Source organism: Pseudoalteromonas sp. SaAl2 (assembly GCF_052947895.1).
The window spans coordinates 2,651,875-2,767,217 of record NZ_CM129605.1 but is presented as its reverse complement, the minus strand read 5'-3'; the positions used below and the strand labels follow the sequence as shown (position 1 = coordinate 2,767,217).

At 41.4% G+C, this 115,343-nt stretch carries 96 protein-coding genes, 2 tRNA genes, 3 rRNA genes, 11 pseudogenes and 1 riboswitch (2 of these 113 only partly in view); of the genes and pseudogenes, 80 read left to right on the top strand and 32 right to left on the bottom strand.

The window, feature by feature from the left end; translation table 11 throughout:
* The 17 genes from ACU8V8_RS13110 to ung form a co-directional block, all read left to right on the top strand.
* Window positions 1-138: the end of an NADH:ubiquinone reductase (Na(+)-transporting) subunit B gene (locus ACU8V8_RS13110; RefSeq protein ID WP_446887806.1), read on the top strand. It extends 1,065 nt beyond the left edge of the window; only the last 138 of its 1,203 coding nucleotides appear in the window; its start codon lies off the left edge, out of view; the stop codon is at window positions 136-138.
* Window positions 131-880, top strand: coding sequence for a Na(+)-translocating NADH-quinone reductase subunit C (locus ACU8V8_RS13105; protein ID WP_446887805.1), 750 nt, complete (start codon window positions 131-133; stop codon window positions 878-880). The genes ACU8V8_RS13110 and ACU8V8_RS13105 overlap by 8 nt, the downstream gene beginning before the upstream one ends.
* Window positions 880-1,512, top strand: coding sequence for an NADH:ubiquinone reductase (Na(+)-transporting) subunit D (locus ACU8V8_RS13100; RefSeq protein ID WP_016708691.1), 633 nt, complete (start codon window positions 880-882; stop codon window positions 1,510-1,512). Before ACU8V8_RS13105 ends, ACU8V8_RS13100 begins: the two co-directional genes overlap by 1 nt.
* A 10-nt stretch (window positions 1,513-1,522) precedes the next feature.
* Window positions 1,523-2,131: an NADH:ubiquinone reductase (Na(+)-transporting) subunit E gene (nqrE, locus tag ACU8V8_RS13095; protein ID WP_016708692.1), complete on the top strand. Its 609-nt coding sequence runs from the start codon at window positions 1,523-1,525 to the stop codon at window positions 2,129-2,131.
* Window positions 2,132-2,150: 19 nt separating this feature from the next.
* A complete protein-coding gene (gene nqrF, locus ACU8V8_RS13090; RefSeq protein ID WP_446887804.1) occupies window positions 2,151-3,380 on the top strand; it encodes an NADH:ubiquinone reductase (Na(+)-transporting) subunit F in 1,230 nt (409 codons plus the stop codon).
* Between the two features lie 96 nt (window positions 3,381-3,476).
* Window positions 3,477-4,508, top strand: a complete 1,032-nt coding sequence (locus tag ACU8V8_RS13085) for an FAD:protein FMN transferase (RefSeq protein WP_446887803.1) — start codon at window positions 3,477-3,479, stop codon at window positions 4,506-4,508.
* An 84-nt stretch (window positions 4,509-4,592) separates the two neighbouring features.
* The gene (gene nqrM / locus ACU8V8_RS13080) at window positions 4,593-4,805 is read left to right on the top strand and encodes a (Na+)-NQR maturation NqrM (protein ID WP_087530980.1); all 213 of its coding nucleotides are present in this window, start codon (window positions 4,593-4,595) and stop codon (window positions 4,803-4,805) included.
* An 88-nt stretch (window positions 4,806-4,893) separates the two neighbouring features.
* Window positions 4,894-5,511 (top strand): histidine phosphatase family protein, encoded by a 618-nt coding sequence (locus ACU8V8_RS13075; protein ID WP_446887802.1) that lies wholly within the window; start codon window positions 4,894-4,896, stop codon window positions 5,509-5,511.
* Between the two features lie 27 nt (window positions 5,512-5,538).
* Window positions 5,539-5,669, top strand: a riboswitch (cobalamin riboswitch).
* Window positions 5,670-5,757: 88 nt separating this feature from the next.
* On the top strand, window positions 5,758-6,579 hold the full coding sequence (locus ACU8V8_RS13070; RefSeq protein WP_446887801.1) for an ABC transporter ATP-binding protein: 822 nt from the start codon (window positions 5,758-5,760) through the stop codon (window positions 6,577-6,579).
* A complete protein-coding gene (locus ACU8V8_RS13065) occupies window positions 6,563-7,570 on the top strand; it encodes a FecCD family ABC transporter permease (protein ID WP_446887800.1) in 1,008 nt (335 codons plus the stop codon). The genes ACU8V8_RS13070 and ACU8V8_RS13065 overlap by 17 nt, the downstream gene beginning before the upstream one ends.
* A 2-nt stretch (window positions 7,571-7,572) precedes the next feature.
* Window positions 7,573-8,634 carry a nicotinate-nucleotide--dimethylbenzimidazole phosphoribosyltransferase gene (cobT, locus tag ACU8V8_RS13060; protein WP_446887799.1) on the top strand — a complete coding sequence of 354 codons (1,062 nt, stop codon included), beginning with the start codon at window positions 7,573-7,575 and terminating at the stop codon, window positions 8,632-8,634.
* Window positions 8,635-8,637: 3 nt separating this feature from the next.
* Window positions 8,638-9,447 carry an adenosylcobinamide-GDP ribazoletransferase gene (locus tag ACU8V8_RS13055; protein WP_446887798.1) on the top strand — a complete coding sequence of 270 codons (810 nt, stop codon included), beginning with the start codon at window positions 8,638-8,640 and terminating at the stop codon, window positions 9,445-9,447.
* Window positions 9,444-9,965 carry a bifunctional adenosylcobinamide kinase/adenosylcobinamide-phosphate guanylyltransferase gene (cobU, locus tag ACU8V8_RS13050; RefSeq protein WP_446887797.1) on the top strand — a complete coding sequence of 174 codons (522 nt, stop codon included), beginning with the start codon at window positions 9,444-9,446 and terminating at the stop codon, window positions 9,963-9,965. Before ACU8V8_RS13055 ends, cobU begins: the two co-directional genes overlap by 4 nt.
* Window positions 9,966-9,967: 2 nt before the next feature.
* Window positions 9,968-11,443, top strand: coding sequence for a cobyric acid synthase (locus ACU8V8_RS13045; protein ID WP_446889641.1), 1,476 nt, complete (start codon window positions 9,968-9,970; stop codon window positions 11,441-11,443).
* An 11-nt stretch (window positions 11,444-11,454) separates the two neighbouring features.
* The gene (gene cobO / locus ACU8V8_RS13040) at window positions 11,455-12,054 is read left to right on the top strand and encodes a cob(I)yrinic acid a,c-diamide adenosyltransferase (RefSeq protein ID WP_446887796.1); all 600 of its coding nucleotides are present in this window, start codon (window positions 11,455-11,457) and stop codon (window positions 12,052-12,054) included.
* Window positions 12,054-12,911 (top strand): cobalamin-binding protein, encoded by an 858-nt coding sequence (locus ACU8V8_RS13035; RefSeq protein ID WP_446887795.1) that lies wholly within the window; start codon window positions 12,054-12,056, stop codon window positions 12,909-12,911. Before cobO ends, ACU8V8_RS13035 begins: the two co-directional genes overlap by 1 nt.
* Window positions 12,908-13,570, top strand: a complete 663-nt coding sequence (ung, locus tag ACU8V8_RS13030) for a uracil-DNA glycosylase (RefSeq protein ID WP_256827237.1) — start codon at window positions 12,908-12,910, stop codon at window positions 13,568-13,570. Before ACU8V8_RS13035 ends, ung begins: the two co-directional genes overlap by 4 nt.
* A gap of 73 nt (window positions 13,571-13,643) precedes the next feature.
* On the opposite strand, the gene ACU8V8_RS13025 is transcribed toward ung, so the two are convergent.
* Entirely contained in the window at window positions 13,644-13,832 is a 189-nt protein-coding gene (locus ACU8V8_RS13025) for a DUF3545 family protein (RefSeq protein ID WP_087530970.1), read from the bottom strand.
* Between the two features lie 190 nt (window positions 13,833-14,022).
* Window positions 14,023-14,973, bottom strand: coding sequence for a transaldolase (gene tal / locus ACU8V8_RS13020; protein WP_446887794.1), 951 nt, complete (start codon window positions 14,971-14,973; stop codon window positions 14,023-14,025).
* A 224-nt stretch (window positions 14,974-15,197) separates the two neighbouring features.
* Between tal and yaaA the strand changes: the two genes are divergently transcribed.
* The 4 genes from yaaA (at window position 15,198) to nagP (ending at window position 18,968) form a co-directional block, all read left to right on the top strand.
* On the top strand, window positions 15,198-15,977 hold the full coding sequence (gene yaaA, locus ACU8V8_RS13015; RefSeq protein WP_446887793.1) for a peroxide stress protein YaaA: 780 nt from the start codon (window positions 15,198-15,200) through the stop codon (window positions 15,975-15,977).
* A gap of 104 nt (window positions 15,978-16,081) precedes the next feature.
* Entirely contained in the window at window positions 16,082-16,993 is a 912-nt protein-coding gene (locus ACU8V8_RS13010) for a mechanosensitive ion channel family protein (protein ID WP_446887792.1), read from the top strand.
* A gap of 178 nt (window positions 16,994-17,171) precedes the next feature.
* Entirely contained in the window at window positions 17,172-17,348 is a 177-nt protein-coding gene (locus ACU8V8_RS13005) for a DUF1289 domain-containing protein (RefSeq protein WP_446887791.1), read from the top strand.
* A 318-nt stretch (window positions 17,349-17,666) separates the two neighbouring features.
* Window positions 17,667-18,968 (top strand): N-acetylglucosamine MFS transporter NagP, encoded by a 1,302-nt coding sequence (gene nagP / locus ACU8V8_RS13000; protein ID WP_446887790.1) that lies wholly within the window; start codon window positions 17,667-17,669, stop codon window positions 18,966-18,968.
* 97 nt (window positions 18,969-19,065) lie between these two features.
* Here the strand turns inward: nagP and ACU8V8_RS12995 are convergent, their stop codons facing one another.
* The gene (locus tag ACU8V8_RS12995) at window positions 19,066-19,431 is read right to left on the bottom strand and encodes a hypothetical protein (protein ID WP_446887789.1); all 366 of its coding nucleotides are present in this window, start codon (window positions 19,429-19,431) and stop codon (window positions 19,066-19,068) included.
* 279 nt (window positions 19,432-19,710) lie between these two features.
* Between ACU8V8_RS12995 and glyA the strand changes: the two genes are divergently transcribed.
* The 10 genes and pseudogenes from glyA to ACU8V8_RS12945 all read left to right on the top strand — a co-directional run bounded on the left by glyA (window position 19,711) and on the right by ACU8V8_RS12945 (window position 30,083).
* On the top strand, window positions 19,711-20,967 hold the full coding sequence (gene glyA / locus ACU8V8_RS12990) for a serine hydroxymethyltransferase (RefSeq protein WP_256828292.1): 1,257 nt from the start codon (window positions 19,711-19,713) through the stop codon (window positions 20,965-20,967).
* A gap of 93 nt (window positions 20,968-21,060) precedes the next feature.
* Window positions 21,061-21,510 (top strand): transcriptional regulator NrdR, encoded by a 450-nt coding sequence (gene nrdR, locus ACU8V8_RS12985; RefSeq protein WP_054552576.1) that lies wholly within the window; start codon window positions 21,061-21,063, stop codon window positions 21,508-21,510.
* A 1-nt stretch (window position 21,511) separates the two neighbouring features.
* Window positions 21,512-22,636 carry a bifunctional diaminohydroxyphosphoribosylaminopyrimidine deaminase/5-amino-6-(5-phosphoribosylamino)uracil reductase RibD gene (gene ribD, locus ACU8V8_RS12980; protein WP_446887788.1) on the top strand — a complete coding sequence of 375 codons (1,125 nt, stop codon included), beginning with the start codon at window positions 21,512-21,514 and terminating at the stop codon, window positions 22,634-22,636.
* Window positions 22,637-22,658: 22 nt separating this feature from the next.
* Window positions 22,659-23,312 (top strand): riboflavin synthase, encoded by a 654-nt coding sequence (locus ACU8V8_RS12975; RefSeq protein ID WP_446887787.1) that lies wholly within the window; start codon window positions 22,659-22,661, stop codon window positions 23,310-23,312.
* Window positions 23,313-23,381: 69 nt separating this feature from the next.
* Window positions 23,382-24,494: a bifunctional 3,4-dihydroxy-2-butanone-4-phosphate synthase/GTP cyclohydrolase II gene (ribBA, locus tag ACU8V8_RS12970; RefSeq protein WP_446887786.1), complete on the top strand. Its 1,113-nt coding sequence runs from the start codon at window positions 23,382-23,384 to the stop codon at window positions 24,492-24,494.
* 81 nt (window positions 24,495-24,575) lie between these two features.
* Window positions 24,576-25,040, top strand: a complete 465-nt coding sequence (gene ribH / locus ACU8V8_RS12965) for a 6,7-dimethyl-8-ribityllumazine synthase (RefSeq protein WP_087530959.1) — start codon at window positions 24,576-24,578, stop codon at window positions 25,038-25,040.
* Window positions 25,041-25,055: 15 nt separating this feature from the next.
* A complete protein-coding gene (gene nusB, locus ACU8V8_RS12960; protein WP_087530958.1) occupies window positions 25,056-25,466 on the top strand; it encodes a transcription antitermination factor NusB in 411 nt (136 codons plus the stop codon).
* A gap of 44 nt (window positions 25,467-25,510) precedes the next feature.
* Entirely contained in the window at window positions 25,511-26,485 is a 975-nt protein-coding gene (gene thiL / locus ACU8V8_RS12955; protein WP_446887785.1) for a thiamine-phosphate kinase, read from the top strand.
* Window positions 26,482-26,966, top strand: a pseudogene (locus ACU8V8_RS12950) (phosphatidylglycerophosphatase A family protein). Before thiL ends, ACU8V8_RS12950 begins: the two are co-directional and overlap by 4 nt.
* A gap of 30 nt (window positions 26,967-26,996) precedes the next feature.
* Window positions 26,997-30,083: pseudogene (locus ACU8V8_RS12945) on the top strand (two-component regulator propeller domain-containing protein).
* Between the two features lie 34 nt (window positions 30,084-30,117).
* Here ACU8V8_RS12945 and dxs read toward each other — a convergent pair.
* From dxs to ACU8V8_RS12930, 3 genes are all read right to left on the bottom strand, one after another.
* Window positions 30,118-31,980, bottom strand: coding sequence for a 1-deoxy-D-xylulose-5-phosphate synthase (gene dxs, locus ACU8V8_RS12940; RefSeq protein WP_446887784.1), 1,863 nt, complete (start codon window positions 31,978-31,980; stop codon window positions 30,118-30,120).
* A 104-nt stretch (window positions 31,981-32,084) separates the two neighbouring features.
* The gene (ispA, locus tag ACU8V8_RS12935) at window positions 32,085-32,972 is read right to left on the bottom strand and encodes a (2E,6E)-farnesyl diphosphate synthase (protein ID WP_087530953.1); all 888 of its coding nucleotides are present in this window, start codon (window positions 32,970-32,972) and stop codon (window positions 32,085-32,087) included.
* Window positions 32,973-32,975: 3 nt separating this feature from the next.
* The gene (locus tag ACU8V8_RS12930; RefSeq protein WP_446887783.1) at window positions 32,976-33,218 is read right to left on the bottom strand and encodes an exodeoxyribonuclease VII small subunit; all 243 of its coding nucleotides are present in this window, start codon (window positions 33,216-33,218) and stop codon (window positions 32,976-32,978) included.
* A gap of 302 nt (window positions 33,219-33,520) precedes the next feature.
* Between ACU8V8_RS12930 and pomA the strand changes: the two genes are divergently transcribed.
* From pomA to ACU8V8_RS12910, 4 genes are all read left to right on the top strand, one after another.
* Complete coding sequence (pomA, locus tag ACU8V8_RS12925; protein ID WP_087530951.1) at window positions 33,521-34,288, top strand: flagellar motor protein PomA; 768 nt, start codon at window positions 33,521-33,523, stop codon at window positions 34,286-34,288.
* 2 nt (window positions 34,289-34,290) lie between these two features.
* On the top strand, window positions 34,291-35,211 hold the full coding sequence (locus ACU8V8_RS12920; RefSeq protein WP_087530950.1) for a flagellar motor protein MotB: 921 nt from the start codon (window positions 34,291-34,293) through the stop codon (window positions 35,209-35,211).
* 152 nt (window positions 35,212-35,363) lie between these two features.
* Window positions 35,364-35,849: a hypothetical protein gene (locus tag ACU8V8_RS12915; RefSeq protein ID WP_446887782.1), complete on the top strand. Its 486-nt coding sequence runs from the start codon at window positions 35,364-35,366 to the stop codon at window positions 35,847-35,849.
* A gap of 51 nt (window positions 35,850-35,900) precedes the next feature.
* The gene (locus tag ACU8V8_RS12910) at window positions 35,901-37,811 is read left to right on the top strand and encodes a DNA topoisomerase III (protein WP_446887781.1); all 1,911 of its coding nucleotides are present in this window, start codon (window positions 35,901-35,903) and stop codon (window positions 37,809-37,811) included.
* Here the strand turns inward: ACU8V8_RS12910 and ACU8V8_RS12905 are convergent.
* Window positions 37,808-39,118, bottom strand: coding sequence for an amidohydrolase (locus ACU8V8_RS12905; RefSeq protein WP_446887780.1), 1,311 nt, complete (start codon window positions 39,116-39,118; stop codon window positions 37,808-37,810). The genes ACU8V8_RS12910 and ACU8V8_RS12905 overlap by 4 nt on opposite strands.
* 85 nt (window positions 39,119-39,203) lie before the next feature.
* Between ACU8V8_RS12905 and ACU8V8_RS12900 the strand changes: the two genes are divergently transcribed.
* The 4 genes from ACU8V8_RS12900 (at window position 39,204) to rrf (ending at window position 45,742) form a co-directional block, all read left to right on the top strand.
* Entirely contained in the window at window positions 39,204-40,061 is an 858-nt protein-coding gene (locus ACU8V8_RS12900) for a tetratricopeptide repeat protein (RefSeq protein WP_446887779.1), read from the top strand.
* A gap of 644 nt (window positions 40,062-40,705) precedes the next feature.
* Window positions 40,706-42,242: ribosomal RNA gene (locus ACU8V8_RS12895) — 16S ribosomal RNA — on the top strand.
* A gap of 364 nt (window positions 42,243-42,606) precedes the next feature.
* Window positions 42,607-45,494 (top strand): 23S ribosomal RNA (locus ACU8V8_RS12890).
* A gap of 133 nt (window positions 45,495-45,627) precedes the next feature.
* Window positions 45,628-45,742, top strand: a 5S ribosomal RNA gene (gene rrf / locus ACU8V8_RS12885).
* Together the 16S, 23S and 5S rRNA genes form the textbook arrangement of a ribosomal RNA operon.
* A gap of 148 nt (window positions 45,743-45,890) precedes the next feature.
* Here the strand turns inward: rrf and ACU8V8_RS12880 are convergent.
* From ACU8V8_RS12880 to pepA, 4 genes and pseudogenes are all read right to left on the bottom strand, one after another.
* Window positions 45,891-46,523 (bottom strand): annotated as a pseudogene (locus ACU8V8_RS12880) (IS630 family transposase); the annotation flags it as partial.
* A gap of 132 nt (window positions 46,524-46,655) precedes the next feature.
* Window positions 46,656-49,511 carry a valine--tRNA ligase gene (locus ACU8V8_RS12875; protein ID WP_446887778.1) on the bottom strand — a complete coding sequence of 952 codons (2,856 nt, stop codon included), beginning with the start codon at window positions 49,509-49,511 and terminating at the stop codon, window positions 46,656-46,658.
* Window positions 49,512-49,569: 58 nt separating this feature from the next.
* The gene (locus ACU8V8_RS12870) at window positions 49,570-50,016 is read right to left on the bottom strand and encodes a DNA polymerase III subunit chi (protein ID WP_446887777.1); all 447 of its coding nucleotides are present in this window, start codon (window positions 50,014-50,016) and stop codon (window positions 49,570-49,572) included.
* 175 nt (window positions 50,017-50,191) lie between these two features.
* On the bottom strand, window positions 50,192-51,703 hold the full coding sequence (pepA, locus tag ACU8V8_RS12865) for a leucyl aminopeptidase (RefSeq protein ID WP_446887776.1): 1,512 nt from the start codon (window positions 51,701-51,703) through the stop codon (window positions 50,192-50,194).
* 284 nt (window positions 51,704-51,987) lie between these two features.
* On the opposite strand from pepA, the gene lptF reads away from it, so the two are divergent.
* On the top strand, window positions 51,988-53,100 hold the full coding sequence (gene lptF / locus ACU8V8_RS12860; protein WP_446887775.1) for an LPS export ABC transporter permease LptF: 1,113 nt from the start codon (window positions 51,988-51,990) through the stop codon (window positions 53,098-53,100).
* Window positions 53,097-54,164, top strand: coding sequence for an LPS export ABC transporter permease LptG (gene lptG / locus ACU8V8_RS12855; protein ID WP_446887774.1), 1,068 nt, complete (start codon window positions 53,097-53,099; stop codon window positions 54,162-54,164). The genes lptF and lptG overlap by 4 nt, the downstream gene beginning before the upstream one ends.
* Before the next feature lie 48 nt (window positions 54,165-54,212).
* Here lptG and ACU8V8_RS12850 read toward each other — a convergent pair whose 3' ends face one another.
* Complete coding sequence (locus tag ACU8V8_RS12850) at window positions 54,213-54,713, bottom strand: RDD family protein (RefSeq protein ID WP_446887773.1); 501 nt, start codon at window positions 54,711-54,713, stop codon at window positions 54,213-54,215.
* A gap of 253 nt (window positions 54,714-54,966) precedes the next feature.
* On the opposite strand from ACU8V8_RS12850, the gene ACU8V8_RS12845 reads away from it, so the two are divergent.
* From ACU8V8_RS12845 to ACU8V8_RS12820, 6 genes and pseudogenes are all read left to right on the top strand, one after another.
* Window positions 54,967-55,050: transfer RNA gene (locus ACU8V8_RS12845), tRNA-Leu, on the top strand.
* Window positions 55,051-55,382: 332 nt separating this feature from the next.
* Window positions 55,383-56,088: pseudogene (locus ACU8V8_RS12840) on the top strand (DUF3581 domain-containing protein).
* Window positions 56,089-56,191: 103 nt separating this feature from the next.
* Window positions 56,192-57,439: a DEAD/DEAH box helicase gene (locus ACU8V8_RS12835; protein WP_446887772.1), complete on the top strand. Its 1,248-nt coding sequence runs from the start codon at window positions 56,192-56,194 to the stop codon at window positions 57,437-57,439.
* Window positions 57,440-57,727: 288 nt separating this feature from the next.
* Window positions 57,728-58,147 carry a hypothetical protein gene (locus ACU8V8_RS12830; protein WP_446887771.1) on the top strand — a complete coding sequence of 140 codons (420 nt, stop codon included), beginning with the start codon at window positions 57,728-57,730 and terminating at the stop codon, window positions 58,145-58,147.
* Between the two features lie 213 nt (window positions 58,148-58,360).
* On the top strand, window positions 58,361-59,899 hold the full coding sequence (locus ACU8V8_RS12825) for a transposase (RefSeq protein WP_446887770.1): 1,539 nt from the start codon (window positions 58,361-58,363) through the stop codon (window positions 59,897-59,899).
* Between the two features lie 209 nt (window positions 59,900-60,108).
* Entirely contained in the window at window positions 60,109-60,516 is a 408-nt protein-coding gene (locus ACU8V8_RS12820) for a hypothetical protein (protein WP_277053568.1), read from the top strand.
* Window positions 60,517-61,020: 504 nt separating this feature from the next.
* On the opposite strand, the pseudogene ACU8V8_RS12815 reads toward ACU8V8_RS12820, so the two are convergent.
* Window positions 61,021-61,206 (bottom strand): annotated as a pseudogene (locus ACU8V8_RS12815) (IS110 family transposase); the annotation flags it as partial.
* A gap of 184 nt (window positions 61,207-61,390) precedes the next feature.
* Between ACU8V8_RS12815 and ACU8V8_RS12810 the strand changes: the two are divergent.
* From ACU8V8_RS12810 to ACU8V8_RS12800, 3 genes are all read left to right on the top strand, one after another.
* On the top strand, window positions 61,391-62,311 hold the full coding sequence (locus ACU8V8_RS12810; RefSeq protein ID WP_446887769.1) for an alpha-amylase family glycosyl hydrolase: 921 nt from the start codon (window positions 61,391-61,393) through the stop codon (window positions 62,309-62,311).
* A 475-nt stretch (window positions 62,312-62,786) separates the two neighbouring features.
* A complete protein-coding gene (locus ACU8V8_RS12805) occupies window positions 62,787-63,041 on the top strand; it encodes a type II toxin-antitoxin system Phd/YefM family antitoxin (RefSeq protein WP_290210690.1) in 255 nt (84 codons plus the stop codon).
* Entirely contained in the window at window positions 63,034-63,303 is a 270-nt protein-coding gene (locus tag ACU8V8_RS12800; RefSeq protein WP_290210689.1) for a Txe/YoeB family addiction module toxin, read from the top strand. Before ACU8V8_RS12805 ends, ACU8V8_RS12800 begins: the two co-directional genes overlap by 8 nt.
* 436 nt (window positions 63,304-63,739) lie before the next feature.
* Here the strand turns inward: ACU8V8_RS12800 and ACU8V8_RS12795 are convergent, their stop codons facing one another.
* Window positions 63,740-64,696, bottom strand: coding sequence for a methylenetetrahydrofolate reductase (locus ACU8V8_RS12795; protein ID WP_446887768.1), 957 nt, complete (start codon window positions 64,694-64,696; stop codon window positions 63,740-63,742).
* Between the two features lie 248 nt (window positions 64,697-64,944).
* Here ACU8V8_RS12795 and ACU8V8_RS12790 point away from each other — a divergent pair.
* The 3 genes and pseudogenes from ACU8V8_RS12790 to ACU8V8_RS12780 all read left to right on the top strand — a co-directional run bounded on the left by ACU8V8_RS12790 (window position 64,945) and on the right by ACU8V8_RS12780 (window position 69,518).
* Window positions 64,945-67,830, top strand: a pseudogene (locus ACU8V8_RS12790) (M16 family metallopeptidase).
* Window positions 67,831-68,005: 175 nt separating this feature from the next.
* Window positions 68,006-68,821: a serine O-acetyltransferase gene (cysE, locus tag ACU8V8_RS12785; RefSeq protein WP_446887767.1), complete on the top strand. Its 816-nt coding sequence runs from the start codon at window positions 68,006-68,008 to the stop codon at window positions 68,819-68,821.
* 40 nt (window positions 68,822-68,861) lie between these two features.
* The gene (locus ACU8V8_RS12780; RefSeq protein ID WP_446887766.1) at window positions 68,862-69,518 is read left to right on the top strand and encodes a hypothetical protein; all 657 of its coding nucleotides are present in this window, start codon (window positions 68,862-68,864) and stop codon (window positions 69,516-69,518) included.
* 28 nt (window positions 69,519-69,546) lie between these two features.
* Here ACU8V8_RS12780 and xseA read toward each other — a convergent pair whose 3' ends face one another.
* Window positions 69,547-70,881 (bottom strand): exodeoxyribonuclease VII large subunit, encoded by a 1,335-nt coding sequence (gene xseA / locus ACU8V8_RS12775; RefSeq protein WP_446887765.1) that lies wholly within the window; start codon window positions 70,879-70,881, stop codon window positions 69,547-69,549.
* A 135-nt stretch (window positions 70,882-71,016) separates the two neighbouring features.
* Here xseA and guaB point away from each other — a divergent pair, with 135 nt between their 5' ends.
* Together guaB and guaA are read left to right on the top strand one after the other, a co-directional pair.
* Window positions 71,017-72,486 (top strand): IMP dehydrogenase, encoded by a 1,470-nt coding sequence (gene guaB / locus ACU8V8_RS12770; RefSeq protein WP_446887764.1) that lies wholly within the window; start codon window positions 71,017-71,019, stop codon window positions 72,484-72,486.
* 100 nt (window positions 72,487-72,586) lie between these two features.
* Window positions 72,587-74,163: pseudogene (gene guaA, locus ACU8V8_RS12765) on the top strand (glutamine-hydrolyzing GMP synthase).
* Between the two features lie 106 nt (window positions 74,164-74,269).
* Here the strand turns inward: guaA and ACU8V8_RS12760 are convergent.
* From ACU8V8_RS12760 to ACU8V8_RS12745, 4 genes are all read right to left on the bottom strand, one after another.
* Window positions 74,270-74,428, bottom strand: a complete 159-nt coding sequence (locus ACU8V8_RS12760) for a hypothetical protein (RefSeq protein WP_446887763.1) — start codon at window positions 74,426-74,428, stop codon at window positions 74,270-74,272.
* Window positions 74,429-74,824: 396 nt separating this feature from the next.
* A complete protein-coding gene (locus tag ACU8V8_RS12755; RefSeq protein ID WP_446887762.1) occupies window positions 74,825-75,445 on the bottom strand; it encodes an MFS transporter in 621 nt (206 codons plus the stop codon).
* A gap of 85 nt (window positions 75,446-75,530) precedes the next feature.
* Window positions 75,531-76,793 (bottom strand): NAD(P)-binding domain-containing protein, encoded by a 1,263-nt coding sequence (locus tag ACU8V8_RS12750; RefSeq protein ID WP_446887761.1) that lies wholly within the window; start codon window positions 76,791-76,793, stop codon window positions 75,531-75,533.
* Window positions 76,794-76,845: 52 nt separating this feature from the next.
* Window positions 76,846-77,292, bottom strand: coding sequence for a MarR family winged helix-turn-helix transcriptional regulator (locus ACU8V8_RS12745; protein WP_446887760.1), 447 nt, complete (start codon window positions 77,290-77,292; stop codon window positions 76,846-76,848).
* Window positions 77,293-77,685: 393 nt separating this feature from the next.
* On the opposite strand from ACU8V8_RS12745, the gene ACU8V8_RS12740 reads away from it, so the two are divergent.
* The 3 genes from ACU8V8_RS12740 (at window position 77,686) to rimI (ending at window position 78,615) form a co-directional block, all read left to right on the top strand.
* A tRNA-Trp gene (locus tag ACU8V8_RS12740) sits at window positions 77,686-77,762 on the top strand.
* Window positions 77,763-77,827: 65 nt separating this feature from the next.
* Window positions 77,828-78,157: a hypothetical protein gene (locus tag ACU8V8_RS12735; RefSeq protein WP_446887759.1), complete on the top strand. Its 330-nt coding sequence runs from the start codon at window positions 77,828-77,830 to the stop codon at window positions 78,155-78,157.
* Window positions 78,154-78,615 (top strand): ribosomal protein S18-alanine N-acetyltransferase, encoded by a 462-nt coding sequence (gene rimI / locus ACU8V8_RS12730; protein ID WP_446887758.1) that lies wholly within the window; start codon window positions 78,154-78,156, stop codon window positions 78,613-78,615. Before ACU8V8_RS12735 ends, rimI begins: the two co-directional genes overlap by 4 nt.
* Here the strand turns inward: rimI and ACU8V8_RS12725 are convergent.
* Window positions 78,604-81,284: pseudogene (locus ACU8V8_RS12725) on the bottom strand (ATP-binding protein). The gene rimI and the pseudogene ACU8V8_RS12725 overlap by 12 nt on opposite strands.
* Window positions 81,285-81,533: 249 nt before the next feature.
* Window positions 81,534-81,917 (bottom strand): DUF1842 domain-containing protein, encoded by a 384-nt coding sequence (locus tag ACU8V8_RS12720; RefSeq protein ID WP_446887757.1) that lies wholly within the window; start codon window positions 81,915-81,917, stop codon window positions 81,534-81,536.
* A gap of 510 nt (window positions 81,918-82,427) precedes the next feature.
* On the opposite strand from ACU8V8_RS12720, the gene ACU8V8_RS12715 reads away from it, so the two are divergent.
* The 6 genes from ACU8V8_RS12715 (at window position 82,428) to ACU8V8_RS12690 (ending at window position 85,500) form a co-directional block, all read left to right on the top strand.
* The gene (locus tag ACU8V8_RS12715; RefSeq protein ID WP_446887756.1) at window positions 82,428-82,688 is read left to right on the top strand and encodes a hypothetical protein; all 261 of its coding nucleotides are present in this window, start codon (window positions 82,428-82,430) and stop codon (window positions 82,686-82,688) included.
* A gap of 310 nt (window positions 82,689-82,998) precedes the next feature.
* Entirely contained in the window at window positions 82,999-83,994 is a 996-nt protein-coding gene (locus ACU8V8_RS12710; RefSeq protein WP_446887755.1) for a fatty acid desaturase, read from the top strand.
* A gap of 83 nt (window positions 83,995-84,077) precedes the next feature.
* Window positions 84,078-84,464: a VOC family protein gene (locus ACU8V8_RS12705; RefSeq protein WP_446887754.1), complete on the top strand. Its 387-nt coding sequence runs from the start codon at window positions 84,078-84,080 to the stop codon at window positions 84,462-84,464.
* A 43-nt stretch (window positions 84,465-84,507) separates the two neighbouring features.
* Window positions 84,508-84,759 (top strand): TIGR03643 family protein, encoded by a 252-nt coding sequence (locus tag ACU8V8_RS12700; protein WP_256828241.1) that lies wholly within the window; start codon window positions 84,508-84,510, stop codon window positions 84,757-84,759.
* A 103-nt stretch (window positions 84,760-84,862) separates the two neighbouring features.
* On the top strand, window positions 84,863-85,279 hold the full coding sequence (locus ACU8V8_RS12695; protein WP_446887753.1) for a GFA family protein: 417 nt from the start codon (window positions 84,863-84,865) through the stop codon (window positions 85,277-85,279).
* 59 nt (window positions 85,280-85,338) lie between these two features.
* Window positions 85,339-85,500 (top strand): hypothetical protein, encoded by a 162-nt coding sequence (locus ACU8V8_RS12690; RefSeq protein WP_446887752.1) that lies wholly within the window; start codon window positions 85,339-85,341, stop codon window positions 85,498-85,500.
* 44 nt (window positions 85,501-85,544) lie between these two features.
* Here the strand turns inward: ACU8V8_RS12690 and ACU8V8_RS12685 are convergent, their stop codons facing one another.
* A complete protein-coding gene (locus ACU8V8_RS12685; RefSeq protein ID WP_446887751.1) occupies window positions 85,545-86,741 on the bottom strand; it encodes an MFS transporter in 1,197 nt (398 codons plus the stop codon).
* Window positions 86,742-86,954: 213 nt separating this feature from the next.
* Between ACU8V8_RS12685 and ACU8V8_RS12680 the strand changes: the two genes are divergently transcribed.
* From ACU8V8_RS12680 to ACU8V8_RS12670, 3 genes are read left to right on the top strand one after another with little or no spacing between them, the layout of a single operon-like run.
* Window positions 86,955-88,688: a vWA domain-containing protein gene (locus tag ACU8V8_RS12680; RefSeq protein WP_446887750.1), complete on the top strand. Its 1,734-nt coding sequence runs from the start codon at window positions 86,955-86,957 to the stop codon at window positions 88,686-88,688.
* Window positions 88,689-88,725: 37 nt separating this feature from the next.
* Complete coding sequence (locus ACU8V8_RS12675) at window positions 88,726-89,307, top strand: sigma-70 family RNA polymerase sigma factor (protein ID WP_446887749.1); 582 nt, start codon at window positions 88,726-88,728, stop codon at window positions 89,305-89,307.
* Window positions 89,297-89,950, top strand: a complete 654-nt coding sequence (locus ACU8V8_RS12670) for a hypothetical protein (RefSeq protein ID WP_446887748.1) — start codon at window positions 89,297-89,299, stop codon at window positions 89,948-89,950. Before ACU8V8_RS12675 ends, ACU8V8_RS12670 begins: the two co-directional genes overlap by 11 nt.
* 13 nt (window positions 89,951-89,963) lie before the next feature.
* Here the strand turns inward: ACU8V8_RS12670 and ACU8V8_RS12665 are convergent, their stop codons facing one another.
* The 4 genes from ACU8V8_RS12665 to ACU8V8_RS12650 form a co-directional block, all read right to left on the bottom strand.
* A complete protein-coding gene (locus tag ACU8V8_RS12665) occupies window positions 89,964-92,018 on the bottom strand; it encodes a TonB-dependent receptor (protein WP_446887747.1) in 2,055 nt (684 codons plus the stop codon).
* A gap of 92 nt (window positions 92,019-92,110) precedes the next feature.
* Window positions 92,111-92,254 (bottom strand): hypothetical protein, encoded by a 144-nt coding sequence (locus ACU8V8_RS12660; RefSeq protein WP_446887746.1) that lies wholly within the window; start codon window positions 92,252-92,254, stop codon window positions 92,111-92,113.
* 4 nt (window positions 92,255-92,258) lie between these two features.
* Complete coding sequence (locus ACU8V8_RS12655; RefSeq protein WP_446887745.1) at window positions 92,259-93,839, bottom strand: ATP-binding cassette domain-containing protein; 1,581 nt, start codon at window positions 93,837-93,839, stop codon at window positions 92,259-92,261.
* Window positions 93,840-94,042: 203 nt separating this feature from the next.
* Window positions 94,043-94,645, bottom strand: a complete 603-nt coding sequence (locus ACU8V8_RS12650) for a hypothetical protein (protein ID WP_446887744.1) — start codon at window positions 94,643-94,645, stop codon at window positions 94,043-94,045.
* 265 nt (window positions 94,646-94,910) lie between these two features.
* On the opposite strand from ACU8V8_RS12650, the gene ACU8V8_RS12645 reads away from it, so the two are divergent.
* The gene (locus tag ACU8V8_RS12645; RefSeq protein ID WP_446887743.1) at window positions 94,911-95,312 is read left to right on the top strand and encodes a hypothetical protein; all 402 of its coding nucleotides are present in this window, start codon (window positions 94,911-94,913) and stop codon (window positions 95,310-95,312) included.
* Window positions 95,313-95,405: 93 nt separating this feature from the next.
* Complete coding sequence (locus ACU8V8_RS12640; protein WP_446887742.1) at window positions 95,406-96,497, top strand: endonuclease/exonuclease/phosphatase family protein; 1,092 nt, start codon at window positions 95,406-95,408, stop codon at window positions 96,495-96,497.
* Window positions 96,498-96,539: 42 nt separating this feature from the next.
* Here ACU8V8_RS12640 and ACU8V8_RS12635 read toward each other — a convergent pair.
* Window positions 96,540-97,917, bottom strand: a pseudogene (locus tag ACU8V8_RS12635) (NAD-dependent succinate-semialdehyde dehydrogenase).
* A 196-nt stretch (window positions 97,918-98,113) separates the two neighbouring features.
* Here ACU8V8_RS12635 and ACU8V8_RS12630 point away from each other — a divergent pair.
* Genes ACU8V8_RS12630 through ACU8V8_RS12620 form a run of 3 tightly spaced genes read left to right on the top strand, consistent with a single transcriptional unit; the run spans window position 98,114 to window position 100,262 of the window.
* A complete protein-coding gene (locus tag ACU8V8_RS12630) occupies window positions 98,114-99,148 on the top strand; it encodes an NAD(P)H-dependent flavin oxidoreductase (protein WP_446887741.1) in 1,035 nt (344 codons plus the stop codon).
* On the top strand, window positions 99,141-99,707 hold the full coding sequence (locus ACU8V8_RS12625) for a Crp/Fnr family transcriptional regulator (RefSeq protein ID WP_446887740.1): 567 nt from the start codon (window positions 99,141-99,143) through the stop codon (window positions 99,705-99,707). The genes ACU8V8_RS12630 and ACU8V8_RS12625 overlap by 8 nt, the downstream gene beginning before the upstream one ends.
* Window positions 99,708-99,755: 48 nt before the next feature.
* Complete coding sequence (locus tag ACU8V8_RS12620; RefSeq protein ID WP_446887739.1) at window positions 99,756-100,262, top strand: YgjV family protein; 507 nt, start codon at window positions 99,756-99,758, stop codon at window positions 100,260-100,262.
* On the opposite strand, the gene ACU8V8_RS12615 is transcribed toward ACU8V8_RS12620, so the two are convergent.
* A complete protein-coding gene (locus ACU8V8_RS12615) occupies window positions 100,249-100,761 on the bottom strand; it encodes an NUDIX hydrolase (RefSeq protein WP_446887738.1) in 513 nt (170 codons plus the stop codon). The genes ACU8V8_RS12620 and ACU8V8_RS12615 overlap by 14 nt on opposite strands.
* 155 nt (window positions 100,762-100,916) lie before the next feature.
* Between ACU8V8_RS12615 and ACU8V8_RS12610 the strand changes: the two genes are divergently transcribed.
* Genes ACU8V8_RS12610 through ACU8V8_RS12590 form a run of 5 tightly spaced genes read left to right on the top strand, consistent with a single transcriptional unit; the run spans window position 100,917 to window position 106,445 of the window.
* Window positions 100,917-102,257, top strand: coding sequence for a sigma-54-dependent transcriptional regulator (locus ACU8V8_RS12610; protein ID WP_446887737.1), 1,341 nt, complete (start codon window positions 100,917-100,919; stop codon window positions 102,255-102,257).
* A 17-nt stretch (window positions 102,258-102,274) separates the two neighbouring features.
* A complete protein-coding gene (locus tag ACU8V8_RS12605) occupies window positions 102,275-102,484 on the top strand; it encodes a histidine kinase dimerization/phospho-acceptor domain-containing protein (RefSeq protein ID WP_446887736.1) in 210 nt (69 codons plus the stop codon).
* 22 nt (window positions 102,485-102,506) lie between these two features.
* Entirely contained in the window at window positions 102,507-103,991 is a 1,485-nt protein-coding gene (locus tag ACU8V8_RS12600; RefSeq protein ID WP_446887735.1) for a sensor histidine kinase, read from the top strand.
* A complete protein-coding gene (locus tag ACU8V8_RS12595; protein ID WP_087532439.1) occupies window positions 103,992-104,453 on the top strand; it encodes a response regulator in 462 nt (153 codons plus the stop codon).
* 12 nt (window positions 104,454-104,465) lie between these two features.
* A complete protein-coding gene (locus ACU8V8_RS12590) occupies window positions 104,466-106,445 on the top strand; it encodes a response regulator (protein WP_446887734.1) in 1,980 nt (659 codons plus the stop codon).
* Here the strand turns inward: ACU8V8_RS12590 and ACU8V8_RS12585 are convergent.
* The 3 genes from ACU8V8_RS12585 to ACU8V8_RS12575 form a co-directional block, all read right to left on the bottom strand.
* Window positions 106,432-107,433 carry a LacI family DNA-binding transcriptional regulator gene (locus ACU8V8_RS12585; protein ID WP_446887733.1) on the bottom strand — a complete coding sequence of 334 codons (1,002 nt, stop codon included), beginning with the start codon at window positions 107,431-107,433 and terminating at the stop codon, window positions 106,432-106,434. The genes ACU8V8_RS12590 and ACU8V8_RS12585 overlap by 14 nt on opposite strands.
* A gap of 1 nt (window position 107,434) precedes the next feature.
* A complete protein-coding gene (locus ACU8V8_RS12580; RefSeq protein ID WP_446887732.1) occupies window positions 107,435-108,715 on the bottom strand; it encodes a glycoside-pentoside-hexuronide (GPH):cation symporter in 1,281 nt (426 codons plus the stop codon).
* Window positions 108,716-108,803: 88 nt separating this feature from the next.
* Window positions 108,804-110,096, bottom strand: coding sequence for a GH1 family beta-glucosidase (locus tag ACU8V8_RS12575; protein ID WP_446889640.1), 1,293 nt, complete (start codon window positions 110,094-110,096; stop codon window positions 108,804-108,806).
* 270 nt (window positions 110,097-110,366) lie between these two features.
* Here ACU8V8_RS12575 and ACU8V8_RS12570 point away from each other — a divergent pair.
* From ACU8V8_RS12570 to ACU8V8_RS12560, 3 genes and pseudogenes are all read left to right on the top strand, one after another.
* Window positions 110,367-111,627: pseudogene (locus ACU8V8_RS12570) on the top strand (sugar MFS transporter).
* 13 nt (window positions 111,628-111,640) lie between these two features.
* Window positions 111,641-114,160 (top strand): annotated as a pseudogene (locus ACU8V8_RS12565) (glycoside hydrolase family 3 protein).
* Window positions 114,151-115,182, top strand: coding sequence for a glycoside hydrolase family 16 protein (locus tag ACU8V8_RS12560; protein WP_446887731.1), 1,032 nt, complete (start codon window positions 114,151-114,153; stop codon window positions 115,180-115,182). Before ACU8V8_RS12565 ends, ACU8V8_RS12560 begins: the two are co-directional and overlap by 10 nt.
* A gap of 97 nt (window positions 115,183-115,279) precedes the next feature.
* Here ACU8V8_RS12560 and ACU8V8_RS12555 read toward each other — a convergent pair whose 3' ends face one another.
* On the bottom strand, window positions 115,280-115,343 hold the end of the coding sequence (locus ACU8V8_RS12555; protein WP_446887730.1) for a cupin-like domain-containing protein. 962 nt of this gene lie beyond the right edge of the window; only the last 64 of its 1,026 coding nucleotides appear in the window; the start codon falls outside the window, past its right edge; it ends in the stop codon at window positions 115,280-115,282.

Here is a 115,343-nt window from a genome sequence, read left to right as displayed (position 1 = left end):
GTAATGATCCGTGTAATCAATCCTGCATTCCCTGAGGGTATGATGCTAGCAATCTTATTTGCTAACTTATTTGCACCATTATTCGATCACTTTGTAGTGCAGGCTAATATCAAGCGGAGGTTGGCACGTAATGTCTAGTAATAACGAATCAATCGGCAAAACGCTAACCGTTGTTGTTGCACTATGTTTAGTGTGTGCAATCATCGTATCGTTTGCTTCAGTTCAGCTTCGCCCATTACAGCAAGCTAACAAAACGCAAGATATTCAGAAAAATATCTTAGCAGCAGCGGGTATCGATGCAGTTGAAAATATCTCTGATACGTTCAACTCTAAAATCGAAGCACGTGTAGTAGATATGAGTACAGGTGAGTTTGTCGAAACTGACCCTAACAGTTTTGACTTTGAGAAAAGTAAATTTGACCAAAAAATTAGTTTTGCGTTAAAAGCAGAAGGCATTAAAGACATCGCTGGTATTCAGCGTATGACTAAAGAGTCACCTGTTTACATCTCTAAAAAAGCAGACGGTTCTACAGACGCTATTATTTTACCAATCCAAGGTTATGGCCTTTGGGGTGTAATGTATGGTTTCTTAGCGCTTGAAAGCGATGGCGAAACGGTTAAAGATATTAACTTCTACAAGCACAATGAAACACCAGGCTTGGGTGGCGAAATCCAAAACCCACAATGGACTGCAACATGGGGTGGCAAAGAGCTACCAGTTGATGTTGTGAAAAGCGGTGCTAAAAACGATCATCAAATTGATGGTTTGTCAGGCGCAACTTTAACGTCTAATGGTGTTGATCACGCAGTTGACTTTTGGACTGGCGATAACGGCTTTGGTCCTTTCCTTGCGAGAGTACGTGAAGGAGCGTTGAAATAATGGCTGATACTAAAGAAATGAAGTCGGTCCTATTTGGTCCGGTACTGGCAAATAACCCAATCGCACTACAAGTACTTGGTATTTGTTCTGCGCTTGCGGTAACGTCGAGCTTAAAAAATGCTCTAATCATGTCAATCGCATTGACGTTGGTTACTGCTTTTTCAAGCTTCTTTATCTCAATTATTCGTAACCAGATCCCGTCATCTGTGCGTATTATCGTGCAAATGACTATCATTGCGTCATTGGTAATCGTTGTTGACCAAGTATTACAAGCCTTCTCTTATGCTACGGCGAAAGAGTTGTCTGTATTCGTTGGTCTGATCATTACAAACTGTATCGTAATGGGTCGTGCAGAAGCGTATGCGATGAAGTCGCCACCGCTTATGTCATTCCTTGACGGTATCGGTAATGGCTTAGGTTACTCAGTAGTGTTACTAACTGTTGGCTTTATTCGTGAACTATTTGGTAAGGGTACATTATTTGGTGCTGAAATCATCCCTCTTGTACAAGACGGTGGTTGGTATCAACCTATGGGTCTATTGATTTTACCACCTAGTGCATTCTTCATCATTGGTTTATTCATATGGGTACTTCGTACTTATAAGAAAGACCAAGTAGAAGCGAAAGGGTAAGGGGCAGACAATGGAACATTATATTAGTTTATTCGTAAAAGCGGTTTTCATTGAAAACTTAGCGCTAGCCTTCTTCCTAGGTATGTGTACTTTCCTTGCTGTATCAAAGAAAGTAACAACATCTATCGGCCTAGGTGTGGCAGTTATCGTGGTGTTGGGTATCTCAGTACCAGTTAACAACTTGGTTTATCATGCGGTTCTTGCACCGGGTGCACTTGAGTGGCTTGGTTACCCTGAAGCGGATCTTAGCTTCTTACGTTTCTTGACTTTCATTGGTGTTATTGCAGCACTGGTACAAATTCTTGAAATGGCATTAGATAAGTTCTTCCCTGCACTATATAACGCGTTAGGTATCTTCCTACCATTGATCACAGTTAACTGTGCAATCTTTGGTGCGGTATCTTTCATGGTAGAGCGTAACTATAACTTCGGCGAGTCTGTGGTTTATGGTATCGGTTCTGGTGTAGGTTGGGCGCTAGCAATTACATTACTTGCTGGTATTCGTGAAAAAATGAAATATTCAGACGTGCCAGACGGCCTGCGTGGTTTAGGTATTACCTTCATCACTGTTGGTTTAATGGGTCTTGGCTTTATGTCATTCTCTGGTATTTCACTTTAATAGGTAGCGAGGATAAATCATGAGTTATGAGATTTTCTTAGGCGTTGGTGTTTTCATCGCTATCGTTGTACTACTAGTTTTAGTCATCATTGGTGCTAAATCTAAGTTAGTTGCAAGCGGTGACATCATCATCGGCGTAAATGGCGATCCAGATAAAGCCATTAAAACATCAGCAGGTAGTAAGCTATTAGGTGCACTATCTGAGTCAGGTATTTTCGTATCATCTGCATGTGGTGGCGGTGGCTCTTGTGGTCAGTGCCGTGTACACATCAAAGAAGGTGGCGGCGATATCTTACCAACAGAACTTGATCACATCTCTAAAGGTGAAGCCCGTGAAGGCTGTCGTTTAGCGTGTCAGGTAAATGTTAAAAACGACATGGAAATTGAACTTGAAGAGTCAATTTTCGGTGTTAAGAAGTGGGATTGTGAAGTTATCTCTAACGATAATAAAGCAACCTTCATCAAAGAGCTTAAGCTACAAATTCCTGATGGCGAATCAGTACCGTTCCGTGCGGGTGGTTATATTCAAATTGAAGCCCCTGCGCACCACGTTAAATACGCTGACTTTGATGTACCAGAAGAGTATCGTGGCGATTGGAACCATTTTGGTTTCTTCAAGCTGGAGTCAAAAGTAGACGAAGAAACAATTCGTGCTTACTCAATGGCTAACTACCCAGAAGAAGAAGGCATCATCATGCTTAACGTGCGTATCGCTACGCCGCCGCCAAGAGATTTAAGCTTACCTTGTGGTAAAATGTCATCGTACATTTGGTCACTTAAAGAAGGTGATAAAGTGACTATCTCTGGTCCATTTGGTGAGTTCTTTGCAAAAGACACTGATGCTGAAATGGTATTCGTAGGTGGTGGTGCTGGTATGGCGCCAATGCGTTCACATATCTTTGATCAACTAAAACGTTTGAACTCTAAGCGTAAGATGAGCTTCTGGTATGGTGCACGTTCGAAACGTGAAATGTTCTACGTAGAAGATTTTGACGGCCTAGCGGCTGAAAATGACAATTTCGTATGGCATACAGCACTTTCAGATCCACAACCTGAGGATAACTGGGAAGGCTACACAGGCTTTATCCATAACGTGTTATTTGAGAATTACCTTAAAGATCACGAAGCGCCGGAAGATTGTGAGTTCTACATGTGTGGTCCTCCAATGATGAACGCAGCTGTTATCACAATGTTGAAAGACTTAGGTGTTGAAGACGAAAATATCTTACTAGATGATTTTGGTGGCTAACACTGATACCAAAACAGTTTAGTTTTGGTTAGAATATCAGCCTCGTAGCAATGCTTGTTACGAGGCTTTTTTATTTCAAATTTAAAGTAGGCTGCCATGAATAGAGTTTTTCACCCGCAGGCATTAATTGCCTTATTTTTTCTTACTCTCACTTTACTCATATCTGGTTGTGGCCAAAGTGATGAGCCTAAAGAGCTTTACCTTGAAGGTAAAACCATGGGCACTACCTATCACATCAAAGTATTTGCCAAGCAAGAAAAACTCGATACATTGAATTTACTGCCTGAAATTACCGAGTTACTAAAAGATATTAACTTATCAATGTCGACTTATATTAAAGAGTCAGAAATCAACCAATTTAATCGTTTAGATGCCGGTGAAGTCATGCCAATTAGCAGTGACTTTAGAGCTGTGGTGAGCGAATCGATTCGTTTAGGCGAGTCAACTAAAACGCTTGATGTGACAATGGGGCCTTTGATTGATTTATGGGGCTTTGGTCCAGATAAAAAACCAACTAAGCGCCCAACAGACAAAGCATTAGCTAACATGATTGCTAAAATTGGGGTTGATAAATTAAAACTGACTGAGCAAGGCTTAGCAAAAACGGTTGACGGCTTAGAGCTTTCGTTTTCTGCCACTGCAAAAGGCTATGGTATAGATAAAGTTGCAGAGCTGCTAGAAAGTCACGGTCTAACTAATTATATGGTCGAAATTGGTGGTGAGCTGCGCATTGCAGGTAAAAAGCCTAACGATCAGGATTGGCGGATAGCGATTGAGCAACCTGATGCAGAGCCAGGCACACGCAAAGTACATCATATTTTAGCGCCAGGTAATAATGGCATGGCAACATCGGGTGATTACCGTATATTTTATGAAATGGATGGTGTGACTTACAGTCATTTGATTGATCCCGTTACCGGTATGCCAAGTCGTCATGATCTAGTATCAGTAACCGTATTACATCCGTCAGCAATGACTGCCGATGGTCTTGCTACTGCATTGACTATTATGGGCATGGATAAAGCTCAAGCCTATGCAGAAAAAAATGACTTAGCGGTCTATCTAATAGCTAAATCGAAGGATGGTTTAGTGACTTATTCGAGCCCAGCATTTAAACCCTATTTGTAGCAGAGCACAAAGCGGTTTATAATACACTCAGCTTGGCTACGTTAGCCAAGCACCTTTTAATTGCTGAACAATAGGGGCTAAGCAATGTCACTTTTTCTTCTTACTTTTGGTTTACTTATTTTAATTGTCGCAGCAATGGCCATTGGCATGATTATGCAGAAAAAATCTATGGCGAGTAGCTGTGGTGGTCTAGGCTCCGTAGGTATTGATAAAGCTTGTGATTGTGATGACCCATGTGACAAGCGTAAAAAGCGCATGGAAAAAGAGCAAGTTTGGAAAGAAAACCAAATTTTATAATCTCAATAAACTAGATTAAAAAGCGCCCTTCACCTTGGCGCTTTTTTTGTGGCTTTAAAAGATTAACTATTCACCATTTAGGTCAGCTATGCAGCCATTCTCAACTAAAGTGTATTTATTACGCCATGGCGAACTTGAACAGCAAAATGTGTTAGCCGGGCGTAGCGACTTTGAATTGAGCAAAAAAGGTGTTCAACAGTTAGACGATAAAGTTGCTGGGCTGAGCGATATCACCACAGTAATAAGTTCTCCTTTAAATCGTTGTAAGCTCTTTGCTAAAAAGCTTGCTAATACTCGCCAACTTCCGCTCAATATAGACAGTGCAATTGCAGAGTATGATTTTGGTGATTGGGATGGGCAAAGCTATGAGATGCTTTGGCAACAAGGTAGCTCACCGACAATCGGAGATTTTTGGCAAAACCCTTGGCAAATTACTCCCCCAAATGGCGAGTCAATGAACGAGTTTTATAGCCGAGTTGAAACTTGGTGGCAGCAATTATTAACGATGATCAGTACACAAAATACAGGAACGCACCTGGTCATCACGCATGCTGGTGTTATTAAGCAGTTGTTAGCTATTTTATGTCAGCTCCCTCGTGAGTCGCTCATTAGCCAAAATGTGTTTTCAATCAATTATGCTGCTCTTATTTGTGTTGATGTATATATTGATGAGCAAGGTGAAGCCTGGCCTAAAATTGTTTTCTAAGGTGTTTTTAGCCATCTAGAAAGATATTAATTGAAATATAAACTCACCCGCTCATAATAGAGGGGTATTTAGGAAGGAGGTGCAAGTCCTCAGCTGTTCCCGCAACTGTAAGCCACATTAGTGATAAGCCAGATACTAAATACGTTACAATCAACTTAAATAACTGAGCGGGTAAACTCATCTTTTTTCATAAGCATTAGCTTGTGTTTACTGCATTGGGTTTTCACGTGCTAGCAGAGATAAACATTGCAGACACCAACAGCGCTTCTCACAGTCGACGATTTATCGTGGACTGTTGCTAATACACCGATTCTAAAAAAAATAAACATCAGCATTGCGCAAGGTCAGTTTATTGGCTTACTTGGACCTAATGGTGCGGGTAAGTCGAGTTTGTTGCGTTGCCTTTATCGGTTTAATAAACCAACATGTGGTCAAGTACTGCTAGGTGCACATGATATTTGGCAATTAAGCGCTGATGATTTTGCCAAGCAGGTTGCTGTGGTCTTGCAAGAAACCCCCTCGCAATTTAATCTATCTCTGTATGATGTTGTCAGTCTTGGGCTCATCCCTCACAAGCGGCTATTTAGCGCAACTACCAATGAAGATAAGCAACTTATTCTTCAAGCTATTAAGCAAGTCGGTCTAACAGAACACTCTAGCCAAGCGTTTGACTCGCTCTCTGGTGGTGAAAAGCAGCGAGCTTTAATTGCCCGTGCCATAGTACAAAAACCACAGCTTTTGATTATGGATGAGCCTACCAGCCACCTTGACGTAAAATATCAAATCCAATTAATGGAATTAGCTAAGTCTCTCGGTGTGACAGTGCTGGCATCGTTTCATGATTTAAATTTAGCGGCCAGCCTGTGTGATGAGCTATTAGTTATCGATCACGGTGAAATCGTTGTATCTGGCACACCGGAGCAGGTTATAACAGAGAGCATGCTCAGCGATGTATTTGGCGTGTGCGCTCAAGTATCTAGCCATCCGCAAAGTCCAGAACGAATAATTCCGCATATAACGTATTTTTATGGTTATCAATCAGGAGAGCTTCATGCAGCTGAAAAATAACCTATTGCTATCGCTAACTGTGGTATTAAGTGTACTGAGTATTTTTGCAGCATTGAGCTTTGGAGCTGCCCCTAGTAAGTTTATTGATGTTTACCACAGCGTAATTGGACAGTGGTTTGGCCAAGGTAGTGATTCGTTTATTGAGCGGATAATTTGGCAGCTACGTTTGCCGCGTACGTTATTGGCATTTTTAGCAGGCTCAGGACTCGCAATTGCAGGGCTAATTTTGCAAACCGTGACCCGTAATCCACTGGCTGACCCCTATTTATTTGGTATTTCATCAGGGGCTTCATTTGGTGTGGTGTGTTTTATGACCTTTACTGGCATCAGTGCTGGGTTGTCAATGTCGCTGGCTGCATTTGTGGGCAGTATGCTGACCATGTGCCTATTGGTATTTATTGCAGGGCGTAGAGCGTCTGCTCAGGTTGAAACAATGCTACTTGCAGGGGTTGCACTGTCGTTTTTATTCAGCGCATTTACCAGCTTACTCCTTTATTTTAGCGATCCTCAAGCAATCACCGCAATATTATTTTGGACCTTAGGTAGCTTTGCAAGAGCGCAGTGGCAAGCACTTTGGTTACCCGCTTTAGCCATCTTCAGTTGTATCATTTTATTAATGAGTTTTAGGCGTCAACTCAATGCTATGTTATTGGGTGATGAAAGTGCCGCGACCTTAGGCATTCCTGTGCAACGCTTTCGCTTGCTAATGTTGATGCTAAGTTCGTTAATTACAGCGCTCTTGGTGGCGTTATGTGGCGGGATTGGCTTTGTGGGTCTGATGATACCCCATATAGTACGTTTTTTCGTATCTCAAGGAACCTTAACAGGCCTTGCTATGACTGCACTCGCTGGCGGTACATTTATGGTCTGGGTGGATGTGCTTTCGCGTATTGTGATGAGCAATCAAGAGCTACCAATCGGGGTGATCACCTCGGCCATTGGAAGTGTATTCTTTTTATCTTTGCTGTTTTTTCGTAAAAAGGTGTATTAATAATGCATTGTGTTAAACCGCTAAATAGGCAATTCGATACGCTGATAAGCGATAAAATTAATCACAAAACTAAACCGCTTGGTGCACTGGGTCTCCTTGAACCACTAGCACAGCAATTGGTGACTATTTTTAGTCAAGATATTGATAATCAAGGTGAATTTTTAGATTTTCAGCCAGCTATAAAACAGCCTACATTAATCGTGTTTGCTGGTGACCATGGTGTTGCAGCGCAAGGTGTGTCAATTGCCCCCAGCGACGTTACCGCGCAAATGGTGGCTAATTTTGCTGCTGGCGGCGCGGCAATTAACGTGTTTTGCAATCAGCTAGGCTGGCAGTTAGAAGTGGCAGACTGCGGTACTTTAACGAAAGTACCCAACACGGACATTCGTGATTGTCGTTTAGGGGGTATCACCGAACCGTTGAATCAACACATGGCTATGAGTACCGAGCAGGTACAACAAGGGTTTAGCAATGCAAAACAACTTGTATTAGAACTTAAAAAGAGTGGCTGTAATACTCTAGCCTTGGGTGAGATGGGCATAGGCAATACCACCAGTGCAGCCGCTATTATGGCGGCAATACTTAAACTCCATGCCAGTGAATGTGTGGGCAAAGGTACTGGCGTAAGTGATGAGGTGGTTGCGCGTAAAGTAAAAGTTGTAGAGCAAGCACTGATCTTACATAAAACTCAACTAGATGATCCTATCAGTTTGCTTGCAGCGCTTGGTGGCTTTGAAATTGTGCATATTGTGGGTGCCATGCTCAGTGCTGCTGAACAGCAAATGGCCGTGCTCGTTGATGGTTTTATTTGTACCGCTGCGGCTTTAGTCGCGATTACAATTAATCCAAATGCAAAAGCGTATTTTATTTTTGCGCACAGCTCAAACGAACAAGGCCATAGTAAAATGTTAGCCCATTTAGAGGTTAAACCATTACTGCAATTAGCTCTGCGCTTGGGAGAAGGAACCGGTGCTGCATTAAGTTTACCTTTGCTGCAAAGTGCGCTCGGTTTTTATAATCAAATGGCAAGTTTTGCCGACGCTGTAGTTGATGATGTGGTGTAAGTGATGACCCAAGTGAAAGCAAGCATCACGCAATGGCAGTTGCTACAATTGGCTATTAGTTTTTTAACCCGGATCCCAATTACACTTCGCTTTGAGGTGACCGGCGATCACTTAAATCAAGCTAGTCGCTATTTTGCATTGGTAGGATTAGGACTTGGTTTAGTACATGCTTTGGTGTTCTACTGCCTACAATTTATATTACCTGTTTCAATGTGTGTGTTGTTAGTGTTAGCGCTGAGCCTGTTAATGACTGGTGCTTTTCATGAAGATGGCTGGGCTGATGTATGGGATGGCTTTGGTGGTGGATGGCAGGTATCACAAAAGTTGAACATCATGAAAGACAGCCGTTTAGGTACATACGGCGCGGCGGCACTTATCATTATATTACTGTTGAAGTATCAAAGCTTAGTGATATTAAGTGATGATAACGGTGTGCTGTTATTTGCTATCATTGCAGGGCAATGCTTAAGCCGTGTTGTTGCGACCAGTATTATTTTTAGCATGGATTATGTCAGCGAAGATGCCAGCGCAAAAGTAAAACCACTGGCTATGCACTTATCTAAAACCAGCTTAGTCACTTTATTATTAACGGCTGCGTTGTTATTTGCCGCTACGTTGATTTTACAGCTTGTCACTTGGCAGGCATTAGGAATAATCACCCTAGCTTTAGTATTCGTACGTTTGATGGTTATGCATTGGTTTAAACGCCAATTAGGCGGTTATACCGGTGATTGCTTAGGGGCGGCGCAACAGCTAAGCGAATTGAGTATTTATATAACGCTCATCGTTTCAATGACGAGTACTGCACAATGAAACCTCAACATACTTTAATTCTTGGTGGTGCCCGTAGTGGCAAAAGCCGCTTTGCAGAGCAATTAGCAACAAACAGTCAACAATCAGTCATATACATAGCTACTGCACAAGGACATGATGATGAAATGCAGGCGCGTATTCATCGTCATCAGCAGCAGCGGCCAGCACACTGGCAGTTAATTGAAGAGCCAATAGCGCTTGCAAACACGCTACTTGAGCATAGTAAAGCTGGTAACTGCATTTTAGTTGATTGCCTTACCCTGTGGCTTACGAACTGCCTATGCGGCGATAATAACTGCTGGGCGCAACAAAAGCAGGCGTTACTTGATGTGCTTCATGTACTACCAGGCCAGGTTATTTTTGTTAGTAATGAAGTGGGGCACGGCATTGTGCCGCTGGGGCAATTAAGCCGCGAATTTGTTGATGAATCAGGCTGGTTACATCAGGCAATAGCAGCACAGGTTGCTCGGGTTGAATTTATAATGGCAGGCTTGCCGCTCACCTTAAAAAGTAGCTAATGATGAAAACAATTATGATTCAAGGCACCACATCCGATGCCGGAAAAAGTACATTGGTTGCCGCTTTGTGTCGGGTATTTGCCGAGCAAGGTATTCATGTTGCGCCGTTTAAGCCACAAAACATGGCACTTAATAGCGCAGTAACCGAAGATGGCGGCGAGATAGGCCGTGCTCAAGCGTTACAAGCAATCGCGGCAAAGGTTGCGCCAAGAATCGATTTTAATCCGGTACTACTTAAACCCAATAGCGATACTGGCGCCCAAGTGATCATTCATGGCAAAGCGATTAGTAACATGGAAGCGGGTGCTTATCACGATTATAAAAAAGTCGCGATGGATGCTGTGCTTACCTCACAACACAGATTAAGTGAAGAGTTTGAGCTGCTGGTTGTTGAAGGAGCGGGGAGCCCTGCCGAAATCAACCTGCGCGCCGGTGATATTGCCAATATGGGTTATGCCGAAGCGGTGGATTGTCCTGTTATTATTATTGCAGATATTGATAAAGGCGGCGTTTTTGCTCACTTAGTGGGTACCTTGGCATTGCTGAGTGAATCAGAGCAAGCGCGAGTACAAGGATTTGTCATCAACCGTTTTCGCGGCGATATTGCACTGCTACAAGGTGGCCTTGATTGGCTTGAAGAGTATACAGGCAAACCCGTACTTGGCGTTTTACCTTATTTGCATGATCTGGCCTTAGATGCGGAAGACGCCGTTGCTATTGATAACACAGTCACGCAAGTGAAAGTCAAAATTGCGGTGTTATTGTTGCCACACATTAGTAATCATACCGACTTTGATGCGCTGCGGTTAAACTCACAAATAGATATAAACTACGTACGCCACACACAGTCTATTCCTAATGTTGATCTGATTATTATCCCTGGTAGTAAAAATGTCATCAGTGATTTAGCCTTTTTAAAAAATGAAGGCTGGGAGGAGCAAATTAAGCGCCACCTTCGCTATGGTGGTAAAGTGCTGGGTATTTGCGGTGGCTTACAAATGTTAGGCACCGATATTTACGACCCTGCGGGGGTTGAGTCAAGCACCCAGCATTGTAAAGGGCTAGGACTTGGTGATTTTACTACTCAATTAGGTGTTGAAAAAGTACTGACGCAAGCATCGGCTGTTATGTATTTGAATGGCGGTGAAGCCCAAGTAACGGGGTATGAAATTCACGCTGGCCAAAGCCGTGGCCCTGCACTTGAACAGCCTTTACTAAAATTTACCACACACCCACAAAGTGTGACATATGATGGTTTTATATCAAGTGACAACAACATAGCAGGTACTTACTTACATGGCCTGTTTGATAGCAGTGCAGCAAGCCAACTGATACTCGACTGGGTGTTACCAAGCAGTGGTATAGAACAGCATATAGATATAAACACACATCGCGAACAGCAACTAACGCGCTTAGCTGATATGTGCAAACAACATTTAGATATTCCACAAATTACTAAAATTTACCAAAACTGGTAAGGAGCAAGCAGATGAGCGACACAAATACCGACAAACACCAACAACGGCAACAAAAAGTAAAAGACAAAGTGGATGAGCGCATTGCTGCAGCGCAAACAGAAAAGGGCGTTTTTCAGGTGATCACCGGCAACGGCAAAGGTAAATCTACCTCAGGGTTTGGTACAGTAACACGCTGTGTCGGCCATGGAATGAAAGCCGCTGTGTGCCAATTTATAAAAGGTACATGGCCTTGTGGTGAACGCAATATATTACAGGGGGCAGGTGTTGAGTTTGTTATAATGAATACCGGTTTTACTTGGGAAACGCAAAATAAAGAGTCAGACACCGCTGCGGCACAAGCCACCTGGCAAGAAGCTAAACGCATGCTTGCTGATGAATCAATCAACCTCGTATTGCTTGATGAAATTACGTATATGATCACCTATGGCTACATTGATTTAGAAGAAGCGTTAGAGGTGATTGCCAATCGCCCGCCAATGCAGTCTCTAATTATAACTGGGCGCGGCGCGCATCGTAAATTAACGGAGTTAGCCGATACAGTAAGCGAAGTACGTAACGTTAAACATGCTTTTGATGCCGGTGTAAAAGCGCAAATTGGCTTTGATTACTAATGTGGGTGTTAAGACTCGCATTATTTATTTGTTTTGCCTTGGCCAGTGTTAATCTACTGGCTGACACTAATAAGCAACAATTGAGAATTGTAGCGCTTGCCCCGCATATAGTTGAAAACCTTTATACCATTGGCGCCGGCGATCAAATCGTGGGAACAGTTGAGTACGCTGACTTTCCTGAGTCAGCGAATAAGATCCCGCGTTTAGGTGGTCATCAAGGTATTCAAATAGAAAAGCTTTTAGCGCTTAAGCCTGACTTGGTATTGGCATGGAAAACAGGCAGTAAAATTGACGATTTAGCTTTGATAGAACGTATGGGTGTTAAGGTCTTATACAGTGAGGCCAATGAAGTTGATAAAGTGCCACAAGAGCTGCTTCGTTTAGGTAAGCTGACAGGGCGAAAAGATGCGGCAAAGCGTGCAGCGACTGAATTTCAGCAAAAATTAGGTACTATAAAAGCCAAACAACAGGGCAAAGTCAGTGTTGCTGTTTTTTATCAGCTATGGCCTGAGCCGATGATGACGGTCAGTAAAAACACCTGGATCAATCAACTTATTGAAATTTGTCATGGTAGCAATGTATTTGCTAATAACCGCACCGATTACCCACTTATTAGTATTGAAAACGTGATCGTTGCAAAACCAGAGGTGATTATTCTTCCTGAGGAAAAATCAAAAACCAAACAACCGATTATTGATTGGCAGCAGTGGCCAGAAGTCCCTGCGGTGAAACATAATCAGTTTATTCAAGTCAACGCCGACTTACTACACCGATTCACCACCCGTATGCTTGATGGGCTAGATGATATGTGTAATAAAATAGATCAATCTAGAGCGGTTATAGAGGATGCAAAATGAGTCAGTGGCAAACATTTTTACAAAGCGAATGTGCTAAACCTTATATGCAAGATACCCTTGCTTATGTTGCCCAAAGGCGCAGTGAAGGCGTTGCGGTTTACCCACCTGAGCATCAAGTGTTTAGTGCTTTTGAGGCCACGGAGCTTAGCAATATAAAGGTGGTTATTTTAGGGCAAGACCCATACCACGGCGAAGGGCAGGCTCATGGCTTATGTTTTTCTGTACAACCTGAGGTGATTAAATTACCACCATCGCTGAAAAATATTTATAAAGAGCTTGTTGCTGATATACCCGGTTTTGTAGTACCACATCATGGTTACTTGCAAAGCTGGGCTGAGCAGGGCGTATTTTTATTAAATACCGTACTGACTGTGGAACAAGGTCAAGCGCACTCTCATAAACATTTAGGGTGGGAGCAATTTACCGATAAGGTGATCACCCATATTAACGATAATACAACCGGAGTGGTGTTTATTTTATGGGGCGCTCATGCGCAAAAGAAAGGTAAGGGGATTGATGTAACCAAACACTTTGTGCTGAATGGCCCACACCCATCACCGCTTTCAGCGCACCGAGGCTTTTTTGGCTGTCAGCACTTTTCTAAAGCGAATAAGCTACTTGAGCAGCAAGGCAAGGCCGCTATAAATTGGCAGCTGTAAGTAACCTGAGGTTAAAAATTAAAAAGGCCGTTAGCTGTTAAGCATGCGGCCATTTAATTTATTACTTGTTAAGTTAAAAATCTAACTCATCAATTGCAATGTTGTCTGCAAAATAGTCTAACTCCTGTAGTTCTTTGCGTAAACGCTGCTTATCTTTTAAAGCTTCGATTTCGCGCCACTTTCTCTTTTTATTCTTCTGAGAGGTCTTTTTTGTTGTACTAGGACCTTCTAATATTTCTAAAATATCGTCTAGGCTATCCATGAACTTCTCCTATTGAATTTTGAACCTCGGAAATACCTATATCACAGGCCAAACTAAAATAGAATAAAAAAGTGACACTAATGTTACGTAAATGTGATGGCTGGATTAAATCTTTAACGTTAAAAAATAAAAAACGCCACAAATGTGGCGTTTTTTAAAGTAAGTGTTTATTCACTTATTATTTTAGTGGTTACATTGCCTTAAAGCGTGCTTCTAATTGCTCTTGCGCATCAGCAAATGAGCGAATACCTTCAGCTAGTTTTTCTGTCGCCATAGCATCTTGGTTATGTAACCAACGGAACTGAGACTCTGTAAGTGGCTCAGGTTTTGGCTCTTTAGGAATATCACTTTCAAGTAAGTATTCTTGAGCGCCTTCAAGCTTGCCTAAGTCTTCTAACAGGTTAGGGCTAATAGTTAGCTTGTCACAACCCGTTAGCGCGATAATTTCGCCGGTGTTACGGAAGCTTGCGCCCATGACCACGGTTTTATAATCATGGCGTTTGTAAAATTCAAAAATACTACGAACCGATTGCACACCTGGGTCTTGTAGTGGGTCGGTTGGTTTTTCCATGCCGTTTGCAACGTGCCAATCTAAAATACGGCCGACAAACGGTGAGATTAAAAATACGTTTGCGTCGGCACAGGCGCGTGCTTGGGCGTCGCTAAACAATAAAGTAAGGTTACACTTAGTGCCTTCTTTTTCTAGTTGCTCTGCGGCTTTAATGCCTTCCCACGTAGAAGCGATTTTAATTAAGATTTTATCTTTGCTTACGCCTTCTTTTTCATACAGGCTAAGTAAAGTATGGGCTTTATCGATAGTTGCTTGGGTGTCAAATGATAAACGCGCATCGACCTCGGTAGAGATATAACCCGGTACAATCTCGCTGATTTCTTTACCTAGTAATACGGCAAAGTAATCGCAAGCGAGTTCAAGTTGTTTGGCAGCATCTTGCTCGGTTTCTTTAGCATAGCTAAATGCTTTATCTAAATAAGGCTTATACGCTTCGATCTCGCTGGCTTTAAGAAGTAAAGATGGGTTTGTCGTCGCATCTTCAGGTTGGTGTTTTTTAATCGCTTCAATATCGCCGGTGTCGGCTACGATAGAAGAATGTTGTTTGAGCCTTTGTAGAGCTGAAGTCATTTGCTTTTCCTCATTCCAAGCAAGTTAAAAGAAAATCTACTGTAACTACCTTATACTGCAACACTGTGACAGCGCTTGATAGGTCATATGTCCGTATCAGTAAAGAACGAAGGCGCAATGCAAATTTTGCCGCGCAAAAGTAAGGTAGGACTAAACAAAACGTGCATTTCGTTTCATTTAATGTTGAAATTGACATTAAATAATTTACAAGTCAATAGCTAACTATGATCACTGTTATTTCACCTGCAAAAAATTTAGATTTTGAAAGCCAACCTACTACAGATAAATTCAGTCACCCTGAGCTGCTCGAGCACAGTGAAGAGCTGATGAGTGTTTGTCGTGAGCTTACACCTGCACAAATTAGTAGCTTAATGAAAATCAGCGATAAGCTAGCAGGGCTTAATGCTGCTCGTTTTAGTGAATGGTCACAGCCGTTTACTACAGAAAATGCAAAACAAGCCGTGCTCGCTTTTAACGGTGATGTATACGGTGGTTTAGCCGCCGATACACTCACAGCTGAGCAGCTTGATTACGCGCAAAGCCATTTGCGTATTTTGTCTGGTTTATATGGGTTACTGAAGCCGCTTGATTTAATGCAAGCTTACCGCCTTGAAATGGGCACCAAGCTTGATAACAGCCGCGGCAAGAACTTGTATGAATTTTGGGGCAGTATTATTGCTAATAAGCTCAATACAGTTGTTGCTGAGCAAGACAGCCAATACTTAGTGAACCTCGCCTCAAACGAGTACTTTAAAGCGGTTGATAAAAAAACCTTATCTGCGCAAATCATCACACCACATTTCAAAGACTGTAAAAATGGTCAATATAAAATTATTAGCTTTTACGCCAAAAAAGCACGCGGCTTAATGGCTCGCTATATTATTGAAAATAAAGTAACCCAATTAAGTCAGCTCAAAGAGTTTACAGTGGATGGTTACTATTTTAGTGAAGAAGCCACAAGTAAAGAACTTGAGCCTGTATTTTTACGCGACGAGCAAAACTAAGCGACATTTAAGCTTTAAATAAACCACGCAAATGCGTGGTTTTTTATTTTTGGCGTTTATTTTGCAATAACCTGATTATTAAATAATAGTTTTCAGGATCAATCATGCTAAATATCCCTTCAATTAGTGAAGCCGAAAAGCTTATCGAAGAAAAGCTCGGAGGCTGGTTTGATATTGTTATAAGCCATATACCTAACTTTATCGTCGCAGTACTGATTGCCATTGTATTTTCAATTCTCGCGCGCTTTTTAGGCTCCATGGTGCGTAAGGTTTTACGTAGATCGTTAGACTCCAAGCAAATAGCCGATTTAATGGCGTCCATCTTCAAGATGATCGTCTTATGTGTTGGGGTCTTTATTGCTCTGGATTTTATGGGGTTAAAAGGCACGGTTACTTCATTGCTTGCAGGTGCCGGTATTGTTGGTTTAGCAATTGGTTTTGCGTTTCAAGATATGACCGAAAACCTCATCGCAGGCATCGCCATGGGTATTCGAAAACCCTTTAAAACTGGCGATGTCATTAAAACCGATGATGCTTTTGGTACGGTTAAATCAATTAATTTACGTAATACCCTGATTGAAAACTTTTATGGTCAATTAATTCTAGTGCCAAATAAAATCCTATTTCGTAATGTATTACGTAACTACAGTACCTTAGGTGTTCGCCGCATTGAAGTGCCTGTGGGGATTTCATACGGTGATGATCCAGAACAAGCTGCCGAGGTGATAGTTAAAAAAATCAATGAGTTTGATTTTGTTATAAAGCAAGACGAAACCGCAGTTTATGCCGAAGGGTTTGGCGATAGCAGCGTTAATTTATTAGTTTGGTTTTGGATAAAATACCCCGGTGAAGCGGATTTTATGACCGTAAGGCACAAAGCGGTTGTTGCCGTTAAACAAGCATTAGCAGAAGCTGACATTAGTATTCCATTCCCAATTCGCACGCTCGATTTTGGAATTAAAGGGGGTGAAAAGCTTGATGCGATGATTAGTCAAAAACAGGATAGCCAAGATTAAACTCGCTTAATAGATACAAAGCGTATGCCGGAGTGCGCTTTGTATAATGTACTTTTTACTTAACCTTAATACTAATTTACATGCATTGATGCAGACGATTTAACTGACACACGACTAAATTCAAACTAAAGTTAGGTAAACTTGATTGTGAATAGTGGGGTTAGTTTGCGTGACAATAATGAACTTGAACCAAAAAAATCCCTGCATTAGATGTTGCTGCTTAGATAGTAGAGATATTTGTATTGGCTGTTTTCGCAGCCTTGAGGAAATACTTGAATGGCATAGCGCTTCAATCAATCGACAGAAACAAATACTTGCAACATGCCAAGGGCGTAAAGCTGCATCAAAAAAATAACGATTCTAACGACGCTCAGGGTGAGCTAATCAACATACTCTTTGAGCGAATTCTTTTGTGCACGATATAAACTTTTCAAAAATATAATTCCAGAATTTATCTAACTTATTGTAAGTAAAATTTATTTTCTACTTTAATCTGCAGTGGAAGTCGTTTATGAGTAACTTTCATGTAAAATGATAGCGCTGTCATTTTTGTTGGTGTATGATTAATTTTATGTAATAAAAATAATTTTAGTATTGCCGTGCCTTGGTTTTTAAAAGCATTTCCGCTGCAATACTAAAATAATTAATTAAAATAAACTGTTGAGATAAAACTATGGAAGCAACCGTCGAGTTAGAAGCAAATACTAAGCACAGTATTTGGCTGCCAATGACATTGGCAGGATCAATGTTCTTTATTTTAGGGTGTATAACCTGGCTTAATGGTGCAATTACTCCATTTTTACAACAAATGTTGGTGTTATCTCCGTTACAAGCTTCGTTTATTATCTCTTCATTTTACATTGCCGTAACGGTTGCCGGTATTCCATCGGCCATGCTAATTAAGCGTGTTGGTTATAAAAATGGGATGGCGATTGGCTGTGCGGTTATGGCTACGTCTGCTTTGATGTATATTCCTGCAGCTAAAATGCAAATGATTGAAATATTCTTATTTGCTCAATTAATGATTGGTGTGGGGCAAACAATCTTGCAAACAGCGATTAACCCTTATGTGGTAAAAATGGGCTCTGAGAAATCAGCTGCAGTACGTGTTTGTATTATGGGCTTATTAAATAAGTTTGCAGGTGTTATTGTACCGGTGATTTTTGCTGCCGTAGTAGTAAGTGGTGTCGTTGCCGACGGAGATCAATTATCGCAAGCGCAAAAAGATGCGATGGCAAATAGTTTAATTTTACCTTATTTAGCTATTGCAGGCTTTATTCTATTGTTTGCACTCTTTGCTAAATTTGCACCATTACCTGATTTAGTCTTCGAAGAGTCTGAAGGCAGTGGCAAAGGAGAAGTAAAAGAAGCCTTACAACATCCTCACCTCGTATTTGGTGTAATTGGTATCGCTCTGTACGTGGCTGTGGAAGTAATTGCCGCCGATACTATTGGTTCTTACGCGTTACAAATAGGTGTCGCCGACTACTCTGTAATGACCTCATACACTATGGCGTGTATGTTAATTGGTTACGCCATTGGTATAGCCCTTATTCCACGTTTTATGTCGCAGCAAAATGCACTTGTTATGTCTGGAGTTGCAGGTATTGTCACTGTGCTTGCTGTTGTACTAGGTAGTAATGAATCATTTATTATTGCTAACTTATTATTAGTACCGTTTGGCGGACCTGAATTACCAGACCCACTTTTATGTATCGCATTACTTGGCTTTGCGAATGCCATGGTGTGGCCTGCTATTTGGCCTTTAGCGTTAGCTGGGCTAGGGCGCTTAACGGGCACGGCCTCTGGCTTATTGATTATGGGTATTGCTGGTGGCGCGTTAGGCCCATTATTGATTGGTCTAGGGAATGTCGTTGGCCTCGGCCCGCAAGGTGCTTATGTTGTGATGATTCCAAGTTATATATTTATCTTATTCTATGCTTTGAAGGGCCATAAAATGAGAAGTTGGAAATAGAGAGGAATTGCTGACAGCAAAGTTAGCTAAGAAAGTTTGTTAGCTCTCAAGAGCGCGGTTTATACCGCGCTTTTTCTTGGTCTACAAAGCTAGCAAATTAAACCATAGAGCGGGAACGCCTGTTTAATACCCGAAGAGCTAAAATTAATAGCGCAATTAAGCAAATGATTACTCCTGTAATAGTTACTAATTGATGTGGCACCCAACGTATTATCAATAAACCAAATGTGAGTAATATAAAAGGTTTGAATTCATAGTAGTAATAGTGTTTTTTAACTCTGATTCGATTTACTTTATGGTCAACACGGCGCGCGTTTGAGCGTAAACGCCAGATATTCGCACCATAAAAAAACATCATAATGCCTAACAAGGTGGTAATAAAAGAATTACCGATAAGTAAACAACCTGCACCAAAGAAAAAATTTAAATAGGGAATTGATTCGTATATAGGTTTAGCGATCATAAGAGTGTGTACCATCATCCTTGACTGTAACTTAATTATTGATTGTACTTTAAATAGAAACCAAAGCAATTCATTAACATATTTAAATTATAAATGTCTGATCGTTTTGTTTATTAGTAATTTTTATGTTTCTATAAAAAAATATCATTACAAAAACACTGTGAATTAATTTCAATCCCTGTTTAAATATGTTCAACATAAGAGCATAGGCAAATTGACGTTTTCAGCGTATAATTCAGCCTTCAAAAAAATACCATACACGTTGCCCTAGGAGCCCCCATGTTAGAACGTAGCATGAATATTTCGGATTTTGATCCAGAGTTATTTGCAGCAATCAATAAAGAAACTGCACGTCAAGAAGAGCACATTGAGTTAATTGCCTCTGAAAACTACTGTAGCCCACGCGTATTAGAAGCGCAGGGTTCACAGCTTACAAATAAATATGCAGAAGGCTACCCGGGCAAGCGTTACTACGGTGGTTGTGAACATGTTGATGTAGTTGAGCAACTTGCTATTGACCGTGCAAACGAATTGTTTGGTTCTGATTACGCAAACGTACAACCACATGCGGGTTCACAAGCAAACGCCGCTGTGTTTTTAGCGCTTTTAGAAGCAGGTGATACAGTACTAGGTATGAGCTTAGCGCATGGTGGTCACTTAACGCATGGTTCACATGTCAGCTTCTCTGGTAAACTTTACAATGCCATCCAATACGGTCTTGATGAAGCGACGGGTGAAATTGATTATGCACAAGTTGAAGCGCTAGCGCTTGAGCATAAACCAAAAATGATCATCGGTGGTTTCTCTGCATATTCAGGTATTGTTGATTGGGCTAAATTCCGTGAGATCGCTGATAAAGTCGGTGCATACTTATTTGTAGATATGGCTCACGTTGCAGGTTTAATTGCGGCGGGTGTTTACCCAAGCCCAGTTCCTCATGCCCACGTTGTCACTACAACGACGCATAAAACATTAGCAGGCCCACGTGGTGGTTTGATCATTTCTGCATGTGGCGATGAAGCTATCTACAAAAAGCTTAACAGCGCAGTATTCCCAGGTGGCCAAGGTGGTCCTTTATGTCACATCATTGCAGCAAAAGCTGTGGCATTTAAAGAAGCACTTCAACCTGAGTTTAAAGAATACCAAACCCAAGTTGTTAAAAATGCTCAAGCAATGGTTGCAGTAATGCAAGAACGTGGCTACAAAATCGTTTCAGACAAAACTGAAAACCACTTGTTCTTACTTGATTTAATCGATAAAGACATCACAGGTAAAGATGCAGACGCAGCCCTTGGTAATGCTAACATCACTGTAAACAAGAACTCGGTACCAAACGATCCTCGTTCACCGTTTGTTACATCAGGTCTTCGTATTGGTTCACCTGCAATCACTCGTCGTGGTTTTAAAGAAGCTGAATCAAAAGAGCTTGCAGGTTGGATTTGTGACGTACTAGACAATATCAATGATGAGTCTGTACAAGCACAAGTTAAAGAGCAAGTTAAAGCAATCTGTAAAAAGTTACCTGTTTACGCTTAATTGGTAATTTAGATCACAATAGCGATGTTTTTTGCTATTATAAAGGCCGCCTTACCGCGGCCTTTTTAGTTTTTGATTCGGAAGCAGACACCTATGCATTGTCCATTTTGCACCGCAAAAGATACCAAAGTGATAGATTCACGTTTAGTTGGCGGTGGTCACCAAGTTCGCCGCCGCCGTGAATGCAATGAATGCCATGAGCGCTTTACCACTTTTGAAGGGGCTGAATTGGTGATGCCAAGAGTAATAAAGCAAGATGGCAGCCGCGAACCATTTAACGAAGACAAACTGCTCAATGGCTTACACCGAGCGCTAGAAAAGCGCCCTGTTAGCACTGAGCAAGTAGATGAAGTGGTCAATATAATTAAATCACAGCTACGTGCCACCGGAGAGCGTGAAATTTCGAGTCACTTAATTGGTGAATGCATTATGGAGTCATTAAAAAAACTCGATAAAGTAGCTTATGTTCGCTTTGCTTCTGTGTATCGCTCGTTCGAAGATATACGTGAGTTTGGCGAAGAAATAGCGCGTTTAGGCGATTAGTATGCAATTTACAGAGCAAGACCACTTTTATATGAGCCGCGCTATTGAGCTGGCAAAGCGTGGCCGTTTTACGACAACCCCCAATCCTAACGTTGGTTGTGTATTAGTTAAAAATGGCGAGATTGTTGGTGAAGGTTTTCATCAATTAGCAGGGCAAGGCCATGCTGAAGTCAATGCTTTAGCTATGGCAGGGGAGCAGGCAAAAGGGGCTATCGCCTACGTTACGCTTGAACCATGTAGCCATTTTGGCCGAACGCCACCGTGTGCAGAAGGTTTAAAAAACGCTGGAGTGCGTAAAGTAATCGCCGCAATGGTCGATCCTAATCCGCAAGTAGCAGGGAAGGGATTAGCCATTTTAGCTGATGCAGGCATTGAAGTCGCATCAGGTTTACTTGAACCACAAGCCCGGTTATTAAATCGTGGTTTTCTAAAGCGTATGGAGCGGGGACTGCCATTTGTAACGTGCAAAATGGCGGCGAGCCTTGATGGTAAAACAGCATTGCAAAATGGCCAAAGTAAATGGATAACCTCTACTAAAGCGCGCCAAGATGTGCAGTTATTCCGTGCACAAAGTTGCGCAATTTTAACTGGCGCTGACACCGTGCTAGTTGATGATGCGAAATTAAACGTACGTCAAAATGAATTACCGCAAAAGCTACCAACAACGCTGCCACTGCGTCAGCCTATTCGCGTTATTGTTGATTCACAAAACAGGTTAACCCCTGACTTAGCGCTTTTTAGCATTGAAGGTGAAATAATAATCCTCACCACTAAGCTTGATAAATCTAAACAATGGCCGCATTACGTTAAACATATTGTAGTGCCTGAAAAAGAACAAAAAGTAGATTTATTAGCGGCACTAAAACTATTAGCACAACAACAAATAAACTCTATTTGGTTAGAAGCAGGTGCAACCCTTGCCGGTGCCATGACTGAACAAAATTTAATTGATGAGTTTGTAGTCTATCTTGCGCCTAAATTGCTAGGAAATGACGCGAAAAGTTTACTAAATTTTGCAACTCTGACTAGTATGCAAGATACTGTTAACCTCGCTATCAAAGAATGTGCATGTGTGGGCGAAGATATCCGTATTATTGCCGACATTGCGACAACGAAATCGTCTTAACTTATTATTGAGAGTAACCATTATGTTTACTGGTATTATTGAAGCAACTGGGGTCATTAGCAATTTGCGAAAAACCCAAGGCGATTTAGCTATTCGAATCCAAAGCAATGACTTAGATATGTCGGATGTTAAACTCGGCGATAGCATTGCCACCAATGGCGTGTGTTTAACCGTAGTTGAAAAACACCAAGATGGCTTTAGTGCTGATTTATCTAATGAAACAATCAGCCTAACGGGATTTGCACATTATCAACAAGGGCAAAAAGTAAACCTTGAAAAAGCCATGCAGCCTGTATCTCGCTTAGGCGGCCATTTAGTTTCAGGGCATGTTGACGGTATTGCTACAATTACCGGCATCACCGCGAATGCACGTGCAACAGAGTATTGGCTTACAACAGATGCTGAGCTAATGAAGTATATACCTTATAAGGGCTCGGTGTGTGTAGACGGTATTAGCTTAACGGTTAACGCTGTTGAGGGGAATAAATTTAAGCTTACTATCGTTCCCCATACAGCAGAACAAACAACGATTGCTGATTTTAAAGTAGGCACACAAGTAAACTTAGAAGTTGATCAAATAGCCCGTTATTTAGAGCGTTTGATCAAAGGTGCAGAACAGCCAGCAGGTTCAGATATTTCAATGAGCTTATTAGCTCAAGCCGGTTTTATGAAGTAATAACCAAACCAACTCGAGATACGAATTGGTTTAGGTAAAAAGACTCCACAACTTAATTATGAGTAGATTATGAATTTACACAGCGCACAAGAAATTATTGATGACATTAAAGCCGGTAAAATGGTTATTTTAATGGATGACGAAGACAGAGAAAATGAAGGCGATTTAATTATTGCTGCTGAGCATATTAGTGCTGAAGCCATTAACTTTATGGCGACCCATGGCCGCGGCCTTATCTGTCTAACGATGACACAAGAGCGCTGTGAGCAGCTTGATTTACCATTAATGGTTAAAAATAATGGTGCTGCATTTTCTACTAATTTCACTATGTCGATTGAAGCATCGAAAGGCGTGACGACAGGTATCTCTGCTGCTGATCGGGCGCGTACAGTACAAGCTGCTATTGCAAAAGGCGCAGTACCAACAGATATCGTACAACCTGGGCATATTTTCCCTATTATGGCTCAACCAGGTGGTGTACTAACACGCGCAGGTCATACAGAAGCGGGTTGTGATTTAGCGCGCCTAGCGGGCCTTGAACCGTCGTCGGTAATCGTTGAAATACTCAATGCAGATGGCACTATGGCGCGTCGTCCAGATTTAGAGATATTCGCGAAAGAACATAACATTAAAATTGGTACTATCGCTGATTTAATTGAATACCGTAACATCAACGAAACCACAATTGAGCAAGTTGCTAAATGCAAGTTACCAACTCAACATGGTGAGTTTGACCTAGTGACGTATAAAGACACCATTGATGGTCAACTCCATTACGCTTTATTAAATGGTGAAATAAAAGCCGATGAGCCAACGCTAGTACGTGTTCACTTACAAAGTACCTTTAATGATATTTTGTTATCAGATCGCAGTTCCGACCGAAGCTGGGGTTTATCAGAGGCCATGGCTTATATTGCAAAGCACCAAGGTGCATTGGTTATACTTGGTAAACAAGAATGCACAGAAGAATTAGAAGCGACAGTAAAAGCATTTGCTGCAGAAGATGTGGGTGAAAGTGTTAGTCATCGTAAATTCCAAGGTACATCGCGGACTGTAGGCGTGGGATCACAAATATTGGCTGACTTGGGTATTAAACAAATGCGTTTAATGAGTAGACCGAAAAAGTACCATGCGCTTTCTGGTTTCCATCTTGAAGTTGTTGACTATGTAGAGCCGCAATAAGCTAGGCTATTTTTTTATTTTTATGCTATGATGCGCTGCAATTTTTGCGCAATCGCTTGAACTTATTTTTAGGGTTATCGAATGAAAATTATCGAAGGTAATAAATACGCACCGGGCAAGAAATTTGCCATTGTCATTTCACGCTTCAATGACTTTATTGGTAGCAGCCTATTAGCAGGCGCTGTTGATGAATTAAAGCGTACTGGTGGTGTATCTGAAGATGATATCACTGTAGTTTATGTACCAGGTGCGGTTGAGTTACCTTTAGCAGCGAAACGCGTTGCAGCAAAAAAAGAGTATGATGCAATCATCGCTTTAGGCGTTGTGATCAGAGGTGGTACACCACACTTTGACCTCGTTGCTGGCGAATCAAACAAAGGCTTAGCGCAAGTGTCGCTTGAGTATGATATCCCGGTTGCATTTGGCGTATTAACCACAGAAAGCATTGAGCAAGCGATTGAACGCGCTGGCACCAAGATGGGCAACAAAGGTGGCGAAGCTGCTTTAGGTGCGCTTGAAATGGTTAATGTGTTAGATAAAATTTAAGTTTAAGGAATTTTTGTGAAACCAGCAGCAAGACGTAAAGCACGTATCTTAGCACTTCAAGCCGTTTATTCTTGGCAACTAAGTGGCAATGCAATTGCCGATATCGAGCAACAAATGTTGATCGAAAACGACGTGACTAAAATCGACGTTGAATATTTTAAAGACCTCGCTCGTGGCGTTGCTGTAAATAAAACGCAACTTGACGAAGCTGTTTCTCCACACCTTACCCGTCCATTTGATGAGTTAGATATGGTTGAAAAGGCGATCTTACGTCTGAGCGCTTATGAGCTAAAATTCCGCGAAGATGTACCATACAAAGTAGCAATCAATGAAGGTATTGAGCTTGCTAAAATCTTTGGCGCAGAAGACAGCCATAAGTTTGTCAATGGTGTATTAGATAAAGCAGTTAAGCAATTACGTAAGTAATCTTACTGCAAAAGGAGAGCCGGCATAGGCCGGCTTTTTTGTGTATGAAGGAATTTGAATTAATTAACCGCTACTTTAAAGGTCGTGGCATTACACGTCGTGATGTAAACCTTGGAATTGGCGATGACTGCGCTTTAGTAACTGTCCCTGAGAACTGCCAGCTGGCAGTAACCACTGATACCTTAGTGAGTGGCGTACACTTTTTTGATGATATCTCTCCTCGTGCTTTAGGACATCGCGTTTTAGCGGTCAACTTAAGTGATTTAGCTGCAATGGGCGCTGAGCCTACTTGGGTATCTGTTGCACTAACATTACCTAATCTTGATGTTGAATGGCTCGAAGAGTTCACCGAAGGCATGCATGAAATTGCCGAATATTTTAATGTACAAATAATTGGTGGTGATACCACTCAAGGTCCACTATCAATCACTATTTGTGCAAAGGGCACCATACCACAAGGTACCGCATTAAGACGCGGCGGCGCAAAGGTCGGTGATTGGATTTATGTTACCGGTCCCTTGGGAGATGCGGGGCTAGCCATTGAGGCGCGTAAGCAAGGCATTGATGTTGCTCCAGAGCACCTTCGCTATATCAATCAACGCTTTGACTACCCGACTCCACGAGTTGCAGCAGGGCAAGTGTTAAGAGGAGCTGCTTCAGCTGCTATTGATATCTCAGATGGCCTTATGGCTGATTTAGGTCATATCTTAGCAATGTCTCAAGTAAGCGCACATATCAACGTGGATAAAGTGCCGACCTCAGACGCAATGCGTGATACGCTAAATAAAACACAGCAACTACCTTTTATCTTAAATTATGGTGACGACTATGAACTCTTGTTCACCGTTCCTGATAACAATAAAAGTATGTTGGAATTAAAACTGCGCCAATATGGAATTGAAGCAAGCTGTATTGGCCAAATTAAAAGTGGTGAAGGGCACATCGAGCTGATGCTTGATGGTGAAAAGCTTGAATATCAAGAAACAGGCTTTGAACACTTCTCCAAGGAGCCGGTTTGAGTAACCCTGCAAAATTTAATTTAAAGCGCCCACATCAATTTTTTGGTTTGGGCTTTGGTTTAGGACTAGCACCTAAAGCTCCTGGTACATTTGGCACCTTTGCAGCCCTGCCGTTTATTTTTATGACCATGCACTATCCACTTTGGTTACAGGTAGTTTTTGCTATAGTGATCAGTGTGTTCGGTATTTGGGCTTGTGGCAAAACGGCTGACGATTTAGGCGTTCATGATCATCCAGCTATTGTTTGGGATGAAGTCGCCGGGTTTTATATTACTATGATAGGGGCAGCACTAAGCTGGCAGTCTTTACTGGTGGGCTTTTTATTGTTCCGCTTTTTTGATATTGCTAAACCTGGGCCAATTCGCATTCTAGATAAAAAATGCATGGTGGTGTTGGTATAATGGCCGATGATGTTTTAGCGGGTATATTTTCATTAATTTGCGTGCAAGCACTTTTAAAAATAGGCTACCTACCCCTTTAACCCTAGTTTTTGCAACGAGGTATTGACGTTATGATGCGATTTTTTTGGTTGTTGTATTACTGTTTTGCAGTATGCCAAGCAGTGCGTCAATTACCGACTATGTAGTAAAACAATGGAATATTCAAAACGGCTTACCCTCGCAGTCTTTAAAGAGTGTTGTTCAAGATGAGCAAGGCTATATGTGGCTGGGTACGCAGTTCGGCTTGAGTCGATTTGATGGAAATACCTTTACTAATTACAATACGTTAAACAGTCCTTTCTTACCTAGTAATGGAATCAATAAGCTACTTATTGATAGTGATGGTAATTTATGGGTCGGTACTAAAAATGGCGTTGTAGTATTAGATCCGCAAACAATGGCTGCACAAGAGTTTACTGTTAAAGGCCCCGTTCGTGATGTGCTAGAAGACTCACGCGGTGGGATTTGGATTGCGGCAAATGGTTTGTACTTTGTTCCCCGTAATCAAATCAACCTAAGCAGCAATAACAATCAACTTAAAGCTAGTGTTAATGCGATTGCGGTTAAACAAATAGCGGGCTCTGTCAGCCAATTAGCCTTATCACCCGAAGGCATCTGGCTCGTTAATGAGCGCCAACTGCTTCGTTTAACTAACTCTTCATCTGACTTTGCAAAACTGCGTTTAGAGCTCACCGCAAAAGTGTCATTACCTGAGCGTGTAGCGCAAACCATTATCCATGATCTAGCTTGGCTTGAGGGTAACCTTTATTTGGCGTCAGAGCTTGGCGCTTACTTCCTTGATTTAGATGATGAGCTAAGACCGTTTCCTTTACCGAATGCTAACAGCACTGCTGTATACAAATTCATGAGTGACTCAGATGGCGCACTGTGGATTTCGACTTATGGCAGACTATTATTTAGGGATAATTCAGGTGAGTGGCAGTGGGTTGAGCCGAGCCAGTTAGATCAAAGTATCTGGTTTGCAGATTTATATAGAGATAATGACAACAATATTTGGCTTGCAAGTTTTAGCGAAGGACTTTGGCTTGCTCATGAAGGACGAATAGAGCGTCATTCTGCTATATCGCAAATGACCGAAGCGGTTATGGCTATTACTCAAGCACCAGACGGACGACTTTGGGTCGCTAACCGTAGCGGTGTAGGTTATTTCGATTTAGATAAAAACTTTATCAACAAAATCCCGAGTAATCAATACGGTAGAGCCGTCGTACATGATCTTCACTTTGATGGTGGACGACTTTATATAGCCACAGGGCGAGGACTATTTTTCTATGAAAACAATAGTTTATTTACAGTCCCCGGCCGTGCTTTAAGAGATAACCCTGTCTTTGCTATTAGCGACTCAAGTAAAGGGGGGTTATGGGTCGGAACGGGACGCGGCATGTATCGCTTAAGTTATGGTGGCATAACTCCATTTGCCTATAATGCTTTTTTAGGCAGTAAATTTATTACTTATGTACTGGATAAAACTAACTTTGGTTTAATCGGAACCAGTAAAGGGGCCTATTATTTTACAGACCGAGGAATTGAAAAAATAGGCGACCAAACCTCTTTAGATAGTGCCTATGTTACTAGTATCTTGCATATTGATGGTGTAGGTATTTTGATAGGCTCTTTAAACGATGGCTTATTTTATCGAAGTACTGCAGGGCATTGGCGCCAACTTGATGCCACCGATGGCTTGCCTTATGGCTCTATTTTTTAGTTTACGTTACGACGAAAAGTTCAAGCGCATTTGGGTAAGCACCATGAAAGGCGTTTACCGAATGCCAGTTGAGCAGTTCAGTGCTGATATTGAAAGCTTAAAAGTAGAGCAAGTGATTTCATCATTTGATCGTCAGTTAGATGGTAAAGCAAGTCAATGTTGTACTGGTTTGGGTCATGATGCTGTAGCTGAGCAGGGAAATTCAATATGGTACCCCAGCCTTCAAGGGGTGGTTGAAATTCCAAAAGATATTGAGTTGTTTGGAGTTAAGCCGTTAAAACCTAAAGTCGAAAGTTTGACAACTAATTTACGTCAGTTAGCCACAGCAGCATTAGGGCGTAGTCCTGCATTAGACACTGATGAACGCGATGTAACATTAAAGTACACCGCTATAGATTATTATGCTCCAACGAGTATTGAATTCCGCTATCGCCTTAGTGGTTTGGACAATGATTGGCGCTATGCAAATACTCGCAGAGAAGCTATTTATACTAATTTACCCCCAGGCGCATTTTTATTTCAGGTTGAAGCAAAACGCCAAGGGGAAGGGTGGCAAAATGCCCAGCGAACAGAATATTCTTTTATGGTACCTCGACGCTTTGATGAGACCGTTTATTTTAGACTATTGATAACAAGTACCTTTGTCTTGTTATTTTATTTAGTGTTTTGGGTGTTCAAAAAACAAGAACGGCGCAAACAGGCCGTACTTGAGAGCTTAGTCACAGAACGCACAGGTGAACTACGTCAGGCAAATGATAAATTGAATCAGGTGAATTCACAGCTTAAGCTTGTGAGTCACTCTGATGAGCTTACAGGGCTTAGAAGCCGACGATTTTTGTTTGACCAACTGCCAAAAGATATTGAACATTTTCAACGTAACTCTCAGTCTCTTCAGGCTCAGGGTAAATCATTGGTTCTACTGATAATTAACTTTGATAACTTTAGCCGAATTAATGATGCCTACGGACCAATAGGTGGTGATAGTTGCTTACAACAAATGGCCGCATTATTGAATTCACGTACGCAAGGGTCTGATTATGTAGCGCGTTGGAGTGGTGATGAGTTTTTACTGTTACTACGTGACTTTAAACGAAGTGCGATAGATAGCTATGTTTCAGAGCTCTGCAAGGCCATTGCTGAACACGCATTTAAGCTGCCTAATGGCGAAAGCATTAACCTAACAGCCTCTATTGGCTTTTCGTTCTACCCATTGCCTTTACTTGGTGGGCAAGTGATTGGCTGGGAAACATCTGTTAATTTAGCGGATATGGCTCTGCACCAAGTTAAAAAGCGCGGTGGTGATGGTGTTGCCAACATTATCTTTGATGACCAATTAGATGCGTTTGAATTTGAGCAAACCAATAATGTTGAACAGCAACTTAGTGTATTACAAGCTAATGGCTTGGCAGATATAAAAGTGTGGATGCGATAGTAAAAAGGAGCTTATTAAGCTCCTTTTTGATTGTTTAAGCAATAAAGTTTTTTATACTGTTGAGTATACCCTGTGGGCCTAACCCCATTTCATCATGCATTTGCTCTTGCGTGCCATGCTTAATGAACTCATCCGGAATACCCAAATTAAGAATGTTAACACTGGCTTTAATAGCAGCTAAATATTCGTTAACTGCTGAGCCAGCACCACCGACAATTGCATTGTCTTCAAGGGTTACGATGGTATCGTGGTCGCTAAGCAGTGAATTAATCAAATCGGTATCTAAAGGCTTAACAAAACGCATATCAATTAAGCTTGCGCCTAACTCATCGGTGGCTAAAAATGCGTTTTCAAGTAACGTACCAAAAGACAAAATAGCAATTTTGCTGCCAGGTTTTATGGTTCTGCCTTTACCGATTTCTAGGGCGGTCATTTTCTCATTAATTTCGCTATTACCAGCACTGCCACGAGGGTAGCGTACAGCAACGGGCTGATTGCATTGATAGCCAGTATAGAGCATTTGACGACACTCATTAGTATCGCTAGGTGCCATAATGATCATATTTGGAATACAACGCAAAAAGCTTAAGTCATAAGCTCCTTGATGTGTTTCGCCATCAGCACCGACTATTCCTGCACGGTCAATGGCAAATAATACCGGTAAGTTTTGTAGCGCAACATCGTGAATAAGTTGATCATACGCGCGCTGTAAAAAGCTAGAGTAAATGGCTACTACTGGCTTTAAACCTTCACAAGCAAAACCAGCTGCTAATGTGACGGCGTGTTGTTCAGCGATGGCGACATCAAAATATTGCTCAGGGTGTTCTTTTGAAAAGCGCACCATACCGGAGCCCTCACGCATCGCAGGAGTGATTGCCATTAGTTTGTTATCTTGGCTTGCCATGTCGCACAGCCAATCACCAAATACTTTTGAAAATGTTGCTGCCCCTGGCTTTGATTTTGGTAAGCTGGAAATAGCAGGGTCAAATTTAGGCACGCCGTGGTAACCAATAGGATCGGCTTCAGCTGGTTTATAGCCTTTACCCTTTTGAGTTTTAATATGCAGTAATTGTGGTCCTTTTAAATTACGCATATTACGTAACGTATCAACCAACATAGTGACGTCGTGGCCATCAATAGGGCCGATATAATTTAGCCCAAGCTCTTCAAAAAAAGTACCCGGGATCACCATACCTTTTAAGTGCTCTTCCATGCGACTGGCCAATTCTTTTACTGGCGGGACCCCTGAGAGTAACTTTTTGCCGCCTTCACGGATATTGGTATAAAAGCTACCTGATAAAATGCGAGCAAAGTGATTAGTTAAAGCTCCCACATTTTCAGAAATAGACATTTCGTTGTCATTCAGAATGATCAACATGTCAGATTTTACATCACCGAGGTGGTTCATTGCTTCAAATGCCATACCGGCAGTGATAGCACCATCACCAATTACCGCGACTGTTTTGCGACCTTTACCTTCTTTTTGTGCTGCAATAGACATACCAAGGGCAGCAGAAATAGAAGTGCTTGAATGACCCACACTGAAGGTGTCGTATGCACTCTCATCACGATATGGAAAAGGGTGCAAGCCATCCTTTTGGCGAATTGTGTGCATTTGGTCACGACGACCGGTAAGAATTTTATGTGGGTAGGCTTGATGGCCTACATCCCAAACTAATCGATCTTCAGGTGTATTATAGACATAATGTAAAGCTACAGTGAGTTCGACAGTTCCTAGGCCTGATGCTAAATGACCACTACTTTGCGACACTGAATTAAGTAAATAATCACGTAGCTCATCGCTAAATGCAGGTAGTTTGTCTTGCGCTAAATCACGCAGCTGGGCTGGTTCGTCAACCAAGCCTAATAATGGATACTTGCTACTATCAAGTGTCATGATTTTTAATACATCCTTCGCTAACCAGAAGTTATTATAACCCAATGTTACTCTGGTTTATTAGTTATTTTGTACGTCTTTAGCTGTTTGGTATTGAGCTATGCTTAATAATCGCGTTCAACAATATATTTGGCTAAATTTTCTAGTTGCTCAGTATCTGCATCTATTTTTGCTAAAGCTTCGAGTGCTTGATTTAATAGTTGTTGTGCTTTTTGTTTAGCCCCAGCAAGGCCTAGCAATGCCGGGTAGGTTGCTTTATTTGCTGCAATGTCCGAACCTTGTGGTTTTCCTAGAGTGAAGGTGTCACCTTCGACATCAAGAATATCGTCCTGTACCTGAAAAGCCAAGCCAATAGCATTGCCAAATATTGTCAATTGTTTCAGGGTTTGCTCATTAACACTCGGTGCGCTTAATGCTCCAAACGTTATTGCACAGTTTAATAATGCACCTGTTTTAAGTTTGTGGATTCTCTCAAGGGCAGCTAAATTGATTACTTGATCAGTGGCAGCTATATCCAACGCTTGTCCGCCTACCATACCTTCAATACCTGAAGCTTTACTTAATGCGGCAATCATTTTTACTTGTTGGTTCGCAGGTATTTTGAATTCATGGTTCGCGATTAAATCAAACGCTAATGTTTGTAAGGCATCACCAGCTAAAATAGCGTGTGCTTCACCATAAACTATATGGCAAGTAGGTCTACCTCGGCGAAGTTCATCATCATCCATTGCGGGTAAGTCATCGTGAACCAATGAGTAACTATGAATGCACTCAATTGCAGCCGCAAGGATGTCTAAATCTTGTTTGTTTGCACCAAGCATTTTTCCTGTGGCATAAACAAGAAAAGGACGGATACGTTTACCGCCATTTAAAATGCCGTAATGAGTGGCTTCTTTAATGCTATCTTCGGTATCAAGAGGCTGCGAAAAATATCGATTTAGTGTTGCTTCAACATCTTGTCGAGCAGATTTTATCTGTTGTTTTATTAGCACCGACTATTCCACATTATTATTAAAATTGCTTAACGCTGCCTGGGGATCATTACCCATTAAAATAGCCACTTTTTGTTCTGCTTGTTGGAGCTTATTAGACGATGCATTTGCTAAAGCTATTCCGCGTTCAAACTGTTTTAATGATTGTTCAAGCGATAAATCACCTTGCTCCATGTCTGTGACGATTACGGTTAATTCTTCAAGTGCTTGCTCGAAGCTCAAGTTTTCAGGTTTTTTAGTCGCCATAGTGGATTTTACTTAGATGAGATAAATGTGAGGCCAATTTTAGGGGGAATGCTAAACTAGGTCAAAGACTGATGCATTTTTTTTATGTATTTTCGTTTTATGGCGACATTTTAATTAGCTGAACCTAGGGTTAACCCTTGCGGGTTGGGGCAGTTTGATTAGAATGACACTATAATAGGCAGTAAACTTAAATCATTTATTTAACTAAATGATTTAAGTAATTCAATGTTTTGCCGATAAGCAGTTAATAATAAAAGTTTGTTACCTTAAGTAGCAAAATAGCAATTCCTCTGGAGGGGTAAGTGGATTTAGCAACCATTATAGGTATTCTCGGAGCAATTGGCTTAATCGTGATGTCGATGGTGCAAAGTAGTAACGGTGAAGTTGCTATGTTTTATAATACGCCATCAGTTGTCATTGTATTTGGTGGCTCGATTTTTATCGTATTGTCAAACTACACTATGGGTCAATTTTTAGGTATTGGTAAAGTGTGCGCTAAAGCGTTCATGTTTAAAATTGAATCTCCAGAAGAGTTGATTGAAAAAGCGGTAGAGCTGGCAGATTCAGCGCGCAAAGGCGGTTTTTTAGCCCTAGAAGAAGCTGAAATACCCAATGCATTTATGCGCAAAGGGGTTGATATGCTAGTTGATGGCCATGATGCAGATGTAGTAAGGGCGACTTTACAAAAGGATATTTCACTTACTACCACACGTCATGAATCCGGCGCAGGATTATTTAAAGCACTGGCAGATATAGCGCCCGCTATGGGAATGATTGGTACATTAATCGGTTTAGTAGCTATGCTTTCAAACATGGATGATCCTAAAGCGATTGGTCCTGCGATGGCTGTTGCGTTACTAACGACTTTATACGGCGCCTTTCTAGCTAATGTTATCGCCATTCCTATCCAAGTTAAATTAGAGCTGCGTAAAGAAGAAGAAGCAATGAACCAGCGCCTTATTCTAGATGCCGTACTGGGAATTCAAGATGGTCAAAATCCAAAAGTAATAGAAGGTATTTTGAAAAACTACCTTGCAGAGTCTAAACGCAATGTGGATACCGAGGAGTAAACATGTCTGAGCAAGAGTGTAAATGTCCACCTCCGGGTTTACCTGCTTGGATGGGCACATTTGCAGATTTGATGTCATTATTAATGTGTTTCTTTGTACTCTTGCTCGCATTTTCAGAAATGGATGTGCTTAAGTTCAAACAAATAGCTGGCTCGATGAAGTTTGCTTTTGGTGTGCAAAACAAAATAGAAGTTAAAGATATTCCTAAAGGAACCTCCGTGATAGCAATGGAGTTTACCCCAGGTAAACCAGAGCCTACACCAATTGAGACCATTCAACAGCAAACAGTTGAAATGACACAGCAAATGCTTGAGTTTCAAGCCGGGGATGAAAGTTCAGCGGGTGGTCGTCAAGAGCAGCGTGGTAATAAACGTGGTGGTGAGTCACAAAGTACAGCGCAGCAACAAGCATTAGATCAAGCCTCAGCTTCTGCAGATCAAGAACAAGTCAACGAACTGGTTAAAAAGATAGCTCAGCAATTAGAACAACAAATCATGGATGGCGCAATTGAACTTGAATCGCTAGGTCAGCAAATCATTATCCGCATTCGTGAAAATGGCTCATTTCCATCAGGGAGTGCTTTTTTACAGCCCCGGTTTAAGCCTATTATTCAAGACATAGCGACTTTATTAAAAGATGTACCCGGTGAAATTACGGTGTCAGGCCATACCGATGATTTCCAAGTATCTAATGAGCTATACACCAATAATTGGGATTTGTCTTCAAAACGAGCGGTCGCGGTTGCATCCGAAATGCAAAAAGCTCAGGGTTTTGATAAAAGCAGAATGGTTGTTGTAGGACATGCCGAAACTCGGCCGCTTGTGCCAAATGAATCAGATGCTGACAGGCGACGAAACCGCCGTGTAGAGATTTCCATAATGCAGGGCAAAGCCAAGGAATCCGATCCAATCGAAGTTAGGTAATGGTGCTTGGCAAAGTACCTATTTTAGCATAAAGTAAACACTTCTTAACAAGTGTAATGGAGTGACTTATGAAAAAGATTGATAAATATAGCTATATGCCGGGTAATGGTGATGGTGGTGATGACGATAAAACAGATTAAGGTAATTTGATTTTGCCTGATTGGTTTGTTGAAATTCGAATTTTTTTAAGTAACAGCTGGGTTTTTATTCTTAGCCCGGCGATCCTCATTTTTTACTTTCGTAAAGATTGGCCTGCATTTCGTTTTACGCTGATTACCGCTGCCTTCTTTTTGTATGGCACATTAATATATTCAACGCTTAGAGAGTTGGATGAACCTTACATTTGGCGTTATGTTGTCTGGGCATTTAATGATTTAGCGTGGATGGCTTTAATTGCATACCTAGGAATAAAAGATAAAGTCTATCTTTGGCAAAGTGTTCTTGGTCAGCTTATAGTCTTGGGGGCGCCTATCTTGCAGCTATTTCGTTTAGTTGATCGCCACCTATGGGATTTATCTTACAGCACTATGATGTACAAAACCCTTCTACCAATCATTAACATTGCTACAGTGGTCGTGTGCTATTTACCACTGATTTATATATTACTGCGTAAACCTCAGGTTAATATTTCCCAGTAGATTTTCCTGTGCTAAACTACTGTTTAAATAAACAGTTGTTATGGTGCGGGTGTGAAATTATACATTGCTGAAAAACCTTCCCTTGGTCGTGCTATTGCCGACGCTTTACCCAAGCCACATAAAAAGCATGATGGCTATATTGAAGTTGCTAATGGTGATTGTGTTTCTTGGTGCATTGGCCATTTGTTAGAACAAGCTGAACCTGATGACTATAACGAGAAATATAAAAAGTGGCGCTTTGATGATTTACCCATCATTCCTGAGCAATGGCAATTAAAAGCTAAAACAAAAACTCGTAAGCAACTTACCGTCTTAAAAAAGCTAATCAAACAAGCTGATCAATTGGTTCACGCAGGCGATCCCGATAGGGAAGGACAGCTGTTGGTTGATGAGGTCATCGATCAAGTCAAACTACCTCAATCAAAAATGCAGCAAACTCAACGTTTACTAATTAGTGATTTAAATACAAGCGCGGTAAAAAAGGCGTTAAATAATCTGCGCACTAACCGTGACTTTGTTCCATTAAGTGTCTCGGCATTAGCACGTTCTCGTGCCGACTGGCTATTTGGCATGAATTTAACTCGGGCCTATACGTTGGCGGGACAAAAAGCAGGGTTTGGAAATGTACTTTCAGTGGGGCGAGTGCAAACTCCAATCCTTGGCTTAGTGGTAAATCGAGATAATGAAATTGCTAGCTTTGTAGCAAAACCATTTTATGAAGTGTTGGCTCACTTAACAACATCAGAGCAACACTCGTTTACAGCTAAATGGCAACCAAGTAAAGCGTGTAAACCTTATCAAGATGAAGAAGGGCGAGTACTACACCGCGGCCTTGCTGAAAATGTGGTATCAAGAATCACCGGGCAAGAGGGGGAGGTGACGGCACTTGAGCAAAAGCAGAAAAAACAACAAGCCCCTTTGCCGTATAATTTATCGGCGCTACAAATAGATGCGGCAAAAGCGTTTACAATGCCAGCACAAAAAGTATTAGATATTTGCCAAACTTTATATGAACGCCATAAGCTCATTACTTATCCTCGTTCAGATAATCGTTATCTGCCAAAAGATCACCACTGGGAAGCTGCGAGCATTATAAAAGCGATTGCCAATAATGGTGGACAAAGTGAAGCGCATTGTAGTCAGGCTGATACGGGTAAGCGTAGTAAATGTTTTAATGATGCAAAGGTAGCTGCACACCACGCCATTATCCCAACCGCTAAACAATTAACGTCGGCAAGGTTGAGCTCAGACGAAGCAGAGGTTTATAGCTTAGTTTGTCGGCATTACCTCATTCAGTTCTACCCTGACTATATATTTAATGAAACAAAAGTTGAGGTAACTATTGCTGGTGGTTTATTTAAAGCGAATGCAAAACAAGAGGTCAGCTTAGGTTTTAAAGTACTCATGGGTAAATCAGCGCTAAAAGATGAGCAAACTTTACCGCCGTTAGTTAAAGGGCAAATGCTTGACTGTAGTCATGGCGAAGTGGTTGATAAAATGACGACCCCGCCAGCTCACTTTACGGATGCAACCTTATTAAGTGCCATGACGGGAATAAGTCGTTATGTGAAAAACCCAGATATTAAAAAGATTTTAAAAGACACTGATGGCTTAGGGACTGAAGCAACCCGTGCAGGTATTTTAGAACTATTATTCAAGCGCCGCTTTTTACAACGCCAAGGTAAAAATATTTTAGCTACAGAGACAGGAAAAGCCCTTATAGGAGTATTACCAGAAGGCTTAGCCAGTCCTGATTTAACCGCAAAGTGGGAAGCTTCATTAGGCGATATCGCAGAGCAGCGTATGAGCTACCAACAGTTTTTAACACCGTTATTAAACGATTTATCACATTTTATCGGCCAAGCAGGGCAATGTAATAATCAAGCCTTTGCCCAGTTACCAAAAACGCCGCAAAAGCGACGTTTTAAAAGAAAGGCTAAACCAAAAGCAAAATCGAGCTAGTTATTAAACAGCGCAACGGCTGCATTACTCATTGCTTTAATACCTGTCGGTAGTGCTACTTTATAGTCAGGCGCAAATTTACTTGAATGCAATGATGGTAGAGTTTGCCCTGATTTTTGTGCTGCAATATATTGAGATTGTTCTACGCCACCGAGCCAAAATAACGTGATAGGAATGTTTTGTTCAGTTCGGCCATATAAACCAAAGTCCTCGCCAGCCATAACAGCTTCTGTTTCTAGCACGTTATCTTTGCCAATAGCTGAACTAATCGCATTACGTACAATATTTGTTTGTCCAGGGTTATTATAAGTTGATGGAATTGACTCATCTTCATGGACATATACTTCAGGCATGAGCGACTTATCTAGTCCAGCGCTTAGCGCAACACCTTGTGAGATTCGTTTAATAGCGGCAATTTGTTGTAAACGCACTTCTGGGTTATAGCTGCGTAATGTGAGTTGTAGTTTTACTTCGTCAGAGATCACATTGTGCTTCGAACCCCCATGAATAGAGCCAACGGTTATAACAGAAGGTTCTAGTGGAGAAAGTTCACGACTAGTAATGGTTTGTAATGCTAAAACTATGCGTGAGGCAATAACAACAGGGTCAATAGTCGTGTGTGGGTAAGCACCGTGACCGCCTTTCCCTTTTACTGTTATATCAACAGAGTCAACACTGGCCATAGTGTATTCGTTTTTCATACTCACTTTACCAGCAGGAACGCTAGCACTGACATGTAAGGCAATTACATGATCAGGTGTAGAGAACTTAGAGAATAAGCCTTCTTTTAGCATCGCTTTTGCACCACCACCGACTTCTTCAGCAGGTTGCGCGACCATCATTAATGTTCCCTGCCATGAATCTTTATGCTGAACGAGCTGTTGTGCCGTGCCAATAAACGAGCTCATATGAATATCATGACCGCAGCCATGCATCACACCGACAGTTGCCCCTTCATCATTGGTAACTGTGACGTTAGATGCATAGGATTTTCCTGTTTGCTCAATTATTGGCAAACCATCAGTGTCAGTGCGGATCATCACTGTTGGGCCATTACCATTTTTATAAACTCCGACAACACCAAAACCACCTACATTATCAGTAACCTTAAAACCAAGTTGTTTTAGTTGGTGAGAAATTTTTAGACCAGTTTGTTTCTCGTGGTATGAAAGTTCAGGAGATTGGTGTAAATCTAAATAAAACTTTTCGAGAGCGGGCATGGTTTTATCTAGGTTCAGATCTAACGTTGTGGCACCCGTTAACGGGCTAATAAAAAGTAAGGCTGCATATACTTTGTGAAATTTCATAAAAGACCTTTTGGCTGGTGGCTTGTAATTATTGTTATCGACACCATATAAAACCCTAAATAGTCTGATATGGCAATCAATCGCAATGAATAATATGGTAAATGTTAACCCACAAAATCTTCAGCAAGTATTAGGTGAAACTTCACAACAAAAACTTGTATTACTTAGTTTCTACTCTGCACAGAGCCCTGAGTGTCAATCACAGGCTGCCATTTTAGAAAAAATTGCCAGCGAATACGGTGAACATTTACTTGTTGCTACATTAGATTGTGACATTGAGCAGCAATTAGCAGCGCAACTAGCACAACAAATTGGTTTGCAAACACTACCAACACTTGTGTTTTTAAAAGACTCCGCCCCGGTAGATATGTTGCCTGGTGCGCAAACAGAGCAACAAGTTAGAGACGTTTTATCAAAGCACTTACCGGCACAACATGAGCTATTATTAGAACAAGCAAAGCAAGCTCTTGTTGCAAAAGACTTAAATAGTGCATTTAATTTTGCAAAGCAGGCTTACGAACTAGATACTACTAATGCACGTATTAAATTAGTGCTAGCAGATATTTGTATTCAAATACATAAACTAGATGATGCTCAAGCTTTACTTGATACAGTTGAAGAAAGTGAACGTGATGCGTATTACACAAATATTCGTGCTAAGTACGAACAAGCGCTTGAAGCGACCGATTCGCCAGAGATAAAAGCATTGCAATTAAAAGCAGAGCAGCATCCGAATGATTTAGAAATTAAAGTTGAGCTAGCTACTGCACTTGACACAGCTGGGCGCAAAGAAGAAGCATTAGAAACATTGTTTAGTATTTTAAAGAAAGATTTAAACTTTGCAGATGCCAAAGCAACATATCTTGCAGTTATAGCATCATTACCTGATGGTGATAGCTTAGCAGCTAAATATAGAAGAAAGCTCTACAGCATTCTGTATTAATCAATTTTAAACATCATAAACTCAAGCGCTGTTAATTAATGGCGCTTTTTTATATCTAAAACTTGATAAATATAAAAATTAGATAATACTTAAATTCCTCTCGATAAATCTTTGTTGATATTTCAATCAGTTAATGACGCCTTTTAGGTGTTTTAGTTTGTTTTTTGAACGAACAGGTTCTTTTTTAAAGTTTTCTTTAAAAAACGCTTGCGTAAAAATCTGTTCTCCCTATAATGCGACCCCACTGAGACGGCAGAGCAGGCAACGCTTAGCGGGGCAAGCAAACCACTTAGTGAGTCGAGTAAAACTTGAGTTTAGATTTTTCATAAAGTTTAAAATTAAGTGTTGACAAAAAAATAGGAAAGCGTAATATGCGCAGCCCTAGCGACGTAAAGCAAAGCGCTTTAATCGCAACGTTCTTTAACAATATAAAGCAATCATCTGTGTGGGCACTCGTACAGATTGAGTTCTAACAGCCTGGCTTAGTTCGCTAAGCAAGGCAAAAAATTTAGAGTCTCAATTGAAACTGAGTGACCAACAGAATAGTTACTTTTAGTAATTGTTCAGCACAGTCAATTCAATATCGAAAGATATTAAATAAATTCAGAATTCATTGAGCTGTTCTTCGGAACATAAAAAACTTTTAATTGAAGAGTTTGATCATGGCTCAGATTGAACGCTGGCGGCAGGCCTAACACATGCAAGTCGAGCGGTAACAGAGAGTAGCTTGCTACTTTGCTGACGAGCGGCGGACGGGTGAGTAATGCTTGGGAACATGCCTTTAGGTGGGGGACAACAGTTGGAAACGACTGCTAATACCGCATGATGTCTACGGACCAAAGGGGGCTTCGGCTCTCGCCTAAAGATTGGCCCAAGTGGGATTAGCTAGTTGGTGAGGTAATGGCTCACCAAGGCAACGATCCCTAGCTGGTTTGAGAGGATGATCAGCCACACTGGAACTGAGACACGGTCCAGACTCCTACGGGAGGCAGCAGTGGGGAATATTGCACAATGGGCGCAAGCCTGATGCAGCCATGCCGCGTGTGTGAAGAAGGCCTTCGGGTTGTAAAGCACTTTCAGTCAGGAGGAAAGGTTAGTAGTTAATACCTGCTAGCTGTGACGTTACTGACAGAAGAAGCACCGGCTAACTCCGTGCCAGCAGCCGCGGTAATACGGAGGGTGCGAGCGTTAATCGGAATTACTGGGCGTAAAGCGTACGCAGGCGGTTTGTTAAGCGAGATGTGAAAGCCCCGGGCTCAACCTGGGAACTGCATTTCGAACTGGCAAACTAGAGTGTGATAGAGGGTGGTAGAATTTCAGGTGTAGCGGTGAAATGCGTAGAGATCTGAAGGAATACCGATGGCGAAGGCAGCCACCTGGGTCAACACTGACGCTCATGTACGAAAGCGTGGGGAGCAAACAGGATTAGATACCCTGGTAGTCCACGCCGTAAACGATGTCTACTAGAAGCTCGGCTCTTCGGAGTTGTTTTTCAAAGCTAACGCATTAAGTAGACCGCCTGGGGAGTACGGCCGCAAGGTTAAAACTCAAATGAATTGACGGGGGCCCGCACAAGCGGTGGAGCATGTGGTTTAATTCGATGCAACGCGAAGAACCTTACCTACACTTGACATACAGAGAACTTACCAGAGATGGTTTGGTGCCTTCGGGAACTCTGATACAGGTGCTGCATGGCTGTCGTCAGCTCGTGTTGTGAGATGTTGGGTTAAGTCCCGCAACGAGCGCAACCCCTATCCTTAGTTGCTAGCAGGTAATGCTGAGAACTCTAAGGAGACTGCCGGTGATAAACCGGAGGAAGGTGGGGACGACGTCAAGTCATCATGGCCCTTACGTGTAGGGCTACACACGTGCTACAATGGCGCATACAGAGTGCTGCGAACTCGCGAGAGTAAGCGAATCACTTAAAGTGCGTCGTAGTCCGGATTGGAGTCTGCAACTCGACTCCATGAAGTCGGAATCGCTAGTAATCGCGTATCAGAATGACGCGGTGAATACGTTCCCGGGCCTTGTACACACCGCCCGTCACACCATGGGAGTGGGTTGCTCCAGAAGTAGATAGTCTAACCTTAGGGAGGACGTTTACCACGGAGTGATTCATGACTGGGGGTGAAGTCGTAACAAGGTAGCCCTAGGGGAACCTGGGGCTGGATCACCTCCTTATACGATTTAGAACTTATTTGTTCGTAGTGTCCACACAGATGAATGTTTATAAATCTCGCTCCGCGATATTTATCAGCGCACTGCGTGCGGTTTCTTTTTATTAAGAAATACCACGAAGTGACTGTATAAAAGATGCGAAGCAGATTTTATTGCTCTTTAAAAATTTGGAAAAGCTGATAATAAAATTCGTATGAATAACATTGTTATTTGTACAGAGTTTTCAAAAGTAAAAAGAATGATAGCAGTATCATTCAGTGCCATTTAATGAACGTTTACGTTTGTTGATTGGTATCTACTTTAGTATTCAATATTAACTTCTGGCGAAGTTAAACTGTCACGAAACAAAGACCCGTTTGGGTTGTATGGTTAAGTGACTAAGCGTACACGGTGGATGCCTTGGCAGTTGGAGGCGATGAAGGACGTATTAACTTGCGATAAGCTTAGTCGAGCTAGTAAAAAGCACTTGAGACTAAGATTTCCGAATGGGGGAAACCCACCTGCTTGCAGGTATCGTTAACTGAATACATAGGTTAACGAGGCGAACGCGGAGAACTGAAACATCTAAGTACCCGTAGGAAAAGAAATCAACCGAGATTCCGGAAGTAGCGGCGAGCGAAACCGGAACAGCCCTTAAGCTTATTATGTGTTAATGGAAGGCTCTGGAAAGTGCCACGATACAGGGTGATAGTCCCGTACATGAAAATGCATTTTAAGTGAAATCGAGTAGGTCGGAGCACGTGAAACTTTGACTGAATATAGGTGGACCATCATCTAAGGCTAAATACTCCCAACTGACCGATAGTGAACCAGTACCGTGAGGGAAAGGCGAAAAGAACCCCTGTGAGGGGAGTGAAATAGAACCTGAAACCGTGTACGTACAAGCAGTAGGAGCCCACTTGTTGGGTGACTGCGTACCTTTTGTATAATGGGTCAGCGACTTATATTTTGTAGCGAGGTTAACCGATTAGGGTAGCCGTAGGGAAACCGAGTCTTAACTGGGCGAATAGTTGCAAGGTATAGACCCGAAACCCGGTGATCTAGCCATGAGCAGGTTGAAGGTTGAGTAACATCAACTGGAGGACCGAACCCACTAACGTTGAAAAGTTAGGGGATGACTTGTGGCTTGGAGTGAAAGGCTAATCAAACCGGGAGATAGCTGGTTCTCCCCGAAATCTATTTAGGTAGAGCCTCGGACGAATACTTACGGGGGTAGAGCACTGTTAAGGCTAGGGGGTCATCCCGACTTACCAACCCTTTGCAAACTCCGAATACCGTAAAGTACTATCCGGGAGACACACGGCGGGTGCTAACGTCCGTCGTGAAGAGGGAAACAACCCAGACCGCCAGCTAAGGTCCCAAAGTCATAGTTAAGTGGGAAACGATGTGGAAAGGCCCAGACAGCCAGGAGGTTGGCTTAGAAGCAGCCATCCTTTAAAGAAAGCGTAATAGCTCACTGGTCGAGTCGGTCTGCGCGGAAGATGTAACGGGGCTAAACTATGCACCGAAGCTGCGGATTCAGAATTTATTCTGAGTGGTAGGGGAGCGTTCTGTAAGCGGTTGAAGGTGTGCCGGGAGGTATGCTGGACGTATCAGAAGTGCGAATGCTGACATGAGTAACGATAATGCGGGTGAAAAACCCGCACGCCGGAAGACCAAGGGTTCCTATCCCATGTTAATCAGGGTAGGGTAAGTCGACCCCTAAGGCGAGGCCGAAAGGCGTAGTCGATGGGAAACGGATTAATATTTCCGTACTTGGTATAATTGCGATGGGGGGACGGAGCAGGCTAAGCAAGCATGGCGATGGTTGTCCATGTGAAAGTGAGTAGGTTGGTGACTTAGGAAAATCCGGGTTGCTAAGACTGAGACACGAGACGAGTCACTAAGGTGATGAAGTTGCTGATGCCATACTTCCAGGAAAAGCCTCTAAGCTTCAGATTATACCGAATCGTACCCCAAACCGACACAGGTGGTCAGGTAGAGAATACTAAGGCGCTTGAGAGAACTCGGGTGAAGGAACTAGGCAAAATCGTACCGTAACTTCGGGAGAAGGTACGCTCCTATCTGTGATGAGATTTACTCTCTAAGCGGACGGGAGCCGCAGTGACCAGGTGGCTGGGACTGTTTATTAAAAACACAGCACTGTGCAAAATCGCAAGATGACGTATACGGTGTGACACCTGCCCGGTGCCGGAAGGTTAATTGATGGGGTTAGTTTTCGGACGAAGCTCTTGATCGAAGCCCCGGTAAACGGCGGCCGTAACTATAACGGTCCTAAGGTAGCGAAATTCCTTGTCGGGTAAGTTCCGACCTGCACGAATGGTGTAACCATGGCCACGCTGTCTCCACCCGAGACTCAGTGAAATTGAAATCGCAGTGAAGATGCTGTGTACCCGCGGCTAGACGGAAAGACCCCGTGAACCTTTACTACAGCTTGGCACTGAACATTGAACCTACATGTGTAGGATAGGTGGGAGACTTAGAAAATGAGACGCTAGTTTTGTTGGAGTCGTCCTTGAAATACCACCCTTGTAGTTTTGATGTTCTAACGTTGGCCCCTGAATCGGGGTTACGGACAGTGCCTGGTGGGTAGTTTGACTGGGGCGGTCTCCTCCCAAAGAGTAACGGAGGAGCACGAAGGTTGGCTAAGTACGGTCGGACATCGTACGGTTAGTGTAATGGTAGAAGCCAGCTTAACTGCGAGACAGACACGTCGAGCAGGTACGAAAGTAGGTCATAGTGATCCGGTGGTTCTGAATGGAAGGGCCATCGCTCAACGGATAAAAGGTACTCCGGGGATAACAGGCTGATACCGCCCAAGAGTTCATATCGACGGCGGTGTTTGGCACCTCGATGTCGGCTCATCACATCCTGGGGCTGAAGTCGGTCCCAAGGGTATGGCTGTTCGCCATTTAAAGTGGTACGCGAGCTGGGTTTAGAACGTCGTGAGACAGTTCGGTCCCTATCTGCCGTGGGCGTTTGAGAATTGAGAGGGGTTGCTCCTAGTACGAGAGGACCGGAGTGAACGAACCGCTGGTGTTCGGGTTGTCATGCCAATGGCATTGCCCGGTAGCTACGTTCGGAACTGATAAGCGCTGAAAGCATCTAAGCGCGAAGCAGGCCTCGAGATGAGTTCTCACTAGACTTTTAAAGTCTCTGAAGGGCCGTTGAAGACTACAACGTTGATAGGCAAGATGTGGAAGCATGGTGACATGTTAAGCTAACTTGTACTAATTACCCGTGAGGCTTAACCATACAACGCCAAACGCGTTTTATGCGACAGTTTAAGCGCAGAAGTTAATAGACTAAAGTAGATTACTGAAAACGTTTATTATCAGAAATTCCAAATTTTAGTAAGTTTGATTAAATCGAACTTACACCAAATTTGCTTGGTGACAATAGCGTTTTGGACCCACCTGATCCCATGCCGAACTCAGTAGTGAAACGAAACAGCGCCGATGATAGTGTAGCATTTGTTATGTGAAAGTAGGTCATCGCCAGGCTCCAAATTGAGAAAGCCCGATTCGAAAGAATCGGGCTTTTTTACGTTTATACACCGTAGCGTGGGTTGAGTATCACGAAACCCACGGATAAAAGAACGCCACAACCCCCTCGCAGTACAGTGTATCCTTTTAATACCAATACTTTTTGTTAAGTGATCAAATTTATCCATTTTCTCGAACAAATACGCTTAACGTTATCAATGTCTGAGCGAAATGTATTCCACGCCCTACTTACTTGCTCCACAATATCGTCATAACTTGCAAATGTACGATTAGATAACTCTCTATTTCTCATCCATGCCCACACTTGCTCAATGGGTTCAGCTCGGGTGAGTAGGGAGGAAGCGGTATCACCGACACATTTTTAATGTCTTGTGCAACATTACCCATATGCCAGCTTGCCCGATCAACGATTACCACAGCGTGCTCCCCACAGGGTGTCGCATCCGAAATGAGTTCTAAGTGCTGCCTCATTATATCCTTACTCAAATAAGGCGCTATGATAGCCTCAGTTTGACCTGTCGCAGGGCAAACTGCACCAAATATATGAGTTGATAGAAACTGTTGCTGTTTGACCACGCGGGGCCTTGAACCTTTCTTTGCCCAAATTTTAGATGTGGTATTTTGTTGACCAAACCGCGCTTCATCTTGGAACCAGACATTGATTCTATCAAGTGATACGTGGCCTGGAATTGTGATGATCGTATTACGAAGGAAATTTTTTAAAGTCTTCTTGCGCCTGAACTGATTGTCTAGGGTGTTTCGAGCGAGATGTAATCCATAATGTAAGAAGGTGGTCGGAAGATGTTTGTATGTCAAATATTTAGAACGCTTAGAGGTAAAGTGGAAAAGTGAGGGGCCCTCACTTCTCGTTATCTTAGTGTAAGTAGGGGAGGAGCCCCTACTTTAACTTTTACAGGCTTTCAATTTTTGCTTTTTGCTCAAGCAGTTTGGCTTTAGCGTCTGAGTACTCAGCCAGTTTTTCATGCTCTTTAGCAAGTACTGCTTCAGGTGCATTATTAACGAACTTTTCGTTTGCTAGTTTATTTTGCACTTGGGCTAGGCCTTTTTCAGCTTTTTCAAGTTGCTTGGCAATTCGAGCAAGCTCGGCATCAACATCAATTAGGCCTGCCATTGGGATCATTATCTCAAGGTTGCCAACGTATGATGTTGCACAAGCTGGTGCATCATCTTTGTTTTCTAGCAATGTGAATGCTTCAATTTTAGCAAGTGACGCTAAGAAGCTTTCGTTCTCTTCAATGCGGCGCTTGTCTTCATCTGATGCATTAGCAAGAAGCACTGCAAGAGGTTTGCTTGGGCTGATGTCCATTTCACCACGAATATTACGAATAGCGACAATGAATTGCTTAACCCATTCTAAATCTTCCATCGCTTTAGCATCAACACTTGCCGCATTATAAACAGGGAAGGCTTGAACCATTATGCTGGTGTTTTCTGTCTTTAGGCCTGCTAATGGTGCAACGCGTTGCCAAATAGTTTCTGTGATGTATGGCATCATTGGGTGCATTAGGCGCAATAGGCTTTCAAGCACTGTAATAAGTGTATGACGTGTACCACGCTGTTGTGCTTCATTGCCTTTGAATAATACAGGCTTAGTGAGCTCTAAGTACCAATCACAGAACTGGTTCCATGTGAACTCATAAAGCGTATTAGCGGCAAGGTCAAAACGGTAGTTATCTAAATGCTCAGTATACGTTTTAACAGTCGCTTCATACTGGCCTAAAATCCAGCGATCAGCTAGCGAATATTCTTTTTCAGCATCGTTTGCAAAGCCACAGTCTTGCTCTTCGGTATTCATTAGTACGTAACGGCTTGCGTTCCATAACTTATTACAGAAGTTACGGTAACCTTCAAGGCGGTTCATATCCCAGTTGATATCGCGACCTGTTGACGCCATTGCTGCCAAAGTAAAACGCAGGGCATCAGTACCATGTGCTTCAATACCGTTATCAAAAGTTTTACGGGTATTCTTTTCAATCTTTTTCGCAAGCTGCGGCTGCATCATATTGCCAGTACGCTTGGTTACTAGGCTCTCAAGGTCTATACCGTCAATCATGTCGATTGGATCAAGTACGTTACCTTTTGACTTAGACATTTTATCGCCATTTTCATCGCGAATTAGACCGGTAACATAGACTGTTTTAAATGGCACTTGTGGCTTACCGTTTTCGTCTTTAATGAAGTGCATGGTCATCATGATCATACGCGCCACCCAGAAGAAGATAATATCAAAACCGGTTACCAACACGTCAGACGGGTGGAAGGTTTTTAAATCATCAGTGTTCGCAGGCCAACCTTGAGTTGAGAAAGTCCAAAGTGCTGACGAGAACCAAGTATCAAGTACATCTTCGTCTTGGTTAAGAGCGACATCATCTGCGATGTTGTTTTCACGGCGTACTTCTGCTTCATCACGACCAACAAACACATTACCTTCATTATCGTACCAAGCAGGAATGCGGTGACCCCACCAAAGCTGGCGTGAAATACACCAATCTTGTACGTCGTTCATCCACGAGAAGTACATGTTTTCATACTGCTGTGGCACAAACTGAATGTCGCCATTTTTAACCGCGTCTTTTGCAGGCTCAGCAAGAGGGGCAACACGTACATACCATTGGTCAGTAAGTAGTGGCTCAATAACCACACCAGAGCGGTCGCCGTACGGTACTGTTAACGCATGGTCTTCGATTTTTTCAAGTAAACTAAGTTCTTCAAACTCTGCGATAATTGCTTTACGTGCTTCAAAACGGTCAAGGCCGTGTAAGCGCTCAGGAATTGGCGCATCAAACTCAAGCTCTTTGCCATCAAAGGTGTACGTTTCACCTTGGCTTAATACCGCTGCATCTTTATCGAAGATGTTGATCATTGGCATTTGATGACGCTTACCAACTTCGTTATCGTTAAAGTCATGGGCTGGGGTGATTTTTACACAACCCGTGCCTTTGTCTTTATCGGCATGTTCATCGGCAACAATTTTAATACGACGATTAACAATCGGCAGTAAAATATCTTTACCGATTAAATCTTGGTAGCGTTCGTCATCTGGGTTTACTGCAACACCTGAGTCACCTAGCATGGTTTCTGGGCGAGTAGTTGCAACGACAATGTAGTCTTTACCGTCTTGGGTTTTAACACCATCCGCTAGAGGGTAGCGCAAATTCCACATGTGGCCTTGTTTGTCTTTGTTTTCAACTTCAAGGTCTGAAATGGCGGTGTGTAATTTAGGGTCCCAGTTTACTAGACGTTTACCACGGTAAATTAAGTCTTCTTTATGCAGACGTACAAAGACTTCTTTAACCGCTTCAGATAAGCCGTCATCCATAGTAAAGCGTTCACGATCCCAGTCAACAGAAGCGCCAAGACGACGAAGTTGCTTGGTGATAGTACCACCAGATTGATTTTTCCAATCCCAAATTTTATCAATGAAGGCGTCACGGCCTAAATCGTGGCGTGTTTTACCTTCTTCGGCAGATAGCTTACGCTCAACCAACATTTGAGTTGCAATACCTGCGTGGTCAGTACCTACTTGCCATAATGTATTGTTGCCTTGCATACGTTTAAAGCGCGTTAAGGTATCCATAATGGTATCTTGGAAGGCGTGGCCCATGTGTAAGCTACCCGTGACATTTGGCGGCGGGATCATAATTGAATAGGCATCGCCTTGGCCAGATGGTTTAAAGTAGCCTTTCTCTTCCCAGTCTTGGTATAGAGACTGTTCAATATCTTGCGGATTGTAGGTTTTATCCATTACACAGAACCTTAAATAAGTACTTAAATGAGTTGGTTAGCTAGTTTGCCTAGGGCTGCTAGCTATTAATATCTTGCGTGGTGATGTTGGCACCTAGTTGACGGAGCTTCTTAAAGCGCTCGCGGGCGGCTTGTTTGGCTTCGGCTTCTACGGGGACAAAATCAAAAACTTGGTTAAAGCGACGAATAAAATCCGGAAGCTGTGCGGCCAAATTTATTAAAACTTTACGATTACTGACTGGAGGTGTCATGCCTATTTCAACAGGTGCACCGCCTTTCGGCCCTTCACCTTGAAGGTTATGAGGCACAAAGCTGTCAGGGTCAAATGACCAAATCGTTTCATCAATGGCGTGGGCTGTATCTGTGTTATCAACAAAAACGAAAACACGGTGACCAAGACGATACTGTTCTGCTGCAATTTGTGCAGCTAAGGCAAAATGATCATCCGCTTTCGCTAACGATTCATCTTGTTGCTTTAGAACAAAAAATTGGGCATTGATGCTCATTGTATCGAGGTTTCCCATTGCATTGCATATGTGACTTTTTAGCACACATAAATTAGAGCAAGGATTTTGCCATAAAACAGGGTTTGCTTCAATGAATACGCCACGTTACTCATTAATTAATAGGTAACAAAAAGGCGCTAAAAAGCGCCTTTAAGATGACTTTAAGTTTGAATACTTAGTCTTGTGCAGCGTCGCTTACACCAGCGCGATTTAGCAAGTATTGCGTCAACATAGGCACTGGACGACCCGTTGCACCTTTGTTTTTGCCGCTACGCCATGCTGTACCAGCCACATCTAGATGTGCCCAGTTATATTTTTTAGTAAATTTAGACAAGAAGCAGGCTGCAGTAATTGTGCCAGCTGCGCGTCCACCTAAGTTAGTAAAATCAGCAAATGGGCTTTCAAGTTGATCTTGATAATCATCCCACAGTGGTAGCTGCCATGCACGGTCACCACTTTGCTCAGATGCTTTAAGTAAGTCATGGGCAAGTGGGTTATGGTTTGATAGCAAACCAGTAGCGTGAGCACCTAATGCGACGATACATGCACCAGTTAAAGTGGCAACATCAATCACGGTTTCTGGTTCAAAGCGTTCAACATACGTGAGCGCATCACATAATACTAGACGGCCTTCTGCATCAGTATTGAGTACTTCAACAGTTTGCCCTGACATGGTAGTTAGAATATCACCAGGGCGGTAGGCATTTGAGCTAGGCATGTTTTCACAGCCCGCTAATACGCCAATAACGTTTATTGGTAGCTGCATTTGCGCCAGTGCACGCATTGCACCAATAACACCAGCTGCACCGCCCATGTCGTATTTCATTTCATCCATGGCTTCGCCAGGCTTGATAGAAATACCACCAGAGTCAAAGGTTAGGCCTTTACCAACTAATACGATAGGGGCTTGATCTTTCGCGCCACCTTGGTAGTTGATAACTGACATAACCGATTCGTTGTCACTACCACGGCCAACAGCTAAGTATGAATTCATACCAAGCTCAGCCATTTTCTTTTCACCAATAATATCAACACTCACGTTTTCAAAATTGGTGGCAAGTTCTTGTGCTTGCTCGCCTAAATACGCAGGGTTACAAATATTAGGTGGCATATTGGCGACGTCTTTACATAGTTTGCTACCAGCTGCTATAGCTAAGCCATGCTCAATGGCGCTTTCACCAATCGTTAATTCGCGACGTGTTGGCACGTTAAATACAATTTTGCGTAATGGGCGACGTGGGTCGCTCTTTTTACTTTTTAATTGGTTAAACGTGTATAAACAGTCTTGTGTTGTTTCAACTGCTTGGCGTACTTTCCAATAGGTATCACGGCTTTTAACGTGTTGCTCAGTTAAAAAACATACAGCTTCCATTGACCCTGTTTCATTAAGGGTATTGATGGTTTTTGAAATGATTTGCTTATATTGTTTGTCATCAAGCTCACGCTCTTTACCGCAACCTACAAGCAGAATTCGTTCACTGAGTACATTTGGTACATGATGTAATAACAGCACTTGCCCCGGTTTACCTTCAAGGTCACCACGACGCAGTAAATTAGAGATATAACCATCACTGATTTTATCGAGTTGCTCACCAATGGGGGATAAACGACGTGGCTCATAAACGCCAACTACAATACATGCGCTACGTTGCTTTTCAGGACTACCACTTTTTACGCTAAATTCCATTGTCACTCCTAATTTTGAGTCATAGAACTCTTAATATGGGTAATTAAATAAATTTCTAGTGCTAAGTTCTTTAATAAGTTTAATCTTAGTCTAAAAATGTTAACTCATTATGTGTTTTTGAACTTTATACTTTTGTATCGATTAATACCACTAATGCGACAATATATCGAGCTGTTAGGTAGGATATTTAATGTTGATGGCATATAATAAACTGAGTAAAACGCTAAGTTTACTTATATTTTCCCGCTACTTTAGTAAAACACGATGTTCAACAGGGGCAAGCATTGCTAATTTTCCGTTATTTGACCACTGAAGTTTTAAAATCTCAGGTCGCCGTTTTCCTAACCTTGATGACCATATTTTTGTCGCAAAAATTTGTGGTTATTTTAGGTGATGCATCCGAAGGTGGTATTCCCGCTAAGCTAGTGCTCTCTATGATTGCACTGAAACTACCACAATTGGCCTCTTTAATTTTACCGCTAAGTATTTTCTTAGGGATTATTCTTGCCTATAGCAGAATATATGCTGATAGTGAAATGACCGTTCTGAAAGCCTGCGGTGTCAGTGAATGGTATGTGGTTAGAGTGACCTTAATATCCAGTGTCGGTCTAGCAATATTAGCTGGATTTTTAACATTGTACGTTGCCCCTTGGGCTAGTGAACTTGAATATCAACTTAAAGAGCAAGCTAAAGCCGATGCAGGTTTATCTGCACTAAGGGCCGGAAGGTTCCAACAAACCGGTAACGAAAAAGCAGTCGTGTTTATTCATAATATAGAAAATGGCGGTAAAAAGTTAAATAAAGTGTTTGTTGCACAACTACCTGATACTGAAAAAGATAATTTAGCTCGTTTGGTTTATGCCGAGCGTGGTGTTGTTGTTGAGCAAGACAACGGAGAGCAACAGTTGGTACTTAGTGATGGCAAACGTTATGAGACTGATGGCTCAACACCTGCACTTAATTTAACAGAATTTGATGGCTACAGCGTACAAATTCGTGAGCAAGAAATTGAACATCAACGACGTAAGCTTGAAGCGGTATCAACCATGGATTTAATGGCAATGAATTCGTCTGAAGCCATAGCGCAGTGGCAATGGCGTTTAGCCATTCCATTATCTATTCCGCTCCTTACACTACTTGCAGTGCCTTTGAGCGTGGTTAACCCAAGGCAAGGTAAATTTGCAAAATTAGTGCCCGCTATCAGTTTATATTTAGGCTACTTTATCTTGCTTAATGCGGCTAAGTTTGCCGTCGAAGATGGCAAAATCCCACCGTCAATTGGCTTATGGTGGATTCATTTTACGGCATTATTTATAGGTGGCTTTTTGATTATCAAAGGGCGACCTGTTGGTGCGTGGCTTAAGGCGATTGTAACTAAGCGGGAGATAAACGCATGATGAAAACTCTCGACTGGTACTTAGGCCGTAGTATTTTACAAACAACTGGTTTTGCCTTAATGGTCCTCGTGGGGATTAGTACTCTTATAAAATTTATCGAGCAGCTTAAGTCGGTTGGCCGTGGTAGTTATGATATTACAACAGCGTTACTTTACACCTTGTATAGCATGCCTGGCGACTTAGTTATTTTCTTCCCTATGGCTGCATTAATTGGCGGCTTAACAGGTCTCGGGGCACTAGCTTCAAACAGTGAGCTAGTAGTAATGCAGGCGGCAGGTATGTCGCGTTTACAGATTATTATATCGGTAATGAAAACCGCAATATTCATGGCTGTTTGTATGATGGCACTTGGCGAGTGGGGCGCACCTGAAGCGCAACAAAAAGCCAAAGAAATGCGCAATCAAGCAATTTATGGTGGTGATGTTTTTAACGCCCAACAAGGTGTATGGGCAAAAGACGGTAGTAACTTTATAAACATTGAAGACGTTGATCAAAATGGTGTTTTGCATGGCGTTAATATGTATCATTTTGATAAGTCATTACAATTAACACAAATTACAAAAGCGCGTGAAGCGGTGAGTCGAAACGAAGGCTGGTTACTTCGCGATGTTAGTAAGGTGCAGTTAAGCGAAGAGCAAATTACTACACAAACGCAAGACGAAGAGCTTTATGAATCACAACTTACTGCTGAAAAGCTTGGTGTGGTTTCAGTTAAGCCCGAAGCATTGTCATTCACAGGGCTGTGGTCATATTTAGGTTACCTTAAGCAAAATGAGCAAGACACCAGCACTTATGAGCTGGCGTTATGGCGTAAAATTATGCAGCCTATATCTATAGCCGTTATGTTACTGGTTGCGTTGTCGTTTATCTTTGGTCCGCTGCGTACGGTGACTATGGGAGCTCGCATAGTAATGGGGGTGGTAACCGGAATTGTGTTTCACTTAACCAACGAAATATTTGGTCCAGTGGTGATGGTGTATCAAATTCCAGCTGTTATTGGGGCGACTGTGCCGAGTATTTTGTTTATAGGTTTTGCTACCTACTTACTGAACAAACGAATATAGTTGTTTTAAAACTTGCTAGGAATTAAGTTGTTCCTAGCAAGTTTAACCCTAATCTAAAGAGCGATAGATACGCTTATTTTCTTCTTTAGTTAGTGCAACAACATCCGTTTTAGAAATATAATCTTGTAAAGCGCGCTTATTTTTAAAATCAACTAGCACCACTAAATTACCCAGGCCAAGCAAAGCAGTTACACAGCGAATTATCGCTTGCGGCCAACTGATTAAGTGACCTTCACGTGTTTGTACTTTTAAGCGCCAAGCGCGCATGCCAATTGTTTGCCCACTTTTAGTCCAAAAGTAAGCAAAAAACACAATGTTTACGCCTACAAATAAAATACTGCGTATACCATCTAGCAAGGGAGAGTTATCAATAAACTCTGCAGGGTCTTGGCCTAGCGTTTGTACTATAACGCCAAGTGCAACTAAGGCTTGAATCGCAGCAAAATATAAAATCGCCGTTAGCATAGACAGTGATATGACGACTAAAGAATCGTAAATCAAAGAAGCAAAGCGACGCCAAAAGCCCGCACGTGGAAACTCACCAGACATAAATACACTCACAAAGTTAATATGCGCGCTAGTTTAGCAAATAGAATGACAAATACTAGGATCGTAAAACGACTTCAATGTTAATGGTTGCTCAATTGTTAAGCTGTTGATCATCAAATTGTAAAAAACAGCTTGCTGCTAACCTTATTGTTTGTATAATGCTTTGCATAGAGACGAAGACAGCTTGATAAGTCCTAGCTCTAAAGTGGTTTTTCTTTATCTTCTCGTGTTTAGAAGGTTAAAGAAAAATGATGCCAGCGTGATGAAATTGGTATACATGGGGATTCAAAATCCCCTGCCGAAAGGCGTGCCGGTTCGAGCCCGGCCGCTGGTACCACTTTTGATAGCCCTTGCTTTTTAGCAAGGGTTTTTTTATGCCTGTAGAAAAGTGCAGCCTACTCTAATTTCGTATGGAGTGAGTTTGGCTACGCGCGAGAGTAAAAAGCATTGTTTTGGCTGTGTAGCAAAATGCAAAATGTACCGTTTATTTCTTTGGTGTGTTATATCTTTTTGAATCTAGTATTCAAAGTGTGCCTAGTAACTATTCTACAAAAATCAAAGCTTGTTCTAACTTATTCTTATAAACAAAAATTTAACAGATTCGACCTCTATTATTATTTTATCTGATAGAATAGCTAGGTTATAAGCAGTTAAAGCAGTGAACAAACTATGTTAAGTCCTTTTTATCAGCAACATGCTGATCATATTTCAATTTCCCGTGAACAGGGTTGTCGCTTTGCAAAGTGCGTAGCCGATGATTACAACCCACTTCATGATAAAGATGCAAAGAAGTTTTGCGTACCAGGGGATTTGCTGTTTGCATTAGTCCTAAGCCGTTATGGTATTAGTGAAAGAATGGAGTTTACCTTTGCTGGCATGGTTGATGAGAATACCAAGCTAAACTTTCCAGATGGTGGAGAAGAGTTTGCTATAACCAGCGGTGAGAAAGTGATGCTACGCGTCAAACGCGAAGGCCAAAATAGCAAATGCCAAACGTTGACTGATAGTTTAATTAAAAACTACGTTGAGTTCTCAGGCACAACCTTTCCGCATGTGATTATTCCACTGATGGGCAAACAAGAGGTGATGATCAACCCAGCTCGCCCTATGGTTATTTATGAGTCAATGCTGATTAATTTAGATAGCCTTGATATTATTGCGCCAACGCTTGAATTTGCTGAACCTGATTTTGAATATACGGGTAAGCGAGGAAAAATTACCCTGCGTTTTAATTTACTTGAAAATGGTAAAAAAAGTCGGTTCGGGTGAAAAGCACATGCTAGTGTCAGGCATTCGTGAGTATTGCCAAGACACGGTCGATGATTTAATAGCGTTTTATAATCAACGTAAAGAGACGCTTAAGCCTGTAGCTTAATAAATGAAGGATTTAGGTTTTGAATGAAGGCGCGTAAGCGCCTTTTTTGTTGCTCGTTTTGTGCGTACAATAGCGCCACTATTAGTTATTTCAAGTCTACGCTATGTCTGCTGCAACCTTTAATGATCTCCACCTCGACCCGTTACTACTTAAAGCGCTTGAGCTAAATGAATATCAAACGCCAACGGCTATTCAGCTTCAAACTATTCCATTAATTTTAGCTGGTCACGATGTAATGGGCAGTGCACAAACTGGCACAGGTAAAACTGCGGCATTTGTGCTTCCATTACTGCATAAACTGTTAACCACTAACAATAAAGATGAGCAAGGTACGGCTCGGGTATTAATTTTAACCCCGACCAGAGAGCTTGCTCAGCAAGTATTTGCTAGTTTTGAAAAATACGCTCAAGGGACTGATATTAAAGGCGCATTAGCTTATGGTGGTGCCAGTATTGGTCCGCAAGTCAAAGCAATGAAAGACGCGCAAGTTGTCGTAGCAACGCCAGGGCGATTACTTGATCATATAATCAAAGGCAGTATTAAACTTTCAAGTGTTGATTCATTGGTATTTGATGAAGCAGACCGCATGTTAGATATGGGCTTTATTGATGAAATTAAGCGTATCTTGCGCCACGTGCCAAGTGAGCGTCAGACTCTATTATTTTCTGCAACCTTTGATGACAGTGTGTTTGAACTGAGTAAAAAGTTGCTTAAAGACCCTAAACTTGTTGAAGTTGATAAGCGTAACTCAGCAGCCGTTGAAGTGGAACAAGTGATTTACGCGGTTGATGAAGACCGTAAACGTGAACTCGTCTCACATATGATTGGCATGAAAAACTGGCGCCAAGTACTTATTTTTACCCGTACTAAACAAATGGCCGATAAGCTTGCCAAAGAAATGTGTAAAGATGGCCTTAAAACAGAATCCATTCACGGTGATAAATCACAAGGTGCGCGTGATAGGGCGCTACAAAACTTTAAAGAGGGCACAACTCGGGTGTTAGTGGCGACGGATGTTGCTGCCCGTGGTTTAGATATTGTCTCACTAAAATATGTGATTAACTTTGAACTCCCTTATATAGCTGAAGATTACGTTCACCGAATAGGTCGTACAGGCCGCGCAGGTGAACAAGGTTTAGCAATGTCATTAGTCAGCCTTGATGAGCAATGGCTACTGGAAGAAATTGAAGTGCTGCTTGATACCCGTTTAACGCCACAATGGCTGGCAGGTTACGAGCCCGATCCAAATAAAAAGCCTAAAGATAATCGCAAAAACTCTAATAAATCGCGAAAAGACCGTGATAAAAAACGTATTACAGGGCAAAGAGCACCCAATAGACGACGTAAATAAAAGCTTTCAACTTTTAGTTATTAGCTGATAGGCAGATAAGAGCGAAACCAGTCATTGAAAAAGTTAAATTTACTTCTGCTTTTTTGAGTAGGAGCCTAATTTTGTCCGATAACATTATTAAACACCGTTTTGGGACAAAATAACATGCTTAATTTCTAGCTGTTTTAATTCCTTGTTTACAAGGGTAATTATTGGTGAAATTATCAGGGTATGTAATATACGCCGTTTTGATGTGTTATAAACCACCAGAATGGTGTTCAATAAGCTGTTATATAGCACAAGGACGTTATGCGATATCTTCTAATTTTTTGCATTATTCTATTATGCAGTTGCTCAAGGGAATATCACTCTGCGATTGGCGGAATTCAATTTTCTATCAATAATGCCGACAAGGATGAGTTAATAAGTAAACTTGATTCTTTCGCTCTCACTAATAACTTAAAAAAGGTCTCTGAAGGGGGCGAGCAAATGCTCCCAGAGAAAGCGGCTGTTTTAGTTGCAGCTAAATATGAATTAGATGACAGTGTTCACATTTTCGTTCAAAACTATTTAGACCATGCATGCTTTTTTGCTGCGGTTTATGACCATGATAAAAATAATGGTAAAAAAGCGCTAAAAGTTGCAAAATCATTAAAGCTAAGTTTAATTAAATCCTTTGGTGCTAGGCTTACTTTCTACGACGATAGTCAGTGTAAAAGTGCTATATAACAAGCGCCTTAACTCCGACAATGTAAAGTTGTCATGGTTTTGGCAAACAACGCAAAAAGCCACGCCAACACATTGCGTGTTAGGCGGGCGTTGAGGCTGTAGAATTACTCTTTTTAGGAACTTAATTTCCTAATTTAAATTGTTCGTTTTTCAACCTTGAATCCACTGGGTTACTGTGATCTAATAGATATTATTCACCCACGGTAAACCGTTATGGCTAACTATAAGCCTGACTTATCCTGTCAAAATAAATTCATTCCTATCAATTTCGCTGAGCAAATTTTGCCTGGCACCTTTGAATATGCCCTTTGTTATATTGTCGAGAATAAACTCGATTTATCGGGATTTGACGCGTGGTACAACAATGACAAAACGGGCGCGGCGGCGTATCCACCTTCGGTAATGCTAAAGATTATTTTACTGGGCTATGCACATGGTTTTATCAGTAGCCGTCGGATTGCAAAGGCTTGCGAGCATAATATTTTATTTATGAGTGTGTCGGGTGATATCCAGCCGCATTACACTTCTATAGCGGGTTTTGTGGCTAAGATGCATGAACAGATTGAACCGCTTTTTACGCAAGTGCTGATGATATGTGATGAAGAGGGCTTGATAGGTCGTAACATGTTTGCCATTGATGGGTGTAAATTAAAGTCCAATGCGAGTAAGGAGTGGAGCGGTACATTCGATGAGCTAGGGCGTAAAAAAGCAAAACTAGAACGCGCAAGCAAACGTATTATTGAACGCCACCAATCACAAGATGGACTGGGTGAAGAGTTGATAACTCAGGACTTAAAACAAAAAGAAGAGCTGGACAAAAGTGCAGGTAAAATCACCGAGTTCTTAGCCACTCACAAAGAAAAAACAGGCAGTAAAGGCAAGCCAGTTAAAAGTAATATCACCGACCCAGACAGCGCGAAAATGACCACCTCAAAAGGCACAATTCAAGGCTACAACGGCATCGCGATTAATGACGATAAACACCAAATCATCTTGCAAGCACAAGCGTGGGGCTCAGTGGGCGAACAACAAACTCTGCAGCCAGCCGTTGCGCAATTAAAACAGCAACTCGATAAATTGAACACTGACAAACCCAAAGACGAGCACACGATTAAATTCACTGCAGACAGTGGGTTTAACAGCGAAGTAAATCTTGAATTTATGGCTAAAAGTGGATTTGATAGCTACATTGCGGATAATCAGTTTAGAAAACGAAATCCGCTGTTTAAAGCCAGCGAAACATACGAAACTGAGCAAGAAAAACGCCGACTAAAACGCAGTAAAGGCAAGCCACGGCTATTTACATCGGAGGACTTTCATTATGATGAAGCAACCCAAACCTGCCGCTGCCCCGCAGGAAATGGTATGTGGCGAAGCGGGGTTAATGTAAAGAGTCATAATCAAGAATACACGCGATTCTGCGGTTACTTAAAAGATTGCAAAGTATGCCCCCTGCAACAGCAATGCATGCGAAAGCCACCTATAAAAACAGGGCGACAAGTACAGTTTAAAAATGATGAATCACGTAAAACACTGAGCTATATCGACAAAATGAAGGTCAAAATAGATAGCTCAATGGGGCGACGGCAGTACAGCAGACGACTTGGGTGTATAGAGCCAGTGTTCGGGAATATAACGGTTAATAAAGGCATGAATAAGTTAACCTTACGGGGACAAACAAAAGTGAATGCCCAATGGCAACTGTATTGCCTTGTTCATAATATAGAAAAGCTGCAAAACAGGCTGCATTAAGAAGGGTAAGTCCTTATCACCTTAAATAAGCCACTCAAACACCTGTAACCCCTTCCAAAACGTCAATTAAAGCAACAGCAAACCCTCTTTTTATATTTTATGTAAAACCGAAGTAACCGATTGAATCAAAATAGGAACTCGGCTATGGTTAATACATTAATAAAAACCAATAAAAAACGAGTTAATCTACAGGCTCGTTAGGAGTGCTGATGAGGCTGCATATTTTTTTACTATCGTTGCTAATGTCAGGTACCGTATTTGCAGAAGATAAAAGCAAATATACGCCAGAGCAATTGTTCGTGATCGGTACAGAGCTATTTAAAGAAGATAGAAAGGAATTTGATCCTAATTTGGGACTTGAGTTCCTACTAGAGTCAGCGAAATTTAAATACGAATTCGCTCCGTTTGGTTTGTGTGTTTCATTATCAACTGAAAAACCAATACTAGACTTACAAGAAGCTTATGCATGGTGTTATGTCGCGCAAAAAATTGGGAATAAATATTCAAACATGGCTTCTCAAAGAAGCGATGAAATATTAGGTAAAATCCTTTTAGATAGTGGTGTTGTAGCAGTTGAGAAAGCTAAAAAACTCGCTATCTCTAGATATCAGGAGTAGGCACTCCTAACACATATGAGCCTTAACTCTGTCAATAGGCAATAGTGTTTTTTTTGACCGTTTTTATAAATTGACGGTCAATTAAAAATCAATAAACAAATTCGTTTACTTCGTCTGTCGATGCGGCTGTTAAGCAAGTAGCTTACGGCAAACACATCTAGGGTGCGTTACGCAGTAATCTCTTATTGCGATCTCATCGCAGCCAGATTTTTCCCATATCCTTTTGGGGTTGCTGGGGCACTAGACATTCATCGGTTAACCTAATCATGGCACTATTCAAGGCGGCTGGTTTCATCTTGGTGATCCAGTTAGTTTCAGGCTCAAGTCAGGTGTAAGCGACTTTGTTTATTGTATTAATGCACGCGTACTGAGCGTCTAATCAAGGCAAGTGGCTTAGGTCTGTAGGCATATAATCAGGTTAAACCTTGTTGGTTATTAACTCACCCAATTGATTGATGCTCAGCCTTATATCCAGTTAGATGTTCAGCTCACTCAGTACCGTGACTAACTCTTTAAGAATTTTTCTTCATCGAATACCGTCTCTTTTTTAAGCATAAAATAAACACAGCGACCCAGCTTATGCGCAAGCGCTGACAGTGCTTTGGCTTTGCTCATTCGCTTTTGTAGTTTTTCAAGGTATTTGTTGGCGTTGTGATTGTGGCGCAGTAGTAATACGGCAGCTTCCGAGAAGGTTAAATAGAAGGTTAAATAGGACAGGCACAGAAATTTTTGCAAAAATCACAGTATCAACTACTGTTGTTATATACAGTTAAAATAAAGTTAATATTTTATGACTCGCGCAAGAAAAAATCTGATTGATTTAGCATCGACATCTTATTATCACTTAATCTCACGATGTGTTAGGCGAGCGTTTTTGTGCGGAGATGATAAATATACAGGTAAAAACTTTGATCATCGACGGGAGTGGTTAGTCGATCGAATAAAGTTATTAAGTAGTGTATTTGCCATCGAAATTGCCGCTTATGCAGTTATGAGCAATCACTACCACCTTGTTGTTAACGTCAATAGGCGTCAAGCACTTGATTGGTCTGATGATGAAGTAATTAACCGCTGGTATCAGCTTTACAATGGCCATGTTCTGGTTGATCGCTACTTAAATGGAGAGAAGTTAGATAAGGTAAGTGACCTATTTTTCAATGAACTCATCGCAAAATGGCGAGAAAGATTGTATGACATCAGCTGGTATATGAAAAACCTCAATGAGTACATTGCCCGTGAGGCCAATAAAGAAGATAACTGCACAGGTAAATACTGGGAAGGGCGCTATAAATCACAAGCATTATTAGATGAAACCGCAGTGCTCAGCTGCATGGCCTACGTTGATTTGAACCCTATCAGAGCAAACATAGCCGATACGCTTGAAGACAGTAATTTCACCTCAATTCAAGAACGTATAGTGCACTTCAAAGCTTTTACCACAGACACGGTTAAAGCGAACAAGCTTATTAAACAAAAAGATAATATTCAGCATGAAAGCCAACCAGCACAGTTAAAACCATTCGGTGGTAATCACATTACACACACGATCCCCTTTGCCTTATTGGATTATATTGAATTAATTGACTGGAGTGGCCGCCACCTAGATCCAAAGAAAAAAGGGCATATCAATAAAACTATGCCAAAAGTGCTGCTTACTTTAAATATAGAAGAAGCACAATGGCTAGAATCAATAAAACGATTTAGGCAGCAGTACTCAAATTTTGCTGGTAGCAAACAACGGTTAAAGCAACAAGCCGCCAGCAATGATGTAAAATGGTACAAAGGCACAGGCTAAACCAATTCAGCCCTATTAAATGATTGATACAAAATAAAGAATTCAATTTCTAGCTTATATTTATAACCTAAAATCCTTCCCAAGCGACTCAACTCTACACTCTATAGCAAGCTGAGTGAAAAAATAATGGTAAGTGTTACCCACAACGGAAAAATAACGTAATCTTTCTAAAGAAAACATGTGCCTGTCCCTTTTTATTTGCTTTTTATTTGTCCCTTTTTATTCCGCTACACTCTATAGCGGCTGAGTGAAAAATAATGGTAAGGTTATCCACAACGGAAAAATAACGTAATCTTTCTAAAGAAAGTATGTGCCTGTCCCTTTTTATTCTTTTCAATAAAAATAAATTAAAAACGAGTAATTCTACAGCCTCGTTAGCTGCCGTAAAAAATCACCACACACTATGTCCAATTTACTGTACAAGTATGATTGCGATGGTTATACTTGTACCATAAAATGTACATGTGGAGGTTATATGAGAATCGTATCTTTTACAGAAGCTAGAAATGGTTTGAAAGCAGTATTAGACGGTGTGGTAAATGATGCTGATACAACGGTAATTACGCGCAGAGACTCAGAAGATGCAGTTGTGATGTCCTTGGACTATTACAATAGTCTAATGGAAACTGTTCACTTACTTCGTTCCCCTGAAAATGCGGAGCACTTGAATCGTTCAATCGCACAGTATCGAGCAGGTCAAGCAACGGCGCGAGAGCTAATAGATGAGTAGTAGTCAGCGTTTATTATCCTGGACTGATGAAGCTTGGGGTGATTATTTGTATTGGCAAACCCAAGATAAAAAGACGCTTAAACGTATCAACAAGCTCATCAACGATGTAAAGCGTTCACCATTTGAAGGTATTGGTAAACCCGAACCATTAAAAGAAAACTTATCAGGTTTTTGGTCACGTCGAATTGATGACATAAATAGGTTGATTTATGCGGTTGATAATCAGGCAATCACGATAATTTCATGTCGTTACCATTACTAACTTTATCACCTGAGACTGGCAGCTAACCGGGTAGCCGGAGGTCTCCTCCAGCCCACATCACCCATCATGCACTTTTTATTAGCAGGAAGTGCAATGTTAATTCCTTTTGTTTTTGAGCTTCTACAGGGGCCTTCGCTTCCGAGCGCCTACTTTTGGTACTGGTGATACCACAGGCTATGGCGAGTCGGGCCTAGAATCTGTATTACTCTTAAGCGCAGCATCTCTTAACCTCTTTGTGAATAATTTACTAAGTTTTTTGCACAAAGAGAAGGAAACAAAGCTAACTACTTGAACTGGCTTATTCTATGCCACTTATCATTATTGCTAGAACCTAGAACCTAGAACCTAGAACCTAGAACCTAGAACCTAGAACCTAGAACCTAGAACCTAGAACCTAGAACCTAGAACCTAGAACCTAGAACCTAGAACCTAGAACCTAAGCTATTTGCTTCTCAGCTAGGTTCAGCTCCATCGTTGCTTTTAACAAGCGATAAAGGTTGATTGATGCATCAATCTCTTCTTTACGATTGGTTAAACTTTCAATGTTTAAACCCAGTGGCACATCTAAATGAGCGCAGCTTTGCAAAATTAAGTCTAAATTTTCACGGCAAATACGCACTGATTCACTTAATGGGTTATGCGAATCAAGCATGCGCCATTTGGTTGCTTCAGGCACTGAAATCCCCAACCACTGCATAAACTCAAGTGTTTTTTCACTGCCACACGGCGTAAACGTTAAGATGATTCGGTTTGGTTTAATTCCCTGTGCCTTACAGCTGCGCGCATAGCTGGTGATCAAATCAATGGTATCTTGTGCATTATATACGGCTTGTGAGATAAAAAATTGGCAGCCTTGTGCTGTTTTTTCAAGTAAGCGTTCGTGTTCGTTACGTTTGCTAGCATGGCGCTCGGCAATTGTGACGCCACCCAAAAAGAAGTTGTCAGCTTGTTTTGATAGTGCTTTGTATGCGTTTGGTAAGCTCAGTTTGATGTCACCATTAGATGAGGGACTACCAACGAGTACCAAGTTTTTTAGATCAAAGTCATTTTTAGTTTCGTCAAGCCACTGGTTAAATTCGGCTTCACCACGCTGCGCTACACTTTTATAAGTGATCACATCTTGCTGTGATAATTGGCGTAACAAGCGGCTATATTCACGAGGGTCAACGGTTTGTTTAAAAGGAAAAGGGCGAGGCTGCTCAGTTCGGCTGCTTTCGTCTTGAATGTCATAAATAACAACGCCATCGTATTCTATTTCGTGCAAGCGACCTAATAGCTTTTGGGCAATGGTTTCTAGTTGGGCTTTATCGGTACCAATACGCGGTGGTGTGGTGCCAATTAAGTAAACACCCTGATTGGTGTCTTCAATTTTCTCTTGTAATGATAAAGCCATAATCCTCATTCCAGCCAATTAACTTTCTATGTCAGACAATATAGCAGCCATTTAGACGTCTAGATAGATTTTTTTAATGAAACTTTCTCAATGTGTATGAATTTATCTCATGTTTAATCTGGTTTTAGGTACGGAAAATACACAACTGTTTACATAAATCATTGGCCAAGGGCTCTTATATGCGGTCGGTTTGTTGCATAATCGAATATCTAACAACAATAAATTTATTCAACTAACAAGGGATAACAATGAAATTTAAATTATTAGCAACAAGCTTAGCGGTAACGCTGGCACTGAGTGGTTGCGTAAGTAATGAAACCGCAACGATGGTCAAAGAAGTTGAGATAGAGCAAAACTCTGTAGCAAGCGCCGATAGCCGTGTGTTCTCACAAGATTATGTACTCGAAGAGCTTGATAACGGTTTGCGGGTTATGGTGGTTAAAACCAACTACCCAGATGTCGTTTCATTGCAAATCCCTGTATCTGTTGGATCTAGAAATGAAGTAGAAGCAGGTAAAACTGGCTTTGCTCATTTTTTTCGAACACATGATGTTTAAAGGCTCTGAAAAATTCCCGCAAGATGTTTATTCAGATATTTTAAAAAACTCAGGGGTAGATAACCGCGCATATACCACTAACGACTATACTAATTACCACCTAAACTTTTCCAAGCAGCACCTTGATAAAGTACTTGAGATTGAAGCGGATATCTTCCAAAACCTCACTTACTCAGAAGAGCAGTTCCGTACTGAAGCTCTTACCGTTAAAGGTGAATACCTTAAAAATAATGCTAGCCCAGTTCGCAAGTTGCTTTCAGCTGTGCGCAATAAAGCTTTTGAAAAGCACACCTATAAACACACCACCATGGGCTTTTTTGAAGACATTGAAGCCATGCCAGATCAAATGGCGTACGGTAAAGAGTTCTTTGACAAATTCTATAAGCCAGAATATGTATCGCTAGTGATTGTCGGTGATGTTGACCCACAAGAAACCATGGCTATGGTGAAAAAGCATTGGGGTAAGTGGCAAAAAGGCAACTATGTAGCTGACATTCCAACTGAGCCAAAGCAACAAGCCGCAAAATATGTGCATGAACAAAATGAAGGTTTACCAGGCCATTGGTTGCTAGTGTCGTATAAGGGCGCGGCTTGGCAGCCAGAGAAAAAGATCGTGCGGCGCTTGATTTGCTGTCGCAGCTTTATTTTTCAAATAACTCTGAGCTGTATCAAGAGCTAGTGGTTGATAAACAAATTGCCAGCCAAATGTTTAGCTATAACCCAGACACTAAAGATCCTGGTCTACTCCATGTATTTGTAAAAGTAGAAAACGAAGCCGATTTAGTTAAAGCGCGTGATGCAATCAATAGTACTTATGCCAAAGCGCGTACAGAGCTTGTAGATAGCCAAAAGCTTGCCGATTTAAAGTCTAATCTTAAATACAGCTTTATAAATGGCCTCGATTCATCTCAAGCAATTGCTTCAACCCTAGCAAGTTACATGCATTTTGAACGTGACCCAGAAGTTGTCAATCAATTATACGCAACGGCAGACAGCATCACAGCGCAAGATATTCAAGATATTGCCAATAAGTATTTTGTTGATAGCAGTCGTACTACGGTGACAATGTCAGCACTTGATAAAGTCGCTGGCTTTGAGCAAGAAGTTGACTTAAATACGCTTGTAGCTAGTAAACAAACAGTTAAAGAGCGTCATTTTAAGGTACTAGATAAAACTAATAACTCACCGCTAATTGATGTTAATTGGTTATTCCATACCGGTGCAGCCGCTGATCCTAAAGGTCAAAAGGGCGTAGCAGCACTTACAGCTGCAATGCTGGCTCAAGGTGGCTCAGAATCCAAGAGCTACAATGATATTAAACAAGCCCTTTATCCATTAGCGGGCAGCTTTGGTTATCAGTTAGATAAAGAAATGATCTCGTTACAAGGGCGTGTTCATAAAGATAATGCAGCTCAGTGGTATGCGCTAGTTAGTGAGCAGTTACTTAATCCGGGCTTTAGAGAAGATGACTTTAAACGTTTGAAGAAAGAGCTGATTGACGGTATTAAATCGGGCCTTAAAGCATCAAATGACGAAGAGCTAGGTAAAGAGGTGCTTTATCATAAGCTCTATCAAGGGCACCCATATGAAAGCTATAACTATGGTGACTTATCAGATCTTGAAGCGCTCACGCTTGATGATGTAAAAGCCTTTTACGCTAAAGAGTTTACTCAAGCTAAGCTTACTCTTGGTTTAATTGGTGCGGTGCCAGAGTCACTTAAAGCAACTATGCTGAGCGATTTAAGTGATTTACCAAAAGGTGAGCTAAGTCGCTTATCAATCCCTGATGCACCCGAGCTTAAAGGTCATCATGCAACAATTGTTGAAAAGTCAGCGCAATCTACCGCAGTCTCATTTGGCTTCCCGATTGATACAATTCGCAGCAGTGAGGACTGGACTGCACTTTGGCTAGTACGTTCGTATTTTGGTGAGCACCGTGGTTCTAACGCTTATCTTTATAATCGTATTCGTCAAACGCGTGGTATGAACTACGGCGATTATGCTTATATTGAATACTTCCCACGTGGTATGTTCCAAACAAAACCAGACGCCAACCTTGGTCGTTCTGAGCAAATATTCCAAGTATGGTTGCGCCCACTGCGCTCAAATAATGACGCGCACTTTGCAACACGTACGGCTCTATTCGAACTTGATAAGTTGATCAAAAATGGCATGACAGAAAAAGACTTTGATGCAACGCGTAATTTCTTAATCAACTTTGTGCCGCAAATGGTCGCCAGTCAAAACCGTCAATTAGGTTACGCACTTGATAGCGAGTTTTATAACACTGACACGTTTGTGAAGTATGTAACGAGCCAGCTTGAAAAGCTAAGCCTTGCTGATGTTAACCGTGTAATTAAAGAAAACTTACAAACAGATGATATCCAGTATGTATTTATCACCGGTGATGGCAAAGATATGCAAAAACGCTTAGCGTCTGAGCAAACATCCCCTATGGTGTATAACGCAGAAAAGCCAGCAGAGCTGGTGGCTGAAGATAAGGTAATTGCTGATTACAAACTAGCAATTCCTGCGAAAAACATTGAAGTACTTGCTGTAGATAAAGTGTTTCAATAAACGAAATTCAGATAACTAAATACACATTAACTAAATGCCCCTTAAAGTAGGGGCATTTTTGTTTACGATTAGTTATAACTAATAACCAGAACAAATAATTACAGGGTTAACACATTTGCGATGAAATCCGTTAAACTGGCACAAAGCATATTTTGTATTAATTTAAGGTCGTCCTATGCGTCATGAAATTTGGCAACAGCTTCGTACTGAAGCAAATGAAGTTGTAACTCGCGAACCTCTCTTGGCAAGTCATGTTTATTCATGCATTTTAAACCATGAATGTTTAGGTTCGGCATTAAGCTTTATTGTTGCAAATAAATTGTCTGATGCCGTTGTATCTGCTTTTACAATTCGCGAATTGTTTGACCAAGCCTTTGTTGACTGCGATAGAATGCTCACTCATGTTGCTCATGATATAAAAGCGGTTAAAGATAGAGACCCTGCTGCCGATACATACCTGACTGTTATTTTAAATTTAAAGGGTTTTCATGCAATTCAAGCTCATAGACTTGCCCATTGCCTTTGGCGTCAAAACCGTAAAGAGCTCGCTCGATTTATTCAAAGCCGTACCTCAGAAGTATTTGGCGTTGATATCCATCCTGCTTGTAAAGTCGGTCATGGTATTATGTTTGACCATGCAACTGGCATAGTGATTGGTGAAACCGCTGTAATCGAAGATAATGTATCAATTTTGCAATCTGTGACCCTAGGTGGTACTGGTAACGAAAAAGGTGATCGTCACCCTAAAATTCGTGCAGGGGTATTGATTGGCGCTGGTGCAAAAGTACTCGGAAATATAGAAGTCGGCGAGGGCGCTAGAATTGGCGCCGGTTCAGTTGTGCTAAGCCCGGTACCGCCGCATACAACAGCCGTCGGCGTACCTGCTAAAATTGTAGGTAAACCAAATTGTCCCTGTCCAGCGCAAAGTATGAATCAAAACTTCTTAGAAGCTGAGCCCGAAAATGAATCGCACACTAGTGCCATGCTTTAAAAGTGCTATGTTATAAAACGTAGTAAAGGAATTACAAAGAATGATAAAAAATAGCCCATTGCCCCTATTGCTCGCTTTTATGGCGGGCGTAACCTTGACCTGTGGCTATTTTTTATTTACTGAGCCTACGTCTTCACAACAACACACTGATGTAGAGTTTATTCAAACACACCCTAAAGTATCTAGTGAGTTTGTTGAAGTAGCTCAAATAGACGTTTCGCCCACTGTGCAAGTAGAAAAGCAGCCTGATGATAGCGACCTTGATTCATCACATTCTAAAGAGCAATTACAGCAACAAGTAAAAGAGCTAAAGCAAGCGCTTGCTGTGCAAAAAGCCACAGTGAAAAGTTATCAAAAGCAACTGAGAGCCCCTTCTGATTTTGAACAAGTACTGCTTGATAGATTTGACGAGCAAACACGAGATGAAGAGTGGGCTTATCGAACAGAAACAGCCTTAAAAGATTTCTTAGTAACCGCTGATTTAGCCGTTGCACCAGAGCTTGTCAGTGCACAGTGCAAAACATCAGTGTGTAAGTTTGAATTAGTCGCGCCAGAAGATAACGATGCGTTTGACCATACTCAATGGCGAGAATTAAACGATAAGTTAGTAAAGCAAGAATTTTGGCAACAATTTAAAACCAGTACCTCTACATCGAGTGACGATGATTTTAAATTGTTACTCAGCACAGAGCAGTAAACTATAACTAAGGTTAACTATAGTTTATTTAGTTAACCTTAGACTCAATGCTGCCATCAACCAGTTCAGTAATTAGTACATCACCCGATTTAACACTCGCGACTGATTTAATCACCTTACCTTGTTTTGATTTAGTAATGCTATAACCGCGCGCGAGTACATTCAGTGGGCTGACTGAATCTAATCGGCCTGCTTGCATAGCAAGGTTGTTTTTAGCGCTACCAAGGCGTTGCTGTATAGCTTGTTGTAATCGCGCTTGTAGCTGTTGCAATTGATGATCCGCTTGCGAAAGCTTTCTATCGGGGGAGCGCTGTACTAAACGTGGCTTTAAATTAGCTAATCGGCGCTCTTGCTGATAAAGACGTTGATGCATAGCATTTTGTAATGCAAGGCTGAGCTCATCTAAGCGTTGTGCCTGCTGAGTTAACTGGTTTCGCGGGTGGCAAAGTGTGAGTTTGTGCTCAAGCTGCACAGCAAGCCTTCGTTTATTGGCCACTTGATGTTTAAATGCGTTAGCTAGTCGGTTAAGCATTTGCTGAACTTGGTTTGTTAACTCAGCACTATTTGGGCTGACTAGCTCGGCTGCGGCACTGGGGGTTGCAGCACGTATATCGGCAACATAATCACTGATTGTGGTGTCTATCTCGTGACCGACAGCACTGATAATTGGCAATCTACTTTCAAAAATAGCGTGAGCAAGCAGCTCATGATTAAAGCACCATAAATCTTCTAATGAGCCGCCGCCACGGCCAAGTATAAGTACATCGACTTCATTACGAATATTTGCCAGGGTAATTTTATCAATTAGCTGTAAATGAGCGTCTTTCCCTTGCACCATGGCGGGGTAAATAACGACTTCAAGTTGCGGTGCGCGGCGCTTGAGTACCGTTAAAATATCTTTGATTGCAGCCCCAGTGGCAGAGGTTACCACCCCCACTCGATGAACAACATTGGGTAAAGGTTTTTTATGTGCAGAGCTAAATAACCCTTGCGCTGCAAGGCGCATTTTTAATTCGTCAAACTCTTGCTTTAACTGGCCTTCACCCGCAGCTTCCATATGCTCTACAATTAACTGATAGTCGCCACGGGGTTCGTATAATGAGACTCGTGCTCGCACAGTAACTTGTGCGCCATTTTCAGGGCGATAGCGTTGTCCACGATTATTGCCACGCCACATCGCGGCTTTTACTTGAGCACGGTCATCTTTTAAAGTGAAATACCAGTGACCTGATGCGGGAGTTATAAAATTTGAGATTTCACCGGTTAAAATTAACGATGCAAACCCTTGCTCAAGCACAGTTCTTATTTCTCGATTTAGCCTAGATACGGTATAAATCGTTTGCTGCTTTGAAGTTATGGCCATAAAACGACTCTCAAAAACGCTGATGAGGGTATTTTATCATAAATATTTGCTAAATCTTATTTACTCATGCCAATAACGCTGATAAAATTTGGCCGCAATTCCTTATACAAGATCCACATGTGAGAAGTTGCCAAAATGCTTAGAATTGCTAAAGAAGCTCTTACCTTTGATGACGTACTTTTAGTACCAGGTCATTCTACTGTTTTGCCACACACGGCAAATATTTCAACTCGCTTAACGCGTGGTATCAATCTTAACTTGCCGCTAGTTTCAGCATCTATGGATACTGTAACAGAAGCTCGCTTAGCGATTGCGCTAGCGCAAGAGGGCGGTTTAGGTTTTATCCACAAAAACATGACGATTGAAGAACAAGCTAAAAACGTACGTAAAGTTAAAACGTACGAAGCTGGCATTGTTTCTTACCCTGTTACTGTTACTGCGGATTTAACGATTGCGGACGCAGTTGCTCTTTCTGAAGAAAAAGGTTTTTCAGGTTTTCCGGTAACGGATGCTGATAATGGCCTTGTTGGTATTGTTACCAGCCGTGATATGCGTTTCGAGACGAAACTTGAGCAACCAGTTTCAACTGTTATGACTAAAAAAGACAAGCTTGTTACCGTTAAAGAAGGCGCGGCACGCGAAGAAATCTTAGGCTTAATGCACGAACACCGTATCGAAAAAATCCTTGTTGTTGATGATGCCTTTAAGCTAAAAGGTATGATTACTGTAAAAGATTACCAAAAAGCACAAGACAAGCCTCACGCATGTAAAGACGAGCAAGGCCGTCTACGTGTAGGTGCTGCTGTTGGTGTTGGCGCGGGCACTGATGAGCGTATTGCTGCATTAGTTGAAGCCGGTGTAGATGTGTTACTAATTGATACTTCACACGGCCACTCTCAAGGTGTTATCGACCGCGTAGCGGCAACACGCCAAGCATTCCCTGATTTACAAATTGTTGCTGGTAACGTGGCTACAGCAGAAGGTGCTATTGCCCTTGCTGATGCGGGTGTTGATGCAGTTAAAGTAGGTATCGGCCCTGGTTCAATCTGTACTACACGTATTGTAACTGGTTGTGGCGTACCACAAATTACGGCTATTTCTGATGCTGTTGAAGGCCTAAAAGGTCGCGACATTCCAGTTATTGCCGATGGCGGTATTCGTTTCTCTGGCGATATTGTAAAAGCATTAGTCGCTGGTGCATCGTGTGTCATGGTTGGCTCTATGCTTGCGGGTACTGAAGAAGCCCCTGGTGAAGTTGAACTTTACCAAGGTCGCTACTATAAATCATACCGTGGTATGGGTAGCTTAGGTGCGATGGACCAAAAAGAAGGTTCATCAGACCGTTACTTCCAAAAATCAAACCAAGCTGACAAGCTAGTTCCTGAAGGTATTGAAGGTCGAGTGGCTTATAAAGGGCCAATCGCAACTATCATCCACCAACAAGTGGGCGGCCTGCGCAGTGCAATGGGCTTAACGGGTTGTGCAACCATTAATGAGCTAAACACTAAGCCACAGTTTGTACGTGTTACTTCGGCAGGTATGGGTGAATCACACGTTCATGACGTGCAAATCACTAAAGAAGCACCTAACTATCGCTTAGGCTAATAGCCATAAAATATTGAAATTACTGGGCCAGCATTTGCTGGCCCTTATTTATAGTCATTCAGGTTACCTGAATGCCAGTTCTTGACTAACGAGACCCTCAATGAGCAAAGACATTCACGATTCACGAATTCTTATTTTAGACTTTGGTTCGCAATACACGCAATTGATCGCCCGCCGTGTGCGAGAAATTGGTGTTTACTGTGAACTGTGGGCATGGGATGTAACGGAAGAGCAAATCCGTGAATTCAACCCACAAGGTATCATTCTTTCTGGTGGCCCTGAGTCAACAACCCTAGAAAACAGCCCGCGTGCTCCTGAGTATGTATTTAATGCTGGTGTGCCAGTGCTAGGTATTTGCTACGGTATGCAAACAATGGCAACGCAACTGGGTGGTCGTGTACACAGCTCTGACAAAAAGAGTTTGGCTACGCCCAAGTTGAAAAAGTAGGTGATTGTGCATTATTTGATGCGATTGAAGATCACATTACTGATGGCGGTAATGGCGTACTCGACGTATGGATGAGTCATGGTGATAAAGTAATGGAAATTCCAGATACGTTTACCACCACAGCTAAAACATCTACTTGTCCGCATGCGGCAATGTCTAACGAAGAAAAGCGTTTTTACGGCGTGCAATTCCACCCAGAAGTAACGCACACGCATCAAGGTCAGCGTTTATTAGAACGTTTTGCAATTGATATTTGTGGCTGTGAAAAACTGTGGACTCCAGCAAAAATCATTGATGATGCTATCGAGCGTATTAAAGAAACTGTTGGTGATGACGAAGTTATCTTAGGCTTGTCAGGCGGTGTAGATTCATCGGTTGTGGCGATGCTTATTCACCGCGCGATTGGCGAGCGTTTAACGTGTGTATTTGTTGATAACGGTTTACTTCGTTTAAACGAAGGTCAGCAAGTTATGGACATGTTTGGCAACAAGTTTGGCCTTAATATTGTTAAAGTTGATGCAGAAGATCAGTTCTTAGCGGATCTTGCTGGTAAGTCAGATCCTGAAGATAAGCGTAAAGCGATTGGTCACACCTTTATCAATGTATTTGATGAGCAAGCTAAAAAACTTAAAAATGCGAAGTGGTTAGGTCAAGGTACTATCTACCCAGACGTAATTGAATCGGCAGCGTCTGCGACAGGTAAAGCACATGTGATCAAGTCTCACCACAACGTGGGTGGCTTACCAGATGACATGAAGATGGGCTTAGTTGAACCTCTACGTGAATTATTTAAAGATGAAGTACGTAAAATTGGTTTAGAGCTAGGTTTACCGTACGACATGCTTTATCGCCACCCGTTCCCTGGGCCTGGTTTAGGTGTTCGTGTACTGGGTGAAATCAAAAAAGAATACTGTGATTTACTTCGCCGTGCTGATGCAATCTTCATTGAAGAACTACACAAAGCAGAGCTTTATCATAAAGTGAGCCAAGCGTTTACTGTATTCCTACCGGTTAAGTCGGTTGGTGTAATGGGCGATGCGCGTAAGTACGACTGGGTTGTAAGTCTACGTTGCGTTGAAACTATCGACTTTATGACCGCACGTTGGTCACATTTACCGTATGAGTTCTTAGGTGTGGTTTCAAACCGTATCATCAATGAAATCGACGGTATTTCTCGTGTTGTTTACGATATTTCAGGTAAACCACCGGCAACGATAGAGTGGGAATGATAGGTGCTGATAGCTAATACCTAGTAGTATTTATCAATAACAGTCTAAACCTTAAAGCCCAGCGTTCTCGCTGGGCTTTTGTTTGTGGGCTTGGGTAGGTTTGAAATTACCCTTGCCGACGTAGACTATGCATTGCCCAAAGGCCTATAACAGGCCCAGGGAGTAGCCACCATGTTACCCAAACTCCCTGAGATTGCCATAAGGTTGTTGTTAATGCAATTGATGGAATGGTCAAAGCAAAGCCTATGCTATTTATTATGGCCAAAATTGAACCTATTTGCTCTTTTGGGGCTGTTTCGGCAATTAGAGCTGATAACTGAGGGGAATCTGCAATTACAGTAATCCCCAGATTGCAAGTAATAAAAGCATAACTTCGGGCGGCCAAAAGGCAACCAACGGATAGATCAGGCAGATCAGTCCGGAGGACGCTATAGCCAAACGCGCTACTGGTAGACTGCCTATGCGTCGACTAAGCGTTCCTCCACCGATACAACCCAACAAGCCAAGCGCGACGATGGAAAATGACATTAAGGGAACAGAATAACTCTGAGCATCTAGGCGCATTATTTCGCGGGTCACCATAAATGGAATAAGTGTCCATAGCGCATAAAGCTCCCAACTGTGCCCAAAATAGCCGAATGCAACTGCGCGTAGGCGCCGTTCACGTATGGCTAAAAAACCCGTCACGTAACTTTGCTTTGCCGCTTGAAGGCGGTAGGTGCGGTCCATCACCTAAAATGAATATAGCTGTGCCGCCCAGCAATGCTAACCCAGAAGCGCTCACGATTGTCCACTCCCAAGGAAATTCTAGCGTCGCGCCACGCAGTAAATGAGGCAGAGCAGTGCCCATCGTTAACATACCTACTAGCCAGGCTAGAGCTGATCCTACATAGTTAGGTATCCAGCCAATTACTAGCTTCATACCTAAAGGGTATATACCAGCCAGACACAAACCTGTGAGAAACCTTAAGAGTAAAGCGTATGGCTGATAAGCAGCTACTAGAACAAAACTAGCATTAGCCATCGCGCCAACTAGACAGGAAACTGCAAAAATATGATTGGCAGGTAATTTATCTGCTAGACCTGTTGTGGCAATAATTAACGTGCCAGAGATAAAACCCATCTGAACGGTTAGAGTCAACCAGCCAAGGTCAGTTTCGCTTAATCCAATATCGTTGATAAGAGCTAAGCCAGCCCCATTTATGGAGAACCAAAGTGAAGTGCCACATAATTGTGCAAGCACAATAATAAATAGAGGGTGACGTTGAATTAAATTTTGCATTTCACTCCACTTTGTTCAATGTAATTGATCAACCCTCTGATTAAAGCTATTTTTAGTAAAATAACGCGATCAGAGGGAAGGGGGGCTATTGTGAGCAATTTCGATTGACTGATAAAAGGTCACAAGCAGTAGCATCATCGGCAGTCTGAACATCACTTTCTGTTTTTCCTGCAAGAGCAGATGCGACAGATTTAACCTGTTTATAGCCTGTTCTTAGCAAAAACGTCGGGGCACGTCCGTAGCTTTTAATTCCCACTATATATAGACCGCTCTCAGGGTGTGAAAGCTCAGCAGCACCATGTTCAGGGACCGAACCACAAGTATGAAGGTTTGGATCAATGAGTGGCCCAAGAGCTGCTGGACTTTGGGTCGCAGAATCTAGAGAAGTGCGCAACTCAGACATTACATCTAGATCTGGCCTGAATCCTGTTGCTGCAATTATCTGATCTACAGGAGGCAATTGACCAGAACGGTTTTGTAAGATTAATTTACCGTTTTCATAATTCATGCTTTCAATGGCTATATTGGTAAATACTTCGATCTTCCCCTCATCTAGTAGCTTTTGAATGTGCATTTCAAGTCGCCTGCGTTCTTGTAACTCATCATTTTCAGGTGAACGAACGATGTTGTTGGCGGAGGAACCACGTATCCCCCATAAAACACGCATACCATCAGATTGTTCAGAAAGTTTGACTAAATCCTGCAATGCATTAAATGCTGAATGGCCGCCACCTACGACAAGTACAGTCCGGCCGACGTATTGTTTACGGGCAGGACCTAAAATATCAGGCACGCCGTATATAATAGATTGTGAAGCTGCAAGTTCACCAAGAGCGGGAATACCGTGAGCGCCCAGCCAGTTGGGTGTTTGATAGGTGCCAGACGCATCGATTACAGCTTGAACAAGAATATCGCTTTGACCTTCAGAGTTGGAGGTACGTACTACGAAAGGCGCGTTTTTCCGGCCTTCATTTCGAAGAATATCGTGATATTGACGGCTGACGTTTTCAACGCGAGTATTTAAATGCAGGTGTGGAGTAATCGCTTCGTGGGACGCTAAAGGGATTACATAGCGCTTAAGTAATTCTTGTCCAGTTGGGAATTCGCTTAGAACTGGCTCGATCCAGTCCGTTTTTTTGAGAAGAGAAATAGCAATAGGATCCATATTGTATAACCAAGGGGAGAACATACGCACATGGCCCCATTTTGCTAAGTTAGAGCCAACACTACTGCCTGATTCAAAAACAATAGGAGTGAGCCCCATATCAATTAAGTTAACTGCTGCACTTAAGCCAACGGGGCCAGCGCCAATGATGGCAATGGGTAAATTTTTAACATTATATGTCATAGATAAGCCTCTGATTTCGTTGTTACTAACAACAATTTAGTTAAAAAATAGCTTACGAGCCTAGTCGGGCTCGTGCCGCTGCGGTAAGTTTTCCTAGTAAAACAAGAGCTGCATCAACAACTTCAGGAGAGATATCCGCTATCATTGATGCCTCTTCGTCGATCAAGGTTTTACGTATGGTTGTATATAACTCATGACCTTCAGAACTCAGTGAAATCTGAACAGCACGTTGGTCAAGTGGATCCAATGTTTTTAACGCATAGCCCTTGCGAATTAATGCATCAACTACACGACTTGTCGTGCTTTTATCGAGACACATCTCATCTGCTAAACTTTTAAGCCTCAGAGGGCCAAGTTTTACAAGTGTTTCCAGTGCGTAGCACTGAGCGACCGATACATTGTGACAGCATATACTTTCACGATCTCGGAACTGATGTACGCGGATCAGTTGGTTAACTGCTTCGTAAAGCGCTTCTGCGCGTTTAGATTTTGAGTTCATCTATAGGGTACACTGATTTAGGTTGTTACTGACAACTATATTCCAAAGGTTTATTTTCTGCAAGCCCAATGGGCAGCTCAATTGTAAATGAATCTAAAATGGTGACTAGGACTGGTGACCACGCCATACTGAGCAATAGTAATATTATATAAAGTCGGTTGATAACGAAAACTGGTATCAACTATTAATACTTTCATAAGGTTTTGTTATATATGCCTCTTTTTTGATTACATGTTAGAGAAGGGTAGCCTGTATGCGGTTTTTCAAATTAACTTTAAAATCACGTTCTAGCATGATAATTCACCGTTTTGATTATTAAAAAAGCAAACAAATTAAAAAAGTGATTTTTTTCTTTACCTTTAGCGAAAGGTCTCTATAATTCGTCGTCATTGCAGGGGCGTAGTTCCAATTGGTAGAACAGCGGTCTCCAAAACCGACGGTTGGGAGTTCGAATCTCTCCGCCCCTGCCATTTCTTCTTTACATCGTTTTTATTACTTCTTATATTGTTCCAGAGTTTAAATTTACTGAGTTGTTATGCATCCACGTTACGCAGCTATTTTTGGTATAGAAAACCTCGAACTAAACCAGCACTTTCGCAGTGATACTACTCAATATGATAGTGTGGATACTCATCTTGAACCGTCAGCCGAAAAAAAGCCTACTATAGAGTCGCAAAGTCACATACTTGAACTTAATGCTGTGTTGTTAGCCGATCTAAACCGGGCCGTTGCGCCACATACTATTAATCATGTGCTCCAAGCACAGAGCATAAATTGGCTTAACGACACGTTGAGCTTACCCTCGGCACACCTTGAGCCTGAGCATAAACGCGCGCTGTGGGCGCTGATGAGTAAAAACATATGATAACCTATAACAGTGTTACTGAGTCTTCAATTGACGCATTAATGGGCATTGAAAATGCTTGTCACAGTCATCCGTGGACAGTTAACACGATGCAATCTTGTCTGGCAGGACGGTATTTTAATCTGGCTGCATTTAACGATGATCGCATGGTGGGGTTTTATATTGGTGAAAAAGCAGGCCCTGACTTTACATTAATGGATATTTGCGTTGCGCCAGATTTTCAGGGGCAAGGTATTGCAAAGCAGCTACTCGCTCAGTTTATTGCCTTTGGTGAACAACATAATGCAGAAAACCTCTTTTTAGAAGTACGTGAAACCAACGTACGTGCAATTAAACTGTATGAGCTTGCTGGCTTTAGCGAAATGTCAGTACGCAAGAACTACTACCCCAGTGACTGCCCTAATAAAAATGGCTTTGAAGACGCCATTTTGATGGGCATGACTTTATTATTTGGGTAATGGCTCTTGGCTTTGGGTGTATTTTATTGCTTCAATCAAACTCAAGGCTAAGTAATCTCGACGGTTTTTATCGTTTTTGCGACCACGTAAATTATCTTCAAGTGCCGCCGCTGCTAGATGAATGTTAGTAAAACCAAAGCATCCTGCGCTACCTTTTAAATTATGCGCTAGTGCTCTTAATTCTTCCCACTCACCAGCATGATATAACTTGTTCACTTGCGCTAAATACTCAGGTAATTTGGAGCGATAGTTTTCATTTATTTGCTGGAATTTTTCACTATTAAGTAATGTATCCCATTTGTTTTGGCTGTCTTTTTCTATATGTAGATACCTTACTAAAACGTTCTCAAGGGCATCTTTATCTATAGGCTTAGCTAAGGCTTCGTTACACCCTGCATTAAGGTATGTATCTACATCATGTTTCATAACATTGGCAGTAAGTGCAATGATAGGGCCATCGTAGGCAGCATGACGAAGCATTTGTGTTGCCTCTAAGCCACCCATAACCGGCATTTGCATGTCCATGATAATGACCTGATAATCGTTCACTAAAGCCATTTCTACCGCTTCAGCCCCGTTATTAGCAATATCAGGTTCAAGGCCCCATGTTTGTAGTAGTAACGTAATTAATACTTGGTTATCAGGGTTATCTTCAGCAACTAAGATATTGGCATCAAAACTATTGGCTGCAAATGAAAGTTGCTCGTCTTTCACTGGGGTTAACTGACTTAACTCGGTAAGCATCAGGGTGGGTTCATTGTTCTCAGTCTCTAAGTTAGAGGCTATTTTTACCCTAAAGCAGCTACCTTCACCGGGGGCGCTTTTTACGTATACATCACCGCCAAGTAATTGCGCCAAGTTTTTTGAAATACATAGCCCCAGTCCTGTACCGCCAAAACGTCGGGTGGTTGTTGTATCGGCTTGTTCAAATGGTTTGAAGACTCGTTCAATCTCGTGCTCAGACATGCCAATGCCGCTATCTTGGATAGCAAACTCCATGAGCTGCGATTCAGTATCAAAGGTTATATCTAACGAGAGTAAACCTCGCTCAGTAAATTTAACTGCATTACTGGCAATATTAATGAGGATTTGTTTTAGCCTAGTCGCATCTGAGTTGATTATTTTTGGTAATGGTAAATGAAAATTTATATCACATTTGAGATTTTTTCTTGTGATAAAGGGCGAATAATCGAATCAATATCATGCACCAGTTGCACTATATCAAGGGGTTCCTTTTCAATGGCTAACTTTTCGGCTTCAATTTTTGATAAATCTAAAATATTATTAATAAGTTCTAATAAGTGCTTGGAGTTACGCAAAATAGTGGTTAAGTGTAGCTCATCACTCGCTGCTTTTTTATTGTGTATTAACTGCTCGGTAAAGCCCATGATAGCAGTGAGCGGAGTGCGAATTTCATGGCTCATATTCGCTAAAAAGCGGCTTTTTAACTGATTTGCTTGTTCAGCTTGTGCAATAGCTGACTCTAGCTGGCTATTCATGGTTTCGAGTGCTTTTGTCCGACTTTCTACTTTATCTTCAAGGTGATGCTTATATTCCTCTAATTCATCTTGGTAGTGCCGTATTTGGTTCACCATGTGATTAAAGTCATTAAATAAAACACCCACTTCGTCATTATTATGGGCAGGTAAATACACTGATAAATCACCATCACCAACGCGATGACTCGCCGCACCTAAAAGTTCAATCGGGTTCAATAATAAGTTACGCACAACAATAAAAATCAACATCGGCAGGGTGATAACAGAAATGATAACTATCAGGGCAGTAATCAAACTTATTGCTTTACCTGATTGATATAACAAGGCTTTAGGAATAGTTGAAACATAATAATAGCCGCCGCTCATTTGCACGGCATAAATCATCCGCTCAATCTTGTCTATGCTGGATAGCTCAATGGTTGAAAGTTTGCCTAAATCAGCCAAGTTGTGAATTTGTTTGAGCTCATACTCACTAATGTATTGGCCTCGTTTATCGTAATCTGAGCTAAATAAGATCTTACCGTCTTCGGTTAACAAGAGGTTCAGAGTATTGTTATAGGGTGATTCTAAAATACTGGTGTTTAAAATTGATGGCTCAACATGCAATATAATAAATCCTAACTGCTGCGGGCGTTTTAAATAATAATCAGCGCTATAAATTCGTTGTATAAAGTAAAGGCTGGTGGTGCCGTCACTCTTTTGCACCATGAATTGTTGCTGACGTAAATTACTTTGCAATACACGAGAAAAGAAAGGGTATTGAGTAGGCGCTGTGTTTAAGTTACTCGAGTAGTAAGCATTGCTTCTGCCGCTTGGAGAGACTAAGTTGACACTAATAATATCTGGGTAAGCTTCGGAGTAACTGGCAAATACATCCATTAAAGCACCAAGTCGACGAGTATAATTTCCACTATCACGAAGATCGTCTGCTAAAAAATCACTTAATACCGGCGAGGTGGATAAAAGCTTGGTAGTAGAGTGAAATGAGTCAATGTAATTAAATACTTTTTGTTGTTGTTGCTCTACAAAGCGACTAACAATTAATTCAGCTTGTTTTTGTGTAGAGCTTGTTACATTGGTAAGCGTAAAACCACCTAAAAATAATAGCGGTAAAATCACTAAAGGAGTGATATACCATAATAATCTGATACTTAGCTTACTAGTTTTCATTTTGTAGGCAGGATCCTTTGCAATCTATTCATAATTATTATGGTTATTTGCAAATTCGAGTTAATGAATTTTTCACTATAATACACTTAGAAACGACTAGAAGTCACTTTTGTCACTTGCTAGTTTGAAACGTCAACGAAAACTAACGCAAATAACTTACTGCATGAAGGTTTTAGATATAGAGGCTGTTAATGGAGGTTATCGGTACTAGGGGAGGGCAGTACCGATACTAATCTATAATAGGATTGGTTAGTCGATTAGACTTACATGGCACTGATAGGTGTTATCACCAACAGAAAAACTGCCTTTACCACTCCAATTATTATCTACTGCAAAACTTGCCGTAAAAGGTGACTGATAGCTACCAATTGCAGGCGGTGGGAAAGACACAATAGCTTGGCCTGTCAAAGCACCGACTTTCGTGACATCATTATAACCTGTTGCATGCATATGGCCTGTTGCACTCGATGTAAATTGTGGCGCATGTTGTGTACCTTCTTGGATACTGCCATTTGCACGACCATTGAGTGCCCCTGTCTTTGCATCCACAGAAAATTGAATTTCCATAGAACCACCGCCAACAACACCCGATTGGAATTGTAATTTTACTAGATATAAGCTTTCATCAGACATTTTATTCTTCCTTTTATTAAGTGCCGCACACCATTGTGCGGGCATTCATTAATTGAAGAAAGTGTAGGGCGGTAGCCAAAAAATACATATTACAGGGTATTACAAGCAAGGATCTTCAAATAATGCTCGCAAAGTTAGACAATACAAATAAGGCACTCGCAAAGCATATTTACACCACTTTTCAGCGTTCTTATAAAATAGAAGCCGAGTTAATAGGTGCGCTTAACTTTCCGCCTTTACCGCGACAGTTACTGATATACAAAATTCGCAAACGCTTTTTTATGGATTTATTAATAAGGGAGCCTTTATCACTTTAAATAAGCCACTTAAACACCTGTAATCCACGCTATAAGTCCAATTAAAGCAACAGCAAATCCTCTTTTTATATTTTACGTAAAGTCTAAGTAACCGATTGAATCAAAATAGGAACTCGGCTATGGTTAATGCATCAATAAAAATAAATTAAAAACGAGTTAATCCACAGGCTCGTTATGTGTCAAAAGGATATTTATGAATCAAGCACTTATAATTAACGGACTCCTCTTGGTTGCAGGTCTTTTCTTCTTATCTAGGAATTTGTTGTTACTAGCGAATGAATCACGTTTAAAGAGTTACTTAGAAACAAGCCCTAAAGGCATTGCGTGGGTTCAGAAATATGGAATGGAAAAAGCTATACAACATTCCAAGCAAACTTTAATCCCTATTGGCTGCATCGTTGGCTTGGCATTGTTAGGCATTGGTTCATATAACTTATTTCGTATGTTGTGGTAGTGTTAAGCAAATAGCTTATGATATATGCAATTAAGTAGCGATAAACAGTAATCCTTATGTTACAAGGGCGGCATTTACTTATTGCCCTCTAAAGCGCAGCGCTTCTCCACCTCTTTGTGAATAATTCACTTAATTTTTTGCACAAAGAGAAGCAAATGAGAAATAAATGAGGACGAACTTGAAAGCTAATATCCATAAGAAACATCTTGACTTAAACTAACCACACTTTTATTTGCTCGTTTCTCTCGCTATAGCAGCTTTTTATTTATTCGGGTATGATCTGCGCAACTTTGATTATCAGTTGCTATTTATGAACACGTTAAGTGCCAAAGAAAATATTCAAGCTATTGTGAAGACGATTAAAGCGGAAGAAGCAAGGCTTCGCCAAAAACACCCGCTGTTAGCCCATCAAAACACCTTAGGAATGGTGATTCTTTTACTTTCTCTTGCAGCGTTAATTGGCGTTGGTACGCTTTATTACTTCGCTATTATTCCCGCTTGGTTGTGTATTATTTTAGCGGCAATTGCTGCGTCAATTTCCCATGAATTAGAACACGATCTTATTCATAAACAATATTTTAGTAATCAGCCTTTTTTACATAACTTTATGATGCTCACCGTTTGGTTGATGCGACCAAACACTATTAGTCCATGGTATCGCCGCAAGATGCATTTACATCATCATAAAACCTCGGGCACTGAACAAGATCTTGAAGAGCGTTTAGTCGGCAACGGCATTAAAAATCCTTTTTTACGCGCATTAGTAATTGTTGATGGCTTGCTTGGTTTACTCATTAACACAAAGCGTTTTAGCAAAGAAATTAAAGACTTTAGCTTTTTTAAAGTATTTAATGCTGGGTTCCCAGTAACTACTGCGTATTTTGCAGTTTTATACTCCGTTATTATTTTTCACTTAGTTAATCTATTTGTACCACTTGAAGCTAACTCACCGGTTTTACTATTAGATGTGATGACGGTGTTTGAGTTTTTAATGGTGGTGTTAATTGTGCCCAATATTGTGCGCTCAAGCTCGCTAAATTTTGTGACTTCATCAATGCATTACTACGGTGGCGTGAACAATATGCTGGAGCAAACCCATGTAATAACCAGCCGCTTATTTGCGCCGTTTAATTTGTTTTGCTTTAACTTTGGCCATACCCATACAATTCATCACTTTGTGCCGAATCAGCCATTTTATTTGCGCCAGATGATTAGTAAGAAAGTGCTTGAGGTAATGCAAAAACACGGTGTTCGCTTTAATGATTTTGCTAGTATTAAACAGGCAAACCGCTATCAATCTTCTTAATACCTATGTAATAATTATTCATTGACCTCAAGTTTGGTTAAGGTTTTAAAGTCGTTATCTAACTCACTATTTAGGTAACGACTATGAACCTTAATCAAATCACTTTACCTGTCTCTGACATCGAAAAAGCAAATCAATTTTACTTGACTATGGGCTTTACACAAATTGTAAAAACGGATCATTACTCACGTTTTGAATGCGCTAATAAAGCCACGTTTTCATTAGTACTTGCTGATAATGCTGTAACTAATAGTGCCGTTATCTACTTTGAATGTGATGATTTAAACCAGTGGGTAAAATCTCTAAAAGCCAAAGGTATTAAATTTGATACTGAGATTATTGAACAGCGCTATTTATGGCATGAGGCTAAACTGACAGACCCATCAGGAAACAAGATCAAGTTGTATTGGGCGGGTGAAAATAGATTAAACCCGCCATGGCGAGTAGATATAAGCGCTGAACTAGAGTGAGCTAAATTGACAATACGCACGTATAAAAAAGTTTTGGTGATTAATGCAGTTTAATGATAGTGATACATCACGAATAATTGAAATGGCGTGGGAGGACCGCACGCCATTTGAGGCCATAGAACATCTTTATGGATTAAATTACTCCCAGCTAGTTAATTTTATGCGAAGTAATGTATCTGTAGGCTCATTTAAAGTTTGGCGTAAACGCCATACAGGACGAATAACAAAACATCTCAAATTACGTGATCCCGCCGTTGGGCGAAGTCACTGTAAGACGCAATATAAAAATCGTTAATCCGGTCTAATTTATTTGTTGCTAAAATGCAGTATTGCTGTGTTTTTGGCAATTTTTAACGTAGAGTTTTAAACATTAAAAAATAAATTATTTAAGGATTATTATGCAAATCACAGGGCGTTGTCATTGTGGGGAAGTAACTTACACTGCAGAGGTAGATGAAACTAAAGTAATAAACTGTCATTGTACAGATTGCCAAATCATGGCTAGTGCGCCTTTTCGTACGGTAGTGATGTCGCAGCCTAATAGAGTAACTTTTACCGCTGCTGCACCTAAAGAATATATAAAAACTGCACAGAGCGGCAATAAACGTGCACAGGGTTTTTGTGGCAATTGTGGTACGTCGTTATATGCAACTTCAGTCGGTGAGGGCGATAAAGTGTATGGCTTACGTATGGGCGCAGTCGAGCAGCGCGAGCAACTAATCCCTAAAGCGCAAATATGGTGTCGTTCGAGCCCCTCTTGGTTGAAAGAGTTAAATGCAATTAAGGGTTTTGAAACAGTCCCGCCAAATAAATAATTGAAAGAAAACTAGTCGTTTCGCTGTCTACTTAAAAGAGATATTTTGGGAGACAGCTAATGTGTAGTTCAGTAAAATCAAACCGGACTGTTAAGAAGTCACAATTTAAATTCGATAATGAGTTGAGCGCAGAGCAACGTTTACGTTTTGCTGCTAAAGCAAATTTAGCGCAGGCACGTCTTGAGGAAAGAAAAGAGGCTAAAAAAGAGGTGGGCTGCTAAGCAACATGTTCAGCAACCCAAAAAGCAGACTTTACTAAGTTGGCTTAAGCATCTTTTTTTAAAGTAATATTGCGACCACCTAGATAGCCGAATAGCGCACAGCCTAAACTTGCTATGGCACATAACCACAAAGTAGATGCCCAGCTATTAAAGTAAGCATGCAATGCACCTGCTAGCATCGGCCCTGTTGCTGCAATTAAATAACCAATACATTGTGCCATGGCTGAAAGCGATGCTGCTTGACGGCTGTTATGTGTGCGTAAGCTCACAAACGACAAACCTAAAATAAAACAGGCACCTGAGCAAAAGCCTAAGGTAATTGACCAAAACAAAGCTAACCCAGGCATAAATAGCAAACCAAATGAACACAGTGCGCCAATTAGGGCGAGTGAGCTGGTTAAAACTCGTTGATCTTTTAATCTCGCTAATAACGGGATCAATACAATGCCAGGGATTGCTGAGGCCGCCTGAAATGCCCCTTGCATAGCGCCTGCTTTAACGGGCGATATGCCACCTTCAATTAAAATACTGGGTAGCCATGCGACCATAATATAAGTGAAAAATGAATTAAGCCCCAATAGCAGAGTAATTTGCCATGCGAGAGATTGTTTCCATACATTAGCTTGTACGGGAGGTGGGGTTAACTCTTTCACTGGCATTGTGTGGTATTTAAGTTGTGGCAACCAAAGAGTAATACTGAGTAAAGTAAATAAACCATAACTTGCAAGTGCTAGCTGCCAGCCTAAATTATGCCACTCACTGAGTGGTAGTACGATAGCAGAGTAAGCACCGCCAAAAATAGCCATCGCCAATACATAGGCAGAGGTCATAACAGCGATTTTATGCGGGAAGTCGCGCTTTATTAAGCTCGGAAGTAGGACGTTACCTATAGCGATACCCACACCAATAACAGCGGTGCCTAAATACAACAAAGGCACGCTGGTGATGAGTCGAGAAGCCAGCCCCGCACCAATAAGTATTAGGGCAATAAAAAGGGCGACTTCAAGTCCGAGCTTTTTAGCAAGTAAATTAGCCAGCGGTGAGGCTAATGCAAAAGCTATTAAAGGTAAGGTAGTCAACATTCCAGCCTGAGAAGGAGACAAGCTAAAAGAGGCAATAATCTCCTCGAGTACAGGAGCGATACCAGTCACTGGCGCACGTAAATTAACAGCAATAAAGAAAACGCCGAGAATGAGAATAATAGAAGAAAAAGCAGTCCGCTTAGTTGGGGTAGAATACAAAACTAAATCACCAAATTGATGGAAAGTGATTTAATTATACCCGAAGGGTAATAGCGTTGATATTAAATTGACTACTCATTAGCCTTTAATTTTGAATAACTTATTCTTAACAATTTAAATAAAAGCTAGCGCCTTTAAAAAAAATTAACCCCACTTTTTCAAGTCATCCGTTTATAGCTGTAGTAATCCAAATTTGATTTAAAAAGGTGACTTATGAATAACGTTTTTCATGATTATGGCAATAACAAACAAATGAGTCTTACGGTGCTAAGTCTTGCCGTTTTAGTTGTTTTAACTGGCTGTAAGCAAGCACCACAAAACTCAGTAAAAGAGCAAGCAGATGAAGTTGAAATTACGCAAAGTAAAGCCCGCAGTGAACAGGTGTTAGTTGCACAAGAGCAGATGCAAAAAACACAGCGGTTACATGCTGTAAGTTACGAAGCAATGCCGCAAGGGATGATACACACAAACGCCAGCATTAGTTTAATGCCGCCGATGTCTCGCCCAACTGCAGATGATGCTGTATTCATTACAGAGCAAGATCGTGAAAACTATTTAAAATCACAGCAGAACCCTGTTAAGCAAACAGCCTCTGAGCCGGTATCTACTTTTTCAATTGATGTTGACACGGGCAGTTACAGTAATACCCGTAGGATGTTGAATATGGGTAAGCTACCGCCTGTTGATGCCCTGCGCGAAGAAGCCTTTATAAACTATTTTGATTATGACTACAGTGCGCCCGAGACTATTAACTCACCCTTTAAGGTACATACTGAGGTGGCAACGGCGCCTTGGAATGAGCATCGGCAATTAGTAAAAATTGGCATTAAAGGGTTTGAAATTGAAAAAGCAGATTTAAAAGCGGCGAATTTAGTATTTTTACTGGATGTATCTGGCTCTATGAATGCCGCAAATAAGCTACCCTTATTAAAAACCAGCTTAACCATGTTAACTAAACAATTAGATGAAAATGATTCCGTTGCTATTGTTGTGTATGCTGGTGCCGCAGGCGTGGTATTACCAGCAACTAAAGGCAATGATCAACATGTTATCAGTGCTGCGTTAGATAAACTGGCTGCGGGCGGTTCAACAAATGGCGAGCAAGGCATTGAGCTGGCTTATCAAATAGCACAGCAAAACTTTAAAAAAGGTGGTATCAATCGGGTGATTTTAGCCACTGACGGCGATTTTAATGTTGGGATGCAATCGGTTGATAAACTCAAAGAGTTGGTGGCAGCAAAACGTAAAACGGGCGTTGCTTTGACTACGCTTGGTTTTGGCCAAGGTAATTATAATGATGGCTTAATGGAGCAACTCGCTAATATTGGCAACGGTCAACATGCCTATATTGATAACATTAACGAAGCACGCAAAGTGCTGGTTGATGAGCTTAGTAGTACCATGCAAATTATTGCCAAAGATGTAAAAATTCAGGTGGAGTTTAACCCTCAACAGGTCGCAGAATATCGTTTAATTGGTTATCAAAATCGCGTACTCGCTAATGAAGATTTTAATAACGATAAGGTCGATGCTGCAGAGTTGGGGGCGGGCCACACAGTCACAGCGCTGTATGAGATTACGCTAGCAAACTCCGAGCATAAACAAATAGATGAACTGCGCTACCAATCTAATCAAGATAAAAAACCGCTTGCCAGCAATGAACTTGCCTTTGTAAAAGTGCGCTACAAACAGCCAGACACAGAGCAAAGTGAGTTGCTTACTCAAGCAATTAGCAGCGATAAAATACAGCCGTTATCGCAGGCAAGCTTTGACTTTAAATTTGCCGCGGCAGTCGCTGGGTTTGCGCAGTTATTAAAAGGTGCAAAATATACGGGGGACTGGCAGTATGAAGATTGCGCTAAATTGGCAACCGCTAACAAAGGCATAGACACATTTGGTTATCGCAGTGAGTTTGTGCAACTCGTTAATAATGCTGCGGCATTGTGATTTAAGTAGCGGCACGGTGATTTAAGTAAAGGACGTTATGACAGAACTAATTGATGAGCAATTAATGTTGAGTTATGGACAAGGCGATGTACAGGCTTTTACCCAGCTGTACCTGCGCCATAAAAATAGCTTATATCGTTATTTTTTACGCCAATGCGCTAACCCGCAAGTGGCTGAAGAGCTCTATCAAGAAGTATGGAATAAGCTAATAAAAGCGCGCTCGCAGTATCAAGTGAGCGCCAAATTTACTACCTGGTTGTATCGTATTGCGCATAATGAATTGATTGATTATTACCGCCGCGCTGGTACGCAAAGTAAATGGTTAGACGCCGATAATCAAGATCTTGAAACTGCCGAATTTGCTGATCATAACAGTCAATCAGATACTGAAAAACTTGATCAGGCCCAGCAAGCTAAGCAGCTAAAAGAGTGTTTAGCGCAATTACCCCGAGAGCAAAAAGAAGCGTTTTTACTCAAACACGAAGCTGACTTTACTCTCAAAGAAATTGCCGAATTAGTGGTAGAAACAACTGAAAATATCAAAAGTCGCATCCGTTACGCTGTAGCCAAGCTAAAGCATTGTATCAATTATAAATTGGAGACTAGCAATGAGCGATAAGTTAACCCGTCATGATATTGCTTCACTTTATAAACGGGGTGCAACGGAGCAGCCAAGTTCACAACTTGATGAGCAAATACTAAAACGCGCAGCAGATGACGTTACAGCTAATAAAGTAACTCCAATCACAAAACCTAAGCGCTTTTATCAAACCTGGTATGGGCAATTATCGACAGCAGCATCACTGGTATTAGTGGCAGTTTTATATGTGCAAAATACCGCACAGTATTTTAAGTCGCCTGAGGCTATGAATGAGCTGCAAACTTTAAGCGATGAGCAAAGCGCTACAGCACCAGAGGCTGTGCTTGAAATGATGCAAAGTGAAGCGCAATACCAAGATCAACAAGCGCAAGAGCAGGCTCAAATGATGCAATTAAAACAAACCCAGCAGCGTCAACAATCTGAAAAAATGGCTGACAGGCAATTTGTCGCACCAAGCATGGCAGCTAAAAGTGAGCTGTTATTAGAGCTCGAAGTTATCACCGCAGAGGTGGCAAATACATTTAGGCACATAGATACACTCATTGCTGATGGCAATACCACAGCTGCGAAAGCACAGCTTAGTGAATTATTAGCAGCGCACCCTGAACTCAAGGTGCACTTAACTGAGCAATATAAACGACTGCTTGAGCAAGCCAATTAACAGCCAGAACCCATTACCAAGCGTAACTTGCTGAGAACATTACATTACGCGGGCGCCCCGGAAAATAACGGTCGCCGGTAAAGCTGGTGTAATCGGCGCGTTCGGCATAAGCGGTATCAAATAGATTATTAATTCGTGCTGTGAGCTTTAGTTGCTCAGTTAGCTGCCAAGCGCCACGTAAGTTAATTAAATTATGGCCTGCGTAGCTGTGTAGGTTTTCAGGGTCGGTAAAATAATCACTAATATGATGCCATTCTAAAGCAACTAGGGTGTTATTACTTACTTGCCAGTTAGCTTGTAGATTGGCGATATTACGCGGCGCCGTGTCTATATCGTTACCGTTAATGTTCACCCCAGATAAAACTTGGTCATAGTCGTATGTGTGTACCGCATGGCTTGCAGCAAGGGCAAGCTTTATTGACTGAGTGAGTTGATAATCAAGCTCAACTTCAATACCGCGGTGTTTGGTTTGCCCGTCATTAATGGTAAAAAAGTCACTATCTCGAAAAATCACATTTTGTTTATTCATTGCATATGCTGAGAAAACATAATGCAGTTGTTGGAGCTGGCCTTTAAAGCCCAGCTCTACATTGTCTGCAGTTTCAGATTCAAGGTCAGCCACTTGCTGCTCGCGTTGTAATTGGTATAACTCCGCTGCTTGCGGTGCACGGTAGCCTTTGGATAAGTTTGCATATAAATAATTATCAGCACTTAATTGGTAACTCAGGCCTAATTTAGGAGAAGTATTGGTAAAGGTATTTTCGCTACTGGGTGGGCGAGAGTAACGACAACCACCAAAGCTGCACGCGTTGCCATTCTCGTCAGTGCGACCAGCAAGCATATTATTACTGTAGTCATAATTGAGTTGTTCAAATCGAGCGCCAAGGCTAATACTAAGCGCTTGCCATTGCCAATCAAGGCTAATAAAAGGCGCTAGTAGTGTGCTGGTTACATCGTAATCGTAATGCTTACCTTGTGGTACTGTAGCGACTAAAAATGCTGAACCTTGAGTTGGTTGGTCTTGATATTGTAAGAAATCAGCACGGGTGTATTCGCCGTCTAGGCCTAAGTTAATAGTCAGTTCATTCGCGTAAGCATGTTGCCAAAGTGACTGAATACCAAAGCCATTTTGGCTATTCTCTTCAAGCGGTGTACCCGGTAAAAAGTGCTTAAAAAAGGTCATGCTTTGATTGCGTACATAGGGGGTAATGGTGAGCGTATCTTTTGCTGTTTGCCACTGCACCTTTGACCAAAGCCTAAACGAGCGGGCTTTTCTAAATGCATCAGGGTCAAAATTTTGTTGGGCTATTTCATCATCTTTATAACTTTCAAAGCCTTCGATAAACCCTGCGGTTTGTTGATCAAGGTTGGTATAGCTTAGCCCTGTTGTAATTGATAGTTCGTCGTTGGTGTAGCGGTGACGTAGATTTAATTTCTCTTGGTCGACGCTTTCATCATCACGATAACCCGTATCACGCGTCACGCTGGCATTAATTCCAATGCCTTGCTCGTCTAAGTCTTTCCCGCTGCGCAATTTAAATCGACTATAGCCGTACGACCCTAAATCAAGGCCGAGTAAGTGCTTATCATAGGTGGTGTCTGGGGTGATAACATTAATAACCCCGTGTACAGCATTTGAGCCATAAAGCGCAGAGCCTGGGCCTTTTAACACTTCAACGCGCTCGGCCATCTCTGTGTGGGCTTCAAATAGCTCGTTAATATTACAAAAGCCTGCGGCGCGCAGTGGAATACCGTCTTCAGCTGTTAATATACCGCCACAGGCACCCGCCCCAGAAAGCACCGCAGAGCGCAATGCGGGCAAATATTCTTGACCATTCCCGTGTTGAACATTGGCACCCGCAATTTGTTTCAAAACTTGCTCGATATGAGTTGGGGCAATTAAATCCAACTGCTCTTTAGTTATGCTGCTGATCACCAGAGGTAGCGGATCGGCGCTAACGTCAACCCGAGACGCGGTGGTAGTAATGCGTTCAATGTCGTTTTGTGCAGCGAAAGCGTTAAAGGCTGTCGGTGTGAGCAGCGCCAGACAGAGGAATCGAGAAAGCATGAATGCCCTTTATCTAAGATATTTCAAAAGGGCAGGATATAACCTTTTTTAGAAATTCTAAAGCTTTAGCTTAAAGCCTAGTTCAGTGTGCTTTAATATTTTGGCTTATATTGTTTTAAAACTAATGCGCCAACTAAAAGCATCAGCAAGCTAAATAAGCTACCACCACCACTACTACCGTCTTTATGATTAACATTGGCTATTTTGTCTTCTTTAAATAATAAAAAAGTTCTCACGCCGTTACTTTAAGGTAATTTGGGTTGTTAAACTAGCTTGCTGAATAAATTCCTCATCGTGGCTGACTAATATAAAGCTGCCGGTAAAATCAGCCAGATTTTGTGCAAGGTGTTGTTTGTTATCAAGGTCTAAATGGTTATCGGGTTCATCGAGTAACAATAGAGAATCCGCGGCATTTTGTGCGGCAATGAGCATGGCTAATTGCATTTTCTCTCCGCCGCTAAGTTGGTTTATTGGCCTGTATACATCATCGCCTTTGAAACCAATATTCGCCAGTAGGTGGCGGAGTGTTTGCAGCTCAAGTTCGCAATGTACCTCTAGTGCCTTAACTAAGCTGTCTGTGGCGGTTAAAAATGAGCAGTGCTGGTCAATATAAAGCACCTTGCTGTTAAGTTGAATTGCCGTTGCTGTGGATGACTTTGTAGATTCGCTGATCATTCTTAGTAGCGTTGATTTACCCGAGCCATTAGCCCCTGCAATATGTAATTTATCGCCACTGTTAATTTGTAAGGTCACTGGGTTTTTACTACAACCACAAGGTAGGCCAAGTTTATCAATAAACAGTAAGCGTTTATTGCTGGTGGGTTGGTTGAACTTTAACTTTCGTTCAATGCTTTCAAGGAGTTGCTGTTTTAGCTGTTGTTGTTTTTTGGCTAACGCATCAAGCTTTGCTGAGGCTAAACGCTCATTTGCGCCTTTACTTGCTTGCGCACTGTTTTTGTTAAAATCTAACATGACTTTAGGTTGGCTAGCACTGCGGCGGTGCTTATTACCTTGTGCAGCGCGTTGTTGTGCTTTTTCATGGTTAACTTGAGTTTGCTGTTGATGTTTTTTTTGCTCTTTTGCTAAGTGATTTATTTGTTTCGTAAGCGCGGTTTGTTGCAGTAATTTTTGCTGGCAAAAATGCTGATAGTTACCGGTTTCGTAATGAATGCCATGACTGTTTAACTCAATGATAGCACTGCAGTGATCAAGTAATTGGCGATCATGGCTAACAACAACGACTGGCCCTTTAAATACATGTAATTGTGTTATTAACCATTGTTTTGCTGCTTGATCTAAATGATTGCTTGGTTCATCTAAAATCAGTAAGTCTGGCTGTGCTTGAAGGGCACAATAAAGTGTTAAACATCGCTGCTGCCCAGGGCTTAAATGGCTTATTGGTGTTGTCAGTGGTGCTTCAATAGCTAAGTTTAATAGCTGTTGTTGATAATTTTTCTCACATAACCAATCGTCGCCTACCAACGCAAAATCAGCCTCAGCACTACTCCCTAAGGTTATACGTGCAATGGCCGCCAACTTTTGATCGATTCCTAACTGTTGGGCAATGGTGTGTGAGGAGTCTTGCAAATAACGATCACTCAATTGCTGTTGTGACACGACTAACCGTGTACCACTAAATTCAACATTTCCCGTACTAGGTTGTTGTTGGTTTGCTAATATACTCACCAATATTGATTTTCCGCTGCCATTAGCGCCGATAATCGCGGTGAGTTTTTTGTGAATTGAAAAGTTAAGCTGTTTAAATTGTACATAACCATCAGGGTGTTGATAGCTTAAATTATGAACGTGTAAAGTATGCATAATGCCTCTGGAGTGTGCAGGGCATGGTGCGCAAAGCAATAATAATTATATTGTGATAGGTCGAAATATGACGAATTTTGCGCCCACTAACCCTGTAAATTCAAATAAAAAAACGAATTTCAACAGGTGTTAGTTATTCATTAATGCGCAAACTCCATTAGGTAAGTGCTGCTATTTTAAACAAACCTTAAAGTGTTTGTCACTTACTTTTTATTTAGCCATTTGTCCATGGCGATATCATATGCTTGGGTTATTTTAGTTTTAGGGCAATCTTTGCTACCCGTGATGTAACTATCGGGCAAATCATTTTTAGGCATCGAGCCACCACCAATAAATACTTTTTTAAAGCACTTATCACCAATACGATACGTGATGAATTGCATGTTTTGTTGCTCAATTTTTAAAATAGGTTGCCCAGGCTTAGCGTGATCTTCAGGAACGCTGATTCTATCGGGGTTTTCTGGGTTTAGCGATGTTAAATGTGATGATGAATACGAACTTTGATACTGCATTTTTATATTTTTTAAACCTTTATTGAGGTCTATTTTTTTGAACTCTTTAGCAGGAGTTATTGCTTTGTGTTTGGTAGCGGTAACCTTTGCTTTTACTTTATTTTTTATAGGCTTTTTAGGTGCCTTTGCTTTTACTTTATTTTTTAAAGGTTGTTTATTTGCTGGTATTGAGGCTGCAATAGCCGGACTGCTTTGTTTTTTTACTGTGGTTTCAGCCAGTTTAGAAGTTGGTTCTACCTGACTGGGCATGCTGACTACATAGACTTTCATTGCTGCCTTTTGGGCACTAGGCATAGTGGCTGTTTTACAGTTTATTAATACTGTGAAGATAACCGCATGGATAATCACTGAAATTATGAGAGGCCAACACCATTTTGCCACAATAAATGTTCCTTATAAGATGATTTCATATGACCCTAAAACCAGTAAAAAGTGCCAAATAATTTATATGTGAGTGTTTACTACTCTCACTGTGCTTACATTCTTTACATTTGAGTTAATTTTTTATTCAGCTTAACTCACTAAACTTAAAAGAAAGTAAAACACTGAGATTAAAATTATGAAAAAAACAATTGTACTTTGCGTGATGGCATTCGGGTTGGTATTACTACCTCTTGAAAGTAAAGCAGGTAATAAACATGACAGAGATAGGTATGAACACAAATACGACAAGAAGCATCAATTTATAAAGCATAAAAAAGCGAAAAAATATGATAAGTCTACTGATGTCTTTTATAAGTTACCTTCAGGGCTATACAAAAAAGTAACGTATTCTCACCGCACTCCAGCGGCAAAGCCGAGGAAGTATCGTAAAGGTGATAAGTTAAACAAGGAAATGTACCGCCGTGGCAGGGTGTTAAAGCACGATAAACGCAATGGTGTTGTGGTACTTGAAATAGACAGACGAATCTATCACCTAATGCACGATAGCCGTAAAATACTCGCAATAATAATGCGTTAATACTTTCAGTCAAAAGATTTCATTGCTGATTCATTTGTAGTTGCTATGCTAAAAGCGTTTGTTTTTAATTTACAAAACTACAAGGATTGATGTGTGTTCATATTATTAGCTGGCATTACGGTTATGTTGTTTATCGCGAGTATTTTACCGCTTTCATATAGTCAACACTTTGCTGTAAGAGGCGCAGACTTCATTCGGTTACAGGTATTTTACGGGGCTGTGATTAGCCTTGTGTGCGCTTGTATTACTGCAATAATTTATAAAGAAATGCCAACTACTTTTTTTATCGTAGTCGGGGTGAGCTCGCTCGTTATAGTAATGCAGGGGTGGTGGATATTTCCATATACTAGGCTTGCTAACAAAGAAGTTAAAAGTAGTGACAAGGATGCAGCTCATAGTGTGCGAATAATGAGTGCAAATGTTTTGATGTCTAACCACAATAGTGACGATTTAATTGCGTTGGTTAAACAGCATAAACCTGACTTACTCGTTACCTTAGAAAGTGATAGCTGGTGGCAAGAACAATTAACTGAGCTGCATGATGATTACCCTTACCGTATTGCATGCCCAAAAGACAATCGTTATGGCATGCATATATTTAGTAAATATAAGATCATTCAACATAAAATCTGTGAATTAGTGTCGGCAGATATTCCGTCGATCCACATCTTATTTGAAAATGCAGATGGCCTGATCATACAAGGTCACTTTATTCACCCCGAGCCGCCAAGTCCCACGGAAAAGGAAACGTCTCGCACGCGAGATAGCGAACTAATTATGGTGGCAAAAGCAGTTAAAGAGCCCATAAGACCAGTGATTGTTGCAGGTGATTTAAATGATGTTGCATGGTCGCGCACGACACAATTATTTATGAAGCTCAGTGGCTTTTTAGATCCACGCAAAGGAAGGGGCTTTTTTAATACTTTTCATGCCGATTACTTCTTTATGCGTTGGCCACTGGATCATTTGTTTCACAGTACTGGCTTTACCGTTAAGCGTATTAAGCGCTTAGCTAAATATGGATCAGATCATTTTGCGCTATTAACTGAGTTGGTGTATCAAAATGCTGAGCAAGAATCGCAATTAGATAAAGATGAAAATACTTTAGAGGTTGCTGAAAAGCTAAAAATGGATGAAGTCGATAAACAACAAGTACCGACCTTCAAAAATAAAAAGGGCCAATAAAGGCCCTTCGATTTTTAAAAGGTTTCTAAAATAAATATAAAATTAGCTGTTGATCATAATTGTTTTGATATTCACAAATTCGCGAATACCAAAACCACCGTGCTCACGTCCGTAGCCACTGTCTTTTACACCACCAAAAGGTAAGTTTGGTTGTGCTAAGCCATACCCATTGATATTTATCATGCCTGTATCAAAGTGTTTTTTGGCAAGCTCTATGGCTTTCTTTTCATCTTTTGAGAAAATGCCGCCACCTAAGCCATAGCGAGAGTCATTAGCTATGCGCATCGCATCTTCGTTGTCTTTGGCTTTTATCAGTGAAGCTACAGGGCCAAATAGTTCATCATCATAAGCAGGCATGCCAGGTGATAAGTTTTCAAGCAGTGTCGCAGGATAATAAAAACCAGTTTGATCTGGGATTTCGCCACCAAGGACTATTTTAGCGCCAGCACCAACAGACTCTTGAACTTGCTGATGAATTTTGTCTCTTAAATCTTCTCGAGCCATTGGGCCTAGGTCAGAGTTTTCATCCATCGGATCGCCAAGTTGTAAGCCTTTAAATTGCTCGGCAATACCTGCTTTAAAGTCATCATATAGCGAGTCAACCACAACATAACGTTTTGCCGATACACATGTTTGACCGTTATTAATCATACGACCTTGCACACATGTTTTAATCGCAAGCTCTAAATCTGCATCATCGAGTACTAAGTAAGCATCATTACTACCTAGTTCAAGTACTGTTTTTTTCACATGCTTACCAGCTGCTTCAGCCACTTTTTTACCTGTGCCATCGCTACCAGTAAACGTTACACCGCGAATTGCCTTATGGCTGATAAGTTCGCTGGCGGTTTTACCATCAATAAGCAAGTTTTTAAACACATGGCTTGGGAAGCCTGCTTCAATAAACATCGCTTCTATTTTTTCAGCCATACCAAATACATTGCCGGCATGTTTTAGTACAGCTGTATTGCCTGCCATTACATTGGTCACTGCATAACGTATAACTTGATAAAGCGGAAAGTTCCAAGGTTGAATACCCAGTAGTACACCCGTAGGCTGATAGCTAATCAGTGCTCGACCATTTTGCATTGGACGCTCTTCATCAGCGAGTTGTGTTTGCCCATGTTCGGCACTGTAACGGCATATTGCAGCACACAGTTCGACTTCTTGCAGGCCTTGTTCATACAGTTTACCCATCTCTAGGGTCATTAAAGTGGCAAGGGATTTTTTTTTGTTGTTCAAAAACATGAGCAAGTTGGTTCAAATGTTTTGCTCGCTCAGTCAATGAAACGTGACGCCATTGCAAAAAAGCCTCATGGCTTTTATCTATCTCATTTTTTGCTTGTTTTAAGTCAAGCAAGGTATAGTCTTCTATAGCTTGCTCTGTCGCAGGGTTGATTGTCGTTACTGTGTTTGTCATCTTTATCTCCTTACAAATAATATTAAATAAGGAGTGTGCAAGGCTAACACCAATTCTTGGTCAGACAATGAATTAGGTTTTAACATATTGCTGTGCATTGATTTTTTTATAAAATAAATAGCTTTAATTGTGTTGTGGTTTTAGGTTGGTGCAAGTAATTAATGCAAATGGATGAAAAACTTACAAGGATTCTCACATGCAAACACTTTTTAATACTGAGTTATCACTTATTCAAGCCCCAATGGCGGGTGTACAAAACTATCGCTTAGCTGCGGCAGTTTGTAATAGTGGTGGTTTAGGTTCATTACCTTGCGCTATGTTGTCAAAAGAGCAGCTGCTAAGTGAAATTACAAAACTATCCCAGGCCACAGATAAACCTTACAACCTAAACTTTTTTTGTCATAAACCAATACGTTATACGCAACAACAAAAACGCCAATGGCATGCATTACTCGCCCCTTATTTTAAAGAGCTAAAAGTCGACGAATCTAGCTTGGGTATGACGGCAACACGTCAGCCAATTAATGCTGAGATAGTAGAGCTTATTGCGCCTTTTAAGCCGCCAGTGGTGAGTTTTCATTTTGGCTTACCAACGACTGACATTGTAGAAAAAATTAAAAGCTGGGGTGGTAAGGTTATTTCCAGTGCAACCACTGTGGATGAGGCTAAATGGCTTGAAGCTAACGGTGCTGATGCAGTTATTGCCCAAGGCCTTGAGGCGGGCGGCCATAGAGGTCACTTTTTATCAATGGATTTAAAGTTGCAACAATCAACAGCGGTACTCGTTGAGCAATGTATTGGTGGGCTGAATATACCAGTGATCGCCGCAGGCGGCATTGCCACGGCAGAAGATGTTAAGCAAATGCTTGCTCTTGGCGCTGCAATGGTGCAAGTAGGAAGTGCGTATTTATTATGCCAAGAGGCGACAACTTCAGCGTTACATCGACAGGCTATTTTAAAACAAAGTGTAAATAGTACTGCGCTCACAACTATTTTTTCTGGGCGAGCGGCGAGGGGAATTGAAAACCGTATTATGCGTGAACTGGGTACTTTACCACTTCAAGCCCCAGCATTTCCATTTGCGAGTATTGCATTAGGAGCCTTACGAACACGCTCTGAAGCGCTAGGGAAAAGTGATTTTTCACCGTTATGGTGCGGGCAAAAATACATTGCAAGAGATGGAATTAGCGCAAAAAACATTACTAAGGAGTTAATGGCAATCGATGCATGAATTATCTGAACTTCAGTTAGGCGATAGTTATACCACCTTGGCAAAGGCTATCCTTGCACAGTGTAACAAGCAGTTTGCGGTTACCATATTTGAACGAGGTGAGGTTTTACTTCAGCAAGGTCAAAAACAGCAGTTTGGCTATTTAGTCTTAGATGGGGTGTTAGCTGCATTTCATAACTCAGATAACGGCGAAAAAAAGTGCAAGGAGTTCTATTTTAAAGATGAATTTGTACTGTTATTTGGTAACTGGCTCACTAAAACGCCTGCGCTATATCAAATTAAAGTGATAAAGTCTGCGCGGCTTATAGCTGTGCCATTAACTAAAATTGAACAACCAGACTGGTATGAGCTAAAGCTGCAATTGGTATCACAGCAATTATTATTTAAAGAAGCGAAAGAAGCATTTTTGCTATTAAACACACCTGAGCAGCGCTATCGTTATTTGTTGGCACAAAAGCCACATTGGCTGGCGCAGCTAACCCTGACTGAAGTAGCGATGTATATCGGTGTTTCACCTATTTCTTTATCGCGAATTCGTAAACGTCTTAACTTAAGTTAAGGCAACACTTGATTCAGTAAATTAGACTGCTGTTTTTCAGGAGTCAGTATGTTTTTACTATCACAATGTTTGGTCGGTGTTGCTACGCTGCTAGATTTAGCGTCATTTCAATTTAAATCTAGGCGATTAATTTTACTGTGTTTGTTTGGCTCGGTTTTATTGACTGCTTGGCACTTTTTTTTATTGGGGCAACAAAGTGCTGGTTGGCTAATGCTCATTGCAGCCACACGGTACTTATATTGTGTTTTTGCAAGACAACGTTTGATGATGTTGTGTTTTATTTTATTAAGTGTAATTGCGGTTTTGTTAACGTGGCATAGTTGGTTAAGTGGAATTGCTTTAGCCGCTACACTTATTCAAACTGTGGCGTCGTTTCAATCTCAAGATCTTAAACTACGTTCCATGATGCTCGTAGGTACGAGCATGTGGATTGCGCACAATATAATGGTCGTATCGCCGATAGCCGTAGTAATGGAATGCTTATTTTTAACCAGTAATATAGTTGGTTTATATCGATTTTATCGTGATAAACCATTCCTTACTAAAGCTGCTTAGCTATTTCTTTTAGCAGGTAAGTTTCTCTAATGATAGATAGCCCTTGTTTGTCACTATTGGCCATTGTGCGTTCATTATGAGCAATGGCTTCATGTATGTTTACCCATTTGGCTTGCATACCATTTTGCTGTTCGTAATGCTCTAATTGAGCTTGACCGAGCTGTTCGTCAATATCGCAAAAATAGCAATACGATTTAATATGAATAACAGCAAAGTTATCTTTATACCAAGGGCGGTATTCTTCATAAAGGCCAAACTCACCCGTAACTTTTATATTTTGCGCACCAGTTTCTTCTTGTAGTTCACGAAGCAAACCTTGTTCAATGCTTTCACCTTCGTCAACCCCGCCACCAGGAAGGCTATAGTCTTCATAGCGCTGTGTATACATAAGCAACAACCTATTGCCTTTTAAAGCGATAGCGCGACTTGTAATTCGTGTAAATTGACTCGGATTATCGGCGTTAATACTAGGATGAATATTGGTTTTGAGAAGGTGCATATAATTACAAGCAAAATTAATTTATAAAATTATACCGTAAAACTGATCTAAATTAACTTTGCTTGCGTAAATCTTAAGTTAATAATCGATTTCATAGAATAAGCATGTATTTAATATGTTAGGCTGGTCGATAATAAAAAGCATAGGGATTTATCATGTTAAACATTCTTTTAGTCGATGATGACAGCGAGTTTAGTGATGTTGTATGTCATATCGTCGAATTCTTAGGCCACAATATAGACACTGCAGCTAATCTGGCAGAAGCTCAAGAGTGGTTTGTGAATAATACTTTTGATCATGTGTTTTTAGATTTTATGCTGCCTGATGGTAGTGGTTTGCATTTAGTTGAGCATTTAGAAAGTATTGGGCAAACGCCTAAAATCACGTTAATTTCAGGGCATCCATCAGTAAAAGGCAAATTAGCTGAAATGTGTGCACCTAATGTCGGTCACTTAGTTAAGCCATTGCAACGTGAAGACATTGAACGTGTTTTAAACCCTAAGAAAAACACCGCAAAGAAAAAGTCAAAACCAAGTGTCAATAAGTACTTTGGTACCCTAATCGGTGAATCTCCAGTAATGCAGCAGTTGTATACCATGATTGAACGCGTCGCGAATACCAACGCAAACGTGATGTTAATGGGTGAAAGTGGTGCGGGTAAAGAAGTGGTTGCTCAAGCGATTCATAATGCCAGTCAGTGCGAAGGCCCACTTGTTGCTACTAACTGCGGTGCGTTATCAAAAGAATTAATTGGCAGTGAATTATTCGGCCATGAGAAAGGTGCTTTTACAGGCGCTATAGCCCGTAAAGAAGGTGTGTTTGAGCAAGCAGCCACAGGGACTTTATTTTTAGATGAAGTAACTGAGATGCCCATTGATATGCAACCTAATTTATTACGTGTGTTAGAGAGCAAAAAAGTAACCCGCGTGGGTGGTAATAAAGAGTTACCAGTCAACTGCAGAGTTATCTCAGCAACAAACCGTTCGCTGACTGACTTAGCACAAAATAATATTATTCGTGAGGATATATATTTTCGTTTAGCGGTTTTTCCGATTGATATTCCAGCATTACGTGAACGAAAAGAAGATATTCCGTTGTTAGCTAAAGCATTTTTAGAGCAGCTTAATGACGAAAATAATACAGACTTTAAATGGCAAGCAAACCAATTGAAAGAGCTCGAAAGCTACGATTGGCCAGGAAATGTACGCGAGCTTCGTCATGCGATTCATCGAGCATTTATTATGAGCGACCCGAAAGGAAAAAGTATTACTTTACCGCAAAATCTAGAGTCTCCTTTTTCTCGGGTCAATAAGCAAACTCAAACTAACCAAGTCAGTGCGGGTCAAACGATTGAAGAAGTTGAGAAAGAACTGATCCATGCCACGTTAGATAAAGTGCAAGGCAATAAAACGCTAGCTGCACAAATGCTCGGGATCAGTACAAAAACCTTGTATAACCGTTTAAATGCCTATGGTGGCATTGGTGAATATAGTTAATAAAATCTAGGAGATTCATGAGTAATAACGACACATTAAGAACATTGGTTCATGATGCTCGAGCACCTTTGAATCGCATTTCAATGAATGCAGAGTTGATAAAATTAGTACTTGAAAATGACATGCCAAAAGATAAAGCATTGGCAGCACTTGATAAAATTATTGCAAATTGTCAGCAGTGTAGCGAGAGCTTACAGAATATTTCAGACTTAAACTCAACTGAGTAAATTTCATGATAAAGGAAAGTAAATGAAGCTGCAAAAGCAACAAGGTAAAACTAATATCGTTTGGGCAAGTTTTATCGCCGTTGTACTGTGTATTGTTGTGGGAAATGCATTTTTAGCTAGCAACACGATTCAAAGTTTAAGCCAAACACAACAGCGCTTAGATGATACCGGTATGCTCAATAGCGCAATTGAAAAGCTACATTTATCAATTGTTCAAGCTGAGTCGGGTCAACGTGGTTATTTACTTACCGGCGAAGATGATTATTTAGCGCCATATTACGATGCCTTGCAACAATTAAACTCTCAGGCCGCATTAGTTAAAGGTTTACGCTCTGAAATTGATGGACAAGCAGATAAAGTCGCACATTTGCTTCATTTAGTCGATGAAAAGGTTGCCGTACTAACACGTACAGCTCAACTTGCTTTAGCAGACAAAGAACGCAGAGCTCATTATTTATTGGAAACGCACGAAGGACGCAATTTGTATCGTGAAATACGCGTTTTAGCTGATGAAATTCAGGATGCTGAGTCTGCGTTTAAACTTGTGCAGTTTAAAAAATTAGGACAAATCAAAAAAGAAGCTAAAATTACTTTTGTGATTACTGCAGTGACGAGTGCTTTATTAATAATAGGTATGTTTATACTGATTCGAATTAACTTACGAGAATCGGCAAAATACAGGCTAGAGCTAGAACATCAAAACGAAACCTTGGCTTCAAAGGTGACTGAGCGTACTCAAGAATTGACGCTATACTCTGATGAACTTAGTCGAAGCAACCGGGAGCTTGAAGAGTTTGCATTTGTCGCAAGCCATGATTTACAAGAACCGCTACGTAAAATACAAGCGTTTAGTGACCGATTAGAAACCATGTTCAAAGATGAACTAGGCGAAAAAGGCATTGACTATATTGCACGAATGAAAAATGCGGCGCAACGTATGTCGAATTTGATAAATGATTTATTAGAGTTTTCCCGTGTGACAACGCGAGGTAAAGACTTTGTTGATACTGACTTAAAACAAGTGCTTAATGAAATTATAAGTGATTTAGAAATCGCGATTAAAGAATCAAAAGCGCAAGTTAGTATCTCTGATATGCCTGTTATTCAGGCTGATCCAAGCCAAATGCAGCAGTTATTTTTAAACTTGGTATCTAATGCCGTTAAATTTAGACGAGAAGGTGTGGCACCCATTATCACTGTAGATTATCAACATCACAGCGAATTTAGTGATGACCATAATACAGAGATAGAATGGCAAGTTATAACTGTTAAAGATAATGGTATTGGTTTTTCACAAGAATATACTGACAAAATTTTTGTACCGTTTCAACGCCTACATGGACGCTCAGAATATAAAGGCACAGGAATTGGTTTATCCGTGTGTCGACGTATTGTTGAACGTCACGGTGGAACGATAACGGCACAAAGTAAAATCGGTGAAGGAGCTACTTTCATCATCAAACTACCTGTGGAAGCTGAGCTTTTCACATTGCAAGGAGAGGCTTAAATGCCATTCACTAAAGTAAAACCTATCACCATTTTAATGGCTGATGATGACGAAGATGATCGTTTATTAACGCAAGACGCATTGGCTGAAAGTCGTGTATTAAACGAGTTACACTTTGTTGAAGATGGTGTCGAGTTACTTGAATACTTAGAACGCAAAGGCAAATTTGAAAACAAAGATGCTTCACCGCGCCCTGGGTTAATTCTGTTAGATTTGAATATGCCAAGAATGGATGGCCGCGAAGCACTACAAGCAATTAAGGCTAATCCAAATTTAAAAGGGATACCGGTTGTGATCTTAACGACCTCAAAGCAAGAGGAAGACATGGTTAAAGGTTATGATTTAGGCGCTGCTTCATATATCACTAAACCCGTTACTTTCGATGGCTTAGTCGATTTGATGAAAGCACTAGGTAAATACTGGGTTGAATTCGTTGAGTTACCAAGTACTTTTAACGATTAAAGTGGAGACGCTATGTTAGATAAGCCTACTAAACTGTTACTAGTTGAAGATGATGAAGATGATTATATTCTGACCTGTGACTATTTAGAGCAGTTAAGTTCTCATACATTTGACATAGAGTGGATAAGCGAACCGAAGCAGGCGGTTAGTGTGCTGAGTAAAAATCAGCATGATATCTGCCTGCTTGACTACCGTTTAGGTGCATCTGATGGCCTAGCGGTATTAAAGCAAGCTGTTGAAAATGGCTTTAACGGGCCAATAATAATGCTTACAGGGCAATCTGATGAGGAGCTGGATTCAGCGGCTCTTGATGCCGGAGCTGTAGATTACCTTGTTAAAAATGAAATGAGCAGCAGTCGTTTTGCCCGTTCAATTCGTTATGCATTAGCACGACGAGATGTTGAAGATGAGCGTATAGAAAGGCTTAAAGCTGAGGCTGAAAATCGCTCTAAAGATCGCTTTTTAGCGCATTTAAGTCATGAGTTACGTACGCCGTTGTCCTCCATTTTAGGGTATACTGAATTACTCATGCAAAGTGAAGTTAATGATAGCGCTGGTAATGAGCTCGGTGTTATTTATCGTAACGGAAAACACTTACTCAGTTTGTTAAATGATGTGCTCGATTTATCAAAAATAGCTGCTGACAAACTTGAATTAACCTGTACAGATGTAAACTTAGATAGCTTAATGGCAGATGTGTTTACATTAATGCGGGTCTCAGCGCTTGATAAGGGCTTATCACTACGATTTGAATCATTACACCCTTTACCATTGATTGTTAGCATTGATGCTACACGCTTTCGTCAAATACTTATCAATATTATCAATAACGCGATTAAGTTTACCGAGCAAGGAGAGATCATCGTTCGAGCATGGACTATGGTTGTTGATAACAGAGAAATGCTCTTTTTTAGTATTAAAGATTCAGGTTTAGGTATTGCACCAGAGAAACAGGCATTAATTTTTAAACCATTTGAACAAATTGCTGATGTTGAATCTCGCTCTGTTGGTGGAGCAGGGCTTGGGCTGGCTATTTGCTCTGAATTATTAAGCCGAATGCAAGGTGGTATATCTTTAGAGTCTGAAATAGGAGAAGGCTCTGAGTTCACTATTTCTCTTTACCCCGGTAATATTGAAAATGTTGAACGACACGTGTTAAAACTCGATTTAACGCCTAATATGCAGCAAAAAACCGCGCCTTGTAAAGTATCTGGCCGTGTATTAGTAGTTGATGATTTGCGAGATTTACGTGTATTGGTCGGGCATATGCTTTCATCAGCCGGCGCTAAAGTGGATTATGCTGAGCATGGTAAGCAAGCTCTTGATAAAGTGAAAAAGGCAGAGCAAAGAGGCGAACCCTACGATATAGTATTTTTAGATATCCATATGCCAGTAATGGGCGGCAAAGAGGCCACAATCGAGCTTAGAAAAATGGGTTTCTCAGGTGCTATTATTGCACTCACCGCAGCGACGATGAAAGGGATCCATAGCGAACTAACAGCTTTGGGTTTCAATGACGTAATAGGTAAGCCCGTCGACGCTAGTTTACTTTATCAATGCTTACAAAACTATTTAACAAGCACCCATAAGTCCATCGCTACTAAAATATCTAATAGCGTAGATAAAGAGCCGAACACACCCACCTCAATAACGCGGTATTTATTAGTTGAAGACGATGCTGACGCAGCTCAAATTACCCAACTTTTACTGGAAAGTTTAGGGGTAGAAACCGCTATTGCAGACAGTTTTGAGCAATGCACAATAATGCTTAAATCGGATGCAAACTACGATAAAATATTGTTAGATATGCACTTGCCCGATGGCAGTGGTCTTGAACTCGCTAAATATGTTAAACAACACTATCCACATCTAAAACGAGTGATTGTCAGCGGTGTTGAGCCCGATCCAATACAGATAGAGCAACTAAAAATTGAGCAGGTGCTGTTAAAACCAATTAATTTGTCTTTATTATCAGGCCTTATTGATGCCTAATAATAGACTGACGAATTACAAGTTCAGGTTCAAAGAGTGTTTGTAATTTGGGTGTCGTTTTTTTATAAACTTTACTTAATATCCAATTTGCTGCCATTTTGCCCATATCATCGATAGGGTAATTAATGGTAGAGAGTGCAGGAGAAATGTGGCGGGTGAAAAAGACGTTATCAAAACCGATAATAGAAAGTTGACTTGGCATATTGATATGATGTTCTCTGGCACTGGCCATTGCACCGGTCGCCATTTCATCATTTGCACAAACGAGTGCAGTGAAATTATGATCACGTCGATATAGGTGCGTGAAGCCATGTGCTCCACTGTCTTCCATGAAGTTACCTTCGTACGATAATTGCTCATCAAAATCTAAGTTATGTTCACGTAAAGCTTGTTTATGACCTGCGAGACGGTCTTGGGCGTCTTTTTTCCACAGAGGTCCGCTGATATAGGCTAGTTCTTTGTGGCCTTGTTCTAATACATATTTAGTTGCTAAATAACCACCATGTACGTTATCTAAAATAATACACCGATCAGCCAGCTCATTAATATATCGATTTAGTATGACAAACGGGGTTTTTCCTTTGCTCAGTTCAATTAAGTACTCATCTGTCACAGCTTCAACATGAAGTATTAAACCATCACAATTACGGCTAATTAAAAACTCAATAGCTTGCTCTTCTTGCTCTTGATCACTGTGACCCGCAGCGATAATAACGTGTTTACCCTGAGCGCGAAAAACAGTCTCAATACCGCCCATCATAGGCCCGTAGAATGGCCCAGATAGTTCCGACACCAATAAGCCAACACTGTTCGAACAGTTTGATGCAAGTGATTGCGCAATTGAATTTGGTCGGTAGCCAAGCTCCGCCATCGCAGACATGACTTTTTTTCGAGTTACATCAGTGACATTAGCATTGTTATTCATAACTCTTGAGACAGTTGCCAGCGATACTCCCGCAAGCTTTGACACCTCATAAATGGTGGCCATGTTAATCCTTTTTCGTATCAGACGATGCTTTATTTCGTGCTGTTAAATCAGTATTTATTTGCGCTACGGTTTTATTATCCAGAATATACCTTTTCATGATCACGGCGACAAGTACGCTGCCGATAGCGGGGTATAAAGTGAATGAGGTTAATATGCCATGTTTAGTTGCTTGTGAAAGCTCAGTATCTGCTTGATAACCATAATAGGCTAGTAACCACCCAGCACTTGCGCCACCAAGAGCTAGGCCAAGTTTAATAAAAAATACTACGCTAGCGTAGACCAAGCCGGTTAAGCGTTGGCCGTCTTGCCATTGCCCAAACTCAATCGTATCGGCCATTTTTGCCCATAATAATGGCGTTGCCATTTGAGTAAAGAAACACCATAAAAAGTACACTAAAAACGCAAGGAACAGATTTTCACCTGGGAGCCAAAATGCGATACAGCTAATGGCAGCGGAGATGTATTGTAGGTAAATATAAGCCGTTTTTTTATCAACATATTTACTAAGAGGTTGGGCGCACGCACAACCTAAAATATTTCCAAGCATGCCTAAAGTTACAAATTGTGTGACTAAATCTGCTTCACCAAGTACGTATTTAACGTAGTAAATAGCTAGAGTTGTACGTAGTACCATACTGGTTAGTAGCATCAATGATGCACCACAAAGCACTCTAAATGGGCCGTTCCGCCAAAGTACAGCCATCTGTTGTTTAAGCTTTAATTGACTATTTTGTGCTGCACTCACGCGCTCTTTAGTGAACTTAAAACAAATAAGAAATAATGCAACACCGAGGCAGCTCATCAGCACCATGGTTAGCTGGTAGCCTAATGCGTTATCGCCTTTACCGAGCCAATCCACAAGTGGCAATGTACAGCTACTGACGATTAGGCCGCCAAGCATGCCAAATACAAAGCGATAGGATTGAATAGATACTCGCTCATTTGGATCTTTACTCAGTACGCCGCCTAGAGCGGAGTAGGGAATATTGATTGCGGTATAAACTAGCATTAACAGGGTGTAAGTAATAAACGCATAAATCACTTTCCCCGTTGGCGATAATTCTGGTGTGGTAAAGGTGATAATACTGATCACCCCAAATGGCACCGCTAGCCACAGTAAATACGGGCGATAACTGCCATAACGAGTACGGGTTGAATCAGTAAGCGAGCCCATTAGTGGATCTGTGACAGCGTCAACAATTCGTACCACTAAAAATAATGTGCCTACCACCGCCGGTGATATACCAAAAATATCAGTGTAGAAAAAAGTTAAAAATAGCATTACCGTTTGAAAGATAATGTTGCTTGCAGTGTCACCTAAACCGTAGGCTATTTTTTTCTTTTTTAGTTAGCATGGTAGGTACTCATTATTAGCGTTGTTTTAATAGTGCACAATATTGCTTAGCGCTTTCTTTAAGTATACGTTGCTGAGTTTGGTAATTAATATAAACGAGGCCAAAACGCTTTTCATAGCCGTAGGCCCATTCAAAATTATCCATTAAACTCCAGGCAAAATACCCTTGTACGTTCACGCCTTGGTTTATGGCATCGTTAACAGCATTTAAGTGGGTATGATAATAGCTTACACGATCATAATCGAGCACTTGATTGTCATGAACACTGTCAGCCATTGCAGCACCGTTTTCCGTAATATAAATTTTCGGTAATGTATAAAGCTCATTTAATGATACCAGTAGCTCAGTTAAGCCTTGTGGATATACTTCCCAACCCATATCTGTAATCGGCACATTAGTTAGGTTGGCTTCTTCAAACCAATTATCAGCAGTACATTTATAATGGATGCGGGTGTAATAATTGACCCCTAAATAATCAATAGGTTGGCTTATTATTGCCATATCTTGCGGTTGAATATCAGGTTGTACGTGCTCTGGTAACTCATTCAGTAGCGATGGATATTGGCCATCTATAATCGCTTTTATATACCATTGATTATGATATTGATCAGCCTGAAATGCGGCTAACTTGTCATCCGCTGTGAGTGGGTAGGTTGGACTAAAGTTAAGTACAATACCCGCTTCAGTATCAGGGCAGTTTTTACGTAATACTTGCATGGCAAGGCCATGTCCTAGCAATAAATGATGTGCAGCTTGACGGCCTGCTTTTTGGCTTTTGAGACCTGGCGCGTGTACGCCAATTTCATATCCTAAGTAGGCACTGCAAAACGGCTCGTTTAGCGTGGCGTAGGAATCAACAAGTCCAGCTAGTTCTTTACTGACTATATCTGCGTATGCAGCAAACGCATAAGCGGTATCACGGTTTACCCAGCCACCTTTATCTTCTAAATACTGAGGTAAATCCCAGTGATACAAAGTGACGTAGGTTTTAATGTTTCGTGCTTTTAAGGCTGTTAGTAAATCGCGGTAAAAGCTCATACCTTGTTGATTAACAGTACCATCTTGGTTAAGTGCACGCGGCCACGAAATAGACAGTCGGTAGGCATCAACGGCTAAATCAGCAATCATCTTTACATCTTGTTGCCACAAATTGATGTGATCACATGCGGTATCTCCGTTGCTTTGATCAGCAATTGCATTTGGTTGCTTACAAAATGTATCCCAAATACACGCAAGGCGTGAGTCGCGAGCCCCCTCTATTTGAAAAGACGCTGTAGCCACTCCAAATGTAAATGACGGTTTTAGCATTAGTGAATGGCTGGGTAAAGAAATTGTTTTAAACACGATTGGGTGTCCTGTAACTTATAATAGCAATTTGTATAAGGTTGAATACAACATAGCTGGTTTATGTAAGCGCTTACAATATTATTGTAAATAAATTGCTAAATTCGATTTATATGATATAAATGTAAGCGCTTACATTTTATGTTGCAACTATTATTTGCTTTTAAAAATTATACTTAAAGTACCCTAATAGGTGTAATGAACTGATAATTAATAATTAATTAGAGATATATTATGGCACAAGCGCCTTTGACAACAAATCACCACAGCCAAGTACAGGAGATGCCTAAGCAAACATTTGCTTTAGCGTCACTGACCACATTGTTTTTTATGTGGGGCTTTATAACCTGTTTAAATGATATTTTAATTCCTTATTTAAAAGGAATGTTCTCGCTCAATTATACCCAAGCCATGTTAGTGCAATTTTGCTTTTTTGGTGCTTATTTCATCATGTCTATTCCGGCGGGTAAGCTGGTAAGTAAAATTGGCTATCAGTATGGCATTGTTGTGGGCTTAGTCGTTGCGGCCATTGGTTGCGCACTTTTTTACCCTGCGGCAGATGCTCATGTATACGAGCTGTTCTTATTTGCATTATTTGTTTTAGCTAGCGGTATAACTATTTTACAAGTCTCTGCAAACCCTTATGTGAGTGTGTTGGGCTCAGCCAAAACAGCATCATCACGTTTAACAATGACCCAAGCATTCAACTCGTTAGGCACCACTGTAGCGCCTATATTTGGTGGCTGGTTAATTCTTAGTGAAGTAAGCCAAGCAACGGCTGAACAAGTAAAAATGCCTTACTTAATTTTATCCGCCAGTTTATTGATTTTAGCTGTTATATTTGCATTTTTAAAGCTACCAAAGCTTGGTAAAGCGGATTCTAATGAGAATACTCAAGCCGATGAAAACTTCGTTGATTTAGGTAGCGTTTGGCAATATCGCCACCTCATTTTTGGTGCCCTAGGTATTTTTGTGTATGTTGGCGCTGAGGTAGCAATTGGTAGCTTTTTGGTGGGCTTTTTAACTCTCGATCACATTGCTGCGTTAAGCGAGCAACAAGCAGCTCATTATATTAGTTATTATTTTGCTGGCGCAATGATAGGGCGCTTTGCTGGTGCGGTTATCATGCAAAAAGTAAATGCACATATTGTACTTGCTTGCCATGCTGTTTTAGCTGTGGTGCTTATTTTAGTTGCTATGACAGGGCAAGGAACCGCTTGCCATGTGGGCTATTTTGTTAGTGGGTTTATGTAATTCAATTATGTTCCCAACTATTTTTAGCCTAGCATTACAGGGGTTAGGTAAATACACCTCGCAGGGTTCAGGCATTTTATGTTTAGCCATTGTTGGTGGTGCAATCATACCACTATTACAGGGCGTGCTAGCCGATAGCATTGGCGTGCAGTTAGCGCTGTTATTACCAATAGGTTGTTATATTTATATCACTTACTTTGCGCTTTTTGGCTCAAAAGTATCTTCAACTCGTCATTCATAATTAGGTGCAAAACATGACATTAAAAAAACCATTCACACTTTCGGCGCTGATGATTGCGACAATAGCGATGAACGGCTGTACTGGATCTGATCAGGTGCAAACTAAAGATGCGGTTGAGCAAGAAATTTGGCCAATGATCACCACAGGTATTCAAGATGATGCTGCAATGGAAGCTAAAATAGCAGAGCTGTTATCAAGCATGACACTTGAGCAAAAAATAGCGCAAATGATACAGCCAGAAATACGCGATATTACAGTAGAAGATATGCGTAAATACGGATTTGGCTCTTACCTAAATGGTGGTGGTGCTTTCCCTAATGATAATAAGCATGCAACCGCTGCTGATTGGATAGATCTAGCTGAAAAAATGTACCAAGCATCAATCGATGATTCACTTGATGGTAGCCGTATTCCGACTATGTGGGGCACAGATGCCGTACATGGTCATAATAACGTTATTGGCGCAACCTTATTCCCGCATAATATCGGTCTAGGTGCGACCAATAATCCTGCCTTAATTGAAAAAATTGCAGCTGCTACAGCACAAGAAGTTATGGTGACGGGGATTGATTGGGTATTCGCACCTACCGTTGCTGTTGTGCGTGATGACCGTTGGGGTCGCACTTACGAAGGTTACTCAGAAGACCCTGCAATAGTAAAAGAGTATTCTGCTGCCATAGTAAAAGGCTTACAGGGCGCTGTGGATCAAGACTTCTTATCTGATAAGCGTGTGATCAGCACAGTAAAACACTTCTTAGGTGATGGCGGCACACAAGGTGGTGACGACCAAGGTAATAATATTGATAGTGAAGCTGATTTGTTTAACATTCACGCTCAAGGTTACGTTGGTGGCTTGGGTGCTGGTGCGCAAACTGTGATGGCGTCGTTTAACAGCTGGAATGGCGAGAAAATACATGGCAGTAAGTATCTTCTTACTGACGTGTTAAAAGGCAAAATGGGATTTGATGGCTTTGTTGTTGGTGATTGGAACGGCCACGGACAAATCCCGGGCTGTACAAATGGTAATTGTGCACAAGCTGCAAATGCAGGCCTTGACGTATACATGGTGCCCACTGATGCGTGGAAGCCATTATATGAAAACTTAATAACCCAGGTTAAGAGCGGTGCGATTGCGCAGTCACGCATTGATGATGCGGTAACACGTATTCTACGAGTGAAAATGCGCGCAGGGTTATTTGATAAGCCAAGCCCAGCACAACGCCCATTATCAGGAAAAACAGAGGTAATAGGCAGTGCTGAACATCGCGAAATTGCCAAGCAGGCTGTACGTGAGTCATTAGTATTACTTAAAAATAAAGCACAATTGTTACCTCTTTCACCTAAAGCAAATGTATTGGTCGCTGGTTTAGGTGCCGATAACATTGGTATGCAATCGGGGGGGGTGGAGCATTACATGGCAAGGTACTGGTAACGAAAATAGCGATTTCCCTGGTGGTACGTCGATTTTGGATGGTATTGAATCCACTGTTAAGCAAGCGGGCGGGCAAGTTCAGTATGACTTAAACGGTGAGTTTGATACACGTCCTGACGTTGCAATCGTTGTATTTGGTGAACAACCTTACGCTGAAGGTAATGGGGACTTAGATAACCTTGAGTATCAACGTGGTAATAAAACTGATTTAGCATTATTACGTAAGTTTAAAGATGCCGGTATTCCTGTTGTATCGCTATTTATCAGCGGTCGTCCTATGTGGGTAAACGCAGAGCTCAATGCCAGTGATGCCTTTGTAGCGACTTGGTTACCAGGCAGCGAAGGCGATGCAATAAGTGATGTATTATTTGCTGATGCCGATGGTTCAGTCAACCATGACTTTAAAGGTAAGTTATCATTTTCGTGGCCTAATAACCCAATTGATAACGAAAATAGAGGCGATGCTAACTACGCGCCATTATTACCTTATGGCTTTGGCTTAACGTATGCAGATAAAAACACCCTTGCAGATGATTTAGCTGAGCAAAGCAATGCAACAGAGCAACTCGAAGACTTAGTGTTATTTGAGCGTGCTGTTAAAGCACCTTGGAGCTTAGTATTACAAAGTGGTGAGCAGAAAAAAACATGGCAAGTAGCCGTGAATCTGTTGGTGCAGTTAGTGTTAAAACCTTTGATAAAGATGTGCAAGAAGATGCTCGTGCAATAGCATTTAGCGGTGCAGAGTCTGCAGCAGTGGGTTTGATGGCTGCATTTCCTTCTGATTTACGCTCATACGTTGAAAAATCAGGCCAACTACAAATGCAAGTTAAGGTAGAGCAAAGTGCTGATGCGCCACTTTGGCTTGGTATGCAATGCGGTGAAGGTTGCCAAGGCAAGTTTGATATTGCAGCGCAACTTAAAAGCACCAAACAATGGCAAACGGTGAATGTTGATCTAGCTTGTTTTACCCAGCAAGGGGTTAATTTATCGCAGGTGTTCTCACCTTGGCAGTTAAGTACTTCAGCACAATGGCAGGTTTCTATTGCTCAGCTTAGTATTACCAGTAAGCAAGCTAACGAGAATGTTATTTCATGTCAGTAAAATCGCTATCACTTATCATTTTGGCAGGTGCGCTTAGCGCTTGCCAATCCTCACAGCCGCCAACTCAAGCCAGTATTGGTAGTGGGTGGCAGCTTGTCTGGCAAGATGAATTTAATGCGGCCACTGTCGATTTAAATAAGTGGCAGTACGAAGTTAACTGTCGAGGTGGTGGTAACGATGAGCAGCAGTGCTATACAGCACGCGAGCAAAATAGTTACCTGCAAGACGGTTTATTGCATATTGTCGCGATAAAAGAAGATTACACCGGACCTTTATATAACGCTGATGAAGTAAGTACTGAAGCGCAAGCTAAGCTGCAAGGCACACAGCCATTTACTTCAGCACGTCTGCGCACTAAAGGGCAAGGTGATTGGCGTTATGGACGGTTTGAAATTCGTGCAAAACTGCCTGCTGGGCAGGGAACCTGGCCTGCAATTTGGATGTTACCAACCGATTGGGAATACGGCACGTGGGCGTCATCAGGTGAAATTGATATCATGGAAGCGGTTAACTTAAAAACCCAGACCGATGATAAAGCGGCACCTGCTGGCACACTTGAAAGCCGTGTTCACGGCACGCTACATTATGGTGGCCCAGCGCCTGAAAACGTTTATAGTGGCTTGCCTTACACATTTACTGCGGATCAAAACCCTGCTGATGTATTTCATACTTACGCCATTGAATGGCAAGAGGATGAAATTCGTTGGTATGTCGATGATGTGCATTTTGCCACATTTGAAAGCAAGCAGTGGTATTCAACAACTCAGCAAGATGATGGCACTTTTGTTGAAAATACCGGTTTTGCTCCCTTTGATAAACGCTTTCATCTGTTAATTAACTTTGCAATTGGCGGTAACTGGCCTGCCAATGTAAATGACAAAGGTGTAGATGACAGCGGCTTTGCAAAGCAAATGCTAGTGGATTATGTTCGTGTATTTCAATGCTCTGTTAATCCACAAACAGGTAAAGGCTGCGCTACTTATCAACCAAGCGCAAAGCAAATTTTAGGTAAACGTAAATAACGAACACTAAGCGATAAATTTTGAGTCTTTAGTCAGCAGCTACATCGCCGAACTCGATGCACTTGCTGGCTTTTGACTCAATTCTCACTTATTACTGTTACCGGTTTAATTTTTGTATTAATAATTGGCGAACTTTACGCGCAGTATGTTCATCAATCTCA

Bases quoted from the DNA above. Each gene is read 5' to 3' on its own strand.
- ACU8V8_RS13105 (WP_446887805.1), top strand. From the start codon at position 131: ATGTCTAGTAATAACGAATCAATCGGCAAAACGCTAACCGTTGTTGTT.
- ACU8V8_RS13100 (WP_016708691.1), top strand. From the start codon at position 880: ATGGCTGATACTAAAGAAATGAAGTCGGTCCTATTTGGTCCGGTACTG.
- nqrE (WP_016708692.1), top strand. From the start codon at position 1,523: ATGGAACATTATATTAGTTTATTCGTAAAAGCGGTTTTCATTGAAAAC.
- nqrF (WP_446887804.1), top strand. From the start codon at position 2,151: ATGAGTTATGAGATTTTCTTAGGCGTTGGTGTTTTCATCGCTATCGTT.
- ACU8V8_RS13085 (WP_446887803.1), top strand. From the start codon at position 3,477: ATGAATAGAGTTTTTCACCCGCAGGCATTAATTGCCTTATTTTTTCTT.
- nqrM (WP_087530980.1), top strand. From the start codon at position 4,593: ATGTCACTTTTTCTTCTTACTTTTGGTTTACTTATTTTAATTGTCGCA.
- ACU8V8_RS13075 (WP_446887802.1), top strand. From the start codon at position 4,894: ATGCAGCCATTCTCAACTAAAGTGTATTTATTACGCCATGGCGAACTT.
- ACU8V8_RS13065 (WP_446887800.1), top strand. From the start codon at position 6,563: ATGCAGCTGAAAAATAACCTATTGCTATCGCTAACTGTGGTATTAAGT.
- cobT (WP_446887799.1), top strand. From the start codon at position 7,573: ATGCATTGTGTTAAACCGCTAAATAGGCAATTCGATACGCTGATAAGC.
- ACU8V8_RS13055 (WP_446887798.1), top strand. From the start codon at position 8,638: ATGACCCAAGTGAAAGCAAGCATCACGCAATGGCAGTTGCTACAATTG.
- cobU (WP_446887797.1), top strand. From the start codon at position 9,444: ATGAAACCTCAACATACTTTAATTCTTGGTGGTGCCCGTAGTGGCAAA.
- ACU8V8_RS13045 (WP_446889641.1), top strand. From the start codon at position 9,968: ATGAAAACAATTATGATTCAAGGCACCACATCCGATGCCGGAAAAAGT.
- cobO (WP_446887796.1), top strand. From the start codon at position 11,455: ATGAGCGACACAAATACCGACAAACACCAACAACGGCAACAAAAAGTA.
- ACU8V8_RS13035 (WP_446887795.1), top strand. From the start codon at position 12,054: ATGTGGGTGTTAAGACTCGCATTATTTATTTGTTTTGCCTTGGCCAGT.
- ung (WP_256827237.1), top strand. From the start codon at position 12,908: ATGAGTCAGTGGCAAACATTTTTACAAAGCGAATGTGCTAAACCTTAT.
- ACU8V8_RS13025 (WP_087530970.1), bottom strand. From the start codon at position 13,832: ATGGATAGCCTAGACGATATTTTAGAAATATTAGAAGGTCCTAGTACA.
- tal (WP_446887794.1), bottom strand. From the start codon at position 14,973: ATGACTTCAGCTCTACAAAGGCTCAAACAACATTCTTCTATCGTAGCC.
- yaaA (WP_446887793.1), top strand. From the start codon at position 15,198: ATGATCACTGTTATTTCACCTGCAAAAAATTTAGATTTTGAAAGCCAA.
- ACU8V8_RS13010 (WP_446887792.1), top strand. From the start codon at position 16,082: ATGCTAAATATCCCTTCAATTAGTGAAGCCGAAAAGCTTATCGAAGAA.
- ACU8V8_RS13005 (WP_446887791.1), top strand. From the start codon at position 17,172: ATGAACTTGAACCAAAAAAATCCCTGCATTAGATGTTGCTGCTTAGAT.
- nagP (WP_446887790.1), top strand. From the start codon at position 17,667: ATGGAAGCAACCGTCGAGTTAGAAGCAAATACTAAGCACAGTATTTGG.
- ACU8V8_RS12995 (WP_446887789.1), bottom strand. From the start codon at position 19,431: ATGATCGCTAAACCTATATACGAATCAATTCCCTATTTAAATTTTTTC.
- glyA (WP_256828292.1), top strand. From the start codon at position 19,711: ATGTTAGAACGTAGCATGAATATTTCGGATTTTGATCCAGAGTTATTT.
- nrdR (WP_054552576.1), top strand. From the start codon at position 21,061: ATGCATTGTCCATTTTGCACCGCAAAAGATACCAAAGTGATAGATTCA.
- ribD (WP_446887788.1), top strand. From the start codon at position 21,512: ATGCAATTTACAGAGCAAGACCACTTTTATATGAGCCGCGCTATTGAG.
- ACU8V8_RS12975 (WP_446887787.1), top strand. From the start codon at position 22,659: ATGTTTACTGGTATTATTGAAGCAACTGGGGTCATTAGCAATTTGCGA.
- ribBA (WP_446887786.1), top strand. From the start codon at position 23,382: ATGAATTTACACAGCGCACAAGAAATTATTGATGACATTAAAGCCGGT.
- ribH (WP_087530959.1), top strand. From the start codon at position 24,576: ATGAAAATTATCGAAGGTAATAAATACGCACCGGGCAAGAAATTTGCC.
- thiL (WP_446887785.1), top strand. From the start codon at position 25,511: ATGAAGGAATTTGAATTAATTAACCGCTACTTTAAAGGTCGTGGCATT.
- dxs (WP_446887784.1), bottom strand. From the start codon at position 31,980: ATGACACTTGATAGTAGCAAGTATCCATTATTAGGCTTGGTTGACGAA.
- ACU8V8_RS12930 (WP_446887783.1), bottom strand. From the start codon at position 33,218: ATGGCGACTAAAAAACCTGAAAACTTGAGCTTCGAGCAAGCACTTGAA.
- ACU8V8_RS12920 (WP_087530950.1), top strand. From the start codon at position 34,291: ATGTCTGAGCAAGAGTGTAAATGTCCACCTCCGGGTTTACCTGCTTGG.
- ACU8V8_RS12905 (WP_446887780.1), bottom strand. From the start codon at position 39,118: ATGAAATTTCACAAAGTATATGCAGCCTTACTTTTTATTAGCCCGTTA.
- ACU8V8_RS12900 (WP_446887779.1), top strand. From the start codon at position 39,204: ATGAATAATATGGTAAATGTTAACCCACAAAATCTTCAGCAAGTATTA.
- ACU8V8_RS12875 (WP_446887778.1), bottom strand. From the start codon at position 49,511: ATGGATAAAACCTACAATCCGCAAGATATTGAACAGTCTCTATACCAA.
- ACU8V8_RS12870 (WP_446887777.1), bottom strand. From the start codon at position 50,016: ATGAGCATCAATGCCCAATTTTTTGTTCTAAAGCAACAAGATGAATCG.
- pepA (WP_446887776.1), bottom strand. From the start codon at position 51,703: ATGGAATTTAGCGTAAAAAGTGGTAGTCCTGAAAAGCAACGTAGCGCA.
- lptG (WP_446887774.1), top strand. From the start codon at position 53,097: ATGATGAAAACTCTCGACTGGTACTTAGGCCGTAGTATTTTACAAACA.
- ACU8V8_RS12850 (WP_446887773.1), bottom strand. From the start codon at position 54,713: ATGTCTGGTGAGTTTCCACGTGCGGGCTTTTGGCGTCGCTTTGCTTCT.
- ACU8V8_RS12835 (WP_446887772.1), top strand. From the start codon at position 56,192: ATGTCTGCTGCAACCTTTAATGATCTCCACCTCGACCCGTTACTACTT.
- ACU8V8_RS12830 (WP_446887771.1), top strand. From the start codon at position 57,728: ATGCGATATCTTCTAATTTTTTGCATTATTCTATTATGCAGTTGCTCA.
- ACU8V8_RS12825 (WP_446887770.1), top strand. From the start codon at position 58,361: ATGGCTAACTATAAGCCTGACTTATCCTGTCAAAATAAATTCATTCCT.
- ACU8V8_RS12820 (WP_277053568.1), top strand. From the start codon at position 60,109: ATGAGGCTGCATATTTTTTTACTATCGTTGCTAATGTCAGGTACCGTA.
- ACU8V8_RS12805 (WP_290210690.1), top strand. From the start codon at position 62,787: ATGAGAATCGTATCTTTTACAGAAGCTAGAAATGGTTTGAAAGCAGTA.
- ACU8V8_RS12800 (WP_290210689.1), top strand. From the start codon at position 63,034: ATGAGTAGTAGTCAGCGTTTATTATCCTGGACTGATGAAGCTTGGGGT.
- ACU8V8_RS12795 (WP_446887768.1), bottom strand. From the start codon at position 64,696: ATGGCTTTATCATTACAAGAGAAAATTGAAGACACCAATCAGGGTGTT.
- cysE (WP_446887767.1), top strand. From the start codon at position 68,006: ATGCGTCATGAAATTTGGCAACAGCTTCGTACTGAAGCAAATGAAGTT.
- ACU8V8_RS12780 (WP_446887766.1), top strand. From the start codon at position 68,862: ATGATAAAAAATAGCCCATTGCCCCTATTGCTCGCTTTTATGGCGGGC.
- xseA (WP_446887765.1), bottom strand. From the start codon at position 70,881: ATGGCCATAACTTCAAAGCAGCAAACGATTTATACCGTATCTAGGCTA.
- guaB (WP_446887764.1), top strand. From the start codon at position 71,017: ATGCTTAGAATTGCTAAAGAAGCTCTTACCTTTGATGACGTACTTTTA.
- ACU8V8_RS12755 (WP_446887762.1), bottom strand. From the start codon at position 75,445: ATGCAAAATTTAATTCAACGTCACCCTCTATTTATTATTGTGCTTGCA.
- ACU8V8_RS12750 (WP_446887761.1), bottom strand. From the start codon at position 76,793: ATGACATATAATGTTAAAAATTTACCCATTGCCATCATTGGCGCTGGC.
- ACU8V8_RS12745 (WP_446887760.1), bottom strand. From the start codon at position 77,292: ATGAACTCAAAATCTAAACGCGCAGAAGCGCTTTACGAAGCAGTTAAC.
- ACU8V8_RS12735 (WP_446887759.1), top strand. From the start codon at position 77,828: ATGCATCCACGTTACGCAGCTATTTTTGGTATAGAAAACCTCGAACTA.
- rimI (WP_446887758.1), top strand. From the start codon at position 78,154: ATGATAACCTATAACAGTGTTACTGAGTCTTCAATTGACGCATTAATG.
- ACU8V8_RS12720 (WP_446887757.1), bottom strand. From the start codon at position 81,917: ATGTCTGATGAAAGCTTATATCTAGTAAAATTACAATTCCAATCGGGT.
- ACU8V8_RS12715 (WP_446887756.1), top strand. From the start codon at position 82,428: ATGAATCAAGCACTTATAATTAACGGACTCCTCTTGGTTGCAGGTCTT.
- ACU8V8_RS12710 (WP_446887755.1), top strand. From the start codon at position 82,999: ATGAACACGTTAAGTGCCAAAGAAAATATTCAAGCTATTGTGAAGACG.
- ACU8V8_RS12705 (WP_446887754.1), top strand. From the start codon at position 84,078: ATGAACCTTAATCAAATCACTTTACCTGTCTCTGACATCGAAAAAGCA.
- ACU8V8_RS12700 (WP_256828241.1), top strand. From the start codon at position 84,508: ATGCAGTTTAATGATAGTGATACATCACGAATAATTGAAATGGCGTGG.
- ACU8V8_RS12695 (WP_446887753.1), top strand. From the start codon at position 84,863: ATGCAAATCACAGGGCGTTGTCATTGTGGGGAAGTAACTTACACTGCA.
- ACU8V8_RS12690 (WP_446887752.1), top strand. From the start codon at position 85,339: ATGTGTAGTTCAGTAAAATCAAACCGGACTGTTAAGAAGTCACAATTT.
- ACU8V8_RS12680 (WP_446887750.1), top strand. From the start codon at position 86,955: ATGAATAACGTTTTTCATGATTATGGCAATAACAAACAAATGAGTCTT.
- ACU8V8_RS12675 (WP_446887749.1), top strand. From the start codon at position 88,726: ATGACAGAACTAATTGATGAGCAATTAATGTTGAGTTATGGACAAGGC.
- ACU8V8_RS12670 (WP_446887748.1), top strand. From the start codon at position 89,297: ATGAGCGATAAGTTAACCCGTCATGATATTGCTTCACTTTATAAACGG.
- ACU8V8_RS12665 (WP_446887747.1), bottom strand. From the start codon at position 92,018: ATGCTTTCTCGATTCCTCTGTCTGGCGCTGCTCACACCGACAGCCTTT.
- ACU8V8_RS12655 (WP_446887745.1), bottom strand. From the start codon at position 93,839: ATGCATACTTTACACGTTCATAATTTAAGCTATCAACACCCTGATGGT.
- ACU8V8_RS12650 (WP_446887744.1), bottom strand. From the start codon at position 94,645: ATGCCTAGTGCCCAAAAGGCAGCAATGAAAGTCTATGTAGTCAGCATG.
- ACU8V8_RS12645 (WP_446887743.1), top strand. From the start codon at position 94,911: ATGAAAAAAACAATTGTACTTTGCGTGATGGCATTCGGGTTGGTATTA.
- ACU8V8_RS12630 (WP_446887741.1), top strand. From the start codon at position 98,114: ATGCAAACACTTTTTAATACTGAGTTATCACTTATTCAAGCCCCAATG.
- ACU8V8_RS12625 (WP_446887740.1), top strand. From the start codon at position 99,141: ATGCATGAATTATCTGAACTTCAGTTAGGCGATAGTTATACCACCTTG.
- ACU8V8_RS12620 (WP_446887739.1), top strand. From the start codon at position 99,756: ATGTTTTTACTATCACAATGTTTGGTCGGTGTTGCTACGCTGCTAGAT.
- ACU8V8_RS12615 (WP_446887738.1), bottom strand. From the start codon at position 100,761: ATGCACCTTCTCAAAACCAATATTCATCCTAGTATTAACGCCGATAAT.
- ACU8V8_RS12610 (WP_446887737.1), top strand. From the start codon at position 100,917: ATGTTAAACATTCTTTTAGTCGATGATGACAGCGAGTTTAGTGATGTT.
- ACU8V8_RS12605 (WP_446887736.1), top strand. From the start codon at position 102,275: ATGAGTAATAACGACACATTAAGAACATTGGTTCATGATGCTCGAGCA.
- ACU8V8_RS12600 (WP_446887735.1), top strand. From the start codon at position 102,507: ATGAAGCTGCAAAAGCAACAAGGTAAAACTAATATCGTTTGGGCAAGT.
- ACU8V8_RS12595 (WP_087532439.1), top strand. From the start codon at position 103,992: ATGCCATTCACTAAAGTAAAACCTATCACCATTTTAATGGCTGATGAT.
- ACU8V8_RS12590 (WP_446887734.1), top strand. From the start codon at position 104,466: ATGTTAGATAAGCCTACTAAACTGTTACTAGTTGAAGATGATGAAGAT.
- ACU8V8_RS12585 (WP_446887733.1), bottom strand. From the start codon at position 107,433: ATGGCCACCATTTATGAGGTGTCAAAGCTTGCGGGAGTATCGCTGGCA.
- ACU8V8_RS12580 (WP_446887732.1), bottom strand. From the start codon at position 108,715: ATGCTATTTTTAACTTTTTTCTACACTGATATTTTTGGTATATCACCG.
- ACU8V8_RS12575 (WP_446889640.1), bottom strand. From the start codon at position 110,096: ATGCTAAAACCGTCATTTACATTTGGAGTGGCTACAGCGTCTTTTCAA.
- ACU8V8_RS12560 (WP_446887731.1), top strand. From the start codon at position 114,151: ATGTCAGTAAAATCGCTATCACTTATCATTTTGGCAGGTGCGCTTAGC.